The organism is Pseudomonas tohonis (assembly GCF_012767755.2).
Taxonomy (GTDB): Bacteria; Pseudomonadota; Gammaproteobacteria; order Pseudomonadales; family Pseudomonadaceae; genus Metapseudomonas; species Metapseudomonas tohonis.
On sequence record NZ_AP023189.1, the window covers coordinates 2811130 to 2920599 of the forward strand.

Genomic DNA, 109470 nt, shown 5'->3' on the forward strand with positions numbered 1-109470 from the left:
CGAGGCCGGCGTGTTCCGCCTGGCCTTCGCGGCGCGCCGGGTCGGCGCGGAAGAAGCGGTCGAACAGCCGGGGCAGCAGTTCGGCGGGGATCGGCGCACCGTCGTTGGCCACTTCCAGGCGCACCCGCGTGGCCTCGCGCTGCACGCTCAGGCGGATGTGGCCGCCCGGCGGGGTGAAGCGCAGGGCGTTGTCGATGAGGTTGGACAGGGCGCGGCGCAGCATGGCACGGTCGGCGGGCAGCGGCGCGTCGCCCTGGCGCGTGAGGCTCACCTGGCCGTCCTCGGCCAGGGGCGCGAAGAACTCCGCGAGGGCATCCAGCTCCTCGCCCAGTTGCAGCGGCTCCAGGCGCGTGGCCAGCAGGCCGTGCTCGGCCTTGGCCAGGAACAGCATGTCGTTGACCATCTGCGCCAGGTGCTGCAGCTCCTCCAGGTTGGAGTGCAGGGCTTCGCGGTAGGTGTCGCCGTCGCGCGGCTGGGCGAGGGTCACCTGGGTCTGGGTGAGCAGGTTGGACAGCGGCGTGCGCAGCTCGTGGGCGATGTCGCTGGAGAAGGCCGAGAGGCGCTGGAAGGCATCGTCCAGGCGGCCGAGCATGGCATTGAAGGCGCGGGTCAGTTCGGCCAGCTCGGGCGGCACCGGGTCTTCGGCGAGGCGGGTGGTGAGGGAGTCGGCGGAGACGCCGGCGGCCACTTCGGCCATGCGCCGCAGGGGGCGCAGGCCGCTGCGCACGGCCCAGGCGCCGAGCAGGGCGGTGGCCAGGGCGCTGAGGCCGACGGTGAGCCAGATCAGCCGTTGCATGCGTTCGAGGAAGTGCTGGTGGTGGGTGATGTCCAGGCGCAGCTCCAGCCGTGGCGAGTCCGCACGCGCGGGCTCCAGCGGGGCTTCGAAGCGGCGCCAGGCGATGTCGCCGTGGCTGTCGTGGGCGGCGCTGGCCACTGCCAGGCTGTCGAACCAGGGTTCGCCGTCGGCGCCGATGATGCGCAGGGCGAGGTCGGGGTGGCGCTCGAGTTCCGTGCGCAGCTGGTCTTCATGGGGCGCCAGGTCGCCGGGCTGGCGGGCGGGGCCGAGGATGCTGCGGAACACCTCGGCCTTGCCGTCCAGCAACTGGCGGTCGAGCTCGATGAAGTGGGCTTCGCTGGCGCGGTCGAAGAGCACGCCGGCGATCAGCGAGACGGCGGCGGTGCTGGCGGCGAACAGCAGGCTGAGGCGGGCGCCGAGGGACAGGCGGCGCATCAGGCGTCCCGCGCCTCGAGCACGTAGCCCATGCCACGCACGGTGTGGATCAGCTTGGTCGGCCAGGCGTCGTCGACCTTGGCGCGCAGGCGGCGGATGGCGACCTCGATGACGTTGGTGTCGCTGTCGAAGTTCATGTCCCAGACCTGGGAGGCGATCAGCGACTTGGGCAGCACCTCGCCGTGGCGGCGCAGCAGCAGTTCGAGCAGGGCGAATTCCTTGGCGGTGAGGTCGATGCGCTGGCCGTCGCGCTCGACCCGGCGGCGCAGCAGGTCGAGGCGCAGGTCGGCCAGTTGCAGGCTGGTGTCCTGCTGGCCGGCGCTGCCCCGGCGCAGCAGGGTGCGCACGCGGGCCAGCAGCTCGGCGAAGGCGAAGGGCTTGACCAGGTAGTCGTCGGCACCCAGCTCCAGGCCGTGCACGCGGTCTTCCACGGCGTCGCGGGCGGTGAGGAACAGCACCGGGGTCTCCAGGCCGGCATCGCGCAGGGTGCGCAGCACCTGCCAGCCGTCGCGGCCGGGGAGCATCACGTCGAGGATGATCAGGTCGTGGTCGCCGGTCAGGGCCAGGTGCTGGCCGGCGATGCCGTCGCTGGCGAGGTCGACGAGGAAGCCGGCCTCGCCCAGGCCCTGGCGCAGGTACTGGCCGGTCTTGGGCTGGTCTTCGACTATCAGCAGTTTCATGGGGCTCTCGGGGTGGGCGATGGCTGCTTTTATACCGCGCCGGCGGCTGCGGGTGGGGCTTGCTGACAAAGTTGTAATGTTCCGGTCAGCCAGGCGGCAGCCTGGGTTGCCTAAGGTGGTGGCATCCCACTCAAGGAGCCTTGCCATGAAAACCCCCTTGCTCGCCCTGGCTATCGGCCTGTCCATCAGCCTGCCGGTGTTCGCCGACACCCCCGCCGGTGGCTACGCCTTCGGTCATCCGGCCAAGGCCGCCGAGGCCGACCGCACCGTGCAGATCACCCTCGGCGACATGTACTACGAGCCGGCCGAACTGGACGTGAAGGCGGGCGAGACGGTGCGCTTCGTGCTGAAGAACACCGGCGCCCTGTTGCATGAGTTCAACCTGGGCGATGCCGCCATGCATGCGTCGCACCAGAAGGAAATGCTGCAGATGCAGCAGATGGGCATGCTCACCCCCACCGGCATGAACCACGACATGGGCCAGATGGACCACAGCAAGATGGGCCATGACATGGCCGGCATGGATCACGGCGCGATGATGAAGCACGACGACCCCAACAGCGTGCTGGTGGAGCCGGGCAAGACCGCCGAGCTCACCTGGACCTTCAGCGCCGCCACCGGCCTGGAGTTCGCCTGCAACATCCCCGGCCACTACCAGGCGGGGATGGTCGGCCGCCTCAAGGTCACGCCATGAGGCGCACGCTGATCGGCGCCGGGCTGCTGGCCCTGGCCGCCGACGCCCTGGGTGGCGGTTACGACCTGGTGATCGATGAAGGCCGGGTGGAGCTGAGCGACGGCAGCCGGCCGGCGCTGACCATCAATGGCCGGTCCCCCGCCCCGGAGCTGCGCTTCAAGGAGGGCGAGGAGGTGGAGATCCGCGTGACCAACCGCCTTGACCGCGACACCTCGCTGCACTGGCACGGGATCATCCTGCCCTACGACCAGGACGGCGTGCCGGGCATCAGCTTTCCCGGCATCAAGCCCGGGCAGACCTTCACCTACCGCTTCCGCCTGCAGCAGTCGGGCACCTACTGGTACCACGCCCACAGCGACTTCCAGGAGCAGGAGGGGTTGTACGGGCCGCTGGTCATCGAGCCGCGTGCCCGCGAGCCGTACCGCTACGACCGCGAGTACACGGTGATGCTGTTCGACTGGCAGGACGAGAAGCCCGAGCGCACCCTGGCCAACCTGAAGAAGGACGCCGAGTACTACAACGACCAGAAGCTGACCCTGGGGGATTTCTTCCGCGACGCCGGGCGCGATGGTATCTGGGCGACGCTGAAGGACCGCTGGGCCTGGGGCGACATGCGCATGTCGCCGACCGATATCGCCGATGTCAGCGGCTTCCGCTTCCTGGTCAACGGCCGCGACACCGCGCAGAACTGGACGGCGCTGTTCAAGCCCGGCGAGCGGGTGCGCCTGCGCATCATCAACGCCTCGGGCATGAGCTACTTCGACCTGCGCATCCCCGGCCTGCCGATGACCGTGGTGCAGGCCGACGGCAACGACGTGCTGCCGGTGACGGTGGACCGCCTGCGCATGGCGGTGGCGGAAACCTATGACGTGATCGTGCAGCCCACCGAGGACCGCGCCTATTCGCTGCTGGCCGAATCCATGGACCGGCGCGGCCTGGTGCGCGCCACCCTGGCCCCGCGCGAGGGCATGGCCGGCGAGGTGCCGCCCCTGGGCGCGCCCCGGCGCCTGACCATGGCGGACATGGGCATGGCCCACGACATGGGCGATATGGGCGATATGGGTGATATGGACGGCATGGCGGGCATGGATCACGGGGCCATGGCCGGGATGGATCATGCCGCGATGGGCCACGGGATGCCTGCGGCCTCGGCGGGCAACCCCGACTACGCACCGGGCAGCGGCGTGGCGCCGGAGGCCGAGGGCGGGCGCGTGCTGGTCTATGGCGACCTCAAGGCAATGCGCCCGGATGCCCGCTACCGCGCGCCGGACCGCACCATCGAGCTGAAGCTCACCGGCAACATGGAGCGCTACTTCTGGTCGTTCGACGGGGTGAAGTACTCGGAGGCTGAGCCCATCCGCCTGCGCTACGGCGAGCGTGTGCGCTTTCGCTTCGTCAACCAGACGATGATGAACCACCCCATGCACCTGCATGGCATGTGGATGCAGCTGGACAAGGGCAACGGCCGGCTCAACCCGCTCAAGCACGTGGTCAACGTCGCTCCGGGCAGCACCCTGGAGGTGGATGTGCCGGCCGACGCCATCGGCGAGTGGGCCTTCCACTGCCACCTGATCTACCACATGGCCAGTGGCATGTTCCGCAAGGTGGTGGTCGAGGCGCCCGACGGCAGCAGCCGGTCCCTGGGCGATGCCATGGACATGAAGGAGGCCGCCCATGCGCAGCATTGAATGGGGGCTGCTGGCGGTTCTGACCAGCCCGGCGGCGCTGGCGATGGACATGGATGCCATGCCCGTCGGCTACTTCGGTTTCGATCGCCTGGAGAGCCGCCTGCATGGCAATGACGCCCAGCTGGCCTGGGAGGCGGAGGGCTGGTACGGCACCGACCTGCACAAGCTGGTGCTGAAAAGCGAGGGGCTGCGCGACGCCGGTGGCCCGACCGTGGACAGCGAGACGCAGCTGCTTTACCGGCGCATGGCGAGCGAATTCTTCGACTGGCAGGCGGGGTTGCGCCACGACGACCAGCCGGGGCCCTCGCGCAGCCATGGGATGCTCGGCCTCAAGGGCCTGGCGCCGCAGTGGTTCGAGGTGGAGGCGAACCTGTTCGTCAGCGAACGGGGCGATACCTCCCTGCGCCTGGAGGCGGAGTACGAGCTGCTGCTGACCCGGCGCCTGGTGCTGGAACCGCGCCTGGAATACGACCTGGCCCTGGCGGATGACCGCGACCTGGGGCGTGGTGCGGGTGGCAGCACCCTGGAGACCGGGCTGCGCCTGCACTGGCGGTTGGCGCCGAATTTCTCGCCCTATGTCGGCTACGAGTGGGAGCGCACTTATGGCCGCAGCGGCGATTGGCTGCGTGAGGCGGGCGAGGCGGACGAGGAGGGCGCCTGGGTGGTGGGGCTGCGCGCCTGGTTCTGAGCGGGCGCCGGGCGGGTTTTGCGGCGGGCGGCGGCCTGTATACAATTGCCGGGTTTTCCCGCTCAGGTCGCCTTCCTCATGCAGCATCCCGCCGAACACTCGCCGCTGGGCAAATCCAGCGAGTACATCAGCACCTACAGCCCGCAACTGCTGTTCCCCATCTCCCGCGTGGCTAAGTGGAACGAACTGGGGCTGACGGCGGAGACCCTGCCCTACAAGGGCGTGGATTTCTGGAATTGCTATGAGCTGTCCTGGCTGACCCCGTCCGGCAAGCCGGTGGTGGCCATCGGCGAGTTCGCCATCCCGGCGGATTCGCCGAACATCATCGAGTCGAAGTCCTTCAAGCTCTACCTCAACTCGCTGAACCAGAGCGCCTTCGCCGATGCCGCCGCGCTGGTGGCGGTGCTGGAGAAGGACCTGTCCGCCGCCGCCGGTGCTCCGGTGCAGGTGCGGGTGCGCAGCCTGGCCGAGGTGGAGGCCGAAGGGGTGGCCCGTGCCGCCGGCGTCTGCATCGACGACCTGGATATCGCCATCGCCAACTACGAGCACCCGCAGCCGGAGCTGCTGCGCGCCGACGCTGGCGAGGTGGTGGAGGAGGCGCTGCACAGCCACCTGTTGAAGTCCAACTGCCCGGTCACCAGCCAGCCGGACTGGGGCACCCTGGTGGTGGAGTACAAAGGCGCGCGCCTGGATCACGCCAGCTTCCTGGCCTACATCGTCAGCTTCCGCCAGCACTGCGATTTCCACGAGCAATGCGTCGAGCGTGTCTTCCTCGACCTCAAGCGGCTGCTGAACCCCGAGTACCTGACGGTGCATGCCCGCTACGTGCGCCGGGGCGGGCTGGACATCAACCCCTACCGCAGCACCCACGCGCTGGCGCCGGACAACGGGCGGCTCGCGCGGCAGTAGGCGGCCCATTCCCCGGGCTGAAGCCAGGGCTAGCGCCCAGAACGCAAAACCCCGGCACAAGGCCGGGGTTTTTGTTGCAGCTGCCGTCAGATGCCCATGTTCGCCAGGCTCTGGACGATGTTGCGCAAGGTGCCGGCCAGGGTCGGGTGCTTGATCTCGAAGCGCTCGACCGCGAGGTTGACGCCATCCACCAGGCTGTCGTCAGGCGGGGTGGCCGGCTCGGCGGCCAGTTGCAGTTCGATGTCCTGGATCAGCGTGTTCAGCTCGGCGCGCTCGTGCTCATCCATCGGGGCGTCGCTGGCCAACTGCTCGCGCAGTTCTTGCAGTTGCTGCTGCAGGCGTTCAGACATGGCGTTCTCCTTTCATGTGACTCAGGAGTGGACCTCGGGCGGCTGTCAAAAGGTCCCTCGTGTCGTTGAGATTAATCCAGGAGTGCCGCGCGCGCCTGATCCCGATCAAGGCTGTAACAATTGCCGGCTCAGGGCTTTTCCCCCTTCTGCCGGCGTGCCGCCAGGTCGTCCAGGCAGGCGGGCAGCTCGCCCAGGTGGTCGATCACCGAATGGGCGCCCAGGCGGTACAGCTCCAGGGTCGCGCGGGCGCGTAGCGGGTCGCGTTCGCTGCTGGGCAGGGCCTGCCAGTCACCGAGGGCCTGGCCGCAAAGGCGCCCGCTGGCGGCCAGGCCCACGGTCCACAGCCCGGCGTTGAGCCCGGCCTGGATCAGGCGTGGTTCGCCGCTGACCAGCACGCAGCCTTCGAGGCGGTCGACGCCCAGGCTGGCGAGGGCGCTCCAGCAGGCGTCGGGCGCTGGCCAGGGACGGCAGTCGGGGTCGTTGCCGGCGGCCAGGGTGCTGGCCAGGGGGCCGGAGAGGGCGTGGGTGGTGCCTTCGGGCAGTTCGTCCAGCCAGGCGCCGGGGATCTGCCGGGTGGCCAGGAGGTCGAGGAGCTGGTCCAGGCCCGGGGCCGCTTCGGCGTGTTCGTCGGCGGCGCTGGCCAGGGCTTCGGCGAAGCGGGCGAGCTCGGCGGCCTTGGCCGGGCGCTGCAGGGCATGGCCGAGGGCCTGGGTCGGCGGCAGGTTGGCGGCTTCCTGCAGGCGCTCCGGGGCGCAGCGGGGCAGGGTGCGGGTCAGGGCCACGGGGAGGGTCCGGGCGCCGAAGTCCACGAGGCAGCCGGACAGGCCGAAGAGCAGGGCGTTGAACGCGGGCGGTGTGCGGGTGGGCATGGCGAGGTCATCCTGACGGGGTCAGGTCCAGCCTAGCTCCGGCGGATGACGCGGCGATGACGGAAAGATGACGCTCAGGCGCCGCCCATCAAGGCGCGCAGGGCGGCGGGCACGGGGATCGGCCGGTTGCTGGCGTGATCGACCCAGACCAGCTTGCAGTAGCCTTCGCCGTAGGTGGATTGCGGGTCTTCCTCGGTGCTCAGGCGATGCTCGACCACCAGGCTGGAGGTGCCGACCTGGCCGGCGAACAGTTCGACGACCACGGTGGCCGGGTGCACCACGGGGCGCAGGTAGGTGTGCAGGGTCTGCAGGACGACCGGGCCCTGCTCGACGTTGCTCATGGGGATGCCATGGCGCTCGAACCAGGCGACCCGGGCTTCTTCCAGGTACTGGATATAGAGGGTGTTGTTGACGTGGCCGTAGCTGTCCATGTCGCCCCAGCGCACTGGGATGCGGGCAATATGAAGCAATCGTTTTTCCTGCATCGGTGGCCTTCGCTATGCTGCCTATTGCGTTCCCGATGGCCGTATAATGCGCGCCTCACCGGGCTGCCCGCGGGGCTGCCACACTACTTTTCTCTAGGAGAGTCTGCAATGCGAATGATCGGCACCGGGTGGCTCGATCGTCTTGGTCGTGTATGCGTCGTGGCTGGGCTGGCGCTGCTGCCGCTGGCGGCGGGTGCGGTGGAAAGCGACCCGTGGGAGGGCGTCAACCGGGTGATCTTCCGCTTCAACGACACCCTCGACACCTACGCGCTGAAGCCGGTCGCGCAGGGCTACCAGGCGGTGACCCCCGACTTCGTCGAGGATGGCGTGCACAACGTGTTCAGCAACGTCGGCGATGTCGGCAACCTGGCCAACGACCTGCTGCAGGCGAAGTTCCACGACGCCGGTGTCGACACCGGTCGCCTGATCTTCAACACCACCTTCGGCCTGCTGGGCGTGTTCGACGTGGCCACCCGCATGGGGCTGCAGCGCAACGACGAGGACTTCGGCCAGACCCTGGGCGCGTGGGGCGTGGGCAGTGGCCCGTACGTGGTGTTGCCGTTGCTGGGCCCGAGCACCCTGCGCGACGCGCCGGCGAAGATCCCGGACAGCTACCTCGGCCCGTACCCGTACATCGACCATGTGCCGACCCGCAACGTGATCCGTGGCGTCAACGTCATCGACACCCGCGCCAACCTGCTGTCGGCGGAGAAGTTCATCCAGGGCGACAAGTACAACTTCATCCGCAACGCCTACCTGCAGAACCGTGAGTTCAAGGTGCGCGACGGTGAGGTCGAGGACGACTTCTAGGCCTTCGTGGGCATGAAAAAGGCGGCCATCGGGCCGCCTTTTTCGTTTCAGGTCATCGCTCAGCGCATCGAGATGATGGCGAGCCCGATGGACTTGCCACCGTTCTCCCCGTCGCTCACGCGCACCACCTCCGCCTCGGCTTCGAGGCCCTGCAGCTCGGCGTGATCGGATGGGATGTGGACCTTGACCTTGTCGCCGATCGCCAGCTCCACATCCGCTTCCAGCTGCATGCCGGTGCTGGAGAGGTCGCGGCAAAGGGCGGGAATCTCGCGTCCGGCATGATGCAGGACGACATGGGCTTCGACTTGCATCCGGATGAAATCGCGTTTCTCGCTATAGGCTCGATCGCTTTGGCTCATTGCCACTGTCCTCTTGTATTTGATGGACTCTCCCCGAGCTTCTTATAACTCCCGTCGATTTCTTGTGTAAAGGCAGGTTTCGACAATCGGTGCACGCTTGAATCGCCCCGCGGATGGGAGTACCGTCTGCGCCTTGAAGCGAACCCCCATACGCGCACCAGGGCCTTGGGCCGGGTGTTCAACCAGCCCGTCCCCCGGCGCCGTTTGCCTGGATACTCCATGCACAATACCAGTGCCAAGCTGCTGATCATCGATGACGACGAGGTAGTGCGCGCAAGCCTTGCAGCCTATCTGGAAGACAGTGGTTTCAGCGTCCTGCAGGCTGCCAATGGCTTGCAGGGGCTGCAGGTTTTCGAGCAGGAACATCCCGATCTGGTGATCTGCGACCTGCGCATGCCCCAGGTCGACGGCCTCGAACTCATCCGCCGCGTCAATCAACTGCAATCCGATACCCCGGTCATCGTCGTGTCCGGCGCGGGTGTCATGAGCGATGCCGTCGAGGCCTTGCGCCTGGGTGCCGCCGACTACCTGATCAAGCCCCTGGAAGACCTGGCGGTGCTCGAGCACTCCGTGCACCGGGCCCTGGATCGCTACGCCCTGCGCGTCGAGAACCAGCGCTACCGCGAGGAGCTGGAAGCGGCCAACCGCGAGCTCCAAGCCAGCCTGCACCTGCTGCAGGAAGACCAGAACGCCGGGCGCCAGGTGCAGATGAACATGCTGCCGGTGACGCCCTGGACGGTGGACGGGCTGAAGTTCGCCCACCAGATCATCCCGTCGCTCTACCTGTCGGGGGACTTCGTCGACTACTTCCGCGTGGACGAGCGCCGCGTCGCCTTCTACCTGGCTGATGTCTCGGGCCATGGCGCATCCTCGGCCTTCGTCACCGTGCTGTTGAAGTTCATGACCACCCGGCTGCTCTATGAGTCCCGGCGTGGCGGCATGCTTCCCGAGTTCAAGCCTTCCGATGTGCTCGGCCACATCAACCGCGGCCTGATCAACTGCAAGCTGGGCAAGCACGTGACCATGCTCGGCGGGGTGATAGACGAAGAGAGCGGTCTGCTGACCTACAGCATCGGCGGGCATCTGCCGCTGCCGGTGCTGTTCAGCGAAGGCAAGGCACGTTACCTGAGCGGGCGTGGCCTGCCCGTCGGACTGTTCGATGAGGCGACCTATGAGGACCAGGTCCTCGAGTTGCCGCCATCCTTCAGCCTGACCCTTTTATCCGACGGCATTCTGGACCTTTTGCCGGGAGATACGCTCAAAGAAAAAGAAGCCGCGCTACCGGAACTGGTGTGCACGGCAGGTGGCAGTCTGGATGGCTTGCGACAGGTGTTTGGACTGGCCAATCTGGGCGAGATGCCGGATGATATCGCCTTGCTGGTGTTGAGCAGGAACCTTGCATGAGTACCGGTAAAATCCAGTTTGCCGAGCAGGACGGGACCTTCGTCCTGAAGTTCGTCGGTGAAATTCGCCTTACCTTGTGTTCGGCTCTGGATGCGACCATTGAAAAGATCTTCTCCGCGCTGAATTTCTCTGCGATCGTCATCGATCTCACGGAAACTCGCAGCATCGACAGCACCACGCTCGGCCTCCTGGCCAAGTTGTCGATCCTGTCGCGGCAGAAGGTGGGACTGTTGCCGACCGTGGTGACCACCCATCCGGACATTACCCGACTCTTGCAGTCGATGGGGTTCGACCAGGTGTTCAACATCGTCGGCAAACCGCTGCCATGCCCGGAATGCCTGGAAGACCTGCCTCCGCAGGACCAGACCGAGGACGTGGTACGCATCAAGGTGCTGGAAGCACACCGCATCCTGATGGGGCTCAACGAGTCCAATCGAGAAGCCTTCCACGATCTGGTGAGCGCCCTCGAGCGCAGCTGATCGTCTTTCCCCCTGATTGGTGAACCCGCGCGCGCAGCCTTGTGGCTGCGCGCGCGTTTTTATTTCAGGCGCGGGCCTTGAGCAGGGCTTCGAGCTTTTCCTGATCGCGGGCGAACAGACGGATGCCTTCGGCGAGCTTCTCGGTCGCCATCGCATCTTCGTTGAACTGCCAACGGAACTGGGCCTGGTCCAGCGCGACGCGCGCTTCGTTGTCGCTGCCGGCGCTGAGCCTGCGCTCCAGGCTGCCCTGGTCGTCCGCGAGCTGTTGCAGGAGGTCGGGGCTGATGGTCAGGCGATCGCAACCGGCCAATTGCTCGATCTGACCGAGGTTGCGGAAGCTCGCGCCCATCACCACCGTGTCGTAGCCGTGGGCCTTGTAGTAGCGGTAGATGCGCGAGACCGACTGCACGCCAGGATCCTCGGCACCGGTGAAATCGCGGCCTTCGGCCTTCTTGTACCAGTCGTAGATACGGCCGACGAAAGGCGAGATGAGGAAGACCCCGGCATCGGCGCAGGCGACCGCCTGGGCGAAGTTGAACAACAGCGTCAGGTTGGTCTGGATGCCGTCGCGCTCCAGCTGCTCGGCCGCGCGGATGCCTTCCCAGGTGGAGGCGATCTTGATCAGCACGCGGTCGCGACCGATGCCGGCCTTGTCGTACAAGCCGATCAGGCGCTCGGCGCGGCGCAGCGTGGCCTGGGTATCGAAGGACAGGCGGGCGTCGACTTCCGTGGAGATACGGCCCGGGATCACCTTGAGGATCTCCTGGCCCACGGCGACGCCGAAGCGGTCGCAGGCCAGGCCCAGATCGCCCGCGCTGCCGGCCACGGCTGCATCGAGCAGTTCCGCGTAGCGGGGCAGGGCGGCGGCCTTGAGCAGCAGCGAGGGGTTGGTGGTGGCGTCGACCGGCTTGAGGCGGGCGATGGCGTCGAGGTCCCCGGTGTCGGCGACCACGGTGGTGAACTGCTTGAGTTGATCCAGCTTGGATGTCATGGACGAAGCCTTGTCGTTGCAGATTGCATGACCTTACCCGAGCTCCCTGGCGCGCTCAACGGGGCGGCGCGGGTAAATTCGCGGCCCTGTCCCGCGTCTTTCTCCCTGAAGGGATCGAGCGGAAGCGCCGCCCCTGTCTGACCGCTGGATTCGGATTTTTTTCCGTTTTTCTTGCGGGTTTTTCGTTCTCGTTCGTCTTTATTGTTAGAGCCCCTGGTTTTTCAGGGGAAAAGAGGCCGGCAGGACCGCCAGCCTCCATGCAAGCCGAACAGGCAACAGATACATCAAGGAGTCATGCCATGCCGATGAGCGACCACCAGCACCTGCGCCACCTGCTGCAGGAGGCCGGCCTGAAAGCCAGCCTGCCTCGCCTGAAAGTACTGGAAGTGCTCTGCGACGCCAGCCAGGAAAGCGGCGGCATATCCACCCGGTTGCTGCACGAACGCCTGAATGCCGCCGGCGAGCCTCTCTCGCTGATCAGCGTGCGCCAGGTGCTCGGCCGCATGCTGGAGAGCGGCCTGGTCGTGCCCGGAGGGCATAAGGGGTATTGCCTGGCGCCGAGCCAGAACGCGGCTCAGTGGCCGCGCAGCAGCTCGGTGGCCTGATCCAGCAACCCTAGCGGGTCGGTGGTCTTGTGCACGTCCACCGAGAGCAACTGGCGGAAACGCCGTGCGCCGGGGAAACCCTGGCCCAGGCCCAGTACATGGCGGGTGATGTGATGCATCTGCCCGCCCTCAGCGATGTGCCGTTCTATATAGGGGCGCAACGCCGCCAGGGCCTCGGCGCGGGTCGGTTGCGGCCTGTCGTCGCCGAATAGCCGCGCATCCACGCCCGCCAGCAGGTAGGGGTTGTGATAGGCCTCGCGGCCGAGCATCACGCCGTCGAACACCTCCAGATGCGTCGCGCACTCGTCCAGCGTCTTGATGCCGCCGTTGAGGATCAGCTCCAGATCCGGGAAATCCTTTTTCAACTGCGCGGCGACGTCGTAGCGCAGCGGCGGGATTTCACGGTTTTCCTTCGGCGACAGTCCTTCGAGGATCGCGATGCGCGCGTGCACGGTGAAGCTGCGGCAGCCCGCTTCCCGCACCTGGCCGACGAAATCGCATAGTTCGGCATAGCTGTCGCGCCCGTTGATGCCGATGCGGTGCTTGACCGTCACCGGAATCGCCACCGCATCCAGCATCGCCTTCACGCAGTCGGCCACCAGGGCCGGATGGCCCATCAGGCAAGCGCCGATCATGTTGTTCTGCACCCGGTCGCTGGGGCAGCCGACATTGAGGTTCACCTCGTCGTAGCCCGCTTCCTCCGCAAAGCGTGCGCAGGCCGCCAGGTCCGCCGGTACGCTGCCACCCAACTGCAACGCCAGCGGGTGCTCCGCCTCGTCGTGGCGGAGGAAACGCGCCCGATCCCCTTGCAGAAGTGCCCCGGTGGTGACCATCTCCGTATACAGCAGCGCATGGCGCGAGAGCAGGCGCAGAAAGAACCGACAATTTCTATCCGTCCAATCCATCATCGGCGCAACGGAGAAGCGGCGGGACAGCGCAGGGCGCGTGGTTGCTGGGCTTGAGGCTATTTCTTTAAGCATTTTCGTACAGCTGATAGAGGGCGGTTTAGGGCCGTTTCCGATTGTTTGAGAGGGTCGTTGCAACAATGTAGCAAGCGACTTTCGTCATGTAGCAACTGAGAAATGGGCACGATCACAGCACGTAAATGGAGGGATGGCAGCGATGGATACACCGCTCGAATCCGAATCAGTCGTGAAGGGCGCACAGTCTACCAAGAATCCCCACCATTCGACCGTAAGCAGTCTGCCCAGGCGTGGCTGAGGAAGCGTGAAACCGAGCTTTCTGAGCCCGGAGCCATTGAAGAGCCAATCGGAAAGGGGTCCTGCTCAAAGACATCATCGGCCAGTACTTGGAGGGGCATGAGCGCATCCACCCCCTGGGCAAGACGAGGAGGGCGATGCTCGAAGCGATTGGCAAAACCTGGTTGGGCGGGCTGACCGACCGCGAGCTCGATAGCAAAACGTCTGGTCGCAGCGAGGTCGTGTCTATTGGCGTAGAGAGGTTAAGTGGTCTAGCTTCGTAGGCCCGGCATGGAGCCGGTCATAAGGAGATGGTCATGAGCGAAGAAAAGACGGTGCAGGACGATCAACCGAAGGAGATCAACCAGAAGGAAATAGAGGAAGCGGCACTGAAGCCATTTGGTGCCTTCGAAGACTTGCTCAAACAAATCGCCCCCACGGCCCCGCCCATCGCAGGCAGTATCGCTAAGAAAATCTGAGCCCATGGAGAAGGATGATGAGATATTCGCTAGGGGTGCTGTGCGTCTTATTTTTTGGCAGTGCAAGCGCTGAGCAGTTTTTGGTTCGAGCTGATCGTGGGCATCAGTGTATCGGCGATGTTTTTATGCTGAGTGATGTCTCCGAAATGGTTTATCTGGAAAGAAAGTGTGAATTGCAGGTCTCGCGTGCAGCTGAGAAGCATGCCTATGTCTCCCGCAGTGGAAGCTCCGAAGTGAGGGGCTGCTGGCTCAGGCTTTCCGATGGAAACTACTCCGTGATGGAGGAAGCAGGTGGCCAGCAGCTCCTTAATGCTCTCGCGTATGCGCGAGCAGAAACCACGTCTCCCTCCGCCGCCAAGATCATCAGTACGCCACTGCAGGAACCTGACTGCCCCTCACCGTAATGCTCAGGTGATCCAGTCAGTTTCTTTCTGCCAGGCACGGTAAAGCCGCCCTCGTGGGGCGGCTGGTTAATACTCAAACCTTTCCTGCAACTGCTTTCATAAAATGATTCTTGGCAGCGCCAGTTTGATAGTCCCTGTGGTGTTCGGATAGCTTCTGAAGAGGCTCAACCGGTTCCGTACCAGCCCAAGCTGGAATAGGTCGGGCTCGCGAAAATTCTTTTAAGAGCAGCCTTGAATTGGCGCAATTAAAAAGAAATAGAAGCTTTGATTTCATGATTACATCCCCGTATTGATGTCGTTTTTATGTCTTGGCAGAACATTCTGGAATTTGGACATGAGGGGCACCGTAAAAAGTTCGGGATATTAGACAGTCCCGGTGATAAATCTTAAATTTCACGCACCTTGCGGTTAACACCCGCACCAAAAAGCCTCAGCCATTGAGCCGGGGCTTTTTCGTTCTGGCTTGGTACGCGCGATGCAGCGGGCTGAAGTTGGCTCAACGGAGGCAAGGCGTTGATCCCGGCGCTGGTGTCTGACAGGGCACGCACCGTGCTGGACGTGGAGGAATGAGCTCCGGCACTCCTGTCCACGCGTGGAACCACGCCCGGGGGCCTGGCCATGGATCATCCCTGCCCGTGCCGGATTTCCTGCCTGCTGCCATCGCCTCGCACCGGACCCTGGCCCGGTTTCGCCGTCTTGCCAACAGCGTCACGAACCCGAGAGCGTGCGCCCCGGAGAGTGCGGCGATCCATGCGCCGGATCAATGGCGGCGGGTTTCGAGTCGCTAGGATGCGCCCGAATCCAACCACGAAAAGGAGTTCTTCATGTCAGATCGGGTTTCCATTCACCTGGCGGGCGCTCCGGGTATCCAGGCTGCGGAGAAGCTGCTCGAGCTGGATGGTTACGGCAGTTTCAGGCAGGTCATGAGCGGGGAGATGTCCGCGGCGCTGGACGAGGAGTGCTACCTGGTGGCCCTCGAGGGCGACTACGTCGGCTTCGCCGTGATCCGAGGCGCTTCCGCCGGCAACTCGGGCTTCTTCGAGATCTTCCGGCTGTTCGTTGCCGTCCCCGCGCGCGGCAAGGGCGTAGGCAGGCGCGCGGTCGCCCAGCTCATCGAGTTGCTCAAGAAACGGGGCAAGGATGAGCTGGTGCTGGAAGTCGAGAGCGAGGCCGCAGCAGCGTTCTGGGAGGCCGTGCTGCAGGGCTACAAGGTCCACGACCTGCATAACGGCAAGCGCATCGTCCATCTCTACCCCGCCTGAACCTCCCGGCCCGTCGCGGCATCGCTGGCGGATCGGGTTCCGCGATGCCGCTGCCCCGGTGGTGCCGCCGCCAGGCTCAACCGGTGGCCGTGAATTGTGCGGGCAGGTCGAGGCGCTGGCGCAGGTCGCGGAAATGGGCGAGCGAATCGCGGAAGAAGGCTGCCGGCAGCACCCCGTAGTGCCGCAGCGCATGCTCCACCCGGTCCAGCCCGGCCCGCTCGGCCAGCTCATAGGCGCGCATGCCCTTTTCGATGCGCTCGGCGGTGCTGGCGAAGTCGGCGAACTTCATGTCACGGCTGCTGGGGAAGTAGGCGAATTCGATGCGCGGGCGCAGCGCCACCTGGCGGATCAGCGGCCAGTCCAATGCCGCCAGGGCCCGTTCCACGGCCGGCCCGACGATGGCGGCCTGCTCCCACAGGAAGAACGCCTCGAACAGTTCGCGCCGCTCCGGCTGCGACAAGGGCTCGCCCAGGGCCTGGGCGCGGTGGCAGGCGTCCAGGGCGGCCAGCAGGCGGGGCTGCAGGAAGCGTGCGACCCCCGGCGCCTGGCCATGCAACCGGCTGAAGTGGTAGGCCGTGTAGGCCTCGACGCAGACCTGCCGGTTGATCTCGCGGAAGGCGTCGGCGAAGGCGTGTAGCTGGCGCAGCTTGTCCTGGCGCAGGGCGGGGGAGAAGAGGAACTGGGCGGAGAGCAGGGCGCCGACCCGCATGCCGAGGGCGAAGTAGCCGGCACCCCACAATGCGCCGTGTGCGGCGATCAGCGGGAAGACATTGCGTCCGCCGGAGCATTCATAGAGATGGTGATAGACCGAGGCGCGCTGCCCCAGGTCGGTGATGGCGCCGGCCAGGAGCGTCGCCTCCTGGTGAATCCGCTGGTGGTCTCGGGTGAGGGTGTCGCCGTCGCTATCCATATGCAGGGCTCCAGAACGAATCGTCTGGATTAAATCTATGCAGGCGCGGCTCTACCAGCCTCGCGGCAAATTGCCTCAGGGTTCGTCACGGCTCCAGGCCCCTCGCAGATTGAAAGGGTGACGCCGGCCTCATTGCGCGGCGTGCGACGGCATTGTCAGCAGGTCCTGCCGATACGCCCGCTGGTCGGGCCGGCATCGGCTTCGCGGCGAAAGGCCAGTACTCTCGCGCGCCTGTCTGTTCCCTGGCGGGACGCCTGTCCGCATGCGGCGTCGGCGCGCCGTCCGGGAGCAAGATCCATGGAGCCGTAGCAGCAGGACATTGGATGTCGTCTTCACCCCTCGGCCCGGCCGTTTTCCCTCCGGCCCGCCGCACCGATCCCGCACCGATCTCGCGCTGTCACGGGGCTGCCGCCCGATGCCGCCCGGCATTTCGTCGACGCAGTCACATCCGGCCGATTTTCCCGGGGCACGCCCGTGGGGATCGCTCGCCGTCGCTCGTCTTCAGCCTGATCGCCCCGTCGAATCCATTCCGCCAATGCGCCGCTGCCCGCCGGGCTGTCGTCGCCGGCACCTTCCGTTCGTTCAAGGAGAACCCCATGAGCATCGTCTCGAGAACCGCACTGCTGCCGCTCCTGGCCGCCGTGACACTGGCCGGCCTGTCGGGCTGCGCCACCGAAACCTCCACCGCCGTCGCGGTGCAGCAGGTCGAAAGCGTCAACCGCCCGTATAGCGGCCCGCGTTCGCCCATCGCCGTCGGCAAGTTCGACAACCGTTCCAGCTACATGCGCGGCATCTTCTCCGACGGCGTCGACCGCCTCGGCGGCCAGGCCAAGACCATCCTCATCACCCACCTGCAGCAGACCAACCGCTTCAGCGTGCTGGACCGCGACAACATGAGCGAGATCCAGCAGGAGGCGGCGATCAAGGGCCAGGCCCAGCGCCTCAAGGGGGCCGATTTCGTGGTCACCGGCGACGTCACCGAGTTCGGTCGCAAGGAAGTGGGCGACCACCAGCTGTTCGGCATCCTCGGTCGCGGCAAGACCCAGATCGCCTACGCCAAGGTGGCGCTGAACATCGTCAACATCTCCACCTCCGAGGTCGTCTATTCGACCCAGGGCGCGGGCGAGTACGCGCTGTCCAACCGCGAAGTGATCGGCTTCGGCGGCACCGCCAGCTACGACTCCACCCTCAACGGCAAGGTGCTGGACCTGGCCATGCGCGAGGCGGTGAACAAGCTGGTCAATGCGGTCGACAGCGGTGCCTGGAAGCCGCAGAACTGAAATCACGGATGCTCTAGGGAATGACAATGGAAATGCGCAAGACCATCGCCTGCTCGGCGGCATTGCTGGGCAGCCTGATGCTGGCCGGCTGCAGCGGGCCGAAGACGCTGTACCAGTGGGAGGGCTACCAGACCCAGGTCAACCAGTACTTCAAGGGCGAGGCCCGGGAAGCGCAGGTCGAGGCGCTGGAAGCCGACCTGCAGAAGATCAAGGCGAAGAATGGCGCAGTGCCGCCGGGCTACCACGCCCAGCTCGGCCTGCTGTACTCGACCCTCGGCAAGGATGACCAGATGATCCAGGCGTTCCAGACCGAGAAGGCGCTGTTCCCCGAGTCTGCCTCGTACATGGACTTCCTGATGAAGAACGCCAAGGGAGGCGCACAATGACCCGCCTGTTTTCCCGCATTCTGGCCTGCGCCGTGCTCGGCGCGCTGATCAGCGGCTGCGCACCGACCAAGAGCGTGGATTACTCGGCCTTCAAGGAGGCGCGCCCGCGTTCGATCCTGGTGCTGCCGCCGCTCAACGAGTCGCCCGACGTGAAGGCGACCTACAGCATGCTGTCCCAGGTCACCTATCCCCTGGCCGAGGCCGGCTACTACGTGCTGCCGGTGGCCCTGGTGGACGAGACCTTCCGCCAGAACGGCCTGACCGCCGCCGGTGACATCCACCAGCTGCCGCCGGCCAAGCTGCGCGAGGTGTTCGGTGCCGACGCCGCGCTCTACGTCACCGTGAGCGAGTACGGCACCCAGTACATGCTGATCAGCAGCGCCTCGATCGTCACCGCCAGCGCCCGCCTGGTCGACCTGAAGAGCGGCACCACCCTGTGGACCGGCTCGGCGACCGCCTCCAGCGAGGAGGGCAACAACGGCAACAGCGGTGGCCTGGTCGGCATGCTGGTGACCGCTGCGGTGAAGCAGATCATCAACAGCTCCATGGAGGACGCGTCCTATCCCATCGCCGGGATGACCAGTGCGCGCCTGCTCTCGACCGGCCGCAACGGCGGCCTGCTCTACGGTCCGCGTTCGCCGAAGTACGGCACCGACTGATGAGATCGCCGGCGCACCGCCCGGTGCGTCGGCCCCCGCATCGCCAGGGCGGCGTTTGCGCTCAGTGGCTCTCGATGCGATTGCGGCCGTTGGCCTTGGCGCGGTAGAGCGCCAGGTCGCTGCGCGACAGCGCGGCTTCGGCCGTGGCGTCGTCGGCGCTGATGCGGGTGATGCCAATGCTCACCGTCAGGGGGATCACCTCGCCCTGGTGGCGCAACGGGGTCTCCGCCAGCTGCTGCTGCAGGCGCTGGGCGAAGACCAGGGCGCTGTCGTGGCTGGCATCGTTGAGCACCACGGCGAACTCCTCGCCGCCCATGCGCCCGGCGAAATCCACCCGCCGCATCTGCTGCACCAGCAGGGTTGCGAAATGGCGCAGCGCCTCATCGCCCACGGCATGGCCCCAGCGGTCGTTGATCACCTTGAAGTGGTCCAGGTCGAGCATCAGCAGGGCGGCGCCATGGCCGGTGGGGCGTCGCAGCCGGGCCAGTTCTTCCTCGATGCGCGACATGAAGTGACGGCGGTTGGGCAGCTGGGTGAGGAAGTCGGTGGTGGCCAGCGCCTGCAACTCCGCCTCGATGCGTTTGTGTTCGGTGATGTCGGTGACGAAGCCGTGCCAGAGCACGCTGCCGTCAGCCAGGCGCTTGGGGTGTGCGTTGCCCTGGCGCCAGCCGGTGTCGCGGCCGGGGACCAGCACCCGGTACTCCATGTGCCAGGGGGTGAGGGCCACTGCCGAGGTCTCCAGGGAGTCCTGGTAGGCGGCCAGGTCGTCCGGGTGGATCAGCGCCAGGATGCGCTCGCGCCCCGTCGGCAGCTTCAGCTGTTCGGGGGAGAGGCCATAGACGTCCTGGCTGCCGGCGCTGACATAGCGGTAGCTGCCGCTGCCGTCGGCGAGGCGCAGGAACTGGAAGACCATGCCGGGGATCTCGTTGGTCAGGTCCGTCAGCAGGTCGAGGTTCTGCTGCAGGCGCTCGGCCATGTGTCGGGTCCGGGTGATGTCGGTGGTGGTACCGAGCATCCGCAGGGGGCGGCCCTGGTCGTCGCGCTCAACCACCTTGCCGCGGCTGATCACCCAGATGTAATGGCCGTCCTTGTGGCGCAGGCGGTGCTCCACCTGGTAGTCGGGGGTGCGTTGCTCGAAATGCTCGAGGATGCTGCGCTTCACGTAGTCGAGGTCGTCGGGGTGGACGCGGGTGTAGCTGTCCTCGATGCGCGTGCCGATCTCGTCGTCGGCATAGCCCAACAGGGATTTCCAGCCGGGCGAGTAGTGGATCAGCCCATTGACCACGTCGCGGTCCCAGATGCCGGTGCCGCTGCCGGCGACGGCGAGGGCCAGGCGCTGTTCCTTTTCCCGTAGCACCCGCAGCCATTCGCGCATGCCCAGCACTTCGCGGTGCCGGGTGAACAATTCGCTCGCCAGGTTGGCGAATTCGGCCAGTGCGACTGGGTCCACCTCGCGGGGCTGGTCGTCGAACAGCAGCAGTTCGCCGCCGCCATCGGCGATGGGGCAGCGGGCTAGCGGTTGCGGGGTGCCGGAGACCAGCGCACGCGCGGCCCTTTGCTGGTCGATGCCGTCGCAGGCGAGCGGTCCGTCGGGCTCGATCAGCACGACGGCGCCAACGCCGAAGTGCAGGCGCACCAGGTGCAGCAGGGAGGAGAATCGGTTGGCCGTGGTGCTCACATCGGTACCTCTGGAACGGCAATCTGCTCTGGATGAAGTGGAGGCTCAGCGTTCCGTCCATGGCCCATCGGCGACAGCGCGATCCCTGCCGCGCAGCGATCTGCCATTGGCCTTGCAATGAATGTAACAGGATGTGACTTCAATCAAGGGGCTCCCTAGCAACTGGATGCTAGCTTAGTGCTATTAACTTTCCATGGAAGGATTGACCCGTGCTGCAGGCGTGCGTACTGCATGCTCCGGTGCCGTGCGGCTTTCCATGGTTACCTCGGGTGGTGGCCCGCCACCCGTTGCACGCCAGGGCACTGCAACCAACCGGAAGGGACACCATGATCAGCTTCAAGACATCGCCACAAACCCATCGCACCCTCAGCAAGGTGTCGATGATCCTGCTGAGCCTCGCTGCCTTGCTTGGCGCCGGCTTCCTCATCCTCACCGCGATCCTCAACTACTTCGAAGCCAATGCCATCCTCAAGGACCATTCCGAGGTGGTGGCGCCGGTGAGCCTGGACGCCGTGACCGAGGAACACCACCGCCGCGGCCGTACCAGCGAGACCTACCACTTCCACTATGTCTTCGAGGTGGCGGGCAAGGCCTACGACGGCACCTTCGAGACCTCCGCCTCCAATGCCGAGCCCTATCTCAGGGAGGGCGCCTCGGTGAAGGTGGCCTACGCCAATGCCGCGCCGTCCCGTTTCGGCCGCCTGGAGGTGCTGCAGAGCCAGGCCGATTTCGGCTCCAGCATCACCCGCGCGCTGACGGCGATCCCGCTGGCCGCGCTGATCGCCTTCATCCTCCACCTGATGCTGACCCGCCGCCTGTTCGTGCCGCGGGAAACCTCGGCCTGATGCGCAGAACCCCGCTTGCGCGGGGTTCTTTGCTGGCCGGGCAGGGCGTCTCAGGCGCCGCAATCGTTCTGCAGGGTGGCCTGGGTGATGTTGCTGTCCGCCGGCACGCTGCGGGTCAGCCAGACGTTGCCGCCGATGACCGAGCCCTTGCCGATGGTGATGCGCCCGAGGATGGTCGCGCCGGCGTAGATCACCACGTCGTCCTCGACTATCGGGTGGCGCGGCTGGCCCTTCTGCAGGTTGCCCGACTCGTCCGAGGGGAAGCGCTTGGCGCCCAGGGTCACCGCCTGGTAGATGCGCACCCGCTCGCCGATGATCGCCGTCTCGCCGATCACCACGCCCGTGCCGTGGTCGATGAAGAAGCTCTTGCCGATGGTGGCGCCGGGGTGGATGTCGATGCCGGTGGCCGAGTGGGCGATCTCCGCGATGATGCGCGCCAGCAGCGGCAGGCCGTTGCTGTAGAAGTAGTGCGCCAGGCGGTGGTGGATCACCGCATGCACGCCCGGGTAGCACAGCAGTACCTCGTCGACGCTGCGCGCGGCGGGGTCGCCCTGGTAGGCGGCCAGCACGTCGGTGTCCAGCAGCACGCGCAGTTGCGGCAGCGCGGCGGCGAAGCCTTTCACCACGCGGATCGCCTGGCACTCGCTGTCGCCATCATCGGCGCTGCCGTTGCGGGCGGCGTAGCCGAGCTCGCGGCGCACTTCGATCACCAGCGCGTTGAGCGCCGTGTCCAGGGTGTGGCCGACGTAGAAGTCTTCGCTCTCCTCGCGCAGGTCGGTGGGGCCGAGGCGCATGGGGAAGAGGGCGCCACTGATGGCTTCGATGATCTGGCCGACCGCGACGCGCGACGGCAGTTCGCGACCGCCACGGTCCTGGGTGCGGCCATGGCGGTTGCGCCACTCGGCGCGGGCGGCGCGCAGTTCGGAGACGATCTGGTCCAGCTGCCAGCTGACCGGGGGGCAGCCGCTGGGGCCGGGAGTGAACTTGTTCATGGTTGATCCTGTTGGTGCGCAAGGCTGGCGATAGCCTTGCGCAGGAGGGCGCTTCTCGGCAAGAAGATTCGCAGCGGATCAGTCGGCGGGGATCAGCCCTTCGGCTTCCTGGCGGCTCTTCATGCTGGCGGTGGTGCCGATGGAGGCGAGGATGATGGCGCCGATGGCCAGCCATTGCAGCAGGGACAGGCGCTCGCCGAGGAACAGCAGGCCGGAGAGGGCGCCCAGGGCCGGCTCGATGCTCATCAGCGTGCCGAAGGTGCGCGCCGGCATGCGGGTCAGGGCGTACATCTCCAGGGTGTAGGGGATGGCGGTCGAGAGCAGCGCCACGCCGAGCGCGGTGGGGATCAGGGCGAGGTTCAGCAGGTCCGTGCCGGCGTGCACCATGCCGAAGGGCGCGGCGACGAAGGCGGCCACCATCACGCCCAGGCAGGCGCTCTGCATGCCGTGTTCGGCCCCGGCGCGCTGGCCGAAGATGATGTAGAGCCCCCAGCAGACCCCGGCGCCCAGCGCATAGGCGGCGCCCAGCGGGTCGATGCCGGCGGCGCCTTCGCCGATGGGCAGCAGCAGCGCCAGGCCGGCCACGGCCAGGGCGATCCACACGAAGTCCAGCAGGCGTCGGGAGGACAGGATCGCCACCGCCAGCGGGCCGGTGAACTCCAGCGCCACGGCGATGCCCAGCGGCACCGTTTGCAGCGACATGTAGAACAGCAGGTTCATGAAGCCCAGCGCCGAGCCGTAGGCCAGGACGCTGCCCAGGGCGCCGGTGTTGATGCGGGTGCGCCAGGGGCGCAGCACCAGCAGCAGGAAGAGGGCGGCGAAGATCAGGCGCAGGCTGGTGGTGCCCTGGGCACCGATGACGGGGAAGAGCGACTTGGCCAGGGAGGCGCCGCTTTGTACCGAGGTCATGGCGACCAGCAGGATGCCGACGGGAAGCAGCGTCGAGGTGAGGGTGCGGGAATTCATGGAAGGGTCCGGATCAGGCAGTGGCGAGGAGGTGACGCTTGTTCTGGTTGGTTATGTGCAACATAATGCGCAAAACTCACCCTTTGAGCAATATATTGCCCAGCACCATGGACCGACCCAACGTACTCGAACACGTCTCCGGCAATGTGCGCCGGCTGCGCAAGGAACTCGGCCTCAGCCAGGACGCCCTGGCCACCGCCTCGGGGGTGAGCCGGCGGATGATCGTCGGCATCGAGGGCGGCGATGTGAACGTCAGCCTGGCCACCCTGGACCGCATCGCCGAGGCACTGGGCGTGCTCTTCCCCGACCTCGTGCAGGCGCCGAGCCGGCCCGACCGCTCGCGCATTGAGGCGGTCGCCTGGGTCGGCCGCGACCCCCGCAGCCGCGCCACCCTGCTGGCCAGCGCCCCGGCGCGACGCGAGGTCGAGCTCTGGGCCTGGTCGCTGGAGCCGGGGGAACGCTATGTGTCGGAGGCCGACGCCGAAGGCTGGCGGGAGATGGTCTATGTCACCGAGGGCGAGCTGACCCTGGAGCTGCCAGGCGGCGAGGTGCGCGTCGGCGCGGGGGACTTCCATGTCTTCGCCAGCAGCCAGCCCTATGGCTACGCCAACCGTGGCGAAGTCCCGGTGCGTTACATCCGCAACGTGGTGAGCTGAAGCCTCAGCCCCGGTCGATGCCGTCGTCGTTGGCGGCCTCGTCCGGCTCGTCGTCATCGTCGTCGTTGCTGCCGCTGAAGGCTTCCATGCACACCAGGCTGTGCGGGCCCTGATCGTCATGGATCGTCCATGCGCCCTTGTCCCCGTCGAACCGCGCCGCCAGAACCTGCTCCGCGCTGAACTGCCAGCGGCGCTGGGTACGGCCATCGACGCATTCGACCCGCAGGGCACCGGCGTCCAGCTCGAACTGCCAGGCGTGCAGGCCATCGATCTCCAGCATGTCGCTGTTGGCGAGGCGGTTGAGGAGTGTGATTTCGTTGTTCATGGGCGGGGCTCCGGGGTGAATGGCCGGCGATGATAGTGCAGCGCCGGCCCCCGTGCGACCTCAGTGGCCCCGCAGCGCTTCGGGCGCCGCGTCCTTGCCCCGTGCTGTGTTGGCGGTCTGGCCGATGAGCAGCCAGCGCTCTTTCGATCAGGGCTTGCGGGGTTCGATCAGGCTGTCGGCTTCGCTGAGGTAGGCCTTGCCGGTATTGCGCTGGTACAGGCACAGCTCGCGGCCCGCGCGGTTTTTCATGTGGGCCTGGGGGTAGCGGCCGCTGAGCACCAGGGCGGTGAGCCCGAGGCGATCGTCGAAGAGCACCGGCTTGCCGGCGGCCTTCACCTCCTTGAGGCCGCTGAGCTGGGTACAGGCGGCGAGCATGCGCCTGTCCTGCTCCTGCCAGGCCTCGGGGGTGGAGGCTTGGGCGCCGGCGGCGCAGAGCAGCAGGGTGACGAGTAGGCAGCGGTGAGTCTTCAAGGGCGTTCTCCATCGAGTGGGTCCAGCTGCGTAGACCGCGCGCATGGCCGTTCGTTTGCCGGCCCGGCCATGCGCCGGGTGCCTGCCGTCAGCGTTTCGCGCTGCCGGTCGCCATGCTGGCGAGCACGCCGTCGCGGCGGATCAGGCCATGGAAGAGCGCCGCCCCCAGGTGCAGCAGCACCGTGGCGAACAGCAGGTAGCCGAGCCAGTGGTGGGCCTGGCGCAGCACGGCGTAGAGCGCGGCGTCATGGGGCGCGATCGCCGGCAGCTGCAGCCAGCCGAGCACCACCACCGGGTAGCCGCCGGCGGACAGCATCGCCCAGCCCACCAGCGGCATCGCCAGCATCAGCGTGTAGAGCAGCAGGTGCGAGAGGTGGGCGAGCCCGCGCTGCCAGCCCGGGAGGTCGGCAGGCAGCGCAGGCGGTGGCCGACGCAGGCGTACCGCGATGCGCAGCAGCACCAGCATCAGCAGTACGAGGCCCAGCGGCTTGTGCAGCTCCACCAGCCAGGTGTGACGGGTGGACAGGGTGATCACCATGCCGGCACCGATGAACAGCATGGCGAGGATGAGCAGCGCCATGGACCAGTGCAGCAGGCGGGCGAGGGGGCTGAAGCCCGAGGCGTGGCGGTTCATGGGTGGGCTCCTGCGGGGGCGGTGGGCGCACCTTCACGGGTGCGGCGGTTGAAGGACACGGCGTAGGCCGCCGAGCGGGCGGCGAGGATCGGGTCGGCCGAGGGCTCGATGCCGTCGGGGAGGATCAGTGGGTCGAAGTTGAGGTCGCGGCAGGCGCCCTGGTCCTCGGCCTGCGCCCGGTCGATCACCAGGGTGCCGGCGTCGATGCGCTGGCGCGAGGCGGGCCAGGGGCGGGACGGGTCATCGCTGGGGTCGCCAGCCTCGGCCAGGGTCAGCACCAGGTGCCAGCGCAGCGGCCCCTGTTGCAGCCGCTGGAACAGGTCGTGGGCGAGGAAGTCCTTGTCGTCCGCCTCGCCGGCCAGCGGCTGGTAGGGCGTCTCCGGCTCCATGGCCCAGCGCACGTAGCGACCATTGCCGTCGCCGTCCACCAGGCGGAAGGCGTTGATGCTGTTGTAGGTGGCATTGGCGAAGCTGTTGGAGGCCCTGTTGTCCTTGGCCCACTGGCGGAAGGCGGCGCTTTCCGGGTGGGCGGCGAAGAAGGCCTGCAGGCGCGCCGGGTCCGGCTTGCCGGTGGCCGGGTCGGGTTTGGAGGCCAGCACCTGCTCGAAGAAGCCTTCGATGCCGGAGACGGGCAGCACCGGTGGCGTGTTCATGCCGGTGCGCCATTCCTGGCCGCTGGCCGTGCGCAGCTGCAGCGCCAGGCTGCGCACCGGCACGCTGGCATCGGGCGCGTAGGGGTTGCTGCCGCCGATGGCCAGGCGGCCGACCACCGGCACTTCGCCCGGGGCGAACACCTCGGCGCGGGACAGCCCGGCGGCCGCGCCGTTGCTGGCGAAGTGGCCGCTGACGCAGAGGCCCTTCGCGTGGTTCTTGCGGTAGCCGGGGTAGCTGCCGGCGTTGGCCTCGAAGGTGTCGATGATGCGTTGCGGGGTCAGGCGCTGCGGGCCGACCCAGCCGGCGACGTAGGCGAAGGTGCCGGCCAGCGTGGCCAGGCCGAGGCCTATCAGCGCCAGGCGGCCCAGGGTCTGGGAGGGGGAAAGCGGGGGGTGGCTCATCGGTGGCTCCAGGGTGAGCGATCAGGTCGTCGAGCCCGTGGGACGAACGGGATGGAGATTTATTCCCTGCACCTGGAATAAAGTCGTTTCCCGGGCGTCTTCCTCGCACCCGATCCACGACGAGCCGCGCCACCCATGCACGACATCGATGACGACGAACTCCGCGAGCTGCTGCAGCGCCTGCGCCGCTTCGCCCTGTGGCTGACGCGCAACCCCGCCAGCGCCGACGACCTGGTGCAGGCGACCCTGGAGCGCGCCCTGGACGGCCGTGCCGGGCCGCGTACCGACGGCAGCCTGCGCGCCTGGCTGTTCGCGATCCTTTACCGCAAGTTCCTCGACGGCCAGCGGCGTGCCCGGCGCTATGCGCGGATCCTCGAGTTCTTCGGCGCGGCGCCGGCCGAAGCCCCCTCCACCGAGGAGCTGGTGATGGCGCAATCCACCCTGGAAGCCTTCGCCCGGCTGCCCGCCGAGCAGCGCGCGCTGCTGGTGCTGGTGAGCGTCGAGGGCCTGAGCTACAAGGAGGCCGCCGTGGCCCTGGACGTACCCATCGGCACCGTGATGTCCCGCCTGTCCCGGGCGCGCAAGGCCCTGCGCGAGCTGGCCGAGGGCGAAATCGCCAACCCCCCGCTACGGATACTCAAATGAATCGCCTGGAACCCAGTGAGAACGACCTGCACGCCTACCTGGACGGCCAACTGGACGCAGGCCAGCGGGCCTGGGTGGAAGCCTGGCTGGCGAGCGACCCCGAGGCGTGTGCCCGCGTGGAGGCCTGGCGCCGGGATGCCCAGCAACTGCGGGCCGGCCTCGCCAACCTGGAAGCGCGCCCGGCCAACCCGGCGCTGGACCCGCTGGCGATCCGTCGCTCCCTGCGTGCGCGTCGGCGCCAGCGCCTGGCCACGGCCGCCGCGCTGGTGCTGGCCCTGGGCTTCGGCGGCCTGGGCGGCTGGCAGGCCCGTGACCGCACGCTGCTGGCGGAGAACCCGCCGATGCAGGACGCCCTGGAGGCCCATCGCCTGTTCGCCACCGGGCAGGCCGGCGTGGTCGACGTCGCCGCCCGTGATCCGGGGCAGTTGCAGGCCTGGCTGGACCAGCGCTTCAGCCATGCCTCGCGCATCCCCGACCTCGCGCCCTACGGTTTCCACCCCGTGGGCGGACGCCTGCTGACCAACGAGCAGGGCGCCGCGGCCATCCTGCTGTTCGAGGACGTGGGCGGGCAGCGCATCAGCCTGTACCTGCGCTCGCCCGGTTCGCTCTACGCCGAGATGCCCGCCGGCAGCCGCCGTGATGGCGAGCTGGAAGCGCGCTACTGGTCGCGCGATGGCTACAACTACGCACTGGTCGCGCCCAACGATGATCCGCGCCGCGAGGTGGTGCAGCGGGCGTTCTCGTTGTAAGGGGCCAACCGTAGGTTGGCGCCGAGCGCAGCGAGGCCCAACGCGGCGATGCTCGGCCCCGCTCCGAGTGCTATCTGTAGGAGCGGCTTCAGCCGCGAAAGACCCACCGCCGGTACAGGGCTGCGAGTGGCCAGGCACTTCATCGCGAATGAATTCGCTCCCACAGAGTCCAGCCACAGCTTCGCGAGCAGAGCTCGCTCCTACGGTTTCGTAGCGCGGGGGGCTCGTGGTTGCACAGTGGTGCTGTCTGGGAGCGCGAATGGTGGACGGATGAAGCGTCGTCCACCTGCGGGCGCGTGGGCGACGTGGATGCGGGGGAGCCCCGCGCCGAGTGGCACGGGGCGGGGCATTTACATGCCGTTGGCGAAGGCCGGGATGCTCAGGTCGATGGTTTCGCGGACGGGCTTCAGCGCGCTGGCGTACTTGGCCAGGATGTCCAGGTCGTAGTCCATGCGTGCACGGATGCGCTGGTCGTCTTCACCGGCCACTTCGGCACCGTTGAGCACCTTCTCCACGCCGCGCACGATCAGGTGCTCGGGCAGGTAGCAGAGGCGGCAGTTCTTGTAGCTGGAGGCGCGCAGCTCGCTGATCGGGTAGCCGCCGCCGATGCCGGAGGACACGCCCACCAGCAGGCCCGGCTTGTGGGCCAGTTCCGCCTTGCTGGCATAGATGAAGAAGTTCTTGATCGCCGGGCAGGCCATGCCGTTCCACTCGGGGGCGATGACGATCACCGCGTCGGCGGCCTTGAGCTGCTGCTGGAATTCGGACCAGGGGCCCGTGTCGTCGGCCGGCCACAGGGGCAGCGGCTGGGCGCCCAGGTCGATGACGCTGGTGTGGGCTTCGCTGGCCAGTTGCAGTTCCACCAGGCGCTGGCGAATGAAGCGGGCGACCTTGCCGGACTGGCTGTTGGCACGGCTGGAGCCGGCGACTATGGCGTAGTTGAGCATCTCGGGTTTCCTTGCTGGGGGATGACGCAGGCTAGCTGGCGGCGAAACGGCGGACAAGCACCGGCGCGTCAGTCGGGCGGGCAAATGGTGTCAGGGTGCAGTGGACGCCCTGGCGCGGGCGTCCACGGGTTCGAATCAGACGCGGAACTGGTCCATCAGCCCCTGCTGGTGGTTGGCCAGGCGGTTGAGCGCCTGGCTGACCTGGGCGGATTCCTGGGCCTGGCCGGAGAGGGATTCGGTGACGTCGCGGATGGCGGCGACGTTGCGGTTGATCTCCTCGGCCACCGCGCTCTGCTCCTCCGCGGCGCTGGCGATCTGCAGGTTCATGTCGGTGATCACCGCCACCGCGTCGCCGATGCGGTGCAAGGCGGCGACCGCGTGCTCGACCTGCTCGACGCTGCCCTGGGCCTGGCGGTGGCTGCTGTGCATGGAGCCGACCACTTCGCGGGTGCCGTTCTGCAGGCCTTCGATCACCTGGCGGATTTCCTCCACCGAGTCCTGGGTGCGCTTGGCGAGGTTGCGCACCTCGTCGGCGACCACGGCGAAACCGCGCCCGGCCTCACCGGCGCGTGCCGCCTCGATGGCGGCGTTGAGCGCCAGCAGGTTGGTCTGCTCGGCGATGGCGCGGATCACCTCCAGTACCGAGCCGATCTGTTCGCTGCTGCTGGCCAGGCCCTGGACCTCCTCCATGGCGGCGCTCATCTCGCTGGCCAGTTGCTCGATGGCGCTGGTGGTCTTGCCGATCACGCCCAGGCCGTCGCGGGTGGCATGGTCGGCGCCGCGCGCGGCTTCGGCGGCCTGGGCGGCGCTGCGGGCGACGTCCTGGGCGGTGGCGCTCATCTCGTGGGAGGCGGTGGCGACCTGGTCCACCTCGCGGTACTGCTGCTGCATGCCGGCGCTGGTCTGGCTGGCGATGGCGGCGGACTGGTCGGCGGTGCTGCGGGCGTCCTGCACCGAGCGCTTCACGTCGGCGATGATCGGCTGCAGCTTGTCGAGGAAGCGGTTGAACCAGCCGGCCAGTTCGCCCAACTCGTCCTGGCGCGCGTAGTCCAGGCGGCGGGTGAGGTCGCCTTCGCCGCTGGCGATGTTCTTCAGCATGGCGGCCACCCCGAGGATGGGCCGGGTCACGCCCAGGGCGGTGAGCCAAACCAGCAGCAGGCCGACGACGGCGGCGGCGAGGCCGATCAGGGTGGCCACCAGGCTGCTGGAGGCGCTCTGCTCATCGAGTTGGGCCTCGAGCTTCAGGGCCGGGCCCAGCAGGACCTTGTCCGGCACTTCCAGCAGCACGCTCCAGGCGGCGCTGGTGGGGATCGGCTTGAACGGCTGGATGACGCGCAGGACGCCATCGTGGTCGATTTCGGCGGATTTGCCGGCCGTGACCACCGAGGCGATCTCGCTGGCGTCGGTGCCGAAGGCCTTGTCCAGCTTGAGGCTGAGCTGCGAGGCGTCGCGGCTGTGGCCGGCGAGCAGCCCGGTGGGGCTGATGATGCTGACCTGGCCCTGGCCGTCGTAGAGGTCCTTGCTGCCATCGATGCTCAGCTGCTGGAGGCTGTCCAGGCTGATGTCCAGGCCCATGACGCCGATCACCTTGCCGTTCAGCTCCAGGGGGAAGGCGATGCTGGTCATCAGCACCTTCTTGCCGCCGACATCGTCGTAGTAGGGCTCCAGCACGCAGGAGTCGCGGGTCTTCAGCGGGCAGGTGTACCAGGTGTTGTAGGGCATGCCGCTGGCCATGGGGCTGCTGTCGCCGAGCAGCTCCTCGGTCATGGATTCTGACTCCAGCTTGCCGGGGGTGGCCTGTGACCAGTAGAGCGAGAAACGCCCCTTGTCGTTGCTGCCCAGCTCGGCCTGGTCGATGAACAGTTCGTCCTTGCCGTCCAGGGCGTTGGGCTCGAACACCAGGTAGAGGCCGAGCAGGTTGGGGTTGGCCTCCAGGCTGGTCTTCACCTGGCGGGTCATGTCCTCGCGCAGGTCGAAGGCGTCGAGGAAGCGCTTCTCGGCCTGGTCCTTGAGGAACAGCACCTGGCGCGAGAAGCCCTTGCCGTACTGGTAGGTGTCCATGAAGTAGCGCTGGATGCGCAGGGCCTGCAGCTCGCCACGGGCCTGCATGCGCTGGCGTGCGCTCTGGTCGAGCATCTGCGAACTGGCGGACTTCACCAGCTCGGCGCTGCGTTTGGACTGGTAGAGCGAGGCACCGACCAGGAGGGTCACGATGGCCAGCAGGCAAAGGCCGGCGAGCAGGGTGATCTTCCACTGGATGGACAGGCGACTGAACGGCATGGGGCTTTCCTTCTATCTCGTCGGACTGCAAGCCGCTATCGGCGCGGCAGGGAAAAACTTGATGCGCCTGCCATGGCGATGCGGCTCCATACGGAATGCATGGGAGCGGCGAATTTGGATGCAAATATTATGCACAGGGCGTCCAGTATTTCGCACGGCGTTTCTTTTGACACCCGCCCGCTCATTGGGCAGAGTACGCGGCTTTTTTTGCGGGACACCGCAAGGCGGGAGAAAAGCGGATGAATGCGGTGATTTTAGCTGTCGCCATCATGCTGGTGCTGAGCCTGTGCCGGGTGCACGTGGTGATGGCCCTGGTGATCGGCGCGCTGGCGGGCGGCCTGCTCGGCGGCCTGGGCGTGCAGGGCACGCTGGATGCCTTCAACAAGGGGCTCGGCGGTGGCGCGACCGTCGCCCTGTCCTATGCACTGCTGGGGGCTTTCGCCGTGGCCATCGCCCGTTCCGGGCTGGCCCACGCGCTCGCCGACAGCATCGTCGGCCGGGTCGAGCGTGGCGGGGAGGCGGGCGGCGCTGCGCTGAAATGGGTCCTCGTCGCCCTGTTGCTGGGCGTGGCCATCTCCTCGCAGAACATCCTGCCGATCCACATCGCCTTCATCCCGCTGCTGGTGCCGCCGCTGCTGTATGTGCTGACGCGCCTGCAGATCGACCGGCGCCTGGTGGCCTGCGTGATCACCTTCGGCCTGGTTACCCCTTACATGTTCCTGCCGGTGGGGTTCGGCAACATCTTCCTCAACGAGATCCTGCTGGCCAACGTGGCGAAAAGTGGCGTCGACGTTACCGGTGTGAATGTCACCGAGGCGATGTTGATACCGGCGCTGGGCATGGTGGCCGGCCTGTTGCTGGCGGTGTTCGTCAGCTACCGCCGCAAGCGCACCTACGACCTGACGCTGATCGCCCGCGCCGAGCAGGTGGAGGCGAAGTACGACCGGCGCAGCCTGGCGGTGGCGGGCGTGGCCATCGTCGTCGCCTTCGTGGTGCAACTGTGGCTGGACTCGATGATCGTCGGTGCGCTGGTGGGCTTCCTGGTGTTCTCGCTGTCGGGCGTGGTGCGCTGGAACGAGGTCGACGACCTGTTCACCCAGGGCATGAAGATGATGGCCATGATCGGCTTCATCATGATCGCCGCCGCCGGTTTCGCCGAAGTGATGCGCGCCACCGGCCAGGTGACCAGCCTGGTGGAGGCGTCCGCCGTATTGATCGGCAACAGCCGAGCCCTGGGCGCGTTGCTGATGCTGCTGGTGGGCCTGCTGGTGACCATGGGCATCGGCTCGTCCTTCTCGACGGTGCCGATCATCGCGGCGATCTTCGTGCCGCTGGGCATGCAGCTTGGCTTCAGCCCGCTGGCCATCGTTTCCATCGTCGGCACCGCCGGGGCCCTGGGGGACGCCGGCTCGCCGGCCTCAGACTCGACCCTGGGCCCGACCGCCGGCCTCAATGTCGACGGCCAGCACGACCATATCTGGGACACGGTCGTGCCCACTTTCCTGCATTACAACCTGCCGCTACTGGCATTCGGCTGGGCGGCGGCCATGCTTCTCTGATAGCCCCCCTGCCACCCGGCCGCACCTCGGTGCCGGCTGGGTGCTACAGCTATTCACGGGGCTGCCGATAAGCGGTCGATCCCGCCTCGTTTTCCCGGCCTGCCTCCCTTCAAGGAATGGAAATATGCGCCTGACACTCAAATCCAAGGTCCTGCTGCTGGCGCTCGCGCCGGTGATCCTCTTCGCCCTCGTGCTCAGTGGCGCCGCCGCCAAGGTGCTGCTCAACCTGGCGGAAGGCGAGGTGAAGGAGACCCGCGAACGGCTGATCCAGGAGAGCCGCCAGGAACTGCAGCACTACATGCAGATCGCCCTGGGCTCGGTCCAGACCCTCTATGACGCGTCCCCGGCCAACGACATGGCTGCCCGGGACCAGGCCATCGAGATCCTCAAGAAGATCAAGTACGGCAAGGACAGCTACTTCTTCGCCTACGATTCGCAGGTGATCCGCCTGTTCCGCGGCGACAGCCCGGTGGACGTGGGCAAGAGCTTCTCGGGCCGCAAGGACGTCAACGGCGTGCCTGTCAACGACGAGCTGGTCCGGGTCGCCAAGGACGACAGCCACTACGTGTTCTACAGCTCGCCCCTGCCGGGCAACGAGAGCGTGCAGGTGCCCAAGCTCGGCTACACCTACTACCTGCCCAAGTGGGACATGGCGCTCGGCACCGCGGTGAACCTCGATGGCGTGGAGGCCCAGGTGGCCGTGGTGCAGGAGGCGATCGACGCGCGCATCAGCACCATCCTCACCAGCATCGCGGTGATCGCCGCGATCCTGCTGGTGGTGTTCGGCATCATCGGCACCGCGCTGAGCAACACCTTCCTGCGTCCCCTGCAGCAGATCAAGGCCAACCTGGACGACATCGCCGCAGGTGAAGGCGACCTGACGCGCCGCCTGCCGGCCGACAGCCATGACGAGCTGGGCGAACTGGCGGGGTCGTTCAACCGCTTCGTCGAGAAGATCCACGGCCTGGTGCGCCAGATCGTCGACATGACCGGCCAGCTCACCAGCCTGGTGGGCGAGGTATCCGCCCAGGCCCACCGCTCCGAGCAGGCCATGGAGCGCCAGCGCCACGAGACCGACCAGGTGGCCACGGCGATCAACGAGATGTCCGCCGCCGCCCACGAAGTGGCCAAGAGCGCCCAGGGGGCCGCCGAGGCCGCCCAGCAGACCGATCAGGAAGGCCAGGCGGCGAAGAAGGTGGTGGATGGCAGCATCACCCGCATCCACGCGCTGGTGGGTGATATCCGCGAGAGCGGTGCGTCCCTGGACAGCCTGCAGCAGGACGTGCAGTCGATCGTCAGCGTGCTGGGGGTGATCCGCTCCATCGCCGAGCAGACCAACCTGCTGGCGCTCAACGCCGCCATCGAGGCGGCCCGGGCCGGCGAGGCGGGCCGTGGCTTCGCCGTGGTCGCCGACGAGGTGCGTGCTCTGGCCAGCCGCACCCAGCAGAGCACCCAGGAAATCCAGGGCATGATCGATCGCCTGCAACAGGGCACCCAGGAGGCGGTGACGTCCATGCGCCGTTCCAGCGATGCCGGCGAGATCACCAGCGAGCAGGCCAACCAGGCCGGCTCCTCGCTGGACGCCATCGCCCAGTTGATCGGCACCATCAATGCGATGAACGCCCAGATCGCCAGCGCCGCCGAGGAGCAGACCGCCGTGGCCGAGGAGATCAACCGCAGCGTGCACCAGATCGCCGTCGCCGTTGACAGCGTCGCCGACGAAACCCAGCAGGGCGCCCAGACCGCCCGCAGCCTGGCGGCCCTCGGTGAGCGCCTGGGGGCCCTGGTGCGCCAGTTCCGCATCTGATTTCTTTCAGTGGGCTCCCGCGTTCGCGGGAGTGACGTGGGGGAAGGCCCGTTCCCCGTCATCCCCGCGAACGCGGGGATCCACCGGAGGCCGCGCCCCCATTCGCCACGCATCCACAAAGTCTTCGCACTTTGCCCGCTTCGCGGCGGACTAATCAGGAACCCCACCTGACGGCGTCCGCTCCATGTCCGAATCCCGCTACCCCCTCGAAATCCGTTCGCTGATCCTGCTGCTGGTCCTGGTGACCCTGGCCTTCGGCTGGATTCTCCTGCCGTTCTACGGCGCGGTGTTCTGGGCGGTGGTGCTGGCGGTGGTGTTCAGCCCCCTGCAACGACGGCTGGCCCTGAGGATGGGCGGGCGCGGCAACCTGTCGGCGCTGATTTCCCTGGGCGTCTGCCTGCTGGTGGCGATCCTGCCGGTATTCCTCATCGCCGCCCTGCTGGTGCAGCAGGGGGCCGATCTCTACCAGCGGCTGGATTCCGGCGAGCTGGACGTCGGCTCCTATGTCGCGCGGGTTCGCGAGGTGCTGCCCGAATCCCTCCAGCACCAGCTCGACCGCTTCGGCCTCAACGACTTCGACGGCTTGCGCGACCGCATCGTCAGCGGCGCCATGCAGGGCAGTCAGTTCATCGCCACCCAGGCGTTCTCCATCGGCCAGGACACCTTCCAGGTGGTGATCGGCTTCTTCCTCATGCTCTACCTGCTGTTCTTCTTCCTGCGGGACGGCCTGGACATCGTCCGTGGCATCCGCACGGCGGTGCCCCTGGGGGACAACCACAAGCGCCGCTTGCAGATCAAGTTCACCCGCGTGGTCCGTGCCACGGTGAAGGGCAACGTGGTGGTGGCCGCGCTGCAGGGCGCCCTGGGCGGGCTGATCTTCTGGGTGCTGGACATCCCCAGCGCGCTGCTCTGGGGCGTGATCATGGCGTTTCTCTCGCTGTTGCCGGCGGTGGGGTCGGGGATCATCTGGGCACCGGTGGCGGCCTACCTGCTGCTTTCGGGCAGTACCTGGCAGGGCGTGGTGCTGGCGGTGTTCGGGGTGCTGGTGATCGGCATGGTGGACAACGTGCTGCGCCCCATCCTGGTGGGCAAGGACACGCGCATGCCGGACTACCTGGTGCTGCTCTCCACCCTGGGCGGGTTGTCGCTGTTCGGCCTCAACGGCTTCGTCATCGGCCCGCTAATCGCCGCGCTGTTCATGTCCAGCTGGGACCTGTTCACCAGCACCCGGCGCCAGGTGAAGCTGCCCTGAACCTCGCTCAGCGCAGGATGCGGCGGAAGGTCAGGCTGATGCGCGGCCCGGCCGACGCAACCCGGGGAATGGCGTGCAGCCAGTGGGCCTGGACGGCCTGGTCCATATACAGCAGCGAGCCCGGCGACAGCTCCCAGGTGACTTCCCGCTGGCGGTCCGCCTTGCTGCGGAAGTGAATCGGCCGGGCGCTGCCGAGCGAGAGGATGGCGACGCCGGTATCGGCAGCCAGTTCGGAGCAGTCGTCGGAATGGAAGCCCATCGAGGACTGGCCGTCCTCGTAGAGGTTGAGCAGGCAGTTGTTGGGCAGAAAGCCCAGCCGTCGGTGCAGCCGTTCGCACAGGGCCTGGAGGGCGTCCGGCAGCGAGGTGGCGGGGTAATCGATCTGCGAATAGTTGTAGGCGACGCCAAAGCTGGCGGTGCGGCGGGCACGCATGCGCGTGTCCCACTCGACGCTGGCCACCAGGTGCTGGAAGAGCTCGTCGGGGGCGTCGAGGAAGCAGGGGTCGAACGAAAGGTCTGGCGTGTCGTGCATGGCGCGGCATCCTTGCTGAAGGAGCGATTGTATGCTGGGGACGGAGGCTCTGTATCGTCGCGCGGCCATGGTCGGGCCGGGGTGGGGGAGGGCAGGGCGGAGGCGTCGCCGGGGTGTTCGCGCCGCGGGTGAGCTTCCCGTTTTCCAGGCAAGAAAAAACCCGGCCAAGGCCGGGTTCTTTCATTGCAGCGACTGGCTTCAGTGGGCGAGTGCCACCAGGCCGGAGTGCTGGACCAGGTCCAGCAGCGGCTGCGGGTAGACGCCGAGGAAGAACGCCAGCAGGGCGACGAACAGCAGCATGATGCCGCCGGCGCGTTGCGCCCAGTGCAGGTCGGCGTCGTGGCGGCGCAGGTTGGGCTCCACCAGGAACAGGGTGACCATCACCCGGAGGTAGTAGAAGACGCCGATGGCGCTGCCCAGGACCATCACGCCCAGCAGCAGCCACAGGCCCGACTCGACACCGGCGGCGATGACGAAGAACTTGCCGATGAAGCCCGCGGTGAGCGGGATGCCGGCGAGCGACAGCATCATCACGGTGAGTACGGCGGTCAGGTACGGACGGCGCCAGAACAGGCCGCGGTACTCGTACAGGGCGTCGCAGTCGCGGCCGTTGTACGGGGTGGACATCAGGGTCACCACGCCGAAGGCGCCGAGGCTGGTCAGCACATAGGTGGCCAGGTAGACGCCGATGGCTTCCACGGCCATGCCCTTGCTGGCGATCAGGGCGATCAGCAGGTAGCCGAAGTGGGCGATGGAGGAGTAGCCCAGCAGGCGCTTGATGTTGTTCTGCACCAGCGCGAGCAGGTTGCCGAACAGGATCGAGGCGATGGCGATGGCGCCCAGCAGGTCGTTCAGCCAGCCGCCGGCGGTGGCAGGGGAGATCTGGTACAGGCGCAGCAGCACGGCGAACACGGCGACCTTGCTGGCGGTGGCCAGGAAGGCCGATACCGGTGCCGGGGCGCCTTCGTACACGTCCGGGGTCCACAGGTGGAAGGGCACCAGGGAGAGCTTGAACGCCAGGCCGATCAGCATCATGCCGATGCCGAGGTGCACCAGCATGTTCGGTGCGCCTTCGGTGGAGAACCTCGCACCGATACCGGCGAAGCTCAGGGTGCCGGCGTCGGCGTAGAGCAGGGCCATGCCGAACAGCAGGAAGGCGGAACCGGCGGCCGAGAGCACCATGTACTTGATGCCGGCTTCCAGCGAGCGCTTGTTGAAGAAGGCGTACGCCACCATGCCGTAGACCGGCACCGAGAGCAGCTCCAGGCCGATGAACAGGCCGGCCATGTGCTGCGCGGTGACCAGCACCAGGCCGCCGCAGGCGGACAGCAGGATCAGCAGGTACATCTCCTCGCGGTTGCCCGGGTAGCCCTGGCCGGTGTTGCCGCCCAGGTAGGCGTGGATCAGGGTTACGCAGGCGAGGGTCGATGCCAGCACCAGGCCCATGTAGTAGCAGCCGAAGGTGTCGATCTTCAGGAGCGGGGTGACCTCGATGGGCGTGACGCCCAGGGCCGGGATGATCGACAGCAGCGCCAGGTTGAGGCCGATCACCGAGAGCCCGAAGGTCAGGGTGTGGTTGCGCTTCCAGGCGATCGCCAGCATCACTACGACGACCGTGGCACAGGCGACGAGCAGCGGCAGCAGGGCGATCAGGTGTTGAGTCGTGAATTCCACAGCGTGATGTTCCATAACAGCTACCGGGCCGAGGCGAGTTGGGTGAAGGCTGCGTCCAGCCACTGATGCACGCCGTGCATGCTAGCGGCGGAAGTGTCCAGCACCGGTTGCGGGTAGACGCCCAGGAGGATCAGCAGGGCGGCGAGGCCGAGCACCATGGTCAGCTCGCGGGGCTTGAGGCCCAGCAGCGGGGTGTCGGACTTGGCCGGGCCGAAGTAGGCGCGGTGAATCATGATCAGCGAGTAGACCGAGCCGAACACCAGGCCGGTGGCGGCGATGACGGTGACCCAGGCGGCCTTCTGGAAGGAGCCGACCAGGATCAGGAACTCGCCGACGAAGTTGCCGGTGCCGGGCAGGCCGAGGGCCGCTGCGGCGAAGAACAGGCTGATGGCCGGCAGGTAGGGCATGCGGCCCCAGATGCCGCCCATCTCGCGCATGTCACGGGTGTGCAGGCGCTCGTAGAGCTGGCCGCAGAGGATGAACAGCGCCGCGGCGGAAAGGCCGTGGGCCATCATCTGCACCACCGCGCCCTGCAGGGCGATCTGGCTGCCGGAGTAGATGGCGATCAGCACGAAGCCCATGTGGGAGACGCTGGAGAAGGCCACCAGGCGCTTGATGTCGGTCTGCGCGAAGGAGAGCAGGGCGCCGTAGATGATGGCGAACACGCCGAGCCAGTGGGCGATGGGCGCGAACTCGGCCGATGCATGGGGGAACAGCGGCAGGGCGAAGCGCATCAGGCCGTAGGCGGCGGTCTTCAGCAGGATGCCGGCCAGGTCGACGGAGCCGGCGGTCGGGGCCTGGGCGTGGGCGTCCGGCAGCCAGGAGTGGAACGGCACCACCGGGAACTTCACCGCGAAGGCGATGAAGAAGCCGAGCATCAGCAGGTATTCGGCGGTCGGGGTGAGCTGGACCTTGAGCAGGTCGGCGTAGTTGAAGGTCATCACGCCGGTGTTGTTGTAGTTGATCAACACCAGGCTGAGGATGGCCACCAGCATCACCAGGCCGCTGGCCTGGGTGAAGATGAAGAACTTGGTGGCGGCGGTGATGCGGGTCTTGCCCTTGCTGCCGCTGTGACCCCAGAGCGCGATGAGGAAGTACATCGGCACCAGCATCATTTCCCAGAAGAAGAAGAACAGGAACAGGTCGACGGCGAGGAACACGCCGACGACGCCGCCGAGGATCCACATCAGGTTCAGGTGGAAGAAGCCGACGCGGTTCTGGATCTCGTTCCAGGAGCAGAGCACGGACAGCACGCCGAGCAGGCCGGTGAGGGTGACCATCAGGACCGACAGGCCATCCATCGCGAGGTGGATGGTGATGCCGAAACGCTCGATCCACTGGACCTTGAACTCGTGCGCCCACACCGGGCCGGCCTCGGGGGAGGGCGCCAGGGTGAAGTCGCCGGTGGCCCACAGCCAGAGGCCGAGGCCGAACAGCAGGGACATGGTCAGCAGCGCGATCCAGCGCGGCAGGGTGTTGCCGAAGCGCTCACCTTGCCAGCACAGCAGGCCGCCGATGAAGGGGATCAGGATTAGCCAGGGCAGAATCATGACGGGCTCAATTCCTTAAGAAGATTCAAGTCAGCAACACGGCGCCGAGCACGAGCACGGCTCCGCCGACCAGGGATACTGCGTACCAGCGCAACTGGCCGGTCTGGCTGCTGCTCAGCAGGCCGTTGCCGCCCCGCACGATGCGTGGGATCAGGCCGATGCCGGAGTCGATCGGGTCGTGACCGAGCAGGCGGGTGATCAGCAGGTACGGTTTGACGAACAGCTTGTCGTAGACCCAGTCGAAGCCCCAGGCGGCGTACCACCAGGCACCGAGGAAGCGGCCCGGCGCGCTCTGGGCGACGGCGCTGATGAAGCGACGCTTGCCGAGGAAGAGCAGGGCGGCCAGGAGGATGCCCGCCAGGGCGATGGCGCCCGAGGCGATCTCCAGGCTGTGCTGCGCTTCGCCGCCGGCATGGCCGACACTCTGCGGCAGCACGCCGTGCAGCGGCGGGGTGATCAGCGCACCGACGAAGGTGGACAGTACGATCAGCACCGACAGCGGCAGCCAGTGGGCCACGCCGTGGCCGGCATGGGCCTCGGTCTTGGCCTCGCCATGGAAGGCGATGAAGATCAGGCGGAAGGTGTAGATCGAGGTCAGGAAGGCACCGGCCAGACCCGCGTAGAGCAGCCACTGGTGGCCGCTGGCGAAGGCTTCCCAGAGGATCTCGTCCTTGGAGTAGAAGCCGGCGGTGACCAGGGGCAGGGCCGCGAGGGCCGCGCCGCCGACGATGAAGCTGGCGTAGGCCAGCGGCAGCTTCTTCCACAGGCCGCCCATCTTGAAGATGTTCTGCTCGTGGTGGCAGGCGTTGATCACCGCACCGGAAGCGAGGAACAGCAGGGCCTTGAAGAAGGCGTGGGTCATCAGGTGGAAGATCGCCGCGTCCCATGCACCCACGCCCAGGGCGAGGAACATGTAGCCGATCTGGCTCATGGTGGAGTAGGCGAGGATGCGCTTGATGTCGGTCTGCACCAGCGCGGCGAAGCCGGCCAGCACCAGGGTGACGCCACCGACGATGCCGACCAGTTCGAGGATCTCGGGGGTCAGCAGGAACAGGCCGTGGGTACGGGCGATCAGGTAGACGCCCGCGGTGACCATGGTGGCCGCGTGGATCAGGGCGGAAACCGGGGTCGGGCCCGCCATCGCGTCGGCCAGCCAGGTCTGCAGCGGCAGCTGGGCGGACTTGCCCACGGCGCCGCCGAGCAGCATCAGGGTGGCGATCCACAGCCAGGCGTCGCCGGCGACGTATTTCTGCGGGGCCAGCACCATCAGCTCCTGGATGTTCAGGGTGCCCAGGTGCATGAACAGCAGGAACAGGCCGATGGCCATGAACACGTCGCCGATGCGGGTGACGATGAAGGCCTTGAGCGCGGCGTTGCCGTTGTTCGGGTTGCTGTAATAGAAGCCGATCAGCAGGTAGGAGCAGAGGCCCACGCCTTCCCAGCCGAAGTACAGGAACAGCAGGTTATCGCCGAGCACCAGGAACAGCATGCTGGTGATGAACAGGTTGGTGTAGGAGAAGAAGCGCGAATAGCCTTCTTCACCGCGCATGTACCAGGAGGCGAACAGGTGGATCAGGAAGCCGACGCCGGTGACCACGCCCAGCATGGTCAGCGACAGGCCGTCCAGGTACAGGGTGAAGCTCGGGGCGAAGCCGTCGACGTTCATCCACTGCCAGAGCACCTGGGTGTAGACACCGCCTTCCGGCGGTGCGACGTTGAACTGGAAGATGATCCAGGCCGCGGTCAGTGCGGAGAGGCCTACGGAGCCCACGCCGATGACGGCGGAGGTGTTTTCGGAGAAGCGCCCGCGGGAGAACGACAGGATCAGCCAGCCGAGCAGCGGGAAGAGGAAGGTCAGGAATAGAAGGTTCATCCGCGCATCTCGCTGGCAGCGTCGATATCGAGGGTGTGGAAGCGGCGATACAGCTGCAGCAGGATCGCCAGGCCGATGCTGGCCTCGGCGGCTGCGAGGGTGATCACCAGAATGAACATGATCTGGCCGTCTGCCTGCGCCCAGCGGGCACCGGCGACGACGAAGGCCAGGGCGGCGGCGTTCATCATCACTTCCAGGCTCATCAGTACGAAGAGGATGTTGCGGCGCACCATCAGGCCGACCAGCCCGAGGCCGAACAGCATGCCGGCGACGGCGAGGCCATGTTCCAGGGGGATTGCTTGCAGCATGGCGTTACTCCTTCGCTTCGTGGCGGCCGAGGTGGTAGGCCGCGACCAGGGCTGCCAGGAGCAGCATGGAGGCGAGTTCGACGGCCAGCAGGTAGGGCCCGAAGAGGCTAATGCCCACTGCCTTGGCGTCTACCGTGGTCTGGCCGATGGTGGCGCCGCTGCTCTGGCTGAACAGCACGTAGAGCAGCTCGGCGAGCAGGGCCAGGGACAGCACCGAAGGGCCGACCCAGATGCCGGGCTTCAACCACTTGCGTTCCTGCTCGACGATGGCCGGGCCGAGGTTGAGCATCATCACCACGAAGACGAACAGCACCATGATGGCGCCGGCGTAGACGATGATCTCCAGGGCGCCGGCGAAAGGGGCGCCGAGGGCGAAGAAGCACATCGAGACGGCCAGCAGGGAAATGATGAGGTAGAGCAGCGCATGCACCGGGTTGGTGTTGGTGACCACCCGCAGGGTGGACACGACCGCGACGCCTGCAGCGAAATAGAAAGCGAATTCCACGCACGTCTCCTTAGGGCAGCAGGCTCTTCACGTTGATCGGCTCGGCTTCGTTCTGCGCGGCGCCTTTCGGCTTGCCGGCGATGGCCATGCCGGCCACGCGATAGAAGTTGTAGTCCGGATTCTTGCCGGGGCCCGAGATCAGCAGGTCTTCCTTCTCGTAGACCAGGTCCTGGCGCTTGTATTCACCCATCTCGAAATCCGGGGTCAGCTGGATCGCGGTGGTGGGGCAGGCTTCCTCGCACAGGCCGCAGAAGATGCAGCGGGAGAAGTTGATGCGGAAGAACTCGGGGTACCAGCGACCGTCGTCGGTCTCGGCCTTCTGCAGCGAGATGCAACCGACCGGGCAGGCCACGGCGCACAGGTTGCAGGCCACGCAGCGCTCTTCGCCGTCGGGGTCGCGGGTCAGCACGATGCGGCCGCGATAGCGCGGCGGCAGGTACACGGGCTCTTCGGGGTACTGCAGGGTGTCACGCTTGCGGAAACCGTGGGAGAACACCATCACCAGGCTGCGCAGCTGGGTGAAGGTGCCGACCACCACGTCGTAGATGTACTTGATCATGGTCTTTCTCCTTACTGGGCCGTGGCCAGCACGACGGCGCCGGTCACCAGCAGGTTGATCAGGGTCAGCGGGAGGCAGAACTTCCAGCTGAAGGCCATCACCTGGTCATAGCGCGGACGCGGGATCGACGCGCGGAGCAGGATGAACAGCATGATGAAGAAGGCGGTCTTCAGGGCGAACCAGATGAACGGGATCTGCGGCAGGATGCCGAAGGGGCCGTGCCAGCCGCCGAAGAACAGGGTCACCAGCAGCGCGGACACCAGCACGATGCCGATGTACTCGCCGACGAAGAACATGCCCCATTTCATGCCGGCGTATTCGATGTGGTAGCCGTCGGCCAGTTCCTGCTCCGCTTCCGGCTGGTCGAACGGGTGACGGTGGGTCACGGCGACGCCGGCGATGAAGAAGGTACAGAAGCCGAAGAACTGCGGAATGATGAACCACAGGTGCTGGGCCTGGTACTCGACGATGTCGCGCATGTTGAACGAGCCGACCTGGGCGACCACGCCCATCAGCGACAGGGCCAGGAACACCTCGTAGGAGACGGTCTGGGCCGAGGCGCGCAGGCTGCCGAGCAGGGCGAACTTGTTGTTGCTCGACCAGCCGGCGAAGAGCACCGCGTACACGGTGATGCCGGCCATGGCGAAGAAGAACAGGATGCCGATGTTCAGGTCCGCGACGCCCCAGGTGGGGGTGATCGGGACCACGGCGAAGGCGATGAGCAGGGCGCTCATGGCGATCACCGGCGCCAGGGTGAAGATCACCTTGTCGGCGAACGGCGGCGTCCAGTCTTCCTTGAAGAACATCTTCAGCATGTCGGCGGCGATCTGGAACATGCCGAACGGGCCGACGCGGTTGGGGCCGTAGCGGTCCTGCCACCAGCCCAGCAGGCGTCGTTCGACGAAGCTCAACAGGGCGCCGCAGACGACCACGGCAAGCAGGATCACGATGGCCTTGAGCACCGCGATGATGACGTCGATCACCTCGGGAGTGAGCCAGCTCATTGCGCAGCCTCCTGGAGCAGGGTCACGGTGGCACCGGCGACGGCACCCGGGATGCCCGGCAGGCCGGCGGGCAGGCCGACGAGGCCCGCGGCCAGCTCCTCACGGACCTGCAGCGGCAGGCGCAGGGCCTGGCCCTTGACGCGCAGCGACAGCATGGCGCCGTCGTTCACGCCCAGGCGGTCCGCCTCGGACTTGGCCAGGGCCACATAGGCCTCGGGCATGCGCTCCTGGATCGGCGCGGCGCGGGAGGAGTTCTCCTCGCTGCCGAACAGGTGGTGGAAGGGGACGACCTGCCAGGTGCCTTGCGCGGGGTTGAAAGGCGCGACGGCGGCGAACCAGGGCAGGGTGGTGCCCTTGGCCTCGATCAGGCGCACGCCCGGGTCACCGGCGCGCAGGTGGCCGCCGACTTCGTCCTGGAACTTGTTCCAGGCCTGGGGCGAGTTCCAGCCCGGGGACCAGGCGAAGGGGATCTGCTGACGGGGTTCAGCGCTGCCGGCGTAGCCTTCCATGGAGAAGGCGAAGGGCGAGTCCTTGTCCTGCGGCTGGCGCGGCTCGTGCACGCTGATGTTGGCGCGCATGGCGGTGCGGCCGCTGTAGCGGTGCGGCTCGCGGGCCAGCTTCAGGCCCTTGATGCGGAACGAGGCGCTGGGCGCGGCGTCGCGGATCGAAGCCAGCCGGCTGTTGCTGTCGGCGACGGCGGCGGTGACCTGGTCGAGCTGGGTCCAGTCGACGGACTTGCCTTCCAGGGTGCTGTGCAGGGCGTGCAGCCAGCGCCAGCCCTCGCGGACGAGGATGTTGGCGTCGTAGTAGGTCGGGTCGTAGACCTGGAAGAAGCGCTGGGCGCGGCCTTCCTGGCTGACCAGGGTGCCGTCGCCTTCGGCGAAGCTGGCGACCGGCAGTACCAGGTGGGCGCGCTCGACGGTCGCGGTCTGCTGGTGGTCGGCGACGATCACCACCTTGGCGGCGGCCAGTGCGGCGTCGACCTTGGCGGCTTCGGCACGGCGGTACAGGTCGTTCTCCAGAACGACCACTGCGTCGGCCTGGCCGGCGGTCAGGGCTTCGAGGGCGGCGTCCACGGATTTCCCACCGAGCTCTTCACCCAGGAGCAGGGCGAGTCCCATGCTGTTGGCTTCCGGGACCACCAGGCTGATGGAGCCGTTCTTCTCACGGTTCTTCAGGGCGCTGGCGATGTTGGCGGCGGCTTCGATCAGGGCCTTCTCGCCCAGGGAGGCGCCGGAGACGATCAGCGGACGCTTGGCTTGGATCAGGGCGTCGGCGATGGCCTTGACCAGCTCGGCGGCCTCGTTGTCCAGGCCATCCACGGCCGGGGCGCTCGGGTCGATGGCATGGGCCACGGCGAAGCCGATGCGGGCGAGGTCGGCCGGGGCGGCGTGTACGCACTGGGTGGCCACGTCGTCGAGGCGGGTCTCGGCGACGCTGGCGATGAACAGCGGGTTCAGCGCGTCCTGGGCGACGTTCTGCACGGCGGCCATGTGCCAATCCTGGATCTTCATCGAGGCAGCGATGTCGGTGGCCTTGCCCTTGACCGACTGGCGCAGGGCCAGGGCGACGCGCGCGGCGGTCTGGGTCAGGTCTTCACCGAGCACGAAGACGGCGTCGTGGCTTTCGATGTCACGCAGGGTGGGTACCGGCAGCGGGCCGTTCTGCAGGATGTCGCGGATCAGGCGGATGTTTTCCAGCTCACCCGCGGCGATGCCGGAGTAGTAGTTGGCCTCACCCACCAGTTCACGCAGGGCGAAGTTGGATTCCAGGCTGGCGCGGGGCGAGCCGATGCCGATCACGCGCTTGCCCTTGAGCAGTTCGGCGGCCTTGTCCAGGGCGGCATCGAGGCCGAGCTTCTGGGTGCCGAACAGCGGTTGGCGCGGGCGGTCTTCGCGGTTGACGTAGCCGTAGCCGAAGCGACCGCGGTCACAGAGGAAGTACTGGTTCACCGAGCCGTTGAAGCGGTTCTCGATGCGACGGATCTCGCCGTAGCGCTCGCCGGGGCTGATGTTGCAGCCGCTGGAGCAGCCGTGGCAGATGCTCGGTGCGAACTGCATGTCCCACTTGCGGTTGTAGCGCTCGGAGTGGGTCTTGTCGGTGAACACGCCGGTCGGGCAGACCTCGACCAGGTTGCCGGAGAACTCGCTCTCGAGGGTGCCGTCCTCGACGCGTCCGAAGTAGACGTTGTCGTGGGCGCCGTAGACGCCGAGGTCGGTGCCGCCAGCGTAGTCCTTGTAGTAGCGCACGCAGCGGTAGCAGGCGATGCAGCGGTTCATCTCGTGGGAGATGAACGGGCCGAGCTGCTGGTTCTGGTGGGTGCGCTTGGTGAAGCGGTACCGGCGCTCGTTGTGGCCGGTCATCACCGTCATGTCCTGCAGGTGGCAATGGCCGCCTTCCTCGCACACGGGGCAATCGTGCGGGTGGTTGGTCATCAGCCATTCGACGACGCTGGCGCGGAATTGCTTCGCCTCTTCGTCCTCGATGGAGATCCAGGTGTTGTCGGTCGCGGGGGTCATGCAGGACATGACCAGGCGGCCGCGCTTGTCGTTTTCGTCGGTGTACTGCTTGACCGCGCACTGGCGGCAGGCGCCGACGCTGCCGAGCGCCGGGTGCCAGCAGAAGTAGGGGATGTCGAGTCCGAGGGACAGACAGGCCTGCAGGAGGTTGTCTGCACCATCGACTTCGAGCGTCTTGCCGTCTACGTGGATAGTGGCCATGGTTCAGTCTTCATCTGCCCGTTTGACCGGGCTTGGCTAATGGAATCAGGTTGCGGTCGGGGCCGCGCGTGGCGGCCGCCAACCGGCGGAACTGGCTCTTATGCGCCGACCGGTTCGGGTCGGATCGCCGGTGCGTTCTCGGCGATGCCTGCTTCGAACTCCGGACGGAAATACTTCATCGCGCTACCCAGCGGCTCGACGGCGCCCGGTGCGTGGGCACAGAAGGTCTTGCCTGGGCCGAGGAAGTTGACCAGCCCTTCGAGGGTCTCCAGGTCGCCTCGCTGGCCTTCGCCGCGTTCGAGGGCGCGCAGGACCTTGACGCTCCAGGGCAGGCCGTCACGGCAGGGTGTGCACCAGCCGCAGGACTCGCGGGCGAAGAACTCTTCCATGTTGCGCAGCAGCGAGACCATGTTGATGCTGTCGTCCACCGCGAGCGCCAGGCCGGTGCCCATGCGGGTGCCGACCTTGGCGATGCCGGCGGCGTACATGGGGGCATCCAGGTGCTCGGGGAGCAGGAAGCCGGTGCCGGCACCGCCGGGCTGCCAGGCTTTCAGCTTGAAGCCGTCGCGCATGCCACCGGCGTAGTCCTCGAAGAGTTCACGGGCGGGGACGCCGAAGGGCAGTTCCCAGAGGCCGGGGTTCTTCACCTTGCCGGAGAAGCCCATGAGCTTGGTGCCCATGTCTTCGCTGCCCGGACGGGCAAGGCCCTTGTACCAGTCCACGCCGTTGGCGACGATCGCCGGCACGTTGCACAGGGTCTCGACGTTGTTGACGCAGGTGGGCTTGCCCCAGACGCCGACGGCGGCGGGGAAGGGCGGCTTGGAGCGCGGGTTGGCGCGGCGGCCTTCCAGCGAGTTGATCAGGGCGGTTTCCTCGCCGCAGATGTAGCGGCCGGCACCGGTGTGGACGAACAGCTCGAAATCGAAGCCCGACCCGAGGATGTTCTTGCCCAGCAGGCCGGCGGCCTTGGCTTCGTCGATGGCGCGGTTGAGGTTGCGCGCCGCGTCGACGTATTCGCCACGCAGGAAGATGTAGCCGCGATAGGCCTTGAGGGCGCGGGCGCTGATCAGCATGCCTTCCACCAGCAGGTGGGGCAGCTGTTCCATCAGCATGCGGTCCTTCCAGGTGTTGGGCTCCATTTCATCCGCATTGCACAGCAGGTAGCGGATGTTCATGGATTCGTCGGCGGGCATCAGGCCCCACTTCACGCCGGTGGGGAAGCCCGCGCCGCCGCGGCCCTTGAGGCCGGAGTCCTTGACGGTCTGCACGATGTCGGCCTGGGCCATCTCGCCGAGGGCCTTGCGTGCGGCTGCGTAGCCGTTCTTCTGCTGGTATTCCTCGAGCCAGACGGGCTGCGCGTCGTCACGCAGGCGCCAGGTCAGCGGGTGCGTCTCGGCGCTGCGCTGGATGCGGTTGGCCGGGCCGACGGAGGTGAGGGTCTTCATTGATAGGCCTCCAGCAGTTGCGCGACGCCGTCGGCGCTGACGTTGCCGAAGGTGTCGTCGTCGATCATCAGGGCCGGGGCCTTGTCGCAATTGCCCAGGCAGCACACCGGCAACAGGGTGAAGCGATTGTCGGCGGTGGTCTGGCCGAGGCCGATGCCGAGGTTCTGCTGGATGCTGCCGAGTACCGACTCATGGCCGCCGACGTAGCAGGTCATGCTGTCGCAAACGCGGATGATGTGGCGGCCCACCGGCTGGCGGAAGATCTGACTATAGAAGGTGGCCACGCCTTCGACGTCGCTGGCGGGGATGCCGAGGATCTCGCCGATGGCATCGGCGGCGCCGTCAGGCACCCAGCCGCGCTCCTTCTGGACGATCTTCAGGGCTTCGATGGACGCCGCGCGCGGGTCCTCGTAGTGGTGCATCTCGTGCTCGATGGCCGAGCGCTCGGTTTCGCTGAGGGCGAAACGGTCGGTCTGGATAATGCTCATGTCAGCGGTCCACGTCAGCCATAACGAAGTCGATACTGCCCAGGTAGGCGATCAGGTCGGCCACCATGCTGCCGCGGATCACCGAGGGGATCTGTTGCAGGTGGGGGAAGCTGGGTGTCCGGATCCGGGTGCGGTAGCTCATGGTGCTGCCATCGCTCGTCAGGTAGTAGCTGTTGATGCCCTTGGTCGCCTCGATCATCTGGAAGGCTTCGTTGGCCGGCATGACCGGGCCCCAGGAAACCTGCAGGAAGTGGGTGATCAGGGTTTCGATGTGCTGCAGCGTGCGTTCTTTCGGCGGCGGCGTGGTCAGCGGGTGGTCGGCCTTGTATGGGCCTTCCGGCATGTTCTTCAGGCACTGGTCGATGATGCGGATGCTCTGGCGCATCTCCTCGACGCGGACCATGCAGCGGTCATAGGCGTCGCCGTTGTGGGCCAGCGGTACTTCGAACTCGAAGTTCTCGTAGCCGGAGTACGGGCGGGCCTTGCGCAGGTCGAAGTCCAGGCCGGTTGAGCGCAGGCCGGCACCGGTGACGCCCCATTCCAGGGCTTCCTTGGTGTTGTACTGGGCGACGCCGATGGTGCGGCCCTTGAGGATGCTGTTCTTCAGCGCGGCCTTGGTGTACTCGTCCAGGCGCTTGGGCAGCCATTCGACGAATTCCTTGACCAGGCCATCCCAGCCGCGCGGCAGGTCGTGGGCGACACCACCGATGCGGTACCAGGCCGGGTGCAGGCGGAAGCCGGTGATGGCTTCGATGACCTTGTAGGCGCGCTGGCGGTCGGTGAAGGTGAAGAACACCGGGGTCATGGCGCCGACGTCCTGGATGTAGGTACCCAGGAACAGCAGGTGGCTGGTGATGCGGAAGAATTCAGCCAGCATCACGCGGATGGTGTCGACCTTCTGCGGCACCTTGATGCCGGCGAGCTTCTCCACCGCGAGCACGTAGGGCAGGTTGTTCATTACCCCGCCGAGGTAGTCGATGCGGTCGGTGTAGGGGATGAAGCTGTGCCAGGACTGGCGCTCGGCCATCTTCTCGGCGCCACGGTGGTGGTAGCCGATGTCCGGGACGCAGTCGACGATCTCTTCGCCGTCGAGCTGCAGCACGATGCGGAAGGCACCGTGGGCGGAGGGGTGGTTGGGGCCGAGGTTGAGGAACATGTAGTCCTCGTTCTCGCCCTGGCGCTTCATGCCCCAGTCCTCGGGGTTGAAGCGGGCGGCTTCTTCCTCGAGTTGTTGCTTGGCCAGGGTGAGGCTGTAGGGATCGAACTCGGTGGCGCGCGCCGGGTAGTCCTTGCGCAGCGGGTGGCCTTCCCAGGTGGGCGGCATCATGATCCGCGAGAGGTGCGGGTGGCCGGTGAAGTGCACGCCGTACAGGTCCCAGACTTCACGCTCGTACCAGTTGGCGTTGGGCCAGATGCCGGTGACGCTGGGCAGGTTGAGGTCGCCTTCCTGGAGCGACACCTTGATCATCACGTCGCTGTTACGCTCCATGGAGATCAGGTGGTAGAACACGGTGAAGTCGGCGCCCGGCAGGCCGCGGCGATGCGTACGCAGGCGCTCGTCGACCCCGTGCAGGTCGTACAGCATGACGAAGGGGCGCGGCGAGTTGCGCAGGAAGGTCAGCACCTCGACGAGCTTCTCGCGAGCGACCCAGATAACCGGCATGCCGGTGCGGGTGGCCTGGAGGGTGAAGCTCTCGGCGCCAAAGCGGGAATTCAGTTCAACGACGACATCTTGGTCGTCAGCCTTGTAAGGCGGAATAGACAGAACGGTGTCTGCAGTCATGGTCTCGGTCGCTTTCGGTCAACGTACAGAGTGAGCCGGGTCTCTTCTTGTGGAAGAGACCGGATCAGACTTCGTCGGGGCTGCGCAGGTTGGTGACCTGGATACGCTGTTCGCGGCGCTGTTCCTTCTGCGACGGCATTTCGGCACGGTAGATGCCTTGGTCGCCGACGACCCAGGAAAGCGGACGGCGCTCCTGGCCGATGGATTCCTGCAGCAGCATCAGGCCTTGCAGGAATGCCTCCGGACGAGGAGGGCAGCCAGGGATGTACACGTCCACGGGGAGGAATTTGTCCACGCCCTGGACCACCGAATAGATGTCGTACATGCCGCCGGAATTGGCGCACGAGCCCATCGAGATCACCCACTTGGGCTCCAGCATCTGCTCGTAGAGGCGCTGGATGATGGGCGCCATCTTGATGAAGCAGGTGCCGGCGATGACCATGAAGTCAGCCTGGCGGGGTGATGCGCGAATGACTTCCGCACCGAAGCGGGCGATGTCATGCGGCGCCGTGAAGGCGGTGGTCATCTCCACGTAGCAGCAGGACAAACCGAAGTTGTACGGCCACAGGGAGTTCTTGCGACCCCAGTTGACTGCACCGTTGAGAACATCTTCCAGCTTGCCCATGAAGATGTTCTTGTGGACCTGATCTTCTAGCAGGGGGTCGGAAACGATCTCCCGCTCACCGATCGGGTACTGCTCGTTGGGAGCAGTCGGATCGATCCGAGTAAGTTTGTATTGCATCGCCAAAGCCTCATTGTTTTAGCTTCGCCTGCCGATTGCGACGACCTTCGGGGGCCCAGTCGAGGGCTCCGATGCGCCAGAGATAGGCAAGACCTGCCAACAGAATTGCTATGAAAATGGTAGCTTCGATGAGGCCCGCCCACCCGCTTTCGCGAACGGAGACGGCCCAGGCGAAGAGAAAGAGGGCTTCGACGTCGAAGATCACGAAGAGCATCGCGACCAGATAGAATTTTGCGGAGAGGCGCAGGCGGGCACTGCCGGTGGGGAGCATCCCAGATTCGAAGGGTTCGTTCTTGGCGCGACCGTGGGCGCGGCTGCCGAGCAGGCTCGATACACCGAGCATGAAGGCGCAGAGGCCGATGACGCCCAGCAGGAAAACAGCGAAACCCCAGTTATGGGAAAGAATGGCAGTGGCTTCCGACATGCCTGAACTCCTTCAACAAGGAACGGCGTTCACTCGTTATTAAAATGATCCTTGCCCGCACAAGAGTGCCCGGCAATCTATTCGGACAATTTTATGCCCGTATGGGCGTACAAGTAAATTTTTCAGACTAAAAAATTAACCCGAAAGCCAGTTTAAAGACCTTGTACAGCTCTGAAAGCCTAGGGCGGCGAGGGTTCCGGTTTTTTGTCAGGCTTTGGTCGGATTGCGGCGCTATGCCGCAGGGGGCAGATATAGATAGGTTAATGATAGTCATTATCATTTGACTGGGGAATATATAACCACTACATAGCGAGTCCTACGGAAGTGGTTAAAACATGCGCACTTAATAGCCGCTGTTACTCACAACTTCTTTCCTCTATGCCTAATTCATATGTGGCTGTCGTTGTTGCCCTGGCGACCTTGTACTAGCGTGCTAGGTGCGTCGTGGATGCGGCGCATTCCCCCTGTTTCCCTGTCGTACTCAGCGGGTCGGCTGGACCACGGATTCGCCTGCCTGGGCGCGCTGGTCCACGTGAAAACAAGAAAAAAGAGGGAATCGCCATGGGCGTTGCCAAGTCGCTGCGTCACTGCTTCGTGCTCCTGCTGTTCTGCCTGCCGTCCCTGCCTGCCCACGCCGAGCTCGGCGACTACGGGTTCTGGCGGACCTTGATCAACCTCACCTCGCCACCGAAGGCCGACAACAAGGTGCTGCCCGAACAGCGGGTCGGGCCCTATCCGTTGCTGACCAACCCCGCCGGCTTCGATTCCGGCTTCAAGGCGGGCAACTACTACGCCTGGCAGACGGTGCAGCTCGCTCCCGAGACGGGCGCCGTGTGCGGCAACGGCTCGCCCTACAAGTTCTTCGTCAATCGGGTACCCAACACCAGCAACACCATCATCTATATGGAAGGCGGCGGCGCCTGCTGGGACTACGCCAGCTGCACCGGGCAAACCGGCATCCGTGGTGCGCGCAACCCCAACGGGATTCCCGATGACTACATGAAGCTGCTGAACCCCAGCGCCAGCCTGGTCAGCCCCTTCGTGGTGCGGCTGCATCCCTGGACGCGGGTGAAGACGCAGAACTGGAACATGGTCTATGTGCCCTATTGCACGGGCGACATCTATTCCGGCGACAAGGTGGCGGTCTACCAGGACCCCACCGGGCAGAAGCCGCAGCTGATCTGGCACCACAACGGGCTGCGCAACACCCGTGCGGTCACGGCCTGGCTCAAGGACAACCTGGAGCGCCCGGAGCAGATGCTGTCCACCGGCTGCAGCGCCGGCGGGGCGGGGAGCCTGATCAGCCATGCGGTGACCCGCCAGGACATCGCGCCCAGCCGCGGCTTCATGATCGACGACTCGGGGCCGGTGTTCAGTGCGGTGACCGGCGGCAGCAACCAGGCCTACCCGTCGCTGCCGTTGCAGACCTTCATCCGTCAGGCCTGGGGTCTGGACAATGGCCCGCTGCAATTGCTGCAGAGCCGCCTGCCGGGCGTCACCCTCAACGACCTGGGCAGTATCTACCCGGCGCTTTCCGCGAACCTGCCGGGTGATCGCCTCGGGCACACGCACTTCTGGAAGGACCTCAACTACTCGTCGTATTCCTACGAGCGCTTCTATCCGGAGATCGCCAACGCACCGGACCAGGCCACCAAGGAGGCGCTAATCCACGCCAAGTGGGACGTGGACACCGGTCGCCTGCGCAATACCCTGGCCAACCTGCACAATTTCGGCGGTTACTTCCCGCAATACCGCGCGGTGAACGAGAGCCATTGCACCAGCATCATCGAGTTCGCCAATGCCGATATCCAGGAGCAGAACCTGCAGCTGGATGATTTCGTCACCAACGTGCTGGATGGCAGCGGGCCGGTGATGGATGCGTCCGAGACGAGCGATGCTGCCGATCGGGCCAAGCCCTTCAACCTGCTCTACTATATTCTCAACCAACTGCTCTGATGGCGTGTCGCGAGGCGGGCGATCCGCCTCGCGATCTCAGTGGTAGGCCTGCTCGCGGGCCTGCTGCAGGCGCTGCCTGAGGTATTCGTCGCGGCTCAGGCCGTCGGGGATGTTCTGCATCGCCAGCACCTCTTCGACGATGCGCTTTTCTTCCTGCTTGTAATGATCGAACTGGGGCGAGGGCTTCGCCGCCAGCTTCTTCTCCAGCGCATCGCTGCGAGCCTTGTAGCGTTGCAGCAGGGCATTGGCCCGCGCTTTCTGTTCTTCCACGTCCGTGCTGGTGGCCTGGATCAGGGCGATCTGCAGCATCAGCGATTCGCTCGCTGCCAGCTCGCCGCTCTGCTCGTGGGCCTGTACTTCCTCGGCCAGCCGGGCGGCCTGTTGCTCGCGCGCTTCTGCCGACAGGCCGGGCGCGGCCTTGAAGAAATCGCGGTAGGCCGAGTGGAACTCCAGGCGCTTCTCGTATTCCGCCATCCGTGCGGGATCGATGCGCGGCGCCCCCGTCGTCTCCGGCGCGTCGCTCGCCGCAAAGGCAGGCGCCTGGGTGGCCCGTGGTGCGGGCTGGGTGGTGACCTGGGCTTCGGCGGACAGGCGCCAGTAGAGGGTGGCGGCGGCGGTAACCGCGGCGATCGCGGTACTCGCCAGAATGAGATTGACTCGGGCCATCGGGGTTCTCGCCCTTCCAGTTGGGACACCCGTACAGCTTAGTCAAGGCTCGCGCTTGCGGCTGACCCAGGCCCAGATCATTTCGCAACGGATCGGCTCGATGCCGGCTTCGTCGGTGATGATCACCGCGACACGGACCTCACCCCGGTCCTCTTCGTGGATGCGGCGGACCTGCTCGGCGTCCAGTTCGGCTACCGCCTTCAGGCCGCCCGTGGCGCGCTTGAGGTAGTCCACGTGCAGGCTCTTTATCAGCGGCAGCTTGTCGTCCGGCACGTTCATGCCCACCAGCAGTCCGGTGGCGGACTCTGCCAGCAATGCCATGGCGGCCGCATGCACGCCCTTGATGTGGTTGCGCACGCGGGGGCGGTTGGCGAGGCTCATCACCGCTCGCTGCTGGCTCAGGTGATGGACGCGTACGCGGGCGGTGCCGGCGAAGCGGACCTGGCTGCCGATCAGCAGGCTCAGGAGGGGTGTGTGCAGGGCGGCGGGCAGGCGGCTTACCAGGGCGGTGGCGCGACTCAGGCGGTTGGCTGGCATGGATGAGCCCTTGATGAATGGGCGGCCAGTCTGTCATCGGTAAAAAGGACCGGCCATTGCTGGCCGGTCGCAAATGCCTGGCACTTCGGCCAGTGGCTGGGGGATCAGAGAATGCGGCGGCGGTCCTCCCGGGTGATCACCACCGTGGAGGAGCGCGGCCGCTTGCCCGGTCCATCCGGCCAGGTGCTGGTCAGGTTGGTGGGCGTGGAGCCCTCGCCCGGGTGCTGGATATTGACGAACAGGGTGCGGAAGTCCGGGGTCGCGGCGATGCCGGTGACCTCGGCGCCCAATGGGCCGACCAGGAAGCGCTTGAGTTCGCCGCTGCGCGGGTCCGCCACCAGCATCTGGTTGTTGCCGAAGGGGCCGGAGGCCAGCTGGCTGCCGCTCATGTCGGTCTGGATCCACAGGCGACCGTCGTCGTCGAACCACAGGCCGTCGGGGCTGGCGAGGATGTTGCTGGCGTCCAGCGGCTTGCCGTTCGGGCCGCGGCTGTCGGTTTCCGGGCCGGCGAGCATGAACAGGTTCCAGTTGAAGGCCTGGCCGGCGTAGTCGCGGCTCTTTTCGCGCCAGCGGATGATGTGGCCGTAGGCGTTGGCGGGGCGCGGATTGGGCGCATCCGGCGTGGTGCGCGCGGTGTTGTTGGTGAGGGTGAAGTACACCTCGCCGTTGTCCGGGTTGACCGCGCCCCACTCGGGGCGGTCCATCTTGGTCGCGCCGACCACGTCCGCTGCCAGGCGGGTGTTGATCAGCACCTCGCCCTGGTCGGCGAAGGCCACGCCGGCGGCGAGGCAGGCCTTGAGGAAGTTTTTGTCGTTGATGTCCAGCGCCAGCCACTGGCCGCTGCCGTCGGCGTTGAAGCGCGCCACGTACAGGGTGCCTTCGTCGAGCAGGCGGCCGTTGCTGCGGCCGGGGCGGTAGGCGTCGCGGCTGACGTATTTGTAGATGTACTCGTTTTGCGAGTCGTCGCCGGAATAGCACACCACCGGGCGGCCGGCCTTCACCGGGGCGAAGATCAGGCCTTCGTGGGCGAAGCGGCCCAGGGCGGTGCGCTTGACCGGTACGGAGTCGGGTTCGAAGGGGTCGATCTCGACGATCCAGCCGAACTGGTTCGGCTCGTTGCGGTAGTCGCCCTTGGCGTCGGCGGCCTTGCGAGTGGCGTCGAAGCGCTCGAACTCGTCGCCGGGGAGGGTTTCCCAGCCGAAGCGGCTGCCGTTGCGCAGGCCGTAGCGTTTCAGTTCGCGGGGCAGGTCGGTGTCACGGGTGGAGAAGTAGCCGGCCCAGTTCTCCTCGCAAGTGAGGTAGGTGCCCCAGGGTGTGAAGCCGTTGGAGCAGTTGTTCTGGGTGCCGCGTGCAGCGGTGCCGTTGGGGCTGTGGCGGGTCTGCAGCAGTTTGTTGCCGCGTGCCGGGCCACTGATCTGCATCGGCGTGGCGGCGGTGATGCGCCGGTTGCGGCGGCTCGGCACCACCGTCCATTCGCCGCGCACGTCACGGCGGATCTCCACCACCGATACACCGTGGGCGTTGATTTCCTTGCGCACTTCCTCGGCGCTCGTGCGCTTGCCGTTCACGACGGTCGGGCCGTTGGGGTGCAGCAGTGGCGCGTCGATGTACTCGTGGTTGAGTACCAGCAGGCCATGGTCGGAGCGCAGGCCCAGGCCGTGGCGGGTGTCGATGGGGAAGAAATGCATGCCGTCGTGGTGCATGCCGGTCTGTTCGGCCTGGTCTTGAGCGCTGTTGCTGGCGTCCTCGGCGAACGCAGGGTAACGGCCGGTGATGGGCGTGCCCCAGGGAATGAAGGGCGTTGCCTTGTAGCCCGGCGGCACGGTGATGGTGTCGGCGCGGCCGGCCGGGATGCCTTCGAAGGCCAGTCGGCGGCGCGGCTTGAAGGGGAAGCCGAGGCCGCGGGCTTCGCCCTGGCTGGCCTCGGCCTGGCCGGGCAGGGACACGCCGAGGAAGGCGAGGGCGCCGAGTGCGGCGCCACCGGCCAGCACCTCGCGGCGCTTGACGCCTTCGATCAGCTCGCTGATGTGGGGGTTCCTGGACTGGTTGCTCGGCACTTCGTCGCCATTTCCAAAGAGGACGGCGTTCTCTTTCTCGTTGTTCAAGGCTCTGTCTCCATACGGGCGAATCGGCGGAGACTTGACGCTACGGCCTCAAGGCGACGGAACTGTGACAGGGCGATGGGCGTGGTGCCTTATGTGCGGTGCCGCACAAAACGCTTCAGGGTGTCCCGGATGATGCGCGCGTCGGCCGGATGGCGAAGATCAGTGCGCCGCCGCGGAGCGCTTCGATCACCCGGTCGCGGTCGCGGTCGGACAGCACCATGCAGCCGAAACTGCGCCCGGCCACGCCGTGCTGGCGGATGAACCTGTCTTCCATATAGTCCATGGCGTGGATGACGATGGCGCGCTGCATGGCCTTGTCGTTGCTCGGGTCCAGCCCGACCAGGCGCATCGACAGGCCGTGGCCGGGCTGTTCGCTCCGGTAGACCTCGCCGGTGCGGTAGGCGCCGAGGGCGGAGGCGTGGCTTTCCGGTTCGTTGGAGAAGCGCTCGGCGTAGCCGTCGTGGTCGGCATCCGAGCCCTTGCCATGGGCCACGCGGTAGCTCGCCAGCAGCTCGTGGGTGTCGCGGTCGTATAGAAGGAAGCGCTTCTGGTCGGAGCGTTGGGAGTAGTCGACCACGGCGAAGCGCGGGTGCTCGTTGTGCTGAAGGTGGTCGAGGATGGGCTGGAGCGTGCCTGGGGTGAAGCGTTGCTCCAGGTCGCCGGCATGGGCGAGGAGGGGGAACAGGGCCAGCAGGCAGGGAATGAGCGATCTGGGCATCGGATTGAAACCGTCGGCTGTCGGCCAGAGGTAAGTTCAGACGCGCGATGGATGCAAGGCGTTCCCCCCGGGGAGGTTTCGCGCAGCATAAAAAAAGCCCCGGCATCGCTGCCAGGGCTTCGAGGCATCCAGCCGACCCGAGGGTCGTGCTGGTGAACAGTTCCTATTAGTGGAACTGGTTCATGGTGTTGTCTTTACCGCTCGCCTTCAGAGCCGCTTCGCCAGCGAAGTACTCTTTGTGGTTGTCGCCGATGTCGGAGCCAGCCATGTTCTGGTGCTTGACGCAGGCGATGCCCTGGCGCAGTTCCTGACGCTGTACGCCTTTGACGTAGGCCAGCATGCCCTGGTCGGCGAAGTACCCTTTGGCCAGGTTGTCGGTGGACAGCGCGGCGGTGTGGTAGGTCGGCAGGGTGATCAGGTGGTGGAAGATGCCGGCGTGAGCCGAACCGTCGCGCTGGAAGGTGCGGATCTTCTCGTCTGCAACCTGGGCCAGTTCGGTTTCGTCGTACTCGACGCTCATCAGCTTGGCGCGGTCGTAGGCGGAAACGTCCTTGCCTTCGGCGACGAACGCGTCGAACACCTGCTGGCGGAAGTTCAGGGTCCAGTTGAAGGACGGGCTGTTGTTGTAGACCAGCTTGGCGTTCGGGATGACCTGACGGATGCGGTCAACCATGCCCTTGATCTGGCCAACGTGCGGCTTCTCGGTTTCGATCCACAGCAGGTCGGCGCCGTTCTGCAGGCTGGTGATGCAGTCCAGTACGCAGCGGTCTTCGCCAGTGCCGGCACGGAACTGGAACAGGTTGGACGGCAGGCGCTTGGGACGCAGCAGCTTGCCTTCGCGGTTGATCACCACGTCGCCGTTCTTCAGCTCGGCAGGAGTGATTTCTTCGCAATCCAGGAAGGAGTTGTACTGGTCGCCCAGGTCGCCCGGCTGCTTGGTCACGGCGATCTGCTTGGTCAGGCCGGCACCCAGGGAGTCGGTACGGGCAACGATCACGCCGTCGTCAACGCCCAGCTCGAGGAAGGCGTAGCGAACTGCGTTGATCTTGGCGAGGAAGTCTTCGTGCGGAACGGTCACTTTGCCGTCCTGGTGGCCGCACTGCTTCTCGTCGGAAACCTGGTTCTCGATCTGGATGCAGCAGGCACCCGCTTCGATCATCTTCTTGGCCAGCAGGTAGGTGGCTTCCGGGTTACCGAAGCCAGCGTCGATGTCGGCGATGATCGGAACGACGTGGGTTTCGTAGCCGTCGATCTGAGCCTGGATCTCGTCGGCCTTGACCTTGTCGCCAGCGGCGCGGGCAGCGTCCAGGGCGGTGAAGAGCAGGTCCAGTTCGCGGGCGTCAGCCTGGCGCAGGAAGGTGTAGAGCTCTTCGATCAGGCCGGAAACGGCGGTTTTCTCGTGCATCGACTGGTCCGGCAGCGGGCCGAAGTCGGAACGCAGGGCCGCGACCATCCAGCCGGACAGGTAGAGGTAGCGCTTGTTGGTGGTCTTCAGGTGCTTCTTGATGGAGATCAGCTTCTGCTGACCGATGAAGCCGTGCCAGCAGCCCAGGGACTGGGTGTAGACGGAGGCGTCGGCGTCGTATTCGGCCATGTCCTTGCGCATGATGGCCGCGGTGTACTTGGCGATGTCCAGACCGGTCTTGAAGCGGTTCTGGGCGCGCATACGGGCGACGGATTCCGGGTTGATAGCGCTCCAGCTGTTGCCTGCGGCTTCTTTCAGAGCGGCAACTGCCTTGATGTCGTTTTGATATGCGGACATGGTCAATCCTTCAAATGTGTTTGGTTGAGCACCGACTTCCCCCTGTGAAGCCCTGGAAGGCATCACGGGTAGCTCACCACAGAACGTCGAGAATGTGACCGGTACGAGTAGGACACTCGAGAGGAGGGGTGACGAGACGAGCGGTACAGATGACTTCGCTCTCCGGCCTGCTCGCCTTCGGCTCGTGGATGCCTTGGCGTATCAGGTTCGGTTGGATCGTCGATCTGGCTGCTGCGTTAAACGCTTCCCCGTCCCTCAGGACAACTTCGTTCCAGTCGCAACCTCGTCGAACTGCCTTGTGGGCTGTAACAACACGGGACGGCTCGAAGGTATTGAGCGCGGCCCGGGAGCCCGTTGCAGGGCCCCTGGTTAGCGGGAGCGGGGCCATGATGCGCTTCAAACAAGTGTTCGTCAAACGTTTTGTAGTGATTTTTTCGCACTACTACATAAGTCTTAAGAACGACCGATTGGTCAGGGAAAGGGTGGGTCAGTCGAGGCTGTCGACCTTCAGGCGCATGGTCATGTTTTCGCCGCCCTGGGTGCTGCGGCGCTGCAGGAAGCCGCTGTCGTCGGACTGGCTGGACTGATTGACGCCGCCGACCGTGATCCACTCGCCGAGACGACCGCTGACGCGGGTATCGGTGCTCTGCACATCGATCACGCCGGGCTGGGACTGGCTCAGGCGGTCGCTGTTGCTGCTGATGCTGACGTGGACGATGTCGCCGGTGACGCTGGCGGTGACATAGAAGCCGCGGGTCACGTTGCGGTATTCGGTGTTGCTGTAGACCTGCCCGTAGGGGCCGGTGCTGGCGGTGGTGATGGGAACGCTCTGGCCGACCTGGATCAGCGCCGGGTAGCCCTCGCTGGCCTGGACCTGTTGCACGCCGCCGCCGCGGCTGTCGGTGCTGCGGCGGATGATGCGCACCTGGTCGCGGCCGCGCACCTCGCCACGCCCGGCTTCCACATCGACGCCGCCTACGCTGGCCGAGCCGTTGACCGCGTAGCCGCGATCGTCCTGGTAGTTGCTGTCGCTGGTGTCCACCGAGATCAGCAGACGCTTGGGCGCGGTGTCCAGCTGGCCAAGGACCTTGCGCAGTTCCTGGATCTTCGCCGGCTCGGCATTGACGATCAGCTGGTTGCCGTAGGCGCTGACGCGGCCTTCGTTGCCGAGCACCGATTGCACCACGGGCATCACGTCCTCGGCGGTGCGGTAATTGAGCGGGATCACCTCGGTCGCGGCCTGGAGCGGCAGGCTCAGGGCAAGGAGCAGGGCGGCGAGGAGCGCGCGTGGGGTCATAACAGGAAACTCCGCAGGTCGGGATCGCTGACGCTCTGCTCCCAGGCCTGGTCGAACTGGGCCTGGCGCAGGCGGCAGCGCCCGGGGTCGTTGTACAGAGCGTAGCCGGAGAAGCTGTCCAGTTCCGGACGCAGCAGCAGGCCGCGATCATCCACCAGCAGGTAGGCGCACTCTTCGTTGGAGTGATCGGGGTTGAGTTTGCGGATCTGGCTGTTGCTGGACAGGCGGCGCACCAGGTTGAGCAGGCGATGGCCTTCCTTTACCGGGCGCGTGACGTCACGTATCAGGATGCGCAGGCGGTTGCGCGGGTTGGCCAGGAGGAAGCGGGTGCAGGCGTCCTGGATGCTGCTGTGGTGGTAGAGCCAGGCTTCGAGGTCCGGCGTGTAGAAACAAAGGTTGCGCTGCGCCTGCTGCAGCAGGGCGAGGGCGTGGGGGCGTGCATCGTCGGGTTTGGCGAAGCGCTGCAGGTCGGTGTGTTCGCCAAGGGTGTAGGGCGCTGGCTCCCAGGGGGCCGGCTCGCGCAGATCCGGGACCGGGTTGTGGACCTCGAAACGCCCCGGTGACTGGAATTCGATGGCCGGCAATTCGGCATCGGGCTCTTGGTTTTCCGGGGCGTTGGGTTCCATGTCGACCTCTACTGGCTGTCGCGCACCATGTCCACGTGGGGGATGCCGGCTTCGAGGAACTCGCCGCTGACGACGCGGAAGCCGTGGCGCTCATAGAAGGGGGTGGCGTGCACCTGGGCGGAGAGCATCTGCTGCTTGAGGCCGCGACGCTCCGCTTCGGCGATCACTGCTTCCAGCAGGCGGTCGCCGACCCGCAGGCCGCGCCAGTCCTTGAGCACCGATACGCGGCCGATGTGACCATCGGGCAGCAGGCGCGCGGTGCCGATGGCGTAGTCACGCTCCAGGGCGAGGAAGTGGACCGCGTCGACGTCTTCCGCATCCCATTCCTGCTCCGGCGCCACCGCCTGTTCGGCGATGAACACGGTTTCACGGATGCGGCGCAGGTCGGCATTGTCCTTCTGCCAATCGGCGATGCGGACGTGTATCTCACTCATCGGCAAACTCCAGACTTCCTTGCTTGACCAATTCCCACAGAAGCTTACGCCCGTCCTCGTCGGCCAGCCATTGGCCGAGGTTGTCGATGTGCAGTGCGTCGCTGGCGCAGACCAGTTTCAGCAGCTCGCGCAGGCTGCTGGGCAGCAGGCGGCTCTGGCCGCTGGCGAAGAGCACCAGGCCGATATCCACTTCGGACCAGGCCATGCGGGCGCTGGGGTTGCGGATCAGCACGGCGCCATCTTCCAGGGCGCCGACGAACTCGTCTTCTTCCACTTCGGTGCCGGCGACCAGCTCGGGATAGCGCGGCTCGGTCATGAACTGGCCGAACCAGGTCAGCAGCAGGCGTTCGTCGCTCATGTGCTCGGCCAGCAGGGCCTTGAGGCGGTCGAGGGAGTCCTGCTGGATCTGGTAGGGGTCGCTGACCGGCGCGATGTCGGCATCGCTGTAGCGTTCTTCGTCCGGGATGAACTGGGCGAGGAAGTCGGTGAAATGGGTCAGTACTTCAGCGGCGCTGGGTGCGCGGAAGCCGACCGAGTAGGTCATGCAGTCGTCCTCGGCGATGCCGAAGTGGGCCAGGCGCGGCGGCAGGTAGAGCATGTCGCCCGGTTCCAGCACCCATTCATCGGTGCCCTGGAAGTCGGCGAGGATGCGCAGGTCGGCGTGGGGCAGCAGCGGGCTCGAGGCGTCGCACATCTGGCCGATCTTCCAGCGGCGCTGGCCATGGGCCTGGAGCAGGAAAACGTCGTAGTTGTCGTAATGCGGGCCAACACCGCCGCCGGGTGCGGCGAAGCTGACCATGATGTCGTCGATGCGCCAGCTGGGCAGGAAGCGGAAATGCTCCAGCAGTTCGGCGACTTCCGGGACGAACTGGTCGACGGACTGGACGAGGAGGGTCCAGTCCTTTTCCGGCAGGTCCTGGTAGGTGTCTTCGGAGAACGGGCCGCGACGCAGCTCCCACGGGTGCTCGCCATGTTCGATCACCAGGCGCGATTCGACTTCCTCTTCCAGGGACAGGCCGGCCAGCTCGTCGGGGGAGATGGGGCTCTCGTAGTCCGGGATGGCCTGGCGGATCAGCAGGGGTTTCTTCTGCCAGTAGTCGCGGAGGAATTCACGGGCGGAGATGCCGCCGAGGATTTGCAGGGGGAGATCGGAAGTCATGGCGGAACCTTTCAAATAAAAACGCCCGGCACAGCCGGGCGTGCAAGGGGGCGATAGCCGTCAGATACGCTTGGCCTGGGCCGCCGCGTTGCCGATGTAGGCGGCGGGGGTCAGCTTGCGCAGTTCGGCCTTGGCTTCGGCCGGCATGTCGAGGTCGTCGATGAAAGTCTGCAGCGCTTCGGGGCTGATGCCCTTGCCGCGGGTCAGTTCCTTCAGCTTCTCGTAGGGGTTTTCGATGGCGTAGCGGCGCATCACGGTCTGGATCGGTTCGGCGAGGACTTCCCAGCAGGCGTCCAGGTCGGCGGCGATGCGTGCTTCGTTCAGCTCGAGCTTGCCGATGCCCTTGAGGCTGGCTTCGTAGGCGATGACGCTGTGGGCGAAGCCGACGCCGAGGTTGCGCAGCACGGTGGAGTCGGTCAGGTCGCGCTGCCAGCGGGAGATCGGCAGCTTGCTGGCCAGGTGCTGGAACAGGGCGTTGGCGATGCCGAGGTTGCCTTCGGAGTTCTCGAAGTCGATCGGGTTGACCTTGTGCGGCATGGTCGAGGAGCCGATCTCGCCGGCGACGGTCTTCTGCTTGAAGTAGCCGAGGGAGATGTAGCCCCAGACGTCGCGATCGAAGTCGATGAGGATGGTGTTGAAGCGGGCGATGGCATCGAACAGCTCGGCGATGTAGTCGTGCGGCTCGATCTGGGTGGTGTAGGGGTTGAAGCTCAGGCCCAGGTCACCTTCGATGAATTCACGGGCGTTGGCTTCCCAGTCGATTTCCGGGTAGGCCGAGAGGTGGGCGTTGTAGTTGCCCACGGCGCCGTTGATCTTGCCCAGCAGCGGTACGGCGGCTACCTGGGCGATCTGGCGCTCCAGGCGGTAGACGACGTTGGCCAGTTCCTTGCCCAGTGTGGTGGGGGAGGCGGGCTGGCCGTGGGTGCGGGAGAGCATCGGCACGTCTGCGAAGCGGATCGCCAGCTCACGGATGGCGTTGGCGGTCTGGCGCATCAGCGGCAGCAGCACGCCGTTGCGGCCTTCGCGCAGCATCAGGGCGTGGGACAGGTTGTTGATGTCCTCGCTGGTGCAGGCGAAGTGGATGAACTCGCTGACCTTGGCCAGTTCCGGCAGCTTGGCGGCCTGCTCCTTGAGCAGGTACTCCACGGCCTTGACGTCGTGGTTGGTGGTGCGCTCGATTTCCTTGATGCGCTCGGCGTGCTCCAGCTGGAAGTTCTCGGCCAGCTCGTTCAGCAGGGCGTTGGCTTCGGCGGAGAAGGGGGCGACTTCCGGAACGCCGGCGTGGGCGGCAAGGCGTTGCAGCCAGCGGACTTCGACCTGCACGCGGAAGCGGATCAGGCCATATTCACTGAAGATCGGGCGCAGTGCGCTGGTTTTGCCGGCGTAGCGGCCATCGACGGGGGAAACCGCGGTGAGCGAGGAGAGCTGCATGGGGCGTTCTCGGACAATCGGTCAACGAAAAGGGCGCACATCATACACGAAAACCGGCCCCGATAACGCGAGCGGGCTTGCGCCGTTCGGCGCTTGCCCGCGAATTCAGTTGCGCAGCATGGGGTAGAGCTCGCCCAGCAGCTTGCGGCGGCTGAACAGCAACTGCCAGCGATGGCCGCCGAGTTGGCGCCAGAGGCGGGCGGAGCGGATGCCGGTGAGCAGCAGGGCGCGGATCTTGGCGGCATTGCTGGGTTGTTGCAGGTGGCGCATGTCGCCATGGACCTGGATGCGCTGGCGGAAGGTGCTGAGGGTGTCCTGGTAGAGGCTGCCGCACGAGGCGATGACGTTGTCGTGGACGACGCCGAAGTGCTGCGTCTGCTGCTGGATCTGGTCGAGCCGGCTGCCGATCAGTTGCAGCATGTCCTCGCGCTTGTTCAGCTGGCGCTCCAGGGTCAGCAGCGACAGGGCGTAGCGCAGCGGTTCGCGCTGCAGGCTGCTGGGCTCGCGTTCCAGGGCGCTGATCAGGGCCTTGTAGCCGTCGCGCAGGTTGATGTCGTCGCCGCCATAGACGTCCAGGGTGTTCTTCGGGTCGCGAACCAGCAGGCTGCCGAGCATGCAGCCCAGCGGCGCTTCGCTGACCTGGCCGGTCTTGGCGATCTTGTCCACCAGCACGGCGGCTTCGAACACGGCGCCCAGTGCTACGAGTTGTTCCTGCAGGGGCGTCATGGGCGGCGCACCTCGGCGCCCCAGGCTTCGGCCGTTTCGATCACGCCGCCACCCAGGCAGATTTCGCCGTCATAGAAGACGACCGACTGGCCGGGCGTTACAGCCCTCTGGGGGTCGTCGAAGACTGCACGGTAGCCATTGGCGGTGCGCTCCAGGGTGCAGGCCTGGTCGCTCTGCCGGTAGCGGACCTTGGCGGTCAGGGGGCGGGGCTGGTCGAGCTCGATCGGGTTGACCCAGAAAATCTCCGAGACGAGCAGCGCGCGGGAGAACAGCCAGGGGTGTTCGTTGCCCTGGCCGACGACCAGTACGTTGCGCGCGACGTCCTTGGCCAGGACGTACCAGGGTTCGTCGCTGGCGTCCTTCATGCCGCCGATGCCAAGGCCCTGGCGCTGGCCGATGGTGTGGTACATCAGGCCGTGGTGGCGGCCGATGACTTCGCCATCGGTGGTTTCGATGTCGCCGGGCTGGGCCGGCAGGTATTGCTTGAGGAAGTCGCTGAAGCGGCGCTCACCGATGAAGCAGATGCCGGTGGAGTCCTTCTTCTTCGCGGTGGCCAGGCCGTGTTTCTCGGCGATGGCGCGGACTTCGGGCTTTTCCAGTTCGCCGACGGGGAACAGGGTGCGGGCGATTTCCTTGCCGCCGACGGCGTGGAGGAAGTAGCTCTGGTCCTTGTTCGGGTCCAGGCCCTTGAGCAGTTCGGTGCGGCCGTCGACGTCGCGGCGACGCACGTAATGGCCGGTGGCGATGAGGTCGGCACCGAGCATCAGGGCGTAGTCGAGGAAGGCTTTGAACTTGATCTCGCGGTTGCAGAGGATGTCCGGGTTGGGCGTGCGGCCCGCCTTGTATTCGGCGAGGAAGTGCTCGAACACGTTGTCCCAGTACTCGGCGGCGAAGTTGGCTGTGTGCAGCTTGATGCCGATGCGATCGCACACGGCCTGGGCGTCCGCCAGGTCTTCCTTGGCGGTGCAGTATTCGGTGCCGTCGTCCTCGTCCCAGTTCTTCATGAACAGGCCTTCCACCTGGTAACCCTGTTCCATCAGCAGGAGGGCGGAAACGGAAGAGTCCACGCCGCCGGACATGCCGACGATCACGCGGGTTTTGGCTGTATCGGACATAAGACTCTGGGACTGCTGCAAAAAAGAACGGGATTCTAACAGGTGCGGTCGGCTCGGGCGATCACGCCGGGTCGCGGATCAGGCTCAGGGGGAAGCGTTCTCCGGCCAGGTAGTCGTCGATGCAGCGGATGATCAGTGGGCTGCGCCATTGTTCGCGGTGGGCCAGGAGCTCGTCTCGGGTCAGCCAGCGCGGGCCGATGATGCCGGTGTCGAGCTCGCGCTCGGGGCGTTGGCGCAGCGGGCGTGCGGCGAAGCAGACGCGCTGGTAGGTCACGCCGTTGCTCGGCGCGGTATAGAGGTAGATGCCGGTGACGGCGGTCAACTCGACGTCCCAGCCGGTTTCCTCGAGGGTTTCGCGCAGGGCGGCCTGGATGAGACTTTCGTCGGCTTCCAAGTGGCCGGCAGGCTGGTTTAATACCGCCCGGCCATCCGATATCTCCTCGACCATCAGAAAACGGCCCTGGTCTTCTACCAGGGTGGCGACTGTGACATGGGGGGTGAAGCGCATGGGATCCTCCTCGGTGGGCGACCAATCTTAGTCATCCGCAGAGGGGGAGGCGAGAGGAGCGGCAATCCGGAAGCAAGCTGCTAGGATGAATAGCGCTTGCTCAGGTGGCCATGTGTAGCGATGTTGTAGTTTGACTACATGCACGGCTAAAGCACAGGTTTCATGCGGGTTTAACTGCCAGCCCGATCTGCATAAACAAGGAAAAGTGCGTGACTTTCTGTAGAAAAACTACAAGAATGTGCCGCCTTTCCGAGACCCAAGATCCATCCGTCGCGCCGACCGCGTGATGGTTGTCAGACCACGAGAACTACGGAGTCCAGCATGGGATACCAAAAGATCCAGGTGCCTGCTACCGGTGACAAAATCACCGTCAATGCCGATATGTCCCTGAACGTCCCGAACAACCCGATCATCCCCTTCATCGAAGGCGATGGCATCGGCGTCGACATCAGCCCAGTCATGATCAAGGTGGTGGATGCCGCCGTTGCCAAGGCCTACAACGGCACTCGCAAGATCTCCTGGATGGAAGTCTACGCTGGCGAGAAGGCCACCCAGGTCTACGACCAGGACACCTGGCTGCCGAAAGAAACCCTGGAAGCGGTACGTGACTACGTCGTTTCCATCAAAGGCCCGCTGACCACTCCGGTCGGTGGTGGCATCCGCTCCCTGAACGTGGCCCTGCGCCAGGAGCTGGACCTGTATGTTTGCCAGCGTCCCGTTCGCTGGTTCGAAGGCGTGCCCAGCCCGGTCAAGAAGCCCGGTGACGTGGACATGGTGATCTTCCGCGAGAACTCGGAAGACATCTACGCAGGCGTCGAGTGGAAAGCGGGTTCCCCCGAGGCCGAGAAGGTCATCAAGTTCCTCACCGAGGAAATGGGCGTCAAGAAGATTCGCTTCACCGAAAACTGCGGTATCGGCATCAAGCCGGTTTCCCTGGAAGGCACCAAGCGTCTCGTGCGCAAGGCCCTGCAGTACGCCGTGGACAACGATCGCAGCTCCGTGACCATCGTCCACAAAGGCAACATCATGAAGTTCACCGAAGGTGCCTTCAAAGAGTGGGGCTACGAAGTCGCGCGTGAAGAGTTCGGCGCCGAGCTGCTGGATGGCGGCCCGTGGATGCAGTTCAAGAACCCGAACACCGGCAAGAACATCGTGGTGAAAGACGCCATCGCCGACGCCATGCTGCAGCAGATCCTGCTGCGTCCGGCCGAGTACGACGTGATCGCCACCCTGAACCTGAACGGTGACTACCTGTCCGACGCCCTGGCGGCCGAGGTGGGTGGGATCGGTATCGCTCCGGGTGCCAACCTGTCCGACACCATCGCCATGTTCGAAGCGACCCACGGCACTGCGCCCAAGTACGCTGGCCAGGACAAGGTCAACCCGGGTTCGGTCATCCTCTCCGCCGAGATGATGCTGCGCCACATGGGCTGGACCGAGGCTGCCGACCTGATCATCAAGGGCACCAACGGTGCCATCGCTGCGAAGACCGTGACTTACGACTTCGAGCGCCTGATGGACGGTGCCAAGCTGGTTTCCTGCTCTGGCTTCGGCGACGCCACCATCGCTCACATGTGAGACTGATGGCGTAACGAAAAGGCCGGTCATCATGACCGGCCTTTTTTATGCCCTAAGGAATGGGCTCAAGCTTCGACCGTGCTGCCCTGGGGGAGGCTGGCAGTGGCGGCAGGTGCTTCGGAGTTTGCCGTGACCGTACTGATGTTCACGGCGTGCAGGCCTTTGGGGCCCTGGATGATATCGAAGCTTACCGGTTGGCCAGCTTTCAAGGTTTTGTAACCATCCATCTGGATGGCCGAATAATGGGCGAACAGGTCCTCATCTCGGCCGTCAGCGAGGATAAATCCATAGCCCTTGGCGTTGTTGAACCACTTGACCTTACCGCTAACCATGCTGATATCCCTCTGCAAAGGACTCCATCACTGGAGTATCATCCACTTCGACCCCGCGCCTGTTTCGACCGAATGGACGAGGGTGCGGAACCCCTGATACCCGTAGGTGGGTATCCATTGTTTGTAACACCGTTTTGCCTTTAGTCAAGGCGATGCAGCGACCAGCTGAGAAGCGGGTCAAAGTCCAAACGGCGTCTCCCTTTCGCCTATCAAGAAGCTTTATTCCAGCATGCATGCAAGCAGCCAGATTCGACTAACATTCAATCAGGATCGCCCTGAGCATCATGGGGGCGACGACACAGGTCTGGTCGTCCAGGAAGCCAAGCCGATCCTTCAGGCGCCACCTATGTATAAGGTGGTCATGTTTAACGATGACTACACGCCGATGGATTTCGTCGTCGAGGTGCTTGAGGTGTTCTTCAACCACAACCGCGAGACGGCGACCAAGGTCATGCTGACCGTTCACACCGAGGGGCGGGCGGTCTGTGGGGTGTTTACACGCGATATTGCTGAAACCAAGGCTATGCAGGTGAATCAATACGCGAGAGAGAGTCAGCATCCGCTACTCTGTGAGATCGAGAAGGACGGTTAACGCCGACCGCTTGGGTATGAGGTGAAGCTATGTTAAACCGTGAGCTCGAAGTCACCCTCAATCTTGCCTTCAAGGAGGCCCGCGCCAAGCGTCATGAGTTCATGACGGTCGAGCATCTGTTGCTTGCCCTTCTTGATAACGATGCCGCTTCTGCAGTGCTGAAAGCCTGTGGTGCGAACCTGGACAAGCTGCGGCATGACCTGCAGGAATTCATTGACTCCACTACGCCGCTGATTCCCCAGCATGACGAGGACCGCGAAACCCAGCCCACGCTCGGTTTCCAGCGCGTATTGCAGCGCGCCGTGTTCCACGTGCAGAGCTCGGGCAAGCGCGAAGTCACCGGTGCCAACGTGCTGGTGGCCATCTTCAGTGAGCAGGAAAGCCAGGCGGTATTCCTGCTCAAGCAGCAGAGCGTCGCCCGTATCGATGTTGTCAACTACATCGCCCACGGCATCTCCAAGGTGCCCGGCCATGGCGAGCAGCATGATAGCGAGCAGGAAATGCAGGATGACGAAGGTGGGGAATCCTCTTCCGCTGGGCATCCTCTGGATGCCTATGCGAGCAATCTGAACGAGCTGGCGCGCCAGGGGCGCATCGATCCGCTGGTCGGGCGCGAGGCCGAGGTCGAGCGCGTGGCGCAGATCCTTGCCCGTCGCCGCAAGAACAACCCGTTGCTGGTGGGGGAGGCGGGTGTCGGCAAGACGGCCATCGCCGAAGGCCTGGCCAAGCGCATCGTCGACAATCAGGTCCCCGACCTCCTGGCCGACAGCGTCGTCTATTCGCTGGACCTGGGGGCTTTGCTTGCCGGTACCAAATACCGTGGTGACTTCGAGAAGCGCTTCAAGGCGCTGCTGAACGAACTGCGCAAGCGTCCGCACGCCATCCTCTTCATCGACGAGATCCACACCATCATCGGAGCAGGCGCTGCCTCGGGCGGGGTAATGGATGCGTCCAACCTGCTGAAGCCGCTGCTCTCTTCCGGTGAGATCCGCTGCATCGGTTCCACGACCTTCCAGGAGTTCCGTGGCATCTTCGAGAAGGACCGCGCACTGGCGCGGCGCTTCCAGAAGGTCGATGTTACCGAGCCCTCCGTGGAGGACACCGTCGGCATCCTTCGTGGCCTGAAGGGGCGCTTCGAGCAGCATCACCACATCGAATACAGCGATGAGGCGTTGCGTGCGGCTGCCGAGCTTGCGGCGCGCTATATCAACGACCGTCATATGCCGGACAAGGCCATCGACGTCATCGACGAGGCGGGCGCCTATCAGCGCTTGCAGCCTGAAGACAAGCGCGCTCCGCGTATCGATGTTGCGCAGGTCGAGGACATCGTCGCCAAGATCGCGCGGATTCCTCCGAAGCACGTCACCAGCTCCGACAAGGAGTTGCTGCGCAACCTCGAGCGCGACCTGAAGCTGACGGTATTCGGCCAGGATGCGGCCATCGACTCCCTGTCGACTGCCATCAAGCTGTCCCGGGCAGGTCTCAAGTCGCCGGACAAGCCTGTGGGCTCCTTCCTCTTCGCCGGCCCCACTGGTGTGGGCAAGACAGAGGTCGCTCGTCAGTTGGCCAAGGCCATGGGGATCGAGTTGGTGCGCTTCGACATGTCCGAGTACATGGAGCGGCACACTGTTTCGCGCCTCATCGGTGCGCCTCCGGGGTATGTAGGTTTCGACCAGGGTGGATTGCTCACCGAAGCCATCACCAAGATGCCGCACTGTGTCCTCCTGCTCGACGAGATCGAGAAGGCGCATCCCGAGGTCTTCAACCTCCTTCTGCAGGTCATGGACCACGGTACGCTCACCGACAATAACGGCCGCAAGGCGGACTTCCGTAACGTCATCGTGATCATGACCACCAATGCGGGGGCCGAAACCGCGTCGCGCGCCTCCATAGGCTTCACCCATCAGGACCACTCGTCCGATGCGATGGAAGTGATCAAGAAGAGCTTCACACCGGAGTTCCGTAATCGCCTGGACACCATCATCCAGTTCGGTCGCCTCACTCACGAAACCATCAAGAACGTCGTCGACAAGTTCCTGACCGAGCTGCAGGCTCAGTTGGAAGACAAGCGCGTTCAACTGGTCGTCAGTGACGAGGCGCGCGGTTGGCTGGGTGAGCGTGGCTATGACGCGCAGATGGGGGCTCGACCGATGGCGCGCCTGATCCAGGACAAGATCAAGCGCCCGTTGGCGGAGCAGATCCTCTTCGGCGAGTTGGCCGAGCACGGCGGCGTGGTTCACATCGACGTGAAGGACGATGAGCTCGAGTTCGACTTCGAGACCACTGCTGAAATGGCCTGATGCTGATATGAAGAAACGCAAAAAGCCCGGCGATTGCCGGGCTTTTTGTTGTGTGCCTGATTAGCGGGCGCGGTAGGTGATGCGGCCTTTGCTCAGGTCATAGGGGGTCAGCTCGACGCGAACCTTGTCCCCGGTAAGGATGCGGATGTAGTTCTTGCGCATCTTGCCGGAAATATGCGCGGTGACGACGTGCCCGTTTTCCAACTCCACGCGGAACATGGTGTTGGGCAGGGTATCGATGACAGTGCCTTCCATTTCGAAGCTGTCTTCTTTCGACATGCAGTAAAGCCCTCGGTATCAATGATTGGCCGGGTGCAAACGGCGCCTGGCAAAAACGGCGTGCATTGTGCCCGAAAAGTGCATCGTAAGCCAAGGGTTTCAGGTGAGGGTGACCCAGCGCTGATTGACGAAGAGCTCGATGGGGCGGTACTGGGTCTTGTAGTTCATCTTCCTGCAGTTCTTGATCCAGTAGCCGAGATAGACCGCCTGGAGGCCCAGGCGCAAGGTCTCGCCGATCTGCCAGAGGATGGCGAAGCGGCCCAGGCTGCGGCGCTCTTCCGACGGGTCGTAGAAGGTGTAGACGGCCGAGAGGCCGTTGGGCAGGACGTCGGTCACGGCAATCGCGACCAGGCGACCCTCCAGGCGGAATTCGTAGAAGCGCGAGAACGGCAGGTCGCGGACCAGGAAGGTGGAAAACTGATCGCGGCTCGGTGGGTACATGTCGCCGTCGGCATGGCGCTCCTCGATGTAGCGCACATAGAGGGCGTAATACTCCTCGTTGAACGCTGGGCGAACGGCGCGGACTTCGATGTCGGTGTTGCGCTTGAGGATGCGCCGCTGCTGGCGGCTGGGTGCAAAGGCTTCGGCGGGGATGCGGGCCGGTACGCAGGCGGTGCAGCGCTGGCAATGTGGGCGGTAGAGGTGGTCGCCGCTGCGGCGGAAACCCATTTCCGAGAGCTCGGCGTAGACCTCCACATCCATCGGCTGGCTGGGATCGAGAAACAGTGTGGTGGCCTGTTCCTCGGGCAGGTAGCTGCAAGGATGCGGTTGAGTGGCATAGAACTTCAGGCGAGCCAGCTCGGTCATGGTCGAATCTCGAAAAAGCCTTCCGCAAGTGTAAGCCAGGCTTGGCGACTCGCCTAGGCGACAACCCAGTTGGCGCTGTTGGGTTGGTCGAGATAAAGCTGGAGGTAGCGTGAGAACTTCTCGCGGGTGATCGAGCGGGCGCCGAAGCTGTGCAGGTGCTGGGTCGGCATCTGGCAGTCGATGAGCACGAAGCCCCAGTCGTTGAGGTGTCGGGTGAGGGTCACGAAGCCGACCTTGGAGGCGTTGTCGGTGCGGCTGAACATGGATTCGCCGAAGAACAGTTTGCCCATGGCGAGCCCGTACAGGCCGCCGACCAGTTCGTCACCCAGCCAGACCTCGACCGAATGGGCGACGCCGCGGCGATGCAGTTCCAGATAGGCGGCCTGCATCGGAGTGGTGATCCAGGTGCCATCGGTGTAGCTGCGTGGCCCGGCGCAGGCCTCGATGACGGCGGCGAAATCCTGGTCGAAGGTGACGCGGAACCGTTGCTGGCGGATCAGCTTGGCGAGGCTGTGGGAAACATGCACTTCCTGCGGGGGTAGAACGGTGCGCGGGTCGGGTGACCACCAGAGGATCGGTTGGCCGTCCTGGAACCAGGGGAAGCAGCCGTGGCGATAGGCCTGGACCAAACGCTCGGGGGACAGGTCGCCGCCGGCCGCCAGCAGTCCATTGGGCTCGCGGAGGGCGCGCTCGAGGGGCGGGAAAGTCAGGTTTTCGCGGCTAAGCCAGGTCAGCATGGGAAGGGGAGGGCGGCGTGAGGTGCGCCGCCCCTGCGCCTCAGTTGTCGTCGAGGAATTTTTCGGCATCCAGCGCGGCCATGCAGCCGGCACCTGCCGAGGTGATGGCCTGGCGATAGACGTGGTCGGCCACGTCGCCAGCGGCGAAGACGCCCTCGATGCTGCTGGCGGTGGCGTTGCCTTCGGAGCCGCCGCGGACCACCAGGTAGCCGTCACGCATTTCCAGCTGGCCCTGGAACAGTTCGGTGTTGGGCTTGTGGCCGATGGCGATGAATACACCGGCCAGGGGTATTTCCTTGGTTTCGCCGTTGGTGGTGTCTTTCAGTCGGACGCCGGTCACGCCGGTGGCGTCGCCCAGTACCTCTTCCAGGGTATGGTTCCAGTGCAGGCGCACGTTGCCGTTCTTGGCTTTCTCGAACAGCTTGTCCTGGAGGATCTTCTCCGAGCGCAGCTTGTCGCGGCGGTGGATCAGGTGGACTTCCTTGGCGATATTGGAGAGGTAGAGGGCCTCCTCGACGGCGGTGTTGCCGCCGCCGATCACGCAGACCACCTGGTTGCGGTAGAAGAAGCCGTCGCAGGTGGCGCAGGCCGATACGCCCTTGCCGGCGAAGGCCTCTTCGGACGGCAGGCCCAGGTACTGGGCGGAGGCGCCGGTGGCGATGATCAGCGCATCGCAGCTATAGGTGCCGCTGTCGCCTTTGAGGATGAAGGGGCGCTGCTGCAACTCGGCGGTGTGGATGTGGTCGTAGACAATCTCGGTGTCGAAGCGCTCGGCGTGCTTCTGCATGCGCTCCATCAGGGCGGGGCCGGTGAGGCCTTCGACGTCACCCGGCCAGTTGTCGACCTCGGTGGTGATGGTGAGCTGGCCGCCCGGCTGGATGCCGGTGATGACAACGGGTTTGAGGTTGGCGCGGGCGGCATACACGGCAGCGGTGTAACCGGCTGGGCCGGAGCCCAGGATGATCAGGCGTGAATGCTTGACGTCGCTCATAAAAAGGCCTCATAAGTCTTTGTCACAAAAGAGAATGCATGCTCAAATTGAGCGCTGCGCAAGATGCTGGCGGCTATGCTACACCGAAGCACGAATCACCCGCAAAACGCGCCGCGGCCAGGGCGGACGCTGTGGCGCCGGGCGGTTAAACCCGTACAATGGGCGGCATTTCCGCCAGTAACCGATTCTTGAACGCGCCAAGGGCGCAGGAAAAAAGGCGTTTGAAGAATTCCACGAGTACTGCCCAGACGCCCGTCTGGCGCCAGCAATTGCATTACCGCCTCAAGGAAGGTGCGCTGATCGCGCTGGGCGCGTTGTGCCTCTACCTGTGGATGGCGTTGCTCACCTACGACTCTTCCGATCCGGGCTGGACCCACACCAGCAATGTTGAGCAGGTACAGAACGCCGCAGGCCGCCTGGGCGCCTGGTTCGCCGACATCCTCTTCATGGCCCTGGGCTACTTCGCCTACATCTTCCCGTTGCTGCTTGCGATCAAGACGCTGCAGGTGTTCCGTCATCGCCACCAGGCCATCGACTGGAGTGGCTGGCTGTTCTCCTGGCGCCTGATCGGCCTCGTCTTCCTGGTGCTTTCGGGCGCCGCGCTGGCCGATATCCACTTCCAGGACAGCGTCGGCATGCCAGCATCCGCCGGCGGTGCGCTGGGCGAAAGCCTCAGCCACCTGGCGGTCAACGCCCTGAACGTGCAGGGCAGCACACTGATGTTCTTCGCCCTGTTCCTCTTCGGCCTGACGGTATTCACCGACCTGTCGTGGTTCAAGGTGATGGACCTGACCGGCAAGATAACCCTCGACCTGGTCGAGCTGATCCAGAGCCTGATCAACCGCTGGTGGAGCGCGCGTGCCGAGCGCAAGCAACTCGTGGCCAAGCTGCGCGAGGTGGATGACCGCGTCAACGAGGTCGCCGCGCCCGTGGTTCGTGACAGTCGCGAGCAGGCGAAGGTCAAGGAGCGCCTGATCGAACGCGAAGACGCCCTGGCCAAGCACATGATCGAGCGCGACAAGCGCCCGGCACCGGTCATCACGCCCCCTGCGCCGGCCAAGGCTGCCGAGCCCAGCAAGCGGGTGCAGAAGGAGAAGCAGGTCCCGCTGTTCGTCGACAGCGCGGTAGAGGGCACCCTGCCGCCGATCTCCATTCTCGATGTGGCCGAGAAGAAGCAGAAGAGCTACTCCCCCGAATCCCTCGAGGCCATGTCGCGCCTGCTGGAGATCAAGCTCAAGGAGTTCGGCGTCGAAGTGATAGTCGAATCCGTGCACCCGGGCCCCGTGATCACCCGTTTCGAGATCCAGCCCGCCGCAGGCGTCAAGGTCAGCCGCATCTCCAACCTGGCCAAGGACCTGGCGCGGTCCCTCGCCGTGATCAGCGTCCGCGTGGTGGAGGTCATTCCCGGCAAGACCACCGTGGGCATCGAGATACCCAACGAAGACCGCCAGATCGTGCGCTTCTCCGAAGTGCTGTCCTCGACCGAGTACGACGAGGCCAAGTCGCCGGTCACCATGGCCCTCGGCCATGACATTGGCGGGCGCCCGGTGATCACCGACCTGGCCCGCATGCCGCACCTGCTGGTGGCCGGTACCACCGGCTCCGGTAAGTCCGTGGGCGTCAACGCCATGATCCTGTCGATCCTGTTCAAGTCCACGCCCGAGCAGGCGAGGCTGATCATGATCGACCCGAAGATGCTCGAACTGTCGATCTACGAGGGCATTCCGCACCTGCTGTGCCCGGTCGTGACCGACATGAAGGAAGCCGCCAACGCGCTGCGCTGGAGCGTCGCCGAGATGGAGCGGCGCTACAAGCTGATGGCCGCCATGGGCGTGCGCAACCTGGCGGGCTTCAACCGCAAGGTCAAGGACGCGGAGGAGGCGGGCACGCCGCTGACCGACCCGCTCTATCGCCGCGAGAGCATGGAAGACGAAGCGCCGCTGCTGAAGCAATTGCCGACCATCGTGGTAATCGTCGACGAATTCGCCGACATGATGATGATTGTCGGCAAGAAGGTGGAAGAGCTGATCGCCCGTATCGCGCAAAAGGCACGTGCGGCGGGCATCCACCTGATCCTCGCCACCCAGCGCCCCTCGGTGGACGTGATCACCGGCCTGATCAAGGCCAACATCCCGACCCGCATGGCCTTCCAGGTCTCCAGCAAGATCGACTCGCGCACCATCCTCGACCAGGGCGGCGCCGAGCAGTTGCTGGGCCACGGCGACATGCTCTACCTGCCGCCGGGCACCGGCCTGCCGATCCGTGTCCACGGTGCCTTCGTCTCCGATGACGAGGTGCATCGCGTGGTCGAGGCCTGGAAGCTGCGTGGCGCTCCCGACTACATCGAAGACATCCTCGCGGGTGTCGACGAGGGTGGTGGTGGCTCCAGCGGCGGCTTCGATGGCGGTGAGGGCGGTGAAGGCAGTGAGGAAGACCCGCTCTACGACGAGGCCGTGCGCTTCGTCACCGAGAGCCGCCGCGCGTCCATTTCCGCGGTACAGCGCAAGCTGAAGATCGGCTACAACCGCGCCGCCCGGATGATCGAGGCGATGGAGATGGCCGGTGTGGTCACGCCCATGAACACCAACGGCTCGCGTGACGTGATCGCGCCGGGCCCGGTTCGCGACTAACCCTGAACGGAATTCTGATGAGGACCCCCATGCGACTGATCCGCATGCTGCTCGTTGCCGCACTGAGCCTTGGTGCCATGCAGGCCCAGGCTGATGACCAGGTGGCCATCGCCCGCCTGACCGAAATGCTCAACAAGGCCCAGACCATCACCGGTCGCTTCTCCCAGCTGACCCTCGACGGCTCCGGCACCCAGCTTCAGGAAACCTCCGGCGAGCTCGCCCTCAAGCGCCCGGGCCTGTTCCGCTGGCACACCGACGAGCCGATGGAGCAACTGCTGGTCTCCAACGGGCAGAAAGTCTGGCTGTATGACCCGGACCTGGAGCAGGTCACCATCCAGACCCTTGATCAGCGCCTCACGCACACGCCTGCGCTGCTGTTGTCCGGCGATGTCTCCAAGATCAGCGAGAACTTCGAGATCACCCACAAGGAAGGGGGGGATGTGGTCGACTTCATCCTCAAGCCGAAGGCCAAGGACACCTTGTTCGACACCCTGCGCCTGTCCTTCCGCAATGGTGTGATCAACGACATGCAACTGATCGACAGCGTCGGCCAGCGCACCAACATCCTCTTCCTCGGCGTGAAGATGAACCAGGCCATCGACGCCGCCCAGTTCGACTTCAAGGTTCCGGAAGGCGCCGACGTCATTCAGGAATAAGAGGCTTCACGCGCATCCATGGACCTGTTTCGTTCCGAGCCGATCGCCCAGCCCCTGGCCGCGCGCCTGCGTGCCAGCAGCCTGGACGAGTACGTTGGCCAGGAGCACCTGCTGGCGCCGGGCAAGCCCCTGCGTGAGGCGCTGGAGCAGGGGGCGTTGCACTCGATGATCTTCTGGGGGCCGCCCGGGGTGGGCAAGACCACCCTGGCCAAGCTTCTGGCCCAGGTCAGCGATGCCCATTTCGAGACGATTTCCGCGGTGCTCTCCGGCGTCAAGGAAATCCGCCAGTCGGTGGAGATGGCCAGGCAGCAGGCCGCCCAGTACGGGCGCCGCACCATCCTCTTCGTCGACGAGGTGCATCGCTTCAACAAGTCCCAGCAGGATGCCTTCCTTCCCTATGTCGAGGACGGCACGCTGATTTTCATCGGTGCCACCACCGAGAATCCTTCGTTCGAGCTGAACAACGCGTTGCTTTCCCGTGCCCGGGTCTATGTGCTCAAGAGCCTGGACGAGGCGGCGTTGCGCCGTCTCGTCGACCGCGCATTGAACGAAGACAAGGGGCTCGGCAAGCGCAAGCTGCGCCTGCCTGATGAGAGCTTCGCGATCCTGGTGGCGGCAGCCGACGGCGATGGCCGGCGCCTGCTCAACCTGCTGGAGAATGCGGCGGACCTTGCCGAGGACGACAGTGAGATCGCCCCCGAACTGCTGCAAAACCTGCTCGGTGACAGCCGTCGTCGTTTCGACAAGGGTGGCGAGGCCTTCTACGACCAGATTTCCGCGCTGCACAAGTCGGTGCGTGGCTCCAGCCCCGACGGTGCGCTCTATTGGTATGCGCGCATGATCGACGGTGGCTGCGACCCGCTCTACATCGCGCGTCGCGTGGTGCGCATGGCCAGCGAAGACATCGGCAACGCCGACCCTCGTGCCTTGAGCCTGTGCCTGGCCGCCTGGGATGTGCAGGAGCGCCTCGGCAGTCCGGAAGGTGAATTGGCGGTGGCCCAGGCCATCGTCTACCTGGCCTGCGCGCCGAAGAGCAACGCTGTCTACACCGCCTTCAAGGCGGCCATGCGTGATGTCGCCGAGAACGGTTCCCACGAGGTGCCGCTGCACCTGCGCAATGCGCCGACCAAGCTGATGAAGCAACTCGGCTACGGCGACGAATATCGCTACGCCCATGACGAGCCGGATGCCTATGCAGCGGGCGAGGACTACTTCCCGGAGAACCTCGAGCCCCGCCAGTACTACCAGCCTGTACCTCGGGGGCTGGAGCTGAAGATCCGCGACAAGCTCGATCACCTGGCTGGGCTCGATGCGCGCAGCCCCAGAAGGAGAAGGCCTTGAGCCCCTTGATTCTCTCGGTGTCCCTGGGTGGCATCGTCGGCACCCTGCTGCGTTTCGCCACGGGCAACTGGGTGGCTGCCCACTGGCCTCGTTACTTCTACGCCGGTACTCTTGCCGTCAATATCGTCGGCTGCCTGCTCATCGGCTTTCTCTACGGCCTGTTCCTCCAGCGTCCTGAAGTGCCTGTGGAGATTCGTGCCGGGCTCATGGTCGGTTTCCTGGGCGGCCTGACGACGTTTTCATCCTTTTCCCTGGACACGCTGCGCTTGCTGGAAAGCGGCCAACTGCCCCTGGCCTTCGGCTATGTGGCGGTGAGCGTGCTGGGAGGCCTGCTCGCGACCTGGGCCGGCCTGACACTGACCAAATTCTGATAGACGGGAACCTCACATGCTCGATTCCAAACTGGTACGCACCCAGACCCAGGAAGTGGCCGATCGCCTCGCCACCCGCGGCTTCCAACTGGACGTGGCGCGCCTCGAATCCCTGGAGAACCAGCGCAAGTCCGTGCAAACCCGCACCGAGCAGCTGCAGGCCGAGCGCAACAGTCGCTCCAAGGCCATTGGCCAGGCCAAGCAGCGCGGCGAGGACATCGCGCCGCTGCTGGCCGATGTCGACCGCATGGGAACCGAGCTGGAAGAGGGCAAGCGCGAACTGGAGGGCATCCAGGCCGAACTGGACAACCTGCTGCTGAACATCCCCAACCTGCCGGACGCCTCCGTGCCGGTGGGCGAGGATGAAGATGGCAACGTCGAGGTCCGCCGCTGGGGTACCCCGCGCAGCTTCGATTTCGAAATCAAGGACCACGTGAGCCTGGGTGAAACCCATGGCTGGCTGGACTTCGAAACCGCCGCCAAGCTCTCCGGCGCGCGTTTCGCCCTGTTGCGCGGCCCCATCGCCCGCCTGCACCGCGCCCTGGCGCAGTTCATGATCAACCTGCACACCGCCGAGCACGGCTATGAAGAGGCCTACACCCCTTACCTGGTCCAGGCCCCGGCGCTGCAAGGCACCGGCCAGTTGCCCAAGTTCGAGGAAGACCTGTTCAAGATCGGTCGCGAGGACGAAGCGGATCTCTACCTGATCCCTACCGCCGAAGTGTCCCTGACCAACATCGTCGCCGGTGCAATCCTCGACGCGAAGCAGCTGCCGTTGAAGTTCGTCGCCCACACCCCCTGCTTCCGCAGCGAGGCGGGCGCTTCCGGTCGCGACACGCGCGGCATGATCCGCCAGCACCAGTTCGACAAGGTCGAGATGGTGCAGATCGTCGAGCCGTCCAAGTCCTTCGAGGCACTGGAAGGCCTGACCGCCAATGCCGAGAAGGTTCTGCAACTGCTGGAGCTGCCGTATCGCGTTCTCGCCCTGTGCACCGGCGACATGGGTTTTGGCGCGACCAAGACCTACGACCTGGAGGTCTGGGTGCCGAGCCAGGACAAGTACCGCGAGATTTCCTCCTGCTCCAACTGTGGTGACTTCCAGGCCCGCCGCATGCAGGCTCGCTACCGCAACCCGGAAACCGGCAAGCCCGAGCTGGTGCACACTCTCAACGGCTCCGGCCTGGCCGTCGGCCGTACCCTGGTAGCCGTGCTGGAGAACTACCAGCAGGCGGATGGTTCCATTCGCGTGCCGGAAGTCCTCAAGCCCTACATGGGCGGTATCGAAATCATCGGTTGATCCTCGCCACTCCCGCCTGCGCGGGAGTGATTCGAGCCTCCCCGAGCGCCCGCGTTCCGGTCCCTGCCGGATGCGGGCGTCGTTTTCCACGGCAACCACTGCAGCAAGGCGCTCCCATGGATTTCCTCCCGCTCTTCCATAACCTCAAGGGCCGTCAGGTGCTCGTCGTCGGCGGTGGCGAAGTCGCACTGCGCAAGGCCCGCCTGCTGGCCGATGCCGGGGCGGTTCTCCGGGTGGTAGCGCCGCAGATCGACAGCCAGTTGATCGAACTGGTGGAGGCTTCGTCAGGGCTGGCCCATGTCCGTGGCTATGCGGAGGCGGACCTCGATCAGTGCGTGCTGGTCATCGCCGCGACCGATGACGAGTCGCTCAACGCATTGATCTCGCAGCAGGCCCAGGCGCGCGGCGTGCCGGTCAACGTGGTCGATGCGCCGGCGCTGTGCAGTGTGATCTTTCCCGCCATCGTCGACCGTTCGCCGCTGATCGTCGCCGTGTCCAGTGCCGGGGATGCCCCAGTGCTGGCCCGGCTGATCCGCGCCAAGATCGAAACCTGGATTCCTTCCGCCTATGGCCAGTTGGCGGGGCTCGCCAAGCGCTTCCGCAGCCGGGTCAAGGCCTTGTTCCCCGATGTGCAGCAGCGACGCGTGTTCTGGGAGGACGTTTTCCAGGGGCCGATCGCCGAGCGCATGCTTGCCGGGCAGCCCACCGAGGCCGAGCGCATGCTCGAAGAACGTGTGGCGGGTGGCGGTACGCAGAGGGCGCTGGGCGAGGTCTACCTGGTGGGCGCCGGCCCCGGTGATCCCGACCTTCTGACCTTCCGCGCCCTGCGCCTGATGCAGCAGGCCGACGTGGTGCTCTACGACCGCCTGGTGGCGGGCCCGATCGTCGAGATGTGCCGGCGCGACGCCGAACGCATCTATGTGGGCAAGCGTCGTTCGGAGCATGCCGTGCCGCAGGAGGAGATCAATCGCCTGTTGATCGACCTGGCGCTCCAGGGCAAGCGCGTGCTGCGCCTTAAGGGAGGGGATCCGTTCATCTTCGGGCGTGGTGGCGAGGAGATCGGCGAGCTGGCGGCCAACGGCATTCCCTTCCAGGTGGTGCCGGGCATTACCGCTGCCTCGGGCTGCGCGGCCTATGCCGGTATCCCGCTGACTCATCGTGACCACGCCCAATCGGTGCGTTTCGTCACCGGGCATCTGAAGGACGGCAGCAGCGACCTGCCCTGGAGCGACCTGGTCGCGCCAGGCCAGACCCTGGTCTTCTACATGGGCCTGGTCGGCTTGCCGAGTATCTGCAGCGAGCTGATCCGACACGGGCGCTCGGCCAATACCCCGGCCGCCCTGGTGCAGCAGGGCACCACCAGCAACCAGCGGGTCTTCACCGGCACGCTTGGCGACCTGCCGCAGTTGGTCGCCCGGAATGAGGTGCATGCGCCCACGCTGGTGATCGTGGGCGAGGTGGTGCAACTGCGTGACAAGCTCGCCTGGTTTGAAGGGGCTCAGGTCGACTGAGCCACCCCTTTGCCGGGCAGGTGGTCGCGACCGTGGGGCTGGTTGAAGTCCTGCAGCGGGCCGGCGGGGATGATCCCGGTCGGGTTGATGGTGCGGTGGCTCGCGTAGTAATGCCCCTTGATGTGCTCGAAGTTCACCGTTTCGGCAACGCCTGGCCACTGATAGAGCTCACGCAGCCAGCCAGACAGGTTGGGGTAGTCGGCCAGGCGCCTCAGGTTGCACTTGAAGTGCCCGTGATAGACCGCGTCGAAGCGGATCAGCGTGGTGAACAGTCTCCAGTCGGCTTCGGTCAGGTGGGCTCCTGCCAGATAGCGACGCTCGCCCAGTAGCGCTTCGAGCCTGTCCAGCTCGCGGAACAGTTCGCCGAAGGCTTCCTCGTAGGCTTCCTGGGTGGTGGCGAAGCCCGCCCGGTATACGCCGTTGTTGATGGCCGGATAGATGCGCTCGTTGAGGGCGTCGATCTCCGTCCGCAGGGCGGGCGGATAGAAGTCCTGGCGATCGTTGGTGAGGCCGTCGAACGCCGAGTTGAACATGCGGATGATCTCGGAGGATTCGTTACTGACGATTCGCTCCTCGAATGTGTCCCACAGCAACGGCACGGTCACGCGGCCGGTGTACCCGGCATCATCGCGGGTGTAGCGCTGGTAGAGATAATCCAGGTTGCCGAGGGCATCGCCACTCGAGCCATGACTGCGATCGAAGGTCCAGCCGTTCTCCAGCATCAGCCAACTGACCACCGAGACGTCGATCAGGCTTTCCAGCCCCTTCAGCTTGCGGAAGATCAGCGTGCGGTGCGCCCAGGGGCAGGCCAGTGATACGTAGAGGTGATAGCGCCCCGGTTCGGCTGTGAACCCGCCCTTGCCGCTCGGGCCGGGTGACCCGTCAGCGGTGATCCAGTTGCGCCGGCGTGCGCTTTCACGTTGGAAGCGACCGTCCTTGGCGGTGTCGTACCACTTGTCCTGCCATTTGCCTTCGACCAGCAATCCCATGGCTCTGACCCTCTGAATTGGAAATTGGGCTCAGTCTAAAGGTGTTGAGTCGATTGAATGGCGCAAATTCAAAGTGTTTTTGATCGATTAATTCGAAGCGTTTCGCTCTTTCCACAGTCGCTCGGCTTCGCTGAAGGCGGCCTCGCGAGGATGGCCCAGACCGCGCAGCGCGAGTGCCATGGTGCCGAGGATGGCGAGCCGGGCGTAGGCGTCGTCGATGCTGCCGTCCCATACGCCCAGCAGCTGCGCTGCTTCGATGCGCTCTGGTTTGACATGGCGCAGCGGCGATAGGGCGGGCCACTCTTCATCCCAGGCATCGCCGCCTTCGGTGCCGAAGAGGTGGCAGGCGGCATCCGGGTTCACTTCGATCTCGCCGCCTTCGCCCTTGATGACGATGGCGTGGTCCCCCAGCAGTTGGCTGGCTTCCCTGTGCACCGCCTGGTAGCCGGGATGGAAGATGCTCTGCAGGCCGCAGCGGGCGCCGAGCGGGTTGAGGATGCGAGCAAGCGAGTGGATGGGAGAGCGCAGGCCGAGGATGTTGCGCAGGTCGATCATGCGCTGCAGCGTCGGTGCCCAGGCTCCCAGGGGGATGAAGGCGAGGCGCTGGTGGTCCAGCGCCTGGCTGACCTGCTGCCAATCGGCGCAGTCGGGGATGCCCAGCAGCTCCAGGCATTGTTCGGTGTAGATGCGCCCGACCGTGTGCAAGCCGCCGCCGTGCAGCAGGATGCGTACCCCGCCATTGGCCAGGGCCTTGGCTGCCAGGAGGAACCAGGGATGGTGGCGCTTCTTGCCGGCGTAGCTGGGCCAGTCGATGTCCACCTGGATCGCCGGGGCAAGGTTGCGCGCGCGGAAGGCTTCGGTGAAGCCGGCCAGCTCCTCGGCGCTTTCTTCCTTGTGCCGCAGCAGCATGAGGAAGGCGCCGAGCTGGCTGTCTTCGGTCTTGCCGTCCAGCAGCATCCCCATGGCCTCGCGGGCCTCTTCGCGGGTCAGGTGGCGGGCGCCACGCTTGCCCTTGCCGAGGATGCGGACGAACTGGGCGAAGGGGTGTTCAACAGGGGCGGCGGGAGTCATAGGCAATTGGTCGGCTTGGGCAGGCCGGCGAGCTTGGCGGCAAGCTTGGCCGGTGCGCCCTTGAACAGGTGGTTGAGGTGCAGGCTGTTGCCCTTTTCCGGGCCGAGCTGCTGGGCGACGTACTTGATCAGTGGCCGATTGGCCGGCGACAGCTGGAATTCGTCATAGAAGCGCCGCAGCAGTTCGAGGATTTCCCAGTGCTCGGCCTGCAAGGTGATCTCCTCGCGCGCGGCGAGGGCTTCCGCCACGGGGCGGGACCAATCGGCCAGCTCTTGCAGGTAGCCATCCTTGTCGAGCGGGATGCTCCGTCCGTTCAGATCGAGGCTGCTCATAGCCAGCTGTTCACCTTGTCGTACTGCACGCATAGCGTCACGAAGCCGGGGTAGTCCAGCAACTTGATGCGGGTGGGCGGGCTGCCGATTGCGCGCGCCACCACGTCTTCTTCCAGCGCGAATAGGGCAATGCCTTCGGGGAGCTGCTCCAGGCATTGACGTGGGTGGGTCGAGGCGCGCAGGGCCTGGACAGCTTCGCCGCTGAGCAGGATCGCGTCCTCGTTGCCCAGCAGGCGCAGGCAGCTGTCGAAGCGGTCGTCGCCAAACGGCGAATGGGAAAGCAGGTGCAATGTACTCATCAGAGGGTGATCACTTGGTCATGGCGCTCGATGAGGGCGCGCAAGGCGGCATCATCCAGAACTTCGACGGGAAGATTCAGGCTGTCGGTGGCCAGGCCGCGCTGGCTCAGGCTGTGGGCGCTGGCGTAAAGGGATTCCACACCGAACAGCGGCAGTGCCTGCAGGTTGGCGGTGAGGTCCTTCTGCTCCAGCCTGCCCGGAGACTGGCTGCTGGCGAGTTGGAAGACACCGTCGTCGAGGAACAGCATCGCCAGTGGCAAATCGAAGGCGCCGCCGGCCAGTGCGATGTCCAGCGCTTCGCGCGCACCCGGGCCGGCCCAGGGCGCGCGGCGGGTGATGATCAACATGGATTTGGCCATTCAATCCCCCCCGAAGCAGATCAGCCGATCGGCCATCTGCGCGGCTTCATGCAGCTGGCCCAGGCCGGATAGCGCCCAGCCCGGTGCCAGGTTGGCGGCTGCACGACCATAGCGCTCGGCCTCCTCCTGATTGATCACGCCTCGGCGCAGGGCGGCGGCGATGCAGACCACGCCATCCAATTGATGATCGGCCACGAACCTGGACCAGTCGCGGGCGATGTCCGGCTCGTCCTGTGGAGTCACCACATTGGCTGAGGCACTGTGAACGCCGTCCTGGTAGAAGAACAGGCGCGTGATTTCGTGGCCGCCGTCCAGCACCGCTTCGGCAAAGCGCAGGGCGCGGCGGGAGGAGGGCGCATGGGCAGGAGCGAAGAGGGCTATGGCGAATTTCATGACAGGGCTTCGAGCGGAAGAGCTGAGCGCATGATACGGCTTGCGACCGGCTTTTGCAGGCAAGAAAAAGCCCGCCGAAGCGGGCTTATGCAAGGCGCGGCTATCAGTCGTCGCCGCTCATCACGCCGAAGATCTGCAGCAGGCTGACGAACAGGTTGTAGATCGACACGTACAGGCTGATGGTGGCCATGATGTAGTTGCGCTCACCGCCGTGGATGATCGCGCTGGTCTGGAACAGGATGCAGACCGAGGCGAAGACCACGAAGCCGGCGCTGATCGCCAGCTGCAGGCCGCTGATGTCGAAGAAGAAGCTCGCCAGCATCGCGCCGATCAGCACGAAGAAGCCAGCCGTGATGAAGCCACCCAGGAAGCTCATGTCCTTGCGGGTGGTCAGCACGTAGGCGGACAGGCCGAAGAACACCAGCGCCGTCATGGCGAAGGCCGAGCTGATCACTTCGCCGCCATTGGGCATGCCCAGGTAGCGGTTGAGGATCGGGCCGAGGGTGTAGCCCATGAAACCGGTCAGGGCGAAGGTGGAGAGCAGGCCCCAGGCCGAGTTGCGCAGCTTCACGGTAAGGAAGAACAGGCCGTAGAAGCCGATCAGCACCACGAAGATGCTCGGGTAGGCGACGCGCATCTGCTGCGCGACATAGGCGACCAGGCCGCTGAATGCCAGGGTCAGCGCCAGCAGCCCGTAGGTGTTGCGCAGCACACGGCTGATTTCGAGCCCGCCGGCCTGCGCCTGGTTCAGTACGTAATCTTGATCGCTCATTGCAAAACTCCTGCAAGAAATTGGGTCCGTGACCGCAGTCGCCCGAAATGATAACAGAGGTCCGTAGCGGCTCTGTTGCGAGAGTTTGACAGCGTGTTGCGTTCGGGTAGTATGGCGGCCCGCAAATGCGGAAGTGTGGCCGAGTGGTTGAAGGCAGCGGTCTTGAAAACCGCCGACGGGAAACTGTCCGTGAGTTCGAATCTCACCGCTTCCGCCATATTCCTGCGCAGCAAAGCCCCGTTATGCGGGGCTTTGGCGTTTCTGGAGCACGGGAATTTCCGAGCGTTCGCTCGTTAAGCTCCACCCCTGTCACCGTCGTGCCTTCTGGATTCGCAGCCTCCTTGGTCGATGGTGGGGCGACGAACTGCTGATAACTGCGTAGGGATCGCTCGACTGCTTGCCGTCGCGAAGTGATTTGGCGCGGCCGGCAGCGCTTCAACTACAACTCATGTCTCTGTCGATGCATCGTGGCTGTACGCGGCTTTCGCTCTAGCCATCGGCGTGCCATACCTTTAGATCGGTCCTGTGATCCGGGCTCAGACGCACGCGTCTTCTTGCCTGATGCTCGATTGTCAGTCCTCAAGGTCTGTGTTTTGCTGGCGCTTGCTATTTGACGGTTATGAATCAAGCTAGGTCTTGTGAACCAGTCTTGATAATGTATCTGCCTTTCCACAATCCAGCCGCCCAGGCGGTCTGCGATGCACTGCGAGGTGTCGCTTGATTAGGGTACTGGTGGTCGATGACCACGATCTGGTTCGAACGGGTATTACGCGCATGTTGGCCGACATCGACGGCCTGCAGGTGATCGGGCAGGCCGAGAGCGGCGAGGAGGCCCTGAAGAAGGCGCGCGAACTCAAGCCGGATGTCGTACTCATGGACGTGAAGATGCCCGGCATCGGCGGTCTGGAGGCCACTCGCAAGTTGCTGCGCAGCCAACCCGATCTGAAGGTCGTGGCAGTTACCGTGTGTGAAGAGGACCCGTTTCCTACGCGCCTGCTTCAGGCAGGTGCCGCCGGGTACCTGACCAAGGGTGCGGCGCTGGAAGAGATGGTCCAGGCCATTCGCCAGGTCTTTGGCGGGCAGCGTTACATCAGTCCGCAGATCGCTCAGCAGTTGGCGCTCAAGTCATTCCAGCCGCAGACCAGCGGTTCCCCCTTCGATCTTCTTTCGGAGCGTGAGATCCAGATCGCTCTGATGATCGCCAACTGCCAGAAGGTGCAGACCATTTCCGACAAGCTCTGCCTATCGCCTAAGACCGTGAATACCTACCGCTACCGGATCTTCGACAAGCTTTCCATCTCCAGTGACGTCGAGCTGGCCCTGCTGGCCGTGCGGCACGGCATGGTGGACGCCGTCAGCTAAGATGTCCGACATTTTCGACGCAAGTGATTTCCTTGCCGCCTGCAGTGGGCGTCCGGGTGTCTACCGGATGTTCGACGAGGGCGGCAAGCTGCTCTATGTCGGCAAGGCGAAGAACCTCAAGAAGCGCCTCGCCAGCTATTTCCGCAAGACCGGGCTGGCGCCCAAGACTGCCGCGCTGGTTGCAAAGATCGCGCAGGTCGAGACCACCGTCACCGCCAACGAGACCGAGGCGCTGCTGCTCGAGCAGACCCTGATCAAGGAGTGGCGACCGCCGTACAACATCCTCCTGCGCGATGACAAGTCCTACCCCTATGTGCATCTCTCGGATGGCCCCTATCCACGCCTGAGCATCCATCGTGGTGCGAAGAAGCAGAAGGGGCGCTACTTCGGCCCCTATCCCAGTGCGGGAGCGATCCGCGAGAGCCTCGCTCTGCTGCAGAAGGCGTTCCTGGTGCGTCAGTGCGAGGACAGTTATTTCCGCAACCGTACCCGTCCTTGCCTGCAATACCAGATCAAGCGCTGCAAGGGCCCTTGCGTGGATTTGGTGGAGCCTGCCGAGTACGCCGAGGACGTTCGCCATTCGGTGATGTTCCTCGAGGGGCGCAGCAATGCATTGGCGACGGAGCTGTCTACCAGCATGGAGCAGGCCTCCATGCGCCTGGAGTTCGAGCGTGCCGCCGAGCTGCGTGATCAGGTCGCGATCCTGCGTCGTGTGCAGGACCAGCAAAGCATCGAGGGCGGTACCGGCGATGTCGATGTGGTTGCTGCCATCGTCAACCCGGGCGGCGCCTGCGTGCATATGATCAGCGTGCGTGGCGGTCGGGTGCTCGGTAGCAAGAACTTCTTCCCTCAGGTTGCAATAGAAGAGGAAGTCGGTGATGTGCTGGCCGCCTTCGTGGCGCAGTACTACCTCGGCAACCTGGAACGCGATCTGCCGCAGGAGCTTATCGTCAACACGGCCCATGAAGACTTCCCGACGCTGATCGAGGCCATCGCAGAGTTGCGTGGGCGCGAGTTGAGCATCAGCCATCGGGTGCGGACCAATCGTGCGCGCTGGCAACAACTGGCCGTCACCAATGCCGAGCTGGCCTTGGCCGCGCGCCTCGCCAATCGTCAGCACATGGCCGACAAGTTCGAGGCACTGGCCGAGGTGCTGGAGCTGGAAGAGCCGCCGCAGAGGCTCGAGTGCTATGACATCAGCCATTCCAGCGGTGAGGCGACCGTTGCCTCCTGCGTGGTCTTCGGTCCCGAGGGTGCGCTCAAGTCGGATTACCGTCGCTACAACATCGAGGGTGTCACGGCGGGGGATGATTACGCAGCCATGCACCAGGCGCTTACCCGTCGCTTCAGCAAGCTCAAGGACGGGGAGGGCAAGCTGCCCGACATCCTTCTCGTGGACGGCGGCAAGGGTCAGATGGCCATGGCGCAGGAAGTGCTCCAGGAGCTGGCCGTGCCGGACCTTATCCTTCTCGGCGTGGCCAAGGGCGTGACCCGCAAGCCCGGTTTCGAAACCCTCTATCTGAACGATGCCGCCCACGAGTTCACGCTGCCTGCGGATTCGCCTGCCCTGCACCTCATTCAGCAGATCCGCGACGAGGCTCACCGCTTCGCCATCACCGGCCATCGTGCTCGTCGTGGCAAGGCGAGACGGACCTCGAGTCTCGAAGAGGTGGCTGGCGTCGGTCCGAAGCGCCGTCGCGACCTGCTCAAGCATTTCGGCGGGCTGCAGGAACTGGGGCGTGCCAGCGTCGAGGAGATCGCCAAGGCGCCTGGTATCAGTAAAAAGCTCGCGGAGTCGATTTATGCGGCTCTGCACAGCGAGTAGAATGCCCGCTCATTTCCGGTTCAGCTGTCACGATGAATATTCCAAATCTCCTCACCGTTCTGCGCGTTCTGCTGATTCCCGTCTTCATCCTGCTGTTCTACATGCCGTTCTCCTGGAGCTATCTGGCAGCCAGTGCGGTATTCGCCATCGCAGCGGTGACCGACTGGTTCGACGGCTACCTGGCTCGTCGCTGGGAGCAGAGCACGCCCTTCGGCGCCTTCCTCGATCCGGTCGCGGACAAGTTGATGGTCGCCGTGGCCTTGGTGTTGTTGGTGGAGGAGCACCACAACCTGTGGTTGAGCCTGCCTGCCGCAATCATCATCGGCCGCGAGATCGTCGTGTCCGCTCTGCGGGAATGGATGGCCGAGATCGGTGCCCGTGCGCATGTAGCGGTATCCAACCTCGGCAAGTGGAAGACCGCGGCGCAGATGCTGGCGTTGGTCATCCTGCTGGCCAATCCGCCGCATTTCACCTTCTGGGTGCTGGTGGGCTACGTGCTGCTGATCGTCGCTGCCGGGCTGACCCTTTGGTCCATGCTGCACTACCTGCTGGCCGCCTGGCCGCATCTCAGCACCGAGCCGAAAAAGAAATAAACTATTTTTGAATCAAGGGGTTGACGGGCGCCGATGAATCTATAGAATGGCGCCCGTCACCAAGACAAAGCGGGAATAGCTCAGTTGGTAGAGCACGACCTTGCCAAGGTCGGGGTCGCGAGTTCGAGTCTCGTTTCCCGCTCCAGATTGTCGCGATAGACGCCGCCCAAAGCGGCGTCTTCGTTTGAGGCCGGATGGCAGAGTGGTCATGCAGCGGATTGCAAATCCGTGTACGCCGGTTCGATTCCGACTCTGGCCTCCAATATAAAACCCCGCAGGTTCACGCCTGCGGGGTTTTTTCTTTGGGCGCTGTCATGCATCGTTCGTGTAACTCCGCAGGCCGCCATCAAGTGGTTGAATTCACGACCGCGCTCGAATGCCGGCACTTGCGCTTGGTTATCTTCGCTGCTTCGAGCAGTCGATCGAATGTAGATAGCTGATCTGCGTGGTTTTTTCGTCAGCTTGCGCGAGCGATGGGGGGTGTATATAGTCCTGCCCTCGCGAATGGAGGGGCTTCCTTTCCAGTGCGCTGCGCTACCGCCCGAATGGCGAAATCGGTAGACGCAAGGGACTTAAAATCCCTCGGGGGAAACCCCGTGCCGGTTCGACCCCGGCTTCGGGCACCATATGAATCAAGGGCTTGCGTGCATCCTGTACGCAGGCCCTTGCTGTTTCTTGGTACGCAATTCTGTTTTCGGTACGCAATTCAGCGAGTCGGGGTGACTTGGCGTTCGCTATCGGAGTAGGCACTTCCGGGACTGTTGCGATATAAAATTCTGCGTCTCGTAAACTCCGCTGGTTCCTGTCGGTCAGATTCATCGAAACAACTCAAATAAAGGCCTTCCATGTCCAAACTCGCAGAATTCAAAGCCCTCGAAGCCAAACTCGCCGAGCAACTTGCCCAGCTCGATGCCTTGAAGAACGATAAAGAACTCAAGCGTGAAATCGAGTTCGAGCAGAAGTTGCGAGCGCTGCTGGGTGAATACGATTACTCCCTGCGCAATATAATCGCGATCCTCGAACCATCGGCTTCGCGCAGCCCCGCGCCGGTCAAGGCGCGTGGTCAACGCCGTGAGCGTGCCACCAAGATCTACATCAACCCCAGGACCCAGGAGCGTGTGGAGACCAAGGGTGGCAACCATGCCGTGTTGAAAGCGTGGAAAGCCGAGCATGGCGCTGAGGTCGTGGAGTCCTGGCTGCAGTAAAGGACTTCCTCTGTTTCGCAATAAGCCCGCTTCGGCGGGCTTATTGTCATCTGTGGCGGAAGGCTCCGGCAGCCGTTGACTGTCAGGCTGTCAGCCCGCGCAGAGCACCTTGTGTAACACCTCTCTTATATTTCCGCGATTGTGGAGCGAGGCATTATCGCTGCGGTGGATATGCCGCGCCGAAAGTGTGTATGCACTCCACAGGCTCGATTTTCAAACTCTCGTCCCCCCTTCTTTGGGTCGGTGGCCCCGAAGATGCGGGTAGCTAGCCTCCAGATGCCGATATCCAGGCGCGCGTCGATAAAGACCCAGGACGAGAGGAGTCAAGGAAATGATCAGATATGCCCTAGTTGCCCTGCTGCTGTTCGCTGGCCAGATCGCCCAGGCCGCGACCATCAATGCCAACCTGCAGTTCTACTTCTTCGGGACGCTGGCCCTGAAGCCGAGTGGTCTGGGCACCACCATCACCTGCAATGTGGAGCTCACCGGAATCGCGACTCCGTCGGTCGCGACGATCCTGAGCGCCAAGTTCACCGGATTGGGCCTGTGCCCGGCCCTGAGCGCCGCCGGGCTGCCCTGGTCCTGGACGCCCACCAGCGTGACGAGTGCCTACATGGCGGGAGTGAAGCTCTCGCTTGCAGGTATTGCTTGCAATACATCCCCTGTCACCCTCAACGGTGCCTGGAGCAATTCGAGCACCGCCTTCACCGCATCGCCCTATCAGCCGCTGGGAGGCTGCATCGTGCAGTCGCTGTTCCTGTCTCCGACGCCGTCCTTCACCATCAGCCCATGACATCCTTGCCCGGCGGCGCGAGTCTCCTGCGCGCCCCGGGCCGATCAGGCGCTGAGTTTCTTGGGGTGTGGCACGCCCGCCTGGATGCGTTCGTAGACTTCCTTGCGATGCACCGCAACGTTCCTCGGCGCGATGATGCCGAACTTCACTTGGTGCCCGTGGATGCTGATCACTTCCACGGTGATGCCGCCTTCAATGACGAAGCGTTCGCCGACCGAATTGATGAGGAGCTGCATGTCGGGTCTCCCTGCAGGGTTGTCGTGAGGCGTTGTGGCAGCACTCCCCGGGACGTTGCCATGGCTCCGTGACTGGCGTGGATTGCAGCTGCCTGATCACCTGACCCATCGCCCGGTTTCGAAGTTCCCCCTATCTCGATGCATGGCCATGCCGTTGCGCTTTCCCGACCAAGGATGGGGGGCGGCTCCGCTTGTCCGATTCCCCGCGTGCTGCGTGAACCGCTTCGCCGGGGCGGTGCCAAAGTTGAAATTTTTCTTGCAGTGGCCCGTCTCGCCCGTGCTTCGCGGCACTTTTCAGCTAGCCTCAGTGCTGCCTGAAGGAGTCAGGTTCAAGAGGTCGATGAATGGAATCCAAGGAACAGCAACTGGTTCGCCTGCTCAGTCTCACCACCCGCAGCCTTACCCACCTCACTGCCGCGATGACCGAGATGTCGTTCGAGATGATGCGCAGCGACGACCAGGCCATCAAACAGGCCGGGCAGCGCATGATCGACCACCTGGCGGCCATCGGCGCCGGTCTTGACCAGCACTGGGAAACCCTGGGCACCTACGCCGGTGAGCCCGTCGTCCACGAGGCCACGGAAACCCTGGTCGAGGTCGAACTCAACTTGCCCGCCGACGAGCGCTGAGCGCCATCACGGCGCGGTCATCCCGCTGTCACCGTTCTGCCACCGGAGTCCGCTGCAATCCCCCTATTCATACGGGGAGGGTGAGCCATGCAGCTTTGCGTCGTCGGTGCGGGTTACGTCGGGCTGGTGGCAGCGGCCTGTTTCGCCGAAATGGGCAATCGTGTCGTCTGCGTGGAGCGTGATCCATGGCGCCTGGCGCGGCTGGTTCGCGGCGAGCCGACGATCTACGAACCCGGCCTGGAAGCCATGCTGAAGATGCACCTCGCCAGCGGCCAGCTGAGCTTCAGCGCGCGGCTGGAGGAGGGGATCGACCGGGCGGAGATCATCTTCATCGCCGTCGGCACCCCCAGCGGCGAGGACGGTTCCGCCGACCTCTCCCATGTGCTGGCGGTGGCCGACCAACTGGGTGCCGCGCTGCGCCGCCCCTGCCTGGTGGTGAACAAATCCACGGTGCCGGTGGGCACGGCGGAGCGGGTGGCCGATCGCATCCAGGTGGCGCTCGCGCGGCGCGAGCTGGCGTTCACCGTCCCGGTGGCGAGCAACCCCGAGTTCCTCAAGGAAGGCTCGGCGATCGACGACTTCACGCGCCCGGACCGCATCATTATCGGCTGCGACGACGCGGCCTCGGGCGAGCTGTTGCGGCGCCTCTACGCACCCTTCTCGCGCAATCACGACCGGGTACTGGTCATGGCCACACGCGCCGCCGAGTTCAGCAAGTACGCCGCCAATGCCTTCCTCGCCACACGGATTTCCTTCATGAACGAGATGGCCGGGCTCTGTGCGCGCCTGGGCGTCGACGTGGAGGAGGTGCGTCGTGGCATCGGCAGCGACCGGCGCATCGGCACCCATTTCATCTACGCCGGTTGCGGCTATGGCGGCTCGTGCTTCCCCAAGGATGTACGCGCGCTGATCCGCAGTGCCGAGCAGGAGGGCATCGAGCCCGGCATCCTGCGGGCGGTCGAGGCGCGCAACGCGCTGCAGAAGACCCTGCTGTTCCAGTCCGTGCGCGAGCACTTCAACGGCTTCGTGCGGGGACGCACCGTTGCGATCTGGGGGCTTGCCTTCAAACCGGGCACCGATGACCTGCGCGAAGCGCCGAGCCTGGTCCTGCTCGACGCGCTGCTGGCTGCCGGCGCCCGCGTCCGTGCCTGCGACCCGGTGGCCGCGCCAGCCGTGGCGGCGCGCTACCCGGAGCAGCTCGCCAGTGGCCAGCTACACTTGGGCGACTCGCCGTACCAGGCGGTGGAAAATGCCGACGCCCTGGTGCTGGTGACCGAATGGAAGCAGTTTCGCCAGCCGAACTTCGAGCGGATTCGCGGTCTGATGAAAATGCCGGTCATCTTCGATGGCAGGAATCTCTATGACCCGGCGCAACTGGCCGATCTGGGGTTTCTTTATCGCGGCATCGGACGCCCAGCAGCTGGGCATTGTAAGGCGACTGCGGCCTGATTAGACTGCGCGGCAGTTCGCCCAACACCCCACCTTTTCAAGGTTAAACATGATCAAGAAATGCCTGTTCCCGGCCGCTGGTTACGGTACCCGTTTTCTGCCCGCCACCAAGGCCATGCCCAAGGAAATGCTGCCGGTGGTGAACAAGCCACTGATCCAGTACGGCGTTGAAGAGGCCCTGGATGCGGGTCTCAGCGAGATCTCCATCGTCACCGGCCGCGGCAAGCGCGCCCTGGAAGACCACTTCGACATCAGCTACGAGCTGGAGCACCAGATCAAGGGCACCGACAAGGAGAAATACCTGGTCGGCATCCGCCGCCTGATCGACCAGTGCAGCTTCTCCTACACCCGCCAGGTGGAAATGAAAGGCCTGGGCCACGCCATCCTCAGCGGCCGCCCGCTGATCGGCGACGAGCCTTTCGCCGTGGTCCTGGCGGACGACCTCTGCCTCAACCTCGACGGCGACGGCGTGCTGACCCAGATGGTCAAGCTGTACAACCAATTCCGCTGCTCCATCGTCGCCATCCAGGAAGTGCCGCCGGAGGAAACCTCCAAGTACGGCGTGATCGCCGGCGAGATGATCCGTGACGACATCTACCGCGTGAACAGCATGGTCGAGAAGCCCAAGCCGGAAGACGCCCCGTCCAACCTGGCGATCATCGGCCGCTACATCCTGACCCCGGACATCTTCAAGCTGATCGAAGAGACCGAGCCGGGCAAAGGCGGCGAAATCCAGATCACCGACGCCCTGATGAAGCAGGCCCAGGACGGTTGCGTGCTGGCGTACAAGTTCAAGGGCAAGCGTTTCGACTGCGGTGGCGCCGAAGGCTATATCGACGCGACCAACTACTGCTTCGAGAACCTGTACAAGACCGGCAAGGCCTACTGATCAGGCCGCGCTCGTCGCACCGACAGGGCCGCCTCCGGGCGGCCTTGTCGTTTCCGGCATCCACGCGTAGCCCGGGAGGCGATGTGATCGCGGCTCAGGGAATCTCCATCGCCTCCGAGCCCGGCCCCAGTGGCTGCCCATAGCTGAACTCCACATAGTTGCCCGCCGGGTCCCGCAGCCCGCAGTAGTAGCCCACCGGGTAGGGTTCGTCCCGCGGCGCCCAGACCAGGCAGCCCTCGGCGTCGGCGCGCCTGGCGATGGCGTCCACCGCTTCGCGGCTTTCCAGGGCGAAGCCGAAGTGGCTGTAGTCGTCCGGCGCCAGGTCACGCGGCCGGCCGCCGGGCATGATCACGAAGATGAAGCGGTGCTCCTGCCCGGGCTCGGCCATCCAGACGATCCGCGAGCCCTTGCCGGCGCGCTCGTGGATCACCCGCATGCCACAGAACCGTTCATAGAAGTGGATGCACGGCTCCAGGTCGGGAACGTGCAGGGCGAGATGGGTGAGGGCAGGGCGCATGGGGGTTCCTCCTTCGCTGGCTCAAGCATAGGCCTGGCAACTGGTCAGCGGCGTGCGTTCAGGTATGCTGGCCGCCTGTTTCTGGAGACCCTGCCATGGCCTACGATTTCGACCTCTTCGTCATAGGAGCCGGTTCCGCCGGCGTTCGTGCCTCGCGCTTCGCCGCCGGTTTCGGTGCGCGCGTCGCGGTAGCGGAAAGCCGCTACCTGGGCGGCACCTGCGTCAACGTCGGCTGCGTGCCGAAAAAGATGCTGGTCTACGGCGCCCACTTCTCCGAAGACTTCGAGCAGGCCGAGGGCTATGGCTGGAACCTGGGCGAGGCGGGCTTCGACTGGGCCACCCTGATCGCCAACAAGAACCGCGAGATCCAGCGCCTCAACGGCATCTACCGCAACCTCCTGGTCAACAGCGGCGTCACCCTGCTGGAAGGCCACGCGCGCCTGGTGGACGCCCACACCGTGGAAGTCGGCGAGCAGCGTTTCAGCGCCGAGCACATCCTCGTCGCCACCGGCGGCTGGCCGCAGATCCCGGAACTCCCCGGCCGCGAACACGCCATCAGCTCCAACGAAGCCTTCTTCCTCGAAGAACTGCCCCGGCGCGTGCTGGTGGTCGGTGGCGGCTACATCGCCGTCGAGTTCGCCTCCATCTTCCACGGCCTGGGCGCCAAGACCACGCTGCTCTACCGCCAGGACCTGTTCCTGCGCGGCTTCGATGGCACCGTGCGTACCCACCTGCGTGACGAGCTGACCCGCAAGGGCCTCGACCTGCAGTTCAACGCCGACATCGCGCGCATCGACAAGCAAGCCGACGGCAGCCTGCTGGCCACCCTCAAGGACGGTCGCACCCTGGAAGCCGACTGCGTGTTCTACGCCACCGGCCGCCGCCCGATGCTGGATGGCCTGGGCCTTGAGAACACCGGCGTCGAGCTGGATGAGCGCGGCTTCATCAAGGTGGACGACGAGTACCGCACCGCCGAGCCCTCCATCCTCGCCCTGGGCGACGTCATCGGCCGCGTGCAGCTCACCCCGGTCGCGCTGGCCGAAGGCATGGCCGTCGCCCGTCGCCTGTTCAAGCCCGCCGAGTACCGCCCGGTGGACTACGACCACATCCCCACCGCCGTCTTCAGCCTGCCCAACATCGGCACCGTCGGCCTCAGCGAGGAAGATGCCCGCGCGCGCGGCCATAAGGTCAAGGTCTTCGAGAGCCGTTTCCGCCCCATGAAGCTGACCCTCACCGAGAACCAGGAGCGCACCCTGATGAAGCTGGTGGTCGACGCCGAGAGTGATCGCGTGCTCGGCTGCCACATGGTCGGCCCCGAGGCGGGCGAGATCATCCAGGGCCTCGCCGTGGCCCTCAAGGCCGGCGCCACCAAGCGCATCTTCGACGAGACCATCGGCGTGCACCCGACGGCCGCCGAGGAGTTCGTCACCCTGCGCACCCCGGTCGGGAACTGACCCGGCGATGGAGCGGCTCTTCTACCTGTCCGACCTCTTCGGCGTCGCCGTCTTCGCCATCACCGGCGCGCTCATGGCCGGGCGCAAGTCCATGGACCTGTTCGGCGTGCTGGTGATCGCCATCATCACCGCGCTGGGCGGCGGCACGCTGCGTGACGTCATCCTCGGCAACCACCCGGTGAGCTGGATACGCGACGACACCTACATCCTCGTCGCCTCCCTGGCGGCCGTGGGCACGGTGCTCTGGGTCCGCCTGACCCGCCCCATCAACGAAACCGGCCTGCTGGTGGCGGACGCCTTCGGCCTGGCGGTGTTCACCGTCTATGGCACCGAAGTGGCCCTGCAGCACCAGGTGCCGCTGAGCACGGCGGTGATCATGGGCGTGATCACCGGCGTCGCCGGCGGCGTGATGCGCGACGTGATCTGCAACGAGATCCCGCTGATCTTCCAGAAGGAGATCTACGCCATCGCCTGCGTGGCCGGCTCCCTGGTATTCATCGGCCTGCTGCACCTGGGCCTGCCGCGCTGGTTCGATACCGGCGTGGCCATGCTGGTGGTGCTCGGCACGCGCCTGGCGGCGATCCGCTGGGGGCTGTCGCTGCCACGCTTCCACCTGCTGGACCGGGACTGAGCGCGCCCGGGATCGCTACCGCGCCTGGTTCGCGGCGGGTCGTTCGGCCCGCACCTCGATCGTCACCTCGCCACCCCGTGCGAAGCGCAGCGTCAGCGGAAAGCGCTCGCCATCCTCCAGCGCGCCCTTGAGGCCCACCAGGGTCAGGTGGCTGCCCATCGGCGCCAGCTTCAGCACGCCGCCGGGCGGCACGCCGAAGGACACCAGCGTCATCACCCGGCGTGCCTCGCCGATGCGCACCGTAGTCTGCAGGTCCACCCGCCAGGCGCGGGGCGTACTGGCGCCCACCAGGCGATCGCCCTGGGCGCCCGTGTCGGTGATGTCCAGGGAAACCACGGCAGCGGTGGCATCCCAGTCGGAGGGCTGCGCCCGCGCCTCACCGAGCGACAGCTCGGCGGCCTGGGCGGTGGCCCCGGCCAGCAGCATCAGCACGGCCAGTGCGTGGCGTTTCCAGGGCAGTGAAATGGACAGGAGGAGAGGGCGCATGGGAGGTCCGGAAGGCGGTGGATCGCCGCGCACGATACCACCGCCTGCGGGGTCGCCCTCAATCCGCCGCCGGCAGGGCGACTTCCGAGAGCGGCACCGGCATCACCACTGGGGTGCCGTCGGGCAGCGCGGCACGGGTGCGCTCGACCATGCCCTGTTCATCCAGCAGGCGGATGGTCTGCGGCCGCTCGGGATCGTTGCCGAAGAAATCCTCCCAGTGGCCGAGCACCACGAGGCGCGGACGGCTGACCTTGAGCAGCGCGTCGGGGTAACGCTGCACCTGGTTCCACGAGCCGACGCAGAGAATCTCCACGTCGATGCCCTTGCCATCGGCGAGGATCGGCGGGAAGCCGTAGGGCGGCGTGCTGGCGGAATCCTGGTAGTGGATGCGGTACACAGGCCTGCCGGCGTCATCCAGCAGGTCCACCAGCCAGGCCAGGGTCTGGCCTTCCTTCCAGTTCCATACGGCCGTCGGCAGCTCCGTCAGGTCCTGGTCGTAGCGGCCGCGCAGGAAGGTCATCCCGGCGAAGTGCGGGGCGTGCATGCTCTGGATCGGCATGGCGCGGAAACGTCGTTCCCTGGAGTAGAGCCACGTCCCCGGCTGCGCCGCCTTGCCGGCTTCCTTGATGTTGGCCATGGCCGGTTCCGCGTTGACGATGCGCGCCGCCGGCAGCGCCGCCCGCAGGATGTGCCCGGCGGTGGCCGAGCCGTAGGCGATGGCATTGGGCGCCTGCTTCTGCATCACCCGTGGCACGTCGAGCAGGTGGTCGTAGTGGGCGTGGCCGATCAGCAGCATGCTGACGTCATCGGCAGGCGGCATGCGCGCGTCGATGGCCCCTTCATCGGCCTTCACCCGCAGGGGCGGGAGGCCGAGGAAGGCGGGGTTGCTGAAGGAGGGTGCGAACAGCAGGCCCTCGCCACGCCAGTGCAGCAGGTAGCCGCCGACACCCAGGTATTGCAGCTTCGGCGGGGGCGCATCGCGCTCGAAGGTCAGCGGCAGGTTCACCGGGTCGCGGGCGCACCCGGCCAGGCTGAGCAGGAGCAATAAGGCGTATCGGCGCACGTGGGTCCCTCCGGTTGGCATGGTCCGAGCGCACGAGTATGGCGTGCCGCCGCTGCGCTTTCACCCGTCGTTCGGGCGGTTGCCCGGGCGCGCGATTGGCGATTGGCGAATGCCCGGAAAACCGCGACACTGCACGCTGTTTTTGCGCCTCGCTTCATCCAGGGAGAGATCGAAATGCCCAGATTGCCGCTTCTTTTCGCCTTGCTGGCCTGCGCGGGTATCGCCCAGGCGGAAATCAAGACCCAGGAAATCCCCTACAAGGCCGCCGACGGCACCGCGCTGGTGGGCTACTACGCCTACGACGATGCCATCGAAGGCAAGCGCCCCGGCATCGTCGTGGTGCACGAATGGTGGGGGCTGAACGACTACGCCAAGCGCCGTGCGCGCGATCTCGCCGAACTGGGCTACAGCGCCCTGGCCATCGACATGTACGGCGAAGGCAAGAACACCGAGCACCCGGCCGATGCGCTGGCCTTCATGCAGGCCGCGCTCAAGGATGGCCCCGCCGCCAAGGCTCGCTTCCTCGCCGGGCTCGACCTGCTCAAGCAGCAGCCGCAGACCGACGCCACCAAGCTCGCCGCCATCGGCTACTGCTTCGGCGGCAAGGTGGTGCTGGACGCCGCCCGCCAGGGCGTGCCGCTCGCCGGCGTGGTGAGCTTCCACGGCGCCCTGGCCACGGCCACCCCGGCCACCAAGGGCAGCGTCAAGGCCAAGGTGCTGGTGGAGCATGGCGGCCAGGACAGCATGGTCACCAAGGCCGATGTCGCCGCCTTCAAGGAGGAGATGGACAAGGCCGAGGTCGACTACCGCTTCGTGCTCCAGGCCAAGGCCAAGCACGGCTTCACCAACCCGGATGCGGATCGCCTCAGCCACGCCGGCCACGGCAGCGAGAAGGGCCCGGACATCGGCTACAGCCAAGTGGCCGACGAAAATTCCTGGGCCGACATGCAGGGCTTCTTCAAGGACCTCTTCCCCCGCTGACCCCGTGTCCGCGCCGCTCTCAGCGTGACGGGCGGCGCAGGCGCGGCGTATGCCCCTGGCTGTCGTTGCGCTGCCCGGTGCGGGCCTGGTCGCGACGCGCTTCCTCCACCAGCACCTCGTGATCGGCGATCTCCGCCGGCGTCTGTTGCGGGTCGTTCAGGTTGTTGCGCTTGCGCTGTGTCATCGACGTCTCCTCGCCCTGCCTTGCACGCCCCCGCGAGTCGGTCGCGGCGGCGATGTTCATGGCGGTGGAGTACAAGAGGCGGGCCCGGGTTCAACCTATGCTTGGGCACAGGGTCGATGCGACGCACCTTCGGCCCGGGTGCCTGTCAAACACAGAGCCCACACGTCGATATCGCTAAATGTTGTTCTAATAACAAAATGGCGCTTATGAAATGGCGTGATTCCATGATTCTGAGTTATCTTGATGCGATTAAAACAAGATATCGCCTGGAGCCGCTGATATGCATCCCCGCATTATCGAAGTAACCGAACGCCTCATCGCCCGCAGCCGACCCACGCGCGAGCGCTACCTGGCGATGATCCGCGAGGCCGCCGGCAAGGGCCCGCAGCGCGGCAAGCTGCAATGCGCCAACTTCGCCCACGGCGTCGCCGGCTGTGGCGGCGAGGACAAGCAGCGCCTGCGCCTGATGGACGCCGCCAACGTCGCCATCGTGACCGCCTACAACGACATGCTCTCCGCCCACCAGCCCTACGAGCACTACCCCGAGCGCATCCGCCAGGCGCTGCGTGGAGTCGGCTCCGTCGGCCAGGTCGCCGGCGGCGTCCCCGCCATGTGCGACGGCGTCACCCAGGGCGAGCCCGGCATGGAGCTGGGCATCGCCAGCCGCGAGGTGATCGCCATGTCCACCGCCGTGGCGCTGTCCCACAACATGTTCGACGCGGCGGTGTTCCTCGGTGTCTGCGACAAGATCGTCCCCGGCCTGATGATGGGGGCGCTGCGCTTCGGCCACCTGCCCACCCTGTTCATCCCCGCCGGGCCCATGCCCTCGGGCCTGTCGAACAAGGAGAAGGCCGACGTCCGCCAGCGCTACGCCGAAGGCAAGGCCACCCGCGACGAGCTGCTGGAATCCGAGATGGCCGCCTATCACGCCCCCGGCACCTGCACCTTCTACGGCACCGCCAACACCAACCAGATGCTGATGGAGATGATGGGCCTGCACCTGCCGGGCGCCTCCTTCGTCAACCCCGGCACTCCGCTGCGCGATGCCCTCACCGAGGAGGCTGCGCGCCAGGTCACCCGGCTCACCCGGCAGGCGGGTAACTTCACGCCCATCGGCGAGCTGATCGACGAGCGTGTGCTGGTCAACTCCATCGTCGCCCTGCACGCCACCGGCGGCTCCACCAACCACACCCTGCACATGCCGGCCATCGCCCAGGCCGCCGGCATCCAGCTCACCTGGCAGGACATGGCCGATCTCTCCGAGGTGGTGCCGACCCTGGCCCACGTCTATCCGAACGGCAAGGCCGACATCAATCATTTCCACGCCGCCGGTGGCGTCGCCTTCCTGGTGCGCGAGCTGCTCGACGCCGGGCTGATGCACGAAGACGTCAACACCGTCGCCGGCCGCGGCCTGCGCCGCTACACCCGGGAACCCTTCCTCGAGGACGGCCGCATCGCCTGGCGCGACGGCCCGGCGAAGAGCCTGGACGAGAACATCCTGCGTCCCGTCTCCAACCCCTTCTCGCCGGAAGGCGGGCTGCGGGTGATGGAGGGCAACCTCGGACGCGGCGTGATGAAGGTCTCCGCCGTGGCGGCCGAACACCAGGTGGTGGAAGCCCCGGCGCGGGTCTTCCATGACCAGCAGGCCCTCGCCGACGCCTTCGCCGCCGGCGAGCTGGAGCGCGACATGGTGGCGGTGATGCGCTTCCAGGGGCCGCGCTGCAACGGCATGCCCGAGCTGCACAAGATGACCCCCTTCCTCGGCGTGCTGCAGGATCGCGGCTTCAAGGTGGCGCTGGTCACCGACGGGCGCATGTCCGGTGCCTCGGGCAAGATCCCGGCGGCCATCCACGTCTGCCCCGAGGCCTACGACGGAGGTCCACTGGCGCGCGTGCGCGACGGTGACATCATCCGCGTCGATGGCCGGGCCGGAACCCTGCGGGTGCTGGTGGATGCCGATGCGTTCGCCGCCCGCGAACCGGCGCCGATCCAGCACAACGCCGAGGTCGGTTGTGGCCGCGAGATGTTCGCCTTCATGCGGGCCGCCTTCAGCACGGCGGAGCAGGGGGCGAGCGCCTTTACATCCAGCCTGGAGAACCTGAAGTGAAGTTGGCGCTGGTCGGCGATATCGGAGGCACCAACGCGCGTTTCGCCCTGTGGCGCGATGAGCGGCTGGAAGCGGTCAAGGTCCTGGCGACGGCGGATTTCGCCACACCGGAGCTGGCCATCCAGCATTACCTGGCGGGCCTCGGCCTCGGCCTGGCGCCGGGTGCCGTCGCTGCCGTCTGCCTGGCCTGCGCCGGGCCGGTGGGCGGCGAGGATTTCCGCTTCACCAACAACCACTGGCGCCTCAACCGCCGCACTTTCTGCGAAGCCCTGAGCGTCGAGCGACTGCTGCTGATCAACGACTTCTCCGCCATGGCCCTGGGCATGACCCGCCTGCAGCCCGGCGAGCGCATGACCATCTGCGAAGGCGAGGCCGAAACCGATCGCCCGGCGGTGGTCATCGGCGCCGGCACCGGCCTCGGCGTCGGCACCCTGCTGCCCTTGGGCGAGGGGCGCTGGGCCGCGTTGCCGGGCGAGGGCGGGCATGTCGACCTGCCCATCGGCAGCGTCCGCGAGGCCGAGCTGTGGCGCTACCTGCACGAGCGCCAGGGCCACGTCAGCGCCGAGAACATCCTCAGCGGCGGCGGCCTGTTGCAGCTCTACCGTGCCAGCTGCGCCCTCGACGGCATCGAGCCGCACCTGGACAGCCCGGCCGCCATCACCTCGGCGGCGCTCGCCGGCGACAGCGAGGCTAAGGCGGTGCTGGAGCAGTTCTGCGTCTGGCTCGGCCGCGTCGCCGGCAACAACGTGCTGACCCTCGGGGCCCGTGGCGGGGTCTATGTGGTCGGTGGCGTGGTGCCGCGCTTCGCCGAGTTCTTCAAGGCCAGCGGCTTCGCCCGCGCCTTTGCCAGCAAGGGCTGCATGAGCGAATACTTCGGTGGCGTGCCGGTCTGGCTGGTCACCGCCGAGTACCCGGGCCTTGAAGGCGCGGGCGTGGCGCTCCAGCAGGCCTTGCAGGCCTGAGGCGTGTACCCGGTACTGAGCACGCTGCACGTTTCCGGTAAGAAACCTGATGTAGGGTGGACCACGCTTCACCGGTCCACCGATGGTTATGCATCGCTGCCGGCAGGTGGATGAAAAGAGCGTCATCCACCCAGCGCCAACGCCCTGCATCCGAACGGACATGACCCATAATAACAAGGGAAGGCCCACGTGAGCCAAGCCGGTAAAACCATCCTCCTGGTCGATGACGACGAGGAAATCCGCGACCTGCTGCAAACCTACCTGAGCCGCGCCGGCTTCCAGGTGCGCACCGTGGGCGACGGCGCCGCCTTCCGCCAGGCGATGGGCGAAGTGGCCGCCGACCTGGTGATCCTCGACGTGATGCTGCCCGACGAAGACGGCTTCAGCCTGTGCCGCTGGGTGCGCGAGCACCAGCGCCTGGCCCATGTGCCGATCATCATGCTCACCGCCAGCTCCGACGAGGCCGACAGGGTGATCGGCCTGGAGCTGGGTGCCGACGACTACCTCGGCAAGCCCTTCAGCCCTCGCGAGCTGCAGGCGCGCATCAAGGCGCTGCTGCGCCGTGTCGGCTTCGCCCAGGAGCGCGGTGCCGGCGAGGCCCAGGTGCTGGCCTTCGACGAGTGGCGCCTGGACATGGTCAGCCACCGCCTGTTCCACATCGATGGCGAGGAGGTGATCCTCTCCGGCGCCGACTTCGCCCTGCTCAAGCTGTTCCTCGACCACCCGCAGCAGATCCTCGATCGCGACACCATCGCCAACGCCACCCGTGGTCGCGAGGTGATGCCCCTGGAGCGCATCGTCGACATGGCCGTGAGTCGCCTGCGCCAGCGCCTGCGCGACACCGGCAAGGCGCCGCGGCTGATCCGCACCGTGCGCGGCTCGGGCTACCTTCTGGCAGCCCAGGTCTCGCCCCATGCCTAAGCGCCGCTGGAACCCGATGCCGCGTTCGCTGCTCGGGCGCATGCTGTTCCTCACCCTGCTGGTGGTGCTCCTGGCCCAGGCGCTGTCCAGCGTCATCTGGGTCTCGCAACTGCGTGCCAGCCAGATGGAGGGCCTGCTCACCAGCGCGCGCAGCCTGGCCCACTCCATGGCCGCCAGCGTCGCCTACTTCCGCTCGCTGCCCCTGGGCTACCGGCCACTGGTGCTGGACCAGCTGCGCAGCATGGGCGGCACGCGCTTCTTCGTCTCGCTCAACGACAAGCCGCTGAACATGCAGGTGCTTCCCGCCACCCCGCGCAAGGAGGCCGTGCTGGAGGTGGTGGACGACGTCCTGCGCGAGCGCCTGGGCAGGCAGGTGGACCTCTCCGTGCAGTTCGTCAGCCCGGACGACCTGCGCATCTTCAATGGCGAGCTCAAGCTCGACGAACTGCCGCGCTCCTGGGCCCACTACGCGCTGAGCCTGGAGCCGCTGAACCCGCCGGTGCTGGTCACGCAGATCCAGATCGCCCCCAATGAGTGGCTGTACCTCGCCTCGCTGATGCCGGAGCCCTACGTCGGCCTCGAAGACCAGGGCCTGCCGGCGCAGCAGCTGTGGTTCATCATCCTCACCAGCACCTTCCTGCTGCTGTTCATCGGCCTGCTGGTGCATTGGCAGAGCCGGCCGCTCAAGCGCCTGGCCGCCGCCGCACGGGACATGTCCCTGGGTGCCGACGTGGAGCCGCTCGCCGAGGCGGGGGGCAGCGAGGTGGTGGAGGTGAGCCGTGCCTTCAACAGCATGCGCGAGCGCATCAGCCGCTACCTCAACGAGCGCAGCCAGCTGTTCAGCGCCATCTCCCACGACCTGCGCACCCCCATCACCCGCCTGCGCCTGCGCGTCGAGCTGCTGGAGGACGAAGCCCTGCAAGCCAAGTTCGGCCGCGACCTCGACGACCTGGAGCTGCTGGTCAAGGGCGCGCTGCAATGCGTGAAGGACACCGACATCCACGAGAACATCGAGCCGGTGGACCTCAACCACCTGTTGCACTGCCTGGTGGACCCCTACCTGGGCAACGGCCGCGTCACCCTCGAGGGCACCGCGCGCCGGCCCTTCCCGGGCAAGCCCCTGGCCCTGCGGCGCTGCATCGGCAACCTGGTGGACAACGCCCTGAAGTACGGCCAGCGCGCCCACCTGCACATCGAGGACGGCCGCGACGCCTTCGTGCTGCACGTGGACGACGAAGGCCCCGGCGTGCCCGAGCAGCGCCTGGAGCAGGTCTTCGAGCCGCACTTCCGTCTCTCCGGGCAGCAGCAGGGCTACGGCCTGGGCCTGGGCATCGCGCGCAACATCGCCCACAGCCACGGCGGCGAAGTGAGCCTGCGCAACCTGCGCGAAGGTGGCCTGCGGGTGACCCTGGAGCTCCCCCGCGTCGCCGATTGAGCGCAGCCCAACAGCGTCCATCAGGGCCAGGGCTCCAGCCCCAGCAGCCGGCGCCCGTGCGGGCTGAGCTCCGCGCGGGCGAAGTGGCGGCGCTCGTATTCCCTCGGATCGCCAGGGAAAGGGTCGCCCAGCGGGTGGGTCTGCGCAGCCCAGGTGTGGATGCGCGCCTGGCGCAGCGGTTCGTTGTCGAAGTCCGCCGGGAACATCGAGATGTACTGCGCCAGGCGCACGCGGTCCTTCGAGCGGTTGGGGCGCACGCCGTGGGCCAGCAGGCTGTTGAAGATCAGCAAGTCGCCTTTCTCCAGGCTGATGTTCTCGATGCGGTGCTCGCCGATATCCGGCTTGAACGGGTTGGCGCCCTGGGGCTGGCGTGCCCACCACTGCTCGATCTCCGCGAAGATCCCCGGCACGCACTGGAAGCCGCCGACCTCCTCATCCTGCGGGGCCAGCGACAACACGCCCTGGGCGGCGATGGGCAAGGGCCGCCGGGACACATCGACGTCGAAGTGGATGAAGCCGTCCTTCCTGCCCGCCGCGCGCGCCGCCTTGTTCGGCGGGTTGAGGTTGGCGCGGTCGATGGCCACCCACAGGTCCTCGCGGTCCCAGATGTCGACGAAGGCGTCGTAGACGCGCCGGTTCTGCCGGGTGTCCCACAGGCTCTGGTGGTTGTAGACCTCGACCATGCCGGTGTTGTTGAGCTCGGTCATGCGGTGCTCGCGCAACTGCGGGCGGTACCAGGTGGTCGGGTCGTGCGGGTCCATCTCCTGGAAGCGCCAGAGCATCTCCACCACCGCATCGGCCTCGGCGGCACTGACCGCATTGCGCACGATCACATAGCCCTTGCGGGTCCAGTGCTGCCAGTCGGCCTCGCTCAGCACCCGCAGCGGGCGGCGCTTGTCGATGGCCTGCAGCGGCGTGGTGGAACGCCCCGCGCCAGGGTGGTTGCCGTGCCCGTCCGTGTAGAGGTTCGCCATGTCGGTCTCCTGCGTCGTGGTGATGGGAACGGCTCGCAGGCTATCCAGCGGGGCAGGGCGAGGCTGCCGCGGTTAAAGGCCAAAACCGATACTTTTATGGCGTGATGCCCGGCCCGGGTTCGGCTATCGTGCCGTTCATGCGCGCATTCCTCGAAACCATCACCCCCGACGACGGCGCCTCCTGGGCCCTGCTGAACCGCCGCCTGGAGGAGGGCATCCCCTTCCAATGGCACCACCACCCGGAGTACGAGCTGACCCTCACCCTCAACAGCCTGGGCCATCGCTACATCGGCGACGACATCGAGCCCTACGGGGACGGCGACCTGGTGCTGGTCGGCCCCGGCGTGCCCCACAGCTGGTGCTCCCGCGAGCGGATCGATGCCGGGCGGCCCCACGTGGCACTGGTCATCTGGTTCAACCGCGACTGGGCCAACGGCCTCCTGGCGCTGCTGCCGGAGCTGCGTGACCTTGGCGTGCTGCTGGCCGGCGCGGAGCGGGGCCTGAGCTTCGGCGCGGCGACCCGCGCCCGCGTGCGCCCGCTGATCGAGGCGATGCCTGAGGCGGAGCCGGGCCGGCGCCTGATGTTGCTGCTGGAGGTCCTGCTGCTGCTCTGCCGCGACCCTGACCTGCTGCACCTGGCCAACGCACCGTGCATGCCCGCCAGCGCCCCCCTGGCCGACCCGCGCATCCAGCGGGTGCTGGACCGGCTGCACCAGGGCTTCGCCGCGCCGGTTTCCATTCCCGAACTGGCCGGGCTCGCCTGCGTCAGCGTCTCTGCCTTCCACCGGATGTTTCGCCGCCACACGCGGATGACCGCCGTGCAGTACGTCACGCGGCTGCGCATCGGTCGCGCCTGTTCGCTGCTCATCTCCACCGACCTGGCGGTGGTGCGCATCGCCGAGCAGGTGGGCTATGCCAACCTCTCGCTGTTCAACCGGCAGTTCCTCGCGCTCAAGGCCAGTACCCCGAGGGACTTCCGCCGCCTCCACCGCAAGGCGGCGAATCCGCCCCTGGCGAGATCAGGAACGGAGTGGGCCCCGTGACGTGATTTCCGCCCTGTGTAACCGAATCGTGACCTTCGGGCATCCCTTTGTTACCCGGCGCCCCGACCATCCTGTTTAGACTTCCGGCAAGCGCAAGCACCGACTTGCACAGCCATAAAAACAAAAAGGTGATCCCCTCATGAATGCTCTCTCTCGCCTGGCCGTTGTCGTATCCCTCGCTTCGCTCTTCCCCCTTTCTGCACTCGCCGGTGAAGTGGAGGTCCTGCATTGGTGGACGTCCGGTGGCGAGAAGCGCGCCGCCGAAACCCTCAAGGAACTGGTCGAGAAGAAGGGCCATACCTGGAAGGACTTCGCCGTCGCCGGCGGTGGTGGCGAGGCCGCGATGACCGTGCTGAAGACCCGCGCCGTTTCCGGCAACCCGCCTTCCGCCGCGCAGATCAAGGGGCCGGACATCCAGGAGTGGGGCGAGCTCGGCCTGCTCACCGAGATGGACGACGTGGCCGCGGAGGGCAAGTGGGACGAACTGCTGCCCAAGCAGGTCGCCAGCATCATGAAATACGAGGACCACTACGTCGCCGTGCCGGTCAACGTGCACCGGGTCAACTGGCTGTGGATCAACCCCGAGGTGTTCAAGAAGGCCGGCGCCACGCCGCCCACCACCCTCGATGAATTCTTCGTCGCCGCCGACAAGCTCAAGGCCGCCGGCTTCATCCCCGTCGCCCACGGTGGCCAGCCCTGGCAGGACGGCACCACCTTCGAAAACATCGCCCTGAGCATTCTCGGCCCGGAGGACTACCACAAGGCCTTCGTCGAACTCGACCCGGCCACCCTCTCCGGCGAGAAGATGGTCAAGGTCTTCGCCACCCTGCAGAAGCTCCATGGCTACATCGACGCCAACGCCGCCGGTCGCGACTGGAACTCCGCCGCCGCGCTGGTCATCAACGGCAAGGCCGGCATGCAGATCATGGGTGACTGGGCCAAGGGCGAATGGACCGCCGCCGGCAAGGTGGCGGGCAAGGACTACGTCTGCGTGCCGTTCCCCGGCACCCAGGGCAGCTTCGACTACAACATCGACTCGCTGACCATGTTCAAGCTCAAGGACGACGCCAACCGCAGCGCCCAGGAAGACCTGGCGCGCATCGTCATGGGCACCGAGTTCCAGACCCTGTTCAGCCAGAACAAGGGCTCCATCCCGGTGCGCCAGGACGTCGACATGAGCGGCTTCGACAGCTGCGCCCAGGCTTCCATGAAGGACTTCAAGGAAGCCGTCGGCAACGGTGGGCTGCAGCCGAGCATGGCGCACCTGATGGCCTCCTCGGGCTATGTCCAGGGTGCGGTGTTCGACGTGGTCACCAACTTCTTCAACTCGCCCTCGGCGGACCCGAAGAAGGCCGCCCAGCAACTGGCGGCCGCCATCCAGGCCGTGCAGTAAGCAACCGGGCCGCCCCGGCGGCCCGCTCCTTTCCCTGATTCGCAACGGTGCCGGCAGGCGCCACGGCTTCCTGCTGCCCGGATTTCCCCTCCGGGGTGCCCGGGCGACCTGCCATACGGAGTGATCCATGAGTTCAACCGCAGTCTTCGCCAAGGCGTCGCCACTCGATGCGCTGCAGCGCTGGCTTCCCAAGCTGGTCCTGGCGCCGAGCATGCTCATCGTGCTGGTGGGCTTCTACGGCTACATCCTCTGGACCTTCCTGCTGTCGTTCACCAACTCGCGCTTCATGCCCAGCTACAAATGGGTGGGCCTGCAGCAGTACGAGCGCCTGTGGGACAACGACCGCTGGTGGGTGGCCAGCCACAACCTGCT

At 65.6% G+C, this 109470-nt stretch carries 112 protein-coding genes, 4 tRNA genes and 1 pseudogene (2 of these 117 cut by a window edge); 53 read left to right on the plus strand and 64 right to left on the minus strand.

Annotated features, from left to right (window positions below; all coding sequences use genetic code 11):
• Both HSX14_RS12900 and HSX14_RS12905 read right to left on the minus strand, forming a co-directional pair.
• Window positions 1-1231, minus strand: partial view of a heavy metal sensor histidine kinase gene (locus tag HSX14_RS12900; RefSeq protein ID WP_173174382.1) — the 5' portion only. Its footprint begins 107 nt before the window's first position; the window shows 1231 of its 1338 coding nt (coding positions 1-1231); the start codon lies at window positions 1229-1231; its stop codon lies beyond the left edge, outside the window.
• Entirely contained in the window at window positions 1231-1911 is a 681-nt protein-coding gene (locus tag HSX14_RS12905; protein ID WP_173174380.1) for a heavy metal response regulator transcription factor, read from the minus strand. The genes HSX14_RS12900 and HSX14_RS12905 overlap by 1 nt, the downstream gene beginning before the upstream one ends.
• Before the next feature lie 145 nt (window positions 1912-2056).
• Here HSX14_RS12905 and copI point away from each other — a divergent pair, with 145 nt between their 5' ends.
• The 4 genes from copI (at window position 2057) to queF (ending at window position 5890) form a co-directional block, all read left to right on the plus strand.
• Window positions 2057-2605, plus strand: coding sequence for a copper-resistant cuproprotein CopI (gene copI, locus HSX14_RS12910; protein ID WP_228723584.1), 549 nt, complete (start codon window positions 2057-2059; stop codon window positions 2603-2605).
• Window positions 2602-4293 (plus strand): copper resistance system multicopper oxidase, encoded by a 1692-nt coding sequence (locus HSX14_RS12915; RefSeq protein WP_173174376.1) that lies wholly within the window; start codon window positions 2602-2604, stop codon window positions 4291-4293. Before copI ends, HSX14_RS12915 begins: the two co-directional genes overlap by 4 nt.
• The gene (locus HSX14_RS12920) at window positions 4280-4981 is read left to right on the plus strand and encodes a copper resistance protein B (protein ID WP_173174374.1); all 702 of its coding nucleotides are present in this window, start codon (window positions 4280-4282) and stop codon (window positions 4979-4981) included. Before HSX14_RS12915 ends, HSX14_RS12920 begins: the two co-directional genes overlap by 14 nt.
• Window positions 4982-5059: 78 nt before the next feature.
• Window positions 5060-5890, plus strand: coding sequence for an NADPH-dependent 7-cyano-7-deazaguanine reductase QueF (gene queF / locus HSX14_RS12925; RefSeq protein WP_173174372.1), 831 nt, complete (start codon window positions 5060-5062; stop codon window positions 5888-5890).
• A gap of 86 nt (window positions 5891-5976) precedes the next feature.
• Here the strand turns inward: queF and HSX14_RS12930 are convergent, their stop codons facing one another.
• The 3 genes from HSX14_RS12930 to HSX14_RS12940 form a co-directional block, all read right to left on the minus strand.
• Complete coding sequence (locus tag HSX14_RS12930; protein ID WP_173174370.1) at window positions 5977-6240, minus strand: DUF4404 family protein; 264 nt, start codon at window positions 6238-6240, stop codon at window positions 5977-5979.
• Window positions 6241-6368: 128 nt separating this feature from the next.
• On the minus strand, window positions 6369-7109 hold the full coding sequence (locus HSX14_RS12935; protein ID WP_173174368.1) for an HAD superfamily inactivated hydrolase PcrP: 741 nt from the start codon (window positions 7107-7109) through the stop codon (window positions 6369-6371).
• 74 nt (window positions 7110-7183) lie between these two features.
• Entirely contained in the window at window positions 7184-7594 is a 411-nt protein-coding gene (locus tag HSX14_RS12940; protein ID WP_173174366.1) for an acyl-CoA thioesterase, read from the minus strand.
• Window positions 7595-7702: 108 nt separating this feature from the next.
• Between HSX14_RS12940 and HSX14_RS12945 the strand changes: the two genes are divergently transcribed.
• Window positions 7703-8404 (plus strand): MlaA family lipoprotein, encoded by a 702-nt coding sequence (locus tag HSX14_RS12945; RefSeq protein ID WP_173174364.1) that lies wholly within the window; start codon window positions 7703-7705, stop codon window positions 8402-8404.
• Window positions 8405-8463: 59 nt separating this feature from the next.
• Here HSX14_RS12945 and HSX14_RS12950 read toward each other — a convergent pair whose 3' ends face one another.
• Entirely contained in the window at window positions 8464-8763 is a 300-nt protein-coding gene (locus tag HSX14_RS12950) for a PilZ domain-containing protein (RefSeq protein WP_111264162.1), read from the minus strand.
• 219 nt (window positions 8764-8982) lie between these two features.
• Between HSX14_RS12950 and rssB the strand changes: the two genes are divergently transcribed.
• On the plus strand, window positions 8983-10167 hold the full coding sequence (rssB, locus tag HSX14_RS12955) for a two-component system response regulator RssB (RefSeq protein ID WP_111264163.1): 1185 nt from the start codon (window positions 8983-8985) through the stop codon (window positions 10165-10167).
• Window positions 10164-10646 carry an anti-sigma factor antagonist RssC gene (rssC, locus tag HSX14_RS12960; RefSeq protein ID WP_173174361.1) on the plus strand — a complete coding sequence of 161 codons (483 nt, stop codon included), beginning with the start codon at window positions 10164-10166 and terminating at the stop codon, window positions 10644-10646. The genes rssB and rssC overlap by 4 nt, the downstream gene beginning before the upstream one ends.
• A gap of 64 nt (window positions 10647-10710) precedes the next feature.
• Here rssC and tal read toward each other — a convergent pair whose 3' ends face one another.
• Entirely contained in the window at window positions 10711-11637 is a 927-nt protein-coding gene (gene tal, locus HSX14_RS12965) for a transaldolase (protein WP_173174359.1), read from the minus strand.
• Window positions 11638-11936: 299 nt separating this feature from the next.
• Here tal and HSX14_RS12970 point away from each other — a divergent pair, with 299 nt between their 5' ends.
• Complete coding sequence (locus HSX14_RS12970) at window positions 11937-12242, plus strand: hypothetical protein (protein ID WP_173174357.1); 306 nt, start codon at window positions 11937-11939, stop codon at window positions 12240-12242.
• Here HSX14_RS12970 and dusA read toward each other — a convergent pair.
• Window positions 12212-13222 carry a tRNA dihydrouridine(20/20a) synthase DusA gene (dusA, locus tag HSX14_RS12975; RefSeq protein WP_173174563.1) on the minus strand — a complete coding sequence of 337 codons (1011 nt, stop codon included), beginning with the start codon at window positions 13220-13222 and terminating at the stop codon, window positions 12212-12214. The genes HSX14_RS12970 and dusA overlap by 31 nt on opposite strands.
• A 536-nt stretch (window positions 13223-13758) precedes the next feature.
• Here dusA and HSX14_RS12980 point away from each other — a divergent pair.
• The 3 genes from HSX14_RS12980 (at window position 13759) to HSX14_RS12990 (ending at window position 15586) form a co-directional block, all read left to right on the plus strand.
• Window positions 13759-13920 carry a hypothetical protein gene (locus HSX14_RS12980; protein ID WP_173174355.1) on the plus strand — a complete coding sequence of 54 codons (162 nt, stop codon included), beginning with the start codon at window positions 13759-13761 and terminating at the stop codon, window positions 13918-13920.
• 17 nt (window positions 13921-13937) lie between these two features.
• Window positions 13938-14324, plus strand: a complete 387-nt coding sequence (locus HSX14_RS12985; protein WP_173174353.1) for a hypothetical protein — start codon at window positions 13938-13940, stop codon at window positions 14322-14324.
• A gap of 824 nt (window positions 14325-15148) precedes the next feature.
• The gene (locus tag HSX14_RS12990; protein WP_173174351.1) at window positions 15149-15586 is read left to right on the plus strand and encodes a GNAT family N-acetyltransferase; all 438 of its coding nucleotides are present in this window, start codon (window positions 15149-15151) and stop codon (window positions 15584-15586) included.
• A gap of 76 nt (window positions 15587-15662) precedes the next feature.
• Here HSX14_RS12990 and HSX14_RS12995 read toward each other — a convergent pair whose 3' ends face one another.
• Window positions 15663-16496 (minus strand): hypothetical protein, encoded by an 834-nt coding sequence (locus HSX14_RS12995; RefSeq protein ID WP_173174349.1) that lies wholly within the window; start codon window positions 16494-16496, stop codon window positions 15663-15665.
• Window positions 16497-17092: 596 nt separating this feature from the next.
• Between HSX14_RS12995 and HSX14_RS13000 the strand changes: the two genes are divergently transcribed.
• The 3 genes from HSX14_RS13000 to HSX14_RS13010 are packed head-to-tail and all read left to right on the plus strand — an operon-like array spanning window position 17093 to window position 18821.
• Window positions 17093-17776, plus strand: coding sequence for a CsgG/HfaB family protein (locus HSX14_RS13000; protein WP_111264177.1), 684 nt, complete (start codon window positions 17093-17095; stop codon window positions 17774-17776).
• Between the two features lie 32 nt (window positions 17777-17808).
• Window positions 17809-18162, plus strand: coding sequence for a DUF4810 domain-containing protein (locus tag HSX14_RS13005; protein WP_111264187.1), 354 nt, complete (start codon window positions 17809-17811; stop codon window positions 18160-18162).
• Complete coding sequence (locus HSX14_RS13010) at window positions 18159-18821, plus strand: DUF799 domain-containing protein (protein WP_173174348.1); 663 nt, start codon at window positions 18159-18161, stop codon at window positions 18819-18821. The genes HSX14_RS13005 and HSX14_RS13010 overlap by 4 nt, the downstream gene beginning before the upstream one ends.
• Window positions 18822-18882: 61 nt before the next feature.
• On the opposite strand, the gene HSX14_RS13015 is transcribed toward HSX14_RS13010, so the two are convergent.
• Window positions 18883-20499, minus strand: coding sequence for a sensor domain-containing diguanylate cyclase (locus HSX14_RS13015; protein WP_228723585.1), 1617 nt, complete (start codon window positions 20497-20499; stop codon window positions 18883-18885).
• Between the two features lie 326 nt (window positions 20500-20825).
• Between HSX14_RS13015 and HSX14_RS13020 the strand changes: the two genes are divergently transcribed.
• Entirely contained in the window at window positions 20826-21344 is a 519-nt protein-coding gene (locus HSX14_RS13020) for a DUF3592 domain-containing protein (RefSeq protein ID WP_173174345.1), read from the plus strand.
• Between the two features lie 50 nt (window positions 21345-21394).
• On the opposite strand, the gene epsC is transcribed toward HSX14_RS13020, so the two are convergent.
• A complete protein-coding gene (gene epsC, locus HSX14_RS13025; RefSeq protein ID WP_173174343.1) occupies window positions 21395-22336 on the minus strand; it encodes a serine O-acetyltransferase EpsC in 942 nt (313 codons plus the stop codon).
• A gap of 78 nt (window positions 22337-22414) precedes the next feature.
• A complete protein-coding gene (rhtA, locus tag HSX14_RS13030) occupies window positions 22415-23302 on the minus strand; it encodes a threonine/homoserine exporter RhtA (protein ID WP_173174341.1) in 888 nt (295 codons plus the stop codon).
• Between the two features lie 65 nt (window positions 23303-23367).
• Here rhtA and HSX14_RS13035 point away from each other — a divergent pair, with 65 nt between their 5' ends.
• A complete protein-coding gene (locus tag HSX14_RS13035) occupies window positions 23368-23958 on the plus strand; it encodes a helix-turn-helix domain-containing protein (RefSeq protein ID WP_173174339.1) in 591 nt (196 codons plus the stop codon).
• A gap of 4 nt (window positions 23959-23962) precedes the next feature.
• Here HSX14_RS13035 and HSX14_RS13040 read toward each other — a convergent pair whose 3' ends face one another.
• From HSX14_RS13040 to HSX14_RS13055, 4 genes are all read right to left on the minus strand, one after another.
• Window positions 23963-24283, minus strand: a complete 321-nt coding sequence (locus HSX14_RS13040) for a DUF5629 family protein (protein WP_173174337.1) — start codon at window positions 24281-24283, stop codon at window positions 23963-23965.
• A 147-nt stretch (window positions 24284-24430) separates the two neighbouring features.
• Window positions 24431-24754 (minus strand): hypothetical protein, encoded by a 324-nt coding sequence (locus tag HSX14_RS13045; protein ID WP_173174335.1) that lies wholly within the window; start codon window positions 24752-24754, stop codon window positions 24431-24433.
• 88 nt (window positions 24755-24842) lie between these two features.
• Window positions 24843-25388, minus strand: a complete 546-nt coding sequence (locus HSX14_RS13050; protein ID WP_173174332.1) for a cytochrome b — start codon at window positions 25386-25388, stop codon at window positions 24843-24845.
• Window positions 25385-26443 (minus strand): catalase family peroxidase, encoded by a 1059-nt coding sequence (locus HSX14_RS13055; RefSeq protein WP_173174330.1) that lies wholly within the window; start codon window positions 26441-26443, stop codon window positions 25385-25387. Before HSX14_RS13055 ends, HSX14_RS13050 begins: the two co-directional genes overlap by 4 nt.
• Before the next feature lie 135 nt (window positions 26444-26578).
• On the opposite strand from HSX14_RS13055, the gene HSX14_RS13060 reads away from it, so the two are divergent.
• Window positions 26579-27088, plus strand: coding sequence for a sigma-70 family RNA polymerase sigma factor (locus HSX14_RS13060; RefSeq protein ID WP_111262112.1), 510 nt, complete (start codon window positions 26579-26581; stop codon window positions 27086-27088).
• Window positions 27085-27837: an anti-sigma factor family protein gene (locus HSX14_RS13065; RefSeq protein WP_173174328.1), complete on the plus strand. Its 753-nt coding sequence runs from the start codon at window positions 27085-27087 to the stop codon at window positions 27835-27837. The genes HSX14_RS13060 and HSX14_RS13065 overlap by 4 nt, the downstream gene beginning before the upstream one ends.
• Before the next feature lie 350 nt (window positions 27838-28187).
• Here the strand turns inward: HSX14_RS13065 and HSX14_RS13070 are convergent, their stop codons facing one another.
• From HSX14_RS13070 to HSX14_RS31610, 3 genes and pseudogenes are all read right to left on the minus strand, one after another.
• Window positions 28188-28784 (minus strand): NADPH-dependent FMN reductase, encoded by a 597-nt coding sequence (locus HSX14_RS13070; RefSeq protein WP_173174326.1) that lies wholly within the window; start codon window positions 28782-28784, stop codon window positions 28188-28190.
• A gap of 135 nt (window positions 28785-28919) precedes the next feature.
• Window positions 28920-29675, minus strand: a complete 756-nt coding sequence (locus HSX14_RS31605) for a methyl-accepting chemotaxis protein (RefSeq protein WP_420803758.1) — start codon at window positions 29673-29675, stop codon at window positions 28920-28922.
• Between the two features lie 150 nt (window positions 29676-29825).
• Window positions 29826-31064: pseudogene (locus HSX14_RS31610) on the minus strand (PDC sensor domain-containing protein); the annotation flags it as partial.
• A 239-nt stretch (window positions 31065-31303) separates the two neighbouring features.
• Between HSX14_RS31610 and HSX14_RS13080 the strand changes: the two are divergent.
• The 3 genes from HSX14_RS13080 (at window position 31304) to HSX14_RS13090 (ending at window position 35682) form a co-directional block, all read left to right on the plus strand.
• Window positions 31304-32623 carry a Na+/H+ antiporter family protein gene (locus HSX14_RS13080; protein ID WP_173174322.1) on the plus strand — a complete coding sequence of 440 codons (1320 nt, stop codon included), beginning with the start codon at window positions 31304-31306 and terminating at the stop codon, window positions 32621-32623.
• Window positions 32624-32747: 124 nt separating this feature from the next.
• On the plus strand, window positions 32748-34430 hold the full coding sequence (locus HSX14_RS13085; RefSeq protein WP_173174319.1) for a methyl-accepting chemotaxis protein: 1683 nt from the start codon (window positions 32748-32750) through the stop codon (window positions 34428-34430).
• Window positions 34431-34614: 184 nt separating this feature from the next.
• Window positions 34615-35682 (plus strand): AI-2E family transporter, encoded by a 1068-nt coding sequence (locus HSX14_RS13090; protein WP_173174317.1) that lies wholly within the window; start codon window positions 34615-34617, stop codon window positions 35680-35682.
• A gap of 7 nt (window positions 35683-35689) precedes the next feature.
• On the opposite strand, the gene HSX14_RS13095 is transcribed toward HSX14_RS13090, so the two are convergent.
• From HSX14_RS13095 to HSX14_RS13160, 14 genes are all read right to left on the minus strand, one after another.
• Window positions 35690-36214, minus strand: coding sequence for an alpha-ketoglutarate-dependent dioxygenase AlkB family protein (locus HSX14_RS13095; protein WP_173174315.1), 525 nt, complete (start codon window positions 36212-36214; stop codon window positions 35690-35692).
• Window positions 36215-36412: 198 nt separating this feature from the next.
• Window positions 36413-37888 carry an NADH-quinone oxidoreductase subunit NuoN gene (nuoN, locus tag HSX14_RS13100; protein ID WP_173174313.1) on the minus strand — a complete coding sequence of 492 codons (1476 nt, stop codon included), beginning with the start codon at window positions 37886-37888 and terminating at the stop codon, window positions 36413-36415.
• A gap of 20 nt (window positions 37889-37908) precedes the next feature.
• Window positions 37909-39438, minus strand: a complete 1530-nt coding sequence (gene nuoM, locus HSX14_RS13105) for an NADH-quinone oxidoreductase subunit M (RefSeq protein WP_173174310.1) — start codon at window positions 39436-39438, stop codon at window positions 37909-37911.
• Window positions 39439-39463: 25 nt separating this feature from the next.
• Window positions 39464-41311 carry an NADH-quinone oxidoreductase subunit L gene (gene nuoL / locus HSX14_RS13110; protein ID WP_111262123.1) on the minus strand — a complete coding sequence of 616 codons (1848 nt, stop codon included), beginning with the start codon at window positions 41309-41311 and terminating at the stop codon, window positions 39464-39466.
• Window positions 41308-41616 carry an NADH-quinone oxidoreductase subunit NuoK gene (gene nuoK / locus HSX14_RS13115; RefSeq protein ID WP_031287559.1) on the minus strand — a complete coding sequence of 103 codons (309 nt, stop codon included), beginning with the start codon at window positions 41614-41616 and terminating at the stop codon, window positions 41308-41310. Before nuoK ends, nuoL begins: the two co-directional genes overlap by 4 nt.
• A 7-nt stretch (window positions 41617-41623) precedes the next feature.
• Window positions 41624-42124 (minus strand): NADH-quinone oxidoreductase subunit J, encoded by a 501-nt coding sequence (gene nuoJ / locus HSX14_RS13120; protein WP_173174308.1) that lies wholly within the window; start codon window positions 42122-42124, stop codon window positions 41624-41626.
• A gap of 10 nt (window positions 42125-42134) precedes the next feature.
• The gene (nuoI, locus tag HSX14_RS13125; RefSeq protein WP_173174306.1) at window positions 42135-42683 is read right to left on the minus strand and encodes an NADH-quinone oxidoreductase subunit NuoI; all 549 of its coding nucleotides are present in this window, start codon (window positions 42681-42683) and stop codon (window positions 42135-42137) included.
• A gap of 11 nt (window positions 42684-42694) precedes the next feature.
• Window positions 42695-43687 (minus strand): NADH-quinone oxidoreductase subunit NuoH, encoded by a 993-nt coding sequence (gene nuoH, locus HSX14_RS13130; protein ID WP_173174304.1) that lies wholly within the window; start codon window positions 43685-43687, stop codon window positions 42695-42697.
• Window positions 43684-46407, minus strand: a complete 2724-nt coding sequence (gene nuoG, locus HSX14_RS13135; protein ID WP_173174302.1) for an NADH-quinone oxidoreductase subunit NuoG — start codon at window positions 46405-46407, stop codon at window positions 43684-43686. Before nuoG ends, nuoH begins: the two co-directional genes overlap by 4 nt.
• A gap of 98 nt (window positions 46408-46505) precedes the next feature.
• Window positions 46506-47852, minus strand: a complete 1347-nt coding sequence (gene nuoF / locus HSX14_RS13140; RefSeq protein WP_173174300.1) for an NADH-quinone oxidoreductase subunit NuoF — start codon at window positions 47850-47852, stop codon at window positions 46506-46508.
• On the minus strand, window positions 47849-48340 hold the full coding sequence (gene nuoE, locus HSX14_RS13145; protein ID WP_021219038.1) for an NADH-quinone oxidoreductase subunit NuoE: 492 nt from the start codon (window positions 48338-48340) through the stop codon (window positions 47849-47851). The genes nuoF and nuoE overlap by 4 nt, the downstream gene beginning before the upstream one ends.
• Window position 48341: 1 nt before the next feature.
• Window positions 48342-50123, minus strand: coding sequence for an NADH-quinone oxidoreductase subunit C/D (nuoC, locus tag HSX14_RS13150; RefSeq protein WP_173174298.1), 1782 nt, complete (start codon window positions 50121-50123; stop codon window positions 48342-48344).
• Window positions 50124-50187: 64 nt separating this feature from the next.
• A complete protein-coding gene (locus tag HSX14_RS13155; RefSeq protein ID WP_111262129.1) occupies window positions 50188-50865 on the minus strand; it encodes a NuoB/complex I 20 kDa subunit family protein in 678 nt (225 codons plus the stop codon).
• Window positions 50866-50875: 10 nt separating this feature from the next.
• Window positions 50876-51289 carry an NADH-quinone oxidoreductase subunit A gene (locus HSX14_RS13160; protein WP_111262130.1) on the minus strand — a complete coding sequence of 138 codons (414 nt, stop codon included), beginning with the start codon at window positions 51287-51289 and terminating at the stop codon, window positions 50876-50878.
• A gap of 561 nt (window positions 51290-51850) precedes the next feature.
• Between HSX14_RS13160 and HSX14_RS13165 the strand changes: the two genes are divergently transcribed.
• The gene (locus HSX14_RS13165) at window positions 51851-53245 is read left to right on the plus strand and encodes a pectin acetylesterase-family hydrolase (RefSeq protein WP_173174296.1); all 1395 of its coding nucleotides are present in this window, start codon (window positions 51851-51853) and stop codon (window positions 53243-53245) included.
• A 36-nt stretch (window positions 53246-53281) separates the two neighbouring features.
• Here the strand turns inward: HSX14_RS13165 and HSX14_RS13170 are convergent, their stop codons facing one another.
• The 13 genes from HSX14_RS13170 to HSX14_RS13230 all read right to left on the minus strand — a co-directional run bounded on the left by HSX14_RS13170 (window position 53282) and on the right by HSX14_RS13230 (window position 66329).
• Complete coding sequence (locus tag HSX14_RS13170) at window positions 53282-53911, minus strand: hypothetical protein (protein ID WP_173174294.1); 630 nt, start codon at window positions 53909-53911, stop codon at window positions 53282-53284.
• A gap of 42 nt (window positions 53912-53953) precedes the next feature.
• Window positions 53954-54448, minus strand: a complete 495-nt coding sequence (locus HSX14_RS13175) for a DUF4442 domain-containing protein (RefSeq protein WP_173174292.1) — start codon at window positions 54446-54448, stop codon at window positions 53954-53956.
• A gap of 104 nt (window positions 54449-54552) precedes the next feature.
• On the minus strand, window positions 54553-56553 hold the full coding sequence (locus tag HSX14_RS13180) for a PhoX family protein (protein WP_173174290.1): 2001 nt from the start codon (window positions 56551-56553) through the stop codon (window positions 54553-54555).
• A 115-nt stretch (window positions 56554-56668) separates the two neighbouring features.
• A complete protein-coding gene (locus HSX14_RS13185) occupies window positions 56669-57271 on the minus strand; it encodes a murein L,D-transpeptidase catalytic domain family protein (RefSeq protein WP_173174288.1) in 603 nt (200 codons plus the stop codon).
• Between the two features lie 166 nt (window positions 57272-57437).
• Window positions 57438-59033 (minus strand): isocitrate lyase, encoded by a 1596-nt coding sequence (locus HSX14_RS13190; RefSeq protein WP_111262136.1) that lies wholly within the window; start codon window positions 59031-59033, stop codon window positions 57438-57440.
• A 487-nt stretch (window positions 59034-59520) separates the two neighbouring features.
• Window positions 59521-60330: a secretin N-terminal domain-containing protein gene (locus HSX14_RS13195; RefSeq protein WP_173174286.1), complete on the minus strand. Its 810-nt coding sequence runs from the start codon at window positions 60328-60330 to the stop codon at window positions 59521-59523.
• Window positions 60327-60956 carry a DUF7931 domain-containing protein gene (locus tag HSX14_RS13200; protein WP_173174284.1) on the minus strand — a complete coding sequence of 210 codons (630 nt, stop codon included), beginning with the start codon at window positions 60954-60956 and terminating at the stop codon, window positions 60327-60329. Before HSX14_RS13200 ends, HSX14_RS13195 begins: the two co-directional genes overlap by 4 nt.
• An 8-nt stretch (window positions 60957-60964) precedes the next feature.
• Window positions 60965-61390, minus strand: a complete 426-nt coding sequence (locus tag HSX14_RS13205; protein WP_111262139.1) for a GNAT family N-acetyltransferase — start codon at window positions 61388-61390, stop codon at window positions 60965-60967.
• Window positions 61383-62549: a ribosomal protein uL16 3-hydroxylase gene (locus HSX14_RS13210; RefSeq protein WP_173174282.1), complete on the minus strand. Its 1167-nt coding sequence runs from the start codon at window positions 62547-62549 to the stop codon at window positions 61383-61385. The genes HSX14_RS13205 and HSX14_RS13210 overlap by 8 nt, the downstream gene beginning before the upstream one ends.
• 60 nt (window positions 62550-62609) lie before the next feature.
• The gene (gene purB / locus HSX14_RS13215) at window positions 62610-63980 is read right to left on the minus strand and encodes an adenylosuccinate lyase (RefSeq protein ID WP_173174280.1); all 1371 of its coding nucleotides are present in this window, start codon (window positions 63978-63980) and stop codon (window positions 62610-62612) included.
• A 105-nt stretch (window positions 63981-64085) separates the two neighbouring features.
• Window positions 64086-64706, minus strand: coding sequence for a high frequency lysogenization protein HflD (gene hflD, locus HSX14_RS13220; protein WP_111262142.1), 621 nt, complete (start codon window positions 64704-64706; stop codon window positions 64086-64088).
• Window positions 64703-65821 (minus strand): tRNA 2-thiouridine(34) synthase MnmA, encoded by a 1119-nt coding sequence (mnmA, locus tag HSX14_RS13225; RefSeq protein ID WP_173174277.1) that lies wholly within the window; start codon window positions 65819-65821, stop codon window positions 64703-64705. The genes hflD and mnmA overlap by 4 nt, the downstream gene beginning before the upstream one ends.
• Before the next feature lie 61 nt (window positions 65822-65882).
• Window positions 65883-66329 carry an NUDIX hydrolase gene (locus HSX14_RS13230; RefSeq protein WP_173174275.1) on the minus strand — a complete coding sequence of 149 codons (447 nt, stop codon included), beginning with the start codon at window positions 66327-66329 and terminating at the stop codon, window positions 65883-65885.
• Window positions 66330-66650: 321 nt separating this feature from the next.
• On the opposite strand from HSX14_RS13230, the gene icd reads away from it, so the two are divergent.
• On the plus strand, window positions 66651-67907 hold the full coding sequence (gene icd, locus HSX14_RS13235) for an NADP-dependent isocitrate dehydrogenase (RefSeq protein ID WP_111262145.1): 1257 nt from the start codon (window positions 66651-66653) through the stop codon (window positions 67905-67907).
• 65 nt (window positions 67908-67972) lie between these two features.
• Here icd and cspD read toward each other — a convergent pair whose 3' ends face one another.
• Complete coding sequence (gene cspD / locus HSX14_RS13240; RefSeq protein WP_111262174.1) at window positions 67973-68239, minus strand: cold shock domain-containing protein CspD; 267 nt, start codon at window positions 68237-68239, stop codon at window positions 67973-67975.
• A 229-nt stretch (window positions 68240-68468) separates the two neighbouring features.
• Here cspD and clpS point away from each other — a divergent pair, with 229 nt between their 5' ends.
• Together clpS and clpA are read left to right on the plus strand one after the other, a co-directional pair.
• Window positions 68469-68831, plus strand: coding sequence for an ATP-dependent Clp protease adapter ClpS (gene clpS, locus HSX14_RS13245; RefSeq protein WP_173174273.1), 363 nt, complete (start codon window positions 68469-68471; stop codon window positions 68829-68831).
• 29 nt (window positions 68832-68860) lie between these two features.
• Window positions 68861-71131, plus strand: coding sequence for an ATP-dependent Clp protease ATP-binding subunit ClpA (clpA, locus tag HSX14_RS13250; RefSeq protein WP_173174271.1), 2271 nt, complete (start codon window positions 68861-68863; stop codon window positions 71129-71131).
• Window positions 71132-71191: 60 nt separating this feature from the next.
• Here clpA and infA read toward each other — a convergent pair whose 3' ends face one another.
• From infA to trxB, 4 genes are all read right to left on the minus strand, one after another.
• A complete protein-coding gene (infA, locus tag HSX14_RS13255; protein WP_016492441.1) occupies window positions 71192-71410 on the minus strand; it encodes a translation initiation factor IF-1 in 219 nt (72 codons plus the stop codon).
• Window positions 71411-71509: 99 nt separating this feature from the next.
• Entirely contained in the window at window positions 71510-72217 is a 708-nt protein-coding gene (locus HSX14_RS13260) for an arginyltransferase (protein WP_173174269.1), read from the minus strand.
• A gap of 53 nt (window positions 72218-72270) precedes the next feature.
• The gene (gene aat, locus HSX14_RS13265) at window positions 72271-72954 is read right to left on the minus strand and encodes a leucyl/phenylalanyl-tRNA--protein transferase (protein ID WP_173174267.1); all 684 of its coding nucleotides are present in this window, start codon (window positions 72952-72954) and stop codon (window positions 72271-72273) included.
• Between the two features lie 40 nt (window positions 72955-72994).
• Window positions 72995-73945, minus strand: coding sequence for a thioredoxin-disulfide reductase (trxB, locus tag HSX14_RS13270; protein WP_173174265.1), 951 nt, complete (start codon window positions 73943-73945; stop codon window positions 72995-72997).
• Window positions 73946-74166: 221 nt separating this feature from the next.
• Here trxB and ftsK point away from each other — a divergent pair, with 221 nt between their 5' ends.
• The 6 genes from ftsK to cysG all read left to right on the plus strand — a co-directional run bounded on the left by ftsK (window position 74167) and on the right by cysG (window position 81751).
• Window positions 74167-76575, plus strand: a complete 2409-nt coding sequence (gene ftsK / locus HSX14_RS13275) for a DNA translocase FtsK (RefSeq protein WP_173174263.1) — start codon at window positions 74167-74169, stop codon at window positions 76573-76575.
• Between the two features lie 29 nt (window positions 76576-76604).
• Entirely contained in the window at window positions 76605-77231 is a 627-nt protein-coding gene (gene lolA, locus HSX14_RS13280) for an outer membrane lipoprotein periplasmic chaperone LolA (RefSeq protein WP_173174261.1), read from the plus strand.
• A gap of 18 nt (window positions 77232-77249) precedes the next feature.
• Window positions 77250-78572, plus strand: coding sequence for a replication-associated recombination protein A (locus tag HSX14_RS13285; RefSeq protein ID WP_173174259.1), 1323 nt, complete (start codon window positions 77250-77252; stop codon window positions 78570-78572).
• Window positions 78569-78943, plus strand: coding sequence for a fluoride efflux transporter CrcB (gene crcB, locus HSX14_RS13290; RefSeq protein ID WP_111262154.1), 375 nt, complete (start codon window positions 78569-78571; stop codon window positions 78941-78943). Before HSX14_RS13285 ends, crcB begins: the two co-directional genes overlap by 4 nt.
• 16 nt (window positions 78944-78959) lie before the next feature.
• Entirely contained in the window at window positions 78960-80240 is a 1281-nt protein-coding gene (serS, locus tag HSX14_RS13295; protein ID WP_173174257.1) for a serine--tRNA ligase, read from the plus strand.
• Between the two features lie 116 nt (window positions 80241-80356).
• Window positions 80357-81751, plus strand: coding sequence for a siroheme synthase CysG (gene cysG / locus HSX14_RS13300; protein ID WP_173174255.1), 1395 nt, complete (start codon window positions 80357-80359; stop codon window positions 81749-81751).
• Here the strand turns inward: cysG and HSX14_RS13305 are convergent.
• From HSX14_RS13305 to HSX14_RS13335, 7 genes are all read right to left on the minus strand, one after another.
• Window positions 81739-82740: a glutathione S-transferase family protein gene (locus HSX14_RS13305; protein ID WP_173174253.1), complete on the minus strand. Its 1002-nt coding sequence runs from the start codon at window positions 82738-82740 to the stop codon at window positions 81739-81741. The two genes, cysG and HSX14_RS13305, sit on opposite strands and share 13 nt — an antisense overlap.
• An 87-nt stretch (window positions 82741-82827) precedes the next feature.
• Window positions 82828-83811, minus strand: a complete 984-nt coding sequence (locus tag HSX14_RS13310) for a glycosyl transferase family protein (protein ID WP_173174251.1) — start codon at window positions 83809-83811, stop codon at window positions 82828-82830.
• Window positions 83808-84143 carry a TusE/DsrC/DsvC family sulfur relay protein gene (locus tag HSX14_RS13315; RefSeq protein ID WP_173174249.1) on the minus strand — a complete coding sequence of 112 codons (336 nt, stop codon included), beginning with the start codon at window positions 84141-84143 and terminating at the stop codon, window positions 83808-83810. Before HSX14_RS13315 ends, HSX14_RS13310 begins: the two co-directional genes overlap by 4 nt.
• Window positions 84140-84442 (minus strand): sulfurtransferase complex subunit TusB, encoded by a 303-nt coding sequence (gene tusB / locus HSX14_RS13320; protein WP_173174247.1) that lies wholly within the window; start codon window positions 84440-84442, stop codon window positions 84140-84142. Before tusB ends, HSX14_RS13315 begins: the two co-directional genes overlap by 4 nt.
• Window positions 84442-84801 carry a sulfurtransferase complex subunit TusC gene (gene tusC, locus HSX14_RS13325; protein WP_173174245.1) on the minus strand — a complete coding sequence of 120 codons (360 nt, stop codon included), beginning with the start codon at window positions 84799-84801 and terminating at the stop codon, window positions 84442-84444. The genes tusB and tusC overlap by 1 nt, the downstream gene beginning before the upstream one ends.
• Window positions 84802-85194 carry a sulfurtransferase complex subunit TusD gene (gene tusD, locus HSX14_RS13330; protein WP_173174243.1) on the minus strand — a complete coding sequence of 131 codons (393 nt, stop codon included), beginning with the start codon at window positions 85192-85194 and terminating at the stop codon, window positions 84802-84804. It lies immediately after the preceding gene.
• 103 nt (window positions 85195-85297) lie between these two features.
• Window positions 85298-85966 carry a Bax inhibitor-1/YccA family protein gene (locus HSX14_RS13335; protein ID WP_111262163.1) on the minus strand — a complete coding sequence of 223 codons (669 nt, stop codon included), beginning with the start codon at window positions 85964-85966 and terminating at the stop codon, window positions 85298-85300.
• A gap of 129 nt (window positions 85967-86095) precedes the next feature.
• Between HSX14_RS13335 and HSX14_RS13340 the strand changes: the two genes are divergently transcribed.
• The 9 genes from HSX14_RS13340 (at window position 86096) to HSX14_RS13380 (ending at window position 91744) form a co-directional block, all read left to right on the plus strand.
• Window positions 86096-86183, plus strand: a tRNA-Ser gene (locus HSX14_RS13340).
• A gap of 500 nt (window positions 86184-86683) precedes the next feature.
• Window positions 86684-87328 carry a response regulator transcription factor GacA gene (gacA, locus tag HSX14_RS13345; RefSeq protein WP_173174241.1) on the plus strand — a complete coding sequence of 215 codons (645 nt, stop codon included), beginning with the start codon at window positions 86684-86686 and terminating at the stop codon, window positions 87326-87328.
• Window position 87329: 1 nt separating this feature from the next.
• Window positions 87330-89153: an excinuclease ABC subunit UvrC gene (uvrC, locus tag HSX14_RS13350; RefSeq protein ID WP_173174239.1), complete on the plus strand. Its 1824-nt coding sequence runs from the start codon at window positions 87330-87332 to the stop codon at window positions 89151-89153.
• A gap of 32 nt (window positions 89154-89185) precedes the next feature.
• Entirely contained in the window at window positions 89186-89746 is a 561-nt protein-coding gene (gene pgsA / locus HSX14_RS13355; RefSeq protein ID WP_111259913.1) for a CDP-diacylglycerol--glycerol-3-phosphate 3-phosphatidyltransferase, read from the plus strand.
• A 69-nt stretch (window positions 89747-89815) separates the two neighbouring features.
• Window positions 89816-89891: transfer RNA gene (locus tag HSX14_RS13360), tRNA-Gly, on the plus strand.
• Window positions 89892-89934: 43 nt separating this feature from the next.
• A tRNA-Cys gene (locus tag HSX14_RS13365) sits at window positions 89935-90008 on the plus strand.
• 277 nt (window positions 90009-90285) lie between these two features.
• Window positions 90286-90372, plus strand: a tRNA-Leu gene (locus tag HSX14_RS13370).
• A gap of 219 nt (window positions 90373-90591) precedes the next feature.
• On the plus strand, window positions 90592-90951 hold the full coding sequence (locus HSX14_RS13375) for a histone-like nucleoid-structuring protein, MvaT/MvaU family (protein ID WP_173174237.1): 360 nt from the start codon (window positions 90592-90594) through the stop codon (window positions 90949-90951).
• A 331-nt stretch (window positions 90952-91282) separates the two neighbouring features.
• Window positions 91283-91744, plus strand: coding sequence for a hypothetical protein (locus HSX14_RS13380; protein WP_173174235.1), 462 nt, complete (start codon window positions 91283-91285; stop codon window positions 91742-91744).
• Between the two features lie 44 nt (window positions 91745-91788).
• Here the strand turns inward: HSX14_RS13380 and HSX14_RS13385 are convergent, their stop codons facing one another.
• Complete coding sequence (locus tag HSX14_RS13385; protein ID WP_111259916.1) at window positions 91789-91980, minus strand: carbon storage regulator; 192 nt, start codon at window positions 91978-91980, stop codon at window positions 91789-91791.
• 344 nt (window positions 91981-92324) lie between these two features.
• Here HSX14_RS13385 and HSX14_RS13390 point away from each other — a divergent pair, with 344 nt between their 5' ends.
• The 3 genes from HSX14_RS13390 to galU all read left to right on the plus strand — a co-directional run bounded on the left by HSX14_RS13390 (window position 92325) and on the right by galU (window position 94947).
• Window positions 92325-92609: a hypothetical protein gene (locus HSX14_RS13390; RefSeq protein WP_111259917.1), complete on the plus strand. Its 285-nt coding sequence runs from the start codon at window positions 92325-92327 to the stop codon at window positions 92607-92609.
• An 87-nt stretch (window positions 92610-92696) separates the two neighbouring features.
• Window positions 92697-94058: a UDP-glucose dehydrogenase family protein gene (locus HSX14_RS13395; RefSeq protein ID WP_173174233.1), complete on the plus strand. Its 1362-nt coding sequence runs from the start codon at window positions 92697-92699 to the stop codon at window positions 94056-94058.
• 49 nt (window positions 94059-94107) lie between these two features.
• Window positions 94108-94947, plus strand: coding sequence for a UTP--glucose-1-phosphate uridylyltransferase GalU (gene galU / locus HSX14_RS13400; RefSeq protein WP_074972625.1), 840 nt, complete (start codon window positions 94108-94110; stop codon window positions 94945-94947).
• A 94-nt stretch (window positions 94948-95041) separates the two neighbouring features.
• Here the strand turns inward: galU and HSX14_RS13405 are convergent, their stop codons facing one another.
• Window positions 95042-95464: a VOC family protein gene (locus HSX14_RS13405; RefSeq protein WP_173174231.1), complete on the minus strand. Its 423-nt coding sequence runs from the start codon at window positions 95462-95464 to the stop codon at window positions 95042-95044.
• Between the two features lie 95 nt (window positions 95465-95559).
• Here HSX14_RS13405 and gorA point away from each other — a divergent pair, with 95 nt between their 5' ends.
• A complete protein-coding gene (gene gorA / locus HSX14_RS13410) occupies window positions 95560-96918 on the plus strand; it encodes a glutathione-disulfide reductase (RefSeq protein ID WP_173174229.1) in 1359 nt (452 codons plus the stop codon).
• 7 nt (window positions 96919-96925) lie between these two features.
• Window positions 96926-97549, plus strand: coding sequence for a trimeric intracellular cation channel family protein (locus HSX14_RS13415; protein WP_173174227.1), 624 nt, complete (start codon window positions 96926-96928; stop codon window positions 97547-97549).
• Window positions 97550-97564: 15 nt separating this feature from the next.
• Here HSX14_RS13415 and HSX14_RS13420 read toward each other — a convergent pair whose 3' ends face one another.
• Window positions 97565-98035, minus strand: a complete 471-nt coding sequence (locus HSX14_RS13420) for a copper chaperone PCu(A)C (RefSeq protein ID WP_173174225.1) — start codon at window positions 98033-98035, stop codon at window positions 97565-97567.
• 58 nt (window positions 98036-98093) lie between these two features.
• The gene (locus HSX14_RS13425) at window positions 98094-99098 is read right to left on the minus strand and encodes an MBL fold metallo-hydrolase (RefSeq protein WP_173174223.1); all 1005 of its coding nucleotides are present in this window, start codon (window positions 99096-99098) and stop codon (window positions 98094-98096) included.
• A 174-nt stretch (window positions 99099-99272) separates the two neighbouring features.
• Between HSX14_RS13425 and HSX14_RS13430 the strand changes: the two genes are divergently transcribed.
• The gene (locus HSX14_RS13430) at window positions 99273-100079 is read left to right on the plus strand and encodes a dienelactone hydrolase family protein (RefSeq protein ID WP_173174221.1); all 807 of its coding nucleotides are present in this window, start codon (window positions 99273-99275) and stop codon (window positions 100077-100079) included.
• Between the two features lie 19 nt (window positions 100080-100098).
• On the opposite strand, the gene HSX14_RS13435 is transcribed toward HSX14_RS13430, so the two are convergent.
• On the minus strand, window positions 100099-100263 hold the full coding sequence (locus tag HSX14_RS13435; RefSeq protein ID WP_173174219.1) for a hypothetical protein: 165 nt from the start codon (window positions 100261-100263) through the stop codon (window positions 100099-100101).
• Between the two features lie 280 nt (window positions 100264-100543).
• Between HSX14_RS13435 and edd the strand changes: the two genes are divergently transcribed.
• The 4 genes from edd (at window position 100544) to HSX14_RS13455 (ending at window position 105688) form a co-directional block, all read left to right on the plus strand.
• Entirely contained in the window at window positions 100544-102370 is a 1827-nt protein-coding gene (gene edd, locus HSX14_RS13440; protein WP_173174217.1) for a phosphogluconate dehydratase, read from the plus strand.
• Window positions 102367-103332 (plus strand): glucokinase, encoded by a 966-nt coding sequence (locus HSX14_RS13445; protein WP_173174215.1) that lies wholly within the window; start codon window positions 102367-102369, stop codon window positions 103330-103332. Before edd ends, HSX14_RS13445 begins: the two co-directional genes overlap by 4 nt.
• A gap of 189 nt (window positions 103333-103521) precedes the next feature.
• Window positions 103522-104253 carry a response regulator gene (locus HSX14_RS13450; protein ID WP_173174213.1) on the plus strand — a complete coding sequence of 244 codons (732 nt, stop codon included), beginning with the start codon at window positions 103522-103524 and terminating at the stop codon, window positions 104251-104253.
• Between the two features lie 16 nt (window positions 104254-104269).
• Window positions 104270-105688, plus strand: coding sequence for an ATP-binding protein (locus HSX14_RS13455; protein ID WP_173174552.1), 1419 nt, complete (start codon window positions 104270-104272; stop codon window positions 105686-105688).
• A 20-nt stretch (window positions 105689-105708) separates the two neighbouring features.
• Here HSX14_RS13455 and HSX14_RS13460 read toward each other — a convergent pair whose 3' ends face one another.
• The gene (locus tag HSX14_RS13460) at window positions 105709-106662 is read right to left on the minus strand and encodes a phytanoyl-CoA dioxygenase family protein (RefSeq protein WP_173174211.1); all 954 of its coding nucleotides are present in this window, start codon (window positions 106660-106662) and stop codon (window positions 105709-105711) included.
• Window positions 106663-106799: 137 nt separating this feature from the next.
• Here HSX14_RS13460 and HSX14_RS13465 point away from each other — a divergent pair, with 137 nt between their 5' ends.
• The 3 genes from HSX14_RS13465 to HSX14_RS13475 form a co-directional block, all read left to right on the plus strand.
• The gene (locus tag HSX14_RS13465; protein WP_173174209.1) at window positions 106800-107705 is read left to right on the plus strand and encodes a helix-turn-helix domain-containing protein; all 906 of its coding nucleotides are present in this window, start codon (window positions 106800-106802) and stop codon (window positions 107703-107705) included.
• Window positions 107706-107844: 139 nt separating this feature from the next.
• Window positions 107845-109098 (plus strand): ABC transporter substrate-binding protein, encoded by a 1254-nt coding sequence (locus tag HSX14_RS13470; protein ID WP_173174207.1) that lies wholly within the window; start codon window positions 107845-107847, stop codon window positions 109096-109098.
• A gap of 127 nt (window positions 109099-109225) precedes the next feature.
• On the plus strand, window positions 109226-109470 hold the start of the coding sequence (locus HSX14_RS13475) for a carbohydrate ABC transporter permease (protein WP_173174205.1). It continues 664 nt past the right edge of the window; 245 of the gene's 909 nt are visible here — the first part of the coding sequence; it begins with the start codon at window positions 109226-109228; the stop codon falls past the right edge of the window.

What these genes read in the sequence shown, in the direction of transcription:
- HSX14_RS12905 (WP_173174380.1), bottom strand. Translation starts at nt 1,911, where the DNA reads ATGAAACTGCTGATAGTCGAAGACCAGCCCAAGACCGGCCAGTACCTG.
- copI (WP_228723584.1), top strand. Translation starts at nt 2,057, where the DNA reads ATGAAAACCCCCTTGCTCGCCCTGGCTATCGGCCTGTCCATCAGCCTG.
- HSX14_RS12915 (WP_173174376.1), top strand. Translation starts at nt 2,602, where the DNA reads ATGAGGCGCACGCTGATCGGCGCCGGGCTGCTGGCCCTGGCCGCCGAC.
- HSX14_RS12920 (WP_173174374.1), top strand. Translation starts at nt 4,280, where the DNA reads ATGCGCAGCATTGAATGGGGGCTGCTGGCGGTTCTGACCAGCCCGGCG.
- queF (WP_173174372.1), top strand. Translation starts at nt 5,060, where the DNA reads ATGCAGCATCCCGCCGAACACTCGCCGCTGGGCAAATCCAGCGAGTAC.
- HSX14_RS12930 (WP_173174370.1), bottom strand. Translation starts at nt 6,240, where the DNA reads ATGTCTGAACGCCTGCAGCAGCAACTGCAAGAACTGCGCGAGCAGTTG.
- HSX14_RS12935 (WP_173174368.1), bottom strand. Translation starts at nt 7,109, where the DNA reads ATGCCCACCCGCACACCGCCCGCGTTCAACGCCCTGCTCTTCGGCCTG.
- HSX14_RS12940 (WP_173174366.1), bottom strand. Translation starts at nt 7,594, where the DNA reads ATGCAGGAAAAACGATTGCTTCATATTGCCCGCATCCCAGTGCGCTGG.
- HSX14_RS12945 (WP_173174364.1), top strand. Translation starts at nt 7,703, where the DNA reads ATGCGAATGATCGGCACCGGGTGGCTCGATCGTCTTGGTCGTGTATGC.
- HSX14_RS12950 (WP_111264162.1), bottom strand. Translation starts at nt 8,763, where the DNA reads ATGAGCCAAAGCGATCGAGCCTATAGCGAGAAACGCGATTTCATCCGG.
- rssB (WP_111264163.1), top strand. Translation starts at nt 8,983, where the DNA reads ATGCACAATACCAGTGCCAAGCTGCTGATCATCGATGACGACGAGGTA.
- rssC (WP_173174361.1), top strand. Translation starts at nt 10,164, where the DNA reads ATGAGTACCGGTAAAATCCAGTTTGCCGAGCAGGACGGGACCTTCGTC.
- tal (WP_173174359.1), bottom strand. Translation starts at nt 11,637, where the DNA reads ATGACATCCAAGCTGGATCAACTCAAGCAGTTCACCACCGTGGTCGCC.
- HSX14_RS12970 (WP_173174357.1), top strand. Translation starts at nt 11,937, where the DNA reads ATGCCGATGAGCGACCACCAGCACCTGCGCCACCTGCTGCAGGAGGCC.
- dusA (WP_173174563.1), bottom strand. Translation starts at nt 13,222, where the DNA reads ATGCTTAAAGAAATAGCCTCAAGCCCAGCAACCACGCGCCCTGCGCTG.
- HSX14_RS12980 (WP_173174355.1), top strand. Translation starts at nt 13,759, where the DNA reads ATGAGCGAAGAAAAGACGGTGCAGGACGATCAACCGAAGGAGATCAAC.
- HSX14_RS12985 (WP_173174353.1), top strand. Translation starts at nt 13,938, where the DNA reads ATGAGATATTCGCTAGGGGTGCTGTGCGTCTTATTTTTTGGCAGTGCA.
- HSX14_RS12990 (WP_173174351.1), top strand. Translation starts at nt 15,149, where the DNA reads ATGTCAGATCGGGTTTCCATTCACCTGGCGGGCGCTCCGGGTATCCAG.
- HSX14_RS12995 (WP_173174349.1), bottom strand. Translation starts at nt 16,496, where the DNA reads ATGGATAGCGACGGCGACACCCTCACCCGAGACCACCAGCGGATTCAC.
- HSX14_RS13000 (WP_111264177.1), top strand. Translation starts at nt 17,093, where the DNA reads ATGAGCATCGTCTCGAGAACCGCACTGCTGCCGCTCCTGGCCGCCGTG.
- HSX14_RS13005 (WP_111264187.1), top strand. Translation starts at nt 17,809, where the DNA reads ATGCGCAAGACCATCGCCTGCTCGGCGGCATTGCTGGGCAGCCTGATG.
- HSX14_RS13010 (WP_173174348.1), top strand. Translation starts at nt 18,159, where the DNA reads ATGACCCGCCTGTTTTCCCGCATTCTGGCCTGCGCCGTGCTCGGCGCG.
- HSX14_RS13020 (WP_173174345.1), top strand. Translation starts at nt 20,826, where the DNA reads ATGATCAGCTTCAAGACATCGCCACAAACCCATCGCACCCTCAGCAAG.
- epsC (WP_173174343.1), bottom strand. Translation starts at nt 22,336, where the DNA reads ATGAACAAGTTCACTCCCGGCCCCAGCGGCTGCCCCCCGGTCAGCTGG.
- rhtA (WP_173174341.1), bottom strand. Translation starts at nt 23,302, where the DNA reads ATGAATTCCCGCACCCTCACCTCGACGCTGCTTCCCGTCGGCATCCTG.
- HSX14_RS13035 (WP_173174339.1), top strand. Translation starts at nt 23,368, where the DNA reads ATGCGCAAAACTCACCCTTTGAGCAATATATTGCCCAGCACCATGGAC.
- HSX14_RS13040 (WP_173174337.1), bottom strand. Translation starts at nt 24,283, where the DNA reads ATGAACAACGAAATCACACTCCTCAACCGCCTCGCCAACAGCGACATG.
- HSX14_RS13050 (WP_173174332.1), bottom strand. Translation starts at nt 25,388, where the DNA reads ATGAACCGCCACGCCTCGGGCTTCAGCCCCCTCGCCCGCCTGCTGCAC.
- HSX14_RS13055 (WP_173174330.1), bottom strand. Translation starts at nt 26,443, where the DNA reads ATGAGCCACCCCCCGCTTTCCCCCTCCCAGACCCTGGGCCGCCTGGCG.
- HSX14_RS13060 (WP_111262112.1), top strand. Translation starts at nt 26,579, where the DNA reads ATGCACGACATCGATGACGACGAACTCCGCGAGCTGCTGCAGCGCCTG.
- HSX14_RS13065 (WP_173174328.1), top strand. Translation starts at nt 27,085, where the DNA reads ATGAATCGCCTGGAACCCAGTGAGAACGACCTGCACGCCTACCTGGAC.
- HSX14_RS13070 (WP_173174326.1), bottom strand. Translation starts at nt 28,784, where the DNA reads ATGCTCAACTACGCCATAGTCGCCGGCTCCAGCCGTGCCAACAGCCAG.
- HSX14_RS31605 (WP_420803758.1), bottom strand. Translation starts at nt 29,675, where the DNA reads ATGCAGCAGCAGTACCGCGAGGTGGACCAGGTCGCCACCGCCTCCCAC.
- HSX14_RS13080 (WP_173174322.1), top strand. Translation starts at nt 31,304, where the DNA reads ATGAATGCGGTGATTTTAGCTGTCGCCATCATGCTGGTGCTGAGCCTG.
- HSX14_RS13085 (WP_173174319.1), top strand. Translation starts at nt 32,748, where the DNA reads ATGCGCCTGACACTCAAATCCAAGGTCCTGCTGCTGGCGCTCGCGCCG.
- HSX14_RS13090 (WP_173174317.1), top strand. Translation starts at nt 34,615, where the DNA reads ATGTCCGAATCCCGCTACCCCCTCGAAATCCGTTCGCTGATCCTGCTG.
- HSX14_RS13095 (WP_173174315.1), bottom strand. Translation starts at nt 36,214, where the DNA reads ATGCACGACACGCCAGACCTTTCGTTCGACCCCTGCTTCCTCGACGCC.
- nuoM (WP_173174310.1), bottom strand. Translation starts at nt 39,438, where the DNA reads ATGATTCTGCCCTGGCTAATCCTGATCCCCTTCATCGGCGGCCTGCTG.
- nuoL (WP_111262123.1), bottom strand. Translation starts at nt 41,311, where the DNA reads ATGAACCTTCTATTCCTGACCTTCCTCTTCCCGCTGCTCGGCTGGCTG.
- nuoI (WP_173174306.1), bottom strand. Translation starts at nt 42,683, where the DNA reads ATGATCAAGTACATCTACGACGTGGTGGTCGGCACCTTCACCCAGCTG.
- nuoH (WP_173174304.1), bottom strand. Translation starts at nt 43,687, where the DNA reads ATGAGCTGGCTCACTCCCGAGGTGATCGACGTCATCATCGCGGTGCTC.
- nuoG (WP_173174302.1), bottom strand. Translation starts at nt 46,407, where the DNA reads ATGGCCACTATCCACGTAGACGGCAAGACGCTCGAAGTCGATGGTGCA.
- nuoF (WP_173174300.1), bottom strand. Translation starts at nt 47,852, where the DNA reads ATGAAGACCCTCACCTCCGTCGGCCCGGCCAACCGCATCCAGCGCAGC.
- nuoE (WP_021219038.1), bottom strand. Translation starts at nt 48,340, where the DNA reads ATGAGCATTATCCAGACCGACCGTTTCGCCCTCAGCGAAACCGAGCGC.
- nuoC (WP_173174298.1), bottom strand. Translation starts at nt 50,123, where the DNA reads ATGACTGCAGACACCGTTCTGTCTATTCCGCCTTACAAGGCTGACGAC.
- HSX14_RS13155 (WP_111262129.1), bottom strand. Translation starts at nt 50,865, where the DNA reads ATGCAATACAAACTTACTCGGATCGATCCGACTGCTCCCAACGAGCAG.
- HSX14_RS13160 (WP_111262130.1), bottom strand. Translation starts at nt 51,289, where the DNA reads ATGTCGGAAGCCACTGCCATTCTTTCCCATAACTGGGGTTTCGCTGTT.
- HSX14_RS13165 (WP_173174296.1), top strand. Translation starts at nt 51,851, where the DNA reads ATGGGCGTTGCCAAGTCGCTGCGTCACTGCTTCGTGCTCCTGCTGTTC.
- HSX14_RS13170 (WP_173174294.1), bottom strand. Translation starts at nt 53,911, where the DNA reads ATGGCCCGAGTCAATCTCATTCTGGCGAGTACCGCGATCGCCGCGGTT.
- HSX14_RS13175 (WP_173174292.1), bottom strand. Translation starts at nt 54,448, where the DNA reads ATGCCAGCCAACCGCCTGAGTCGCGCCACCGCCCTGGTAAGCCGCCTG.
- HSX14_RS13185 (WP_173174288.1), bottom strand. Translation starts at nt 57,271, where the DNA reads ATGCCCAGATCGCTCATTCCCTGCCTGCTGGCCCTGTTCCCCCTCCTC.
- HSX14_RS13190 (WP_111262136.1), bottom strand. Translation starts at nt 59,033, where the DNA reads ATGTCCGCATATCAAAACGACATCAAGGCAGTTGCCGCTCTGAAAGAA.
- HSX14_RS13195 (WP_173174286.1), bottom strand. Translation starts at nt 60,330, where the DNA reads ATGACCCCACGCGCGCTCCTCGCCGCCCTGCTCCTTGCCCTGAGCCTG.
- HSX14_RS13200 (WP_173174284.1), bottom strand. Translation starts at nt 60,956, where the DNA reads ATGGAACCCAACGCCCCGGAAAACCAAGAGCCCGATGCCGAATTGCCG.
- HSX14_RS13205 (WP_111262139.1), bottom strand. Translation starts at nt 61,390, where the DNA reads ATGAGTGAGATACACGTCCGCATCGCCGATTGGCAGAAGGACAATGCC.
- HSX14_RS13210 (WP_173174282.1), bottom strand. Translation starts at nt 62,549, where the DNA reads ATGACTTCCGATCTCCCCCTGCAAATCCTCGGCGGCATCTCCGCCCGT.
- purB (WP_173174280.1), bottom strand. Translation starts at nt 63,980, where the DNA reads ATGCAGCTCTCCTCGCTCACCGCGGTTTCCCCCGTCGATGGCCGCTAC.
- hflD (WP_111262142.1), bottom strand. Translation starts at nt 64,706, where the DNA reads ATGACGCCCCTGCAGGAACAACTCGTAGCACTGGGCGCCGTGTTCGAA.
- mnmA (WP_173174277.1), bottom strand. Translation starts at nt 65,821, where the DNA reads ATGTCCGATACAGCCAAAACCCGCGTGATCGTCGGCATGTCCGGCGGC.
- HSX14_RS13230 (WP_173174275.1), bottom strand. Translation starts at nt 66,329, where the DNA reads ATGCGCTTCACCCCCCATGTCACAGTCGCCACCCTGGTAGAAGACCAG.
- icd (WP_111262145.1), top strand. Translation starts at nt 66,651, where the DNA reads ATGGGATACCAAAAGATCCAGGTGCCTGCTACCGGTGACAAAATCACC.
- cspD (WP_111262174.1), bottom strand. Translation starts at nt 68,239, where the DNA reads ATGGTTAGCGGTAAGGTCAAGTGGTTCAACAACGCCAAGGGCTATGGA.
- clpS (WP_173174273.1), top strand. Translation starts at nt 68,469, where the DNA reads ATGCATGCAAGCAGCCAGATTCGACTAACATTCAATCAGGATCGCCCT.
- clpA (WP_173174271.1), top strand. Translation starts at nt 68,861, where the DNA reads ATGTTAAACCGTGAGCTCGAAGTCACCCTCAATCTTGCCTTCAAGGAG.
- infA (WP_016492441.1), bottom strand. Translation starts at nt 71,410, where the DNA reads ATGTCGAAAGAAGACAGCTTCGAAATGGAAGGCACTGTCATCGATACC.
- HSX14_RS13260 (WP_173174269.1), bottom strand. Translation starts at nt 72,217, where the DNA reads ATGACCGAGCTGGCTCGCCTGAAGTTCTATGCCACTCAACCGCATCCT.
- aat (WP_173174267.1), bottom strand. Translation starts at nt 72,954, where the DNA reads ATGCTGACCTGGCTTAGCCGCGAAAACCTGACTTTCCCGCCCCTCGAG.
- trxB (WP_173174265.1), bottom strand. Translation starts at nt 73,945, where the DNA reads ATGAGCGACGTCAAGCATTCACGCCTGATCATCCTGGGCTCCGGCCCA.
- lolA (WP_173174261.1), top strand. Translation starts at nt 76,605, where the DNA reads ATGCGACTGATCCGCATGCTGCTCGTTGCCGCACTGAGCCTTGGTGCC.
- HSX14_RS13285 (WP_173174259.1), top strand. Translation starts at nt 77,250, where the DNA reads ATGGACCTGTTTCGTTCCGAGCCGATCGCCCAGCCCCTGGCCGCGCGC.
- serS (WP_173174257.1), top strand. Translation starts at nt 78,960, where the DNA reads ATGCTCGATTCCAAACTGGTACGCACCCAGACCCAGGAAGTGGCCGAT.
- cysG (WP_173174255.1), top strand. Translation starts at nt 80,357, where the DNA reads ATGGATTTCCTCCCGCTCTTCCATAACCTCAAGGGCCGTCAGGTGCTC.
- HSX14_RS13305 (WP_173174253.1), bottom strand. Translation starts at nt 82,740, where the DNA reads ATGGGATTGCTGGTCGAAGGCAAATGGCAGGACAAGTGGTACGACACC.
- HSX14_RS13310 (WP_173174251.1), bottom strand. Translation starts at nt 83,811, where the DNA reads ATGACTCCCGCCGCCCCTGTTGAACACCCCTTCGCCCAGTTCGTCCGC.
- HSX14_RS13315 (WP_173174249.1), bottom strand. Translation starts at nt 84,143, where the DNA reads ATGAGCAGCCTCGATCTGAACGGACGGAGCATCCCGCTCGACAAGGAT.
- tusB (WP_173174247.1), bottom strand. Translation starts at nt 84,442, where the DNA reads ATGAGTACATTGCACCTGCTTTCCCATTCGCCGTTTGGCGACGACCGC.
- tusC (WP_173174245.1), bottom strand. Translation starts at nt 84,801, where the DNA reads ATGGCCAAATCCATGTTGATCATCACCCGCCGCGCGCCCTGGGCCGGC.
- tusD (WP_173174243.1), bottom strand. Translation starts at nt 85,194, where the DNA reads ATGAAATTCGCCATAGCCCTCTTCGCTCCTGCCCATGCGCCCTCCTCC.
- HSX14_RS13335 (WP_111262163.1), bottom strand. Translation starts at nt 85,966, where the DNA reads ATGAGCGATCAAGATTACGTACTGAACCAGGCGCAGGCCGGCGGGCTC.
- uvrC (WP_173174239.1), top strand. Translation starts at nt 87,330, where the DNA reads ATGTCCGACATTTTCGACGCAAGTGATTTCCTTGCCGCCTGCAGTGGG.
- pgsA (WP_111259913.1), top strand. Translation starts at nt 89,186, where the DNA reads ATGAATATTCCAAATCTCCTCACCGTTCTGCGCGTTCTGCTGATTCCC.
- HSX14_RS13375 (WP_173174237.1), top strand. Translation starts at nt 90,592, where the DNA reads ATGTCCAAACTCGCAGAATTCAAAGCCCTCGAAGCCAAACTCGCCGAG.
- HSX14_RS13380 (WP_173174235.1), top strand. Translation starts at nt 91,283, where the DNA reads ATGATCAGATATGCCCTAGTTGCCCTGCTGCTGTTCGCTGGCCAGATC.
- HSX14_RS13385 (WP_111259916.1), bottom strand. Translation starts at nt 91,980, where the DNA reads ATGCAGCTCCTCATCAATTCGGTCGGCGAACGCTTCGTCATTGAAGGC.
- HSX14_RS13390 (WP_111259917.1), top strand. Translation starts at nt 92,325, where the DNA reads ATGGAATCCAAGGAACAGCAACTGGTTCGCCTGCTCAGTCTCACCACC.
- HSX14_RS13395 (WP_173174233.1), top strand. Translation starts at nt 92,697, where the DNA reads ATGCAGCTTTGCGTCGTCGGTGCGGGTTACGTCGGGCTGGTGGCAGCG.
- galU (WP_074972625.1), top strand. Translation starts at nt 94,108, where the DNA reads ATGATCAAGAAATGCCTGTTCCCGGCCGCTGGTTACGGTACCCGTTTT.
- HSX14_RS13405 (WP_173174231.1), bottom strand. Translation starts at nt 95,464, where the DNA reads ATGCGCCCTGCCCTCACCCATCTCGCCCTGCACGTTCCCGACCTGGAG.
- gorA (WP_173174229.1), top strand. Translation starts at nt 95,560, where the DNA reads ATGGCCTACGATTTCGACCTCTTCGTCATAGGAGCCGGTTCCGCCGGC.
- HSX14_RS13415 (WP_173174227.1), top strand. Translation starts at nt 96,926, where the DNA reads ATGGAGCGGCTCTTCTACCTGTCCGACCTCTTCGGCGTCGCCGTCTTC.
- HSX14_RS13420 (WP_173174225.1), bottom strand. Translation starts at nt 98,035, where the DNA reads ATGCGCCCTCTCCTCCTGTCCATTTCACTGCCCTGGAAACGCCACGCA.
- HSX14_RS13430 (WP_173174221.1), top strand. Translation starts at nt 99,273, where the DNA reads ATGCCCAGATTGCCGCTTCTTTTCGCCTTGCTGGCCTGCGCGGGTATC.
- HSX14_RS13435 (WP_173174219.1), bottom strand. Translation starts at nt 100,263, where the DNA reads ATGACACAGCGCAAGCGCAACAACCTGAACGACCCGCAACAGACGCCG.
- edd (WP_173174217.1), top strand. Translation starts at nt 100,544, where the DNA reads ATGCATCCCCGCATTATCGAAGTAACCGAACGCCTCATCGCCCGCAGC.
- HSX14_RS13455 (WP_173174552.1), top strand. Translation starts at nt 104,270, where the DNA reads ATGCCGCGTTCGCTGCTCGGGCGCATGCTGTTCCTCACCCTGCTGGTG.
- HSX14_RS13460 (WP_173174211.1), bottom strand. Translation starts at nt 106,662, where the DNA reads ATGGCGAACCTCTACACGGACGGGCACGGCAACCACCCTGGCGCGGGG.
- HSX14_RS13465 (WP_173174209.1), top strand. Translation starts at nt 106,800, where the DNA reads ATGCGCGCATTCCTCGAAACCATCACCCCCGACGACGGCGCCTCCTGG.
- HSX14_RS13470 (WP_173174207.1), top strand. Translation starts at nt 107,845, where the DNA reads ATGAATGCTCTCTCTCGCCTGGCCGTTGTCGTATCCCTCGCTTCGCTC.